Origin of the sequence: Rugamonas aquatica (assembly GCF_009380215.1) — a bacterium.
Taxonomy (GTDB): Bacteria; Pseudomonadota; Gammaproteobacteria; order Burkholderiales; family Burkholderiaceae_D; genus Rugamonas; species Rugamonas aquatica_B.
Genome location: NZ_WHUG01000014.1, coordinates 1 through 112,510, shown reverse-complemented (window position 1 = coordinate 112,510; position 112,510 = coordinate 1). Strand labels below are relative to the sequence as shown.

The following is a 112,510-nucleotide window of genomic DNA, read 5'->3' as shown; positions in this document are numbered from 1 at the left end:
GGGCGGTTGGCCGCGTGGAATTTCAGGATCAACAGGCCGGTGATGCAGAACACCAGGCAGGCGCCGGCGAAGATGTCGATGAACCAGTTCCAGGCCGTGCCGGTGTTGCGGCCCTTGTGCACGTCGTTGAGCCAGGAGACCCAGCCGCGGTCGGTGTTTTCGAATTCGGCCGCGCCGTCTTCCAGCGCGATGCGCACCCAGGCGTCGCCGCCGGCCTTGGGCAGCGGCAGATAGACTTCATCGGCGGCCCACTCGGCGGCGCGGCCGCCGGCCTGCACCTTCCACGTGGCGAGCAGCCATTGCTCGGCGGCGGCCGGCAGCGGCTGCTTGGCGCCGTCGTGCTCGGCGGCGTAGGCGCGCAGCTGCGCCGTCAGCGCGGCCGGCACGGTGGCCTGCTGGCGCACGACGGCCGGCTTGGCCTCGATCTGCGACGAGTGGTTCAGGGTGATGCCGGTGATGCTGAACAAGAACATGCCCATCAGGCACATCGCCGAACTGACCCAGTGCCATTGGTGCAGATGCTTGAGCCAAACGGCACGGCTGGCGTTGCGGGCGGAGGCTGCGGCTTGGGCGCTCAAGGGCTTTCCTTCAATGGGATAAATGTAGATGATAATGATTATCATTTGCGAAGTCAATCGCCATCGTGTATCGGCAATGTAAAGCTGGGTTAAGTTACGCACGGTGAGCGTGGCGCACGCGGGGTAAGCTGGGGCAAACCGTCCACGACCATCATGGAGGCGCATTATGCCGCTCTATACTCAGGAACAAATCAACACCCTCGCCGCCAAGATCAAGGATGTACGCTTCGGCATGTTCACCACGGCCGGCGAAGACGAGAAGATCAGCAGCCGCCCGCTGACCGCGCAGCAGATCGACAACGAAGGCAATATCTGGTTTTTCACGTCGGACGATGCCGACTTCGCGGACGACCTGGAGCGCCATCCCGGCGTCAACGTCAGCTTTTCCAATCCGGCAGAGAGCGTCTACCTGTCGGTGGCCGGCCAGGCTTACCTGCTGAAGGACAGGGCCAAGGCGCGCGAGTTATGGAACCCGGCGGTGCGCAGCTGGTTCCCCGGCGGGCTGGACGATCCGCACCTGGCGCTGATCCGGGTGCGCATCCAGAGCGCCGAGTACTGGGATGCCGGCGCCGGCAAGATGAAGCAGCTATTCCAGCTGGCCCGCGCCGTCCTCAGCGGCCGTACCCCATCGCAGATGGGCCGCCACACCACGATCTGCCTGTAAAAAAAAAGGGGGCGGATCAACCGCCCCCGGAGTGCTATCGCTTAAGGTTTGGAACGGCTGGAACCGCTGCGGCCGCTACGGCTGTTGTCATCCTCATCCTCGTCGCTGCCGCCCTTGCCGCCGCCGCCTTGCGATGCGCTGCCACCGGTGCTGCCCTGGCTGCTGCGGGCATCGTTCTTGTGGCTCATGCTGCCGGCGCGGCGCGCTTCTTCGGATGTGAATTCGTGCGCCGTGCCTTTCTCGTGAGCGGCGCGGCCGCCTTCGGCCGCGATCTCACGTTGCTGTGCCGGGTCCATCGAAGCGAAACCGCGCTTGCTGGTGTCCTTCTGCTGACTGCCGGATTTGTCGCCCTGCTTGCTGCCTTGGTCGCTGCCCTGATTGGAAGTGGCCATGATTGCCTCCTGTGGTTACCTACCGCTGACTGATCCTGCTTGCTGCACAGGAGCAGTCATCGTAGTGCACGACCCAACCGCACAATATAGGACGCGGACAGACAGCCATGTAGGAGCATTCCGGGTACCGGTTGTATGCCTAACCGAATGTCTCTTACGATTTCACGCCGGCACTTCGAACACCGCGTCCCCGGTGGTGACGAACAGCCGCTCGCCGGGCTCGGGGACCACCGCGTGGCCGCCGGTGAAGGCACCGAACGACGGCAGCACCGCCCGCGTCTCGCTCAGCAGGAAGCAAGGCAGCATCAGCGATTCCCAGCCATGGCGCAGCCGGTACAGCGGATGCACGTGGCCGGCCAGCACATAGGCCGGCACCAGCACGTCGGGATGATGGCAGAACGCGAACGGCGACACGGCGTGCGGCTCGTCGACCATGTCGATTTGCAGCGAGGCCGGCGGATCGCCGGCATGCGCATCGTGATTGCCGCGCACCACCACCATCCGCAGCTGCGGATGGCGCCAGCGCCACTCGCGCATGGCCGCCAGCGTGGCCGCCGCGTGCGCGGCCCTGGCATGCATGAAATCGCCGAGAAACAGAATCTGGTCGACCTCGTACTGCCCGATCAGCACATCGAGCGCGCCGGTGTTGGCGGCGGTGGTGCCGCCCGGCACGGGCACGCCCAGCGCGCGGAACGAGGCCGCCTTGCCGAAATGGATGTCGGCCACCACCAGCATTTTCTCGCGCGGCCAGTACAGCGCCTTCTGCGCCAGCAGCATCACCAGTTCGCCCGCCAGCCAGGCCGGCGCCGCGGTCGACATCAAGGCGCTCATGGCCCGGCCGCCTTTTCCAGTTCGCGCACCATGCGGGCCACGCGGTCCGACAGTTTTTCGGTGCTGAGTTTTTCGCGGAAGCGCTCCACCATCAGCGCGAAGCCGAACGGCGTGGCGCGCTTGACCGTGTGGAAGCTGACGCGGCGCGCCTGCAGCTCCAGCAGGGTCGCGCGCAGCCGGCCCAGCTCCAGCTCCTGCTCCAGCACTTCGCGCTGCGCCTGCGTCAGCAGCAGATTGCCCGCGTCGTGCTGGCTGAACACCGAAAAGAAAAGCGACGACGACGCCTGCAATTGCCGCGCGCTTTTCGGCTGGCCGGGATAGCCCTGGAACACCAGCCCGGCGATGCGGGCGATCTCGCGGAAGCGTCGCCGCGACAGCTCGGCCGCGTTCAGGCTGGCCAGCACGTCCTCCAGCAAACCGCCGGTGCCGAACAGCGCGACGTCGGCGCCATGCGCGCCGGCCAGCAGTGCCGGCCAGTCCAGCGGCTGCGGCGCCAGCAGCTCCAGGCCGTAGTCGTTGACGGCGATGGAAAACGTCGCCGGCGTCAGCCTGCCCACGCGCCACGCCAGCAGCGAGGCCAGGCCGATATGCACCGAACGTCCGGCGAACGGGAACATGAACAGGTGGCAGCCTTCACGGCTTTGCATGGTCTCGATGACGGTGGTGTCGGGCGTCGGCAGCGCCGACCAGCGCCGCTGGATCGCCAGCAGTGGCTGCAAGGCCTGCATCTCCGGGCCGAGGCGCAGATCGGCCTCGCCGGCCAGCGCGGCAAGGCGCAGCTGCTCCAGCGCCGCATGCGCCAGCTCGGACGACAGCGGCATCTTGCCGCCCTGCCAGCGCGGCACCGCGCCTTTGGCGCCGGTGGCGCGGCGCACGTAGGCCGTCATCTCGTGCAGGCGGACGAATTCCAGGATGCGTCCCGCGAACAGGAAGTGATCGCCCTTGCGCAGCCGCGAAATGAAACCCTCCTCCACGCTGCCCAGCCGCCCGCCGCTCAGGTACTTGACCTGCAGTGACGCCTCCGACACGATGGTGCCGATGCCCATGCGGTGGCGCCGCCCGAGCGCGACGTCCGGCACGCGGTAGACGCCCTCCTCATCCGGCAGCACGCGGCGGTATTCCGGATAGACGGCCAGCGTCTGCCCGCCGCGCGCCACGAAGTCCAGCGCCCATTGCCATTCGTCGCGCGTCAGGTCGCGATACGACCAGGCGCTGCGCACCTCCGCGTACAGGGCATCGGAACGGAAGCCGCCGCCCAGCGCGATCGTCACCAGATGCTGCACCAGCACGTCGAGCGGCTTGTCCGGCACCGGCCGCGCTTCGATGTCGCGCGCGGCCACCGCCTGCTTCGCGCCGGCAGCCTCCAGCAGCTCCATGCTTTGCGTCGGCACCAGCGTCAGTCGCGAGACGCGGCCCGGCGCGTGGCCGCTGCGGCCGGCCCGCTGCAGCAGCCGCGCGATGCCCTTGGCGCTGCCGATCTGCAGCACCCGCTCCACCGGCAGGAAGTCCACGCCCAGATCCAGGCTGGAAGTGCAGACCACCGCCTTCAGCTGCCCCTGCTTCAAACCCTGTTCCACCCAGTCGCGCACCTCTTTGTCGAGCGAACCGTGATGCAGCGCGATCAGGCCCGCCCAGTCGGGACGCGCATCGAGCATGTGCTGATACCACAGCTCCGCCTGCGAACGCGTGTTGGTGAACACCAGCGTGGTGGCGTGCATCTCGATTTCCGCGATCACCGGCGCCAGCATCTGGATGCCGAGATGCCCGCCCCAGGGAAAACGCGAAGGATGCTCGGGGATCAGCGTATCGACCACGATCTCCTTGGCGACATGGCCTTCGACAACCACGCCGTCCGGCATCAGCGCTTCCCGCGCTCGCGCCAGATTGCCCAGCGTGGCCGACAGGCCCCACACCAGCAGCCGCGGATTCCAGTGCCGCAGGCGCGCCAGCGCGAGCTGCGTCTGCACGCCGCGCTTGTTCCCCATCAGCTCATGCCATTCGTCGATGACGATCATGTCCAGCTGCGCGAACTGGGCCGGCGCCTCCGCCCTGCTGAGCATCAGGGTCAGGCTTTCCGGCGTCGTGATCAGGGTCTCGGGCAGGCGCTTGTTCTGCCGCGCGCGCTGGGCCGAACCGGTGTCGCCGGTGCGCGATTCGATCTGCCAGTGCGGCGCCAGCTCGGCGGCCGACTGCTGCAGGGCGCGCAGGGTGTCGGCGGCCAGCGCGCGCATCGGCGTAATCCACAGCACGCGCAGGCCGGCCTTGGCGCGCGCCGCCGCTGCCGCGCGCTGCAAGGCCGCAAACCAGACAGCATAGGTCTTGCCCGCGCCGGTGCTGGCATGCAGCAGGCCTGAACGACCGGCGCCGGCGGCGGCCCAGACTTCGCGCTGGAACGGGAACACGCTCCAGCCGCGCGCGGCAAACCAGTCCTCGGTCTGCCGCATGGCGCTCATGATGCGAGCAGCGTTTTCAGCGCAGCCAGCGTGTCGGCTTCCTCGACGGACTTGTCCTCGCGCCGCCGCAGGATGCGCGGGAAACGCACGGCGATGCCGGACTTGTGGCGCGGCGAACTGGCGATGCCTTCGAAGCCGATCTCGAACACCATGCTCGGCGTGACGCTGCGCACCGGGCCGAATTTCTCGATCGTGGTCTTGCGGATGGCGCGGTCCACCTGCGCGATCTCGGCGTCGCTCAGGCCCGAGTAGGCTTTGGCGAAGGGCACCAGCTTGCGCTCGCCATCGTCGTCATCCCACACGGCGAAGGTGTAGTCGGTGTACAGCGCGGCGCGCCGTCCATGGCCGCTCTGCGCGTAGATCAGCACCGCATCGACGCTGTATGGATCGATCTTCCATTTCCACCAGGTGCCGCCGCTCTTGGTGCGGCCCACGCCGTACTGCGCATCGCGGGCTTTGAGCATCATGCCTTCGACGCCGCGCTCGCGCGACTCCCCGCGTATCCGCGCCAGCTGCTCCCAGCTGTCGGCCACGATCACTGGCGCCAGCCGCAGCTGCGGCGTGCCGGGCTGGCGGCCGATGAACTGCTCCAGCATGCGGCGGCGTTCGGACTGCGGCAGTGGGCGCAGGTCGCGCCCCTCATACTCAAGCAGGTCGTAGGCCAGCATCACGGCCGGCAGTTCGCCCAGCAGCCGCGCCGACACCTGCTTGCGGCCCATGCGCTTCTGCAGGTCGGCAAACGGCGCCGGCGCGGCGCCGCCGTGCCAGACCAGGATCTCGCCGTCGAGCACCACGCCGTCCGGCAGGCGCAAGGCGGCCAGTTCGGGGAAGCGTTCGGTGATCAAGTCTTCGCCGCGCGACCACAGCCAGTTCTGCCCGCCACGGCTGACCAGTTGCGCGCGCATGCCGTCGTACTTCCATTCGACCTGCCAGTCCGACAGCTCGCCCAGCGTGGCCGGCTCGCGCTCCAGCGGATTGGCCAAAAAGAAGGGATAGGGCTGGCCGCCGCGCTGCGCCGTGTCGTCCTCGCTGTGGGCGGCGATCAGTTGCAGGAAGCCGGCCGGTGTCGGGCTGACGCTGCCGTCGGTCCAGCCCATCAGGCGCTGCGCCAGCACCTTGCTGTCGACGCCGGCGACTGCGCTCAGCGCGCGCGTCACCAGCAGGCGCGAGACGCCGACGCGGAAGCCGCCGCCGATCAGCTTGGTCAGCAGGAAGCGTTCGCGCGCATCGAGCTGGTCCCAGAACAGGAACAGCGCGGCGCGTATCGCTTCCGGCGCGGTGCCGCGCAGGGGCGCGATCGCCAGCTCGATCCAGTCGGCCAGGCCGATCTCGCTCTGGTGCCTGGGCGGCGGCAGGATGTGGGCGATGGTCTCGGCCAGGTCGCCGACGACGTGGTAGCACTCGTCGAACAGCCACTCGTCCAGGCCGGAGTATTCGATGGCGCACTGGCGCAGCAGCTTGGTCGGCACGGCCTGGCGCGGCTTGCCGCCGGCCAGGAAATACACGGCCCAGGCGGCGTCGGCCGGCGCGGCGCTGGCGAAGTAGCCCTGCAGCGCGGCCAGCTTGCGGCTGGTGGAAGTGGTTTCGTCCAGTTCGGCGTACAGGCGGGCGAATTCACGCATCGGCCCCTCCTTCCGGCGCGGCCGGCGCATCGTCGACCTCGTCGTCGCCATATTCGGTATCGAAGCCGCTGGCCTGCAAACCCTGTTGCTGCAACCAGCGCACCAGCACGGCGATCGAACCGTGCGTGACGATCACGCGCTGCGCGCCGGTGGCGGTGATGGCCTGCATCAGTCCGGGCCAGTCGGCGTGGTCGGACAGGACGAAGCCACGATCGACGCCGCGCCGGCGGCGCGCGCCGCGCAACTGCATCCAGCCGCTGGCGAAGGCGTCGCTGAAATCGCCGAAGCGCTTGATCCAGGGCGAGCCGGCCGCCGACGGCGGCGCGATGACGAGGGCGCGGCCGATGGCGTCCTTGGCCACCTCGCCCACCATCACGGTCGGCGGCAGCTGCACGCCGCCGTCGCGGTAGACCTGGTTGAGCGCCTGCACGGCGCCGTGGCAGATGATGGGGCCGATGGACGGGTCCAGTCCGCTGAGGATGCGCTGCGCCTTGCCGAAGCTGTAGCACTGCATGACGCTGGCGCGGCCCAGGTCGGCGTTGGCGCGCCACCAGTCGTTGATGTCGGCAAACACTTCGCGCTCCGGCTGCCAGCGGTAGACCGGCAGGCCGAACGTGGATTCGGTAATAAAAGTATCGCAGGGCACCGGTTCGAACGGGGTACAGGTGGCGTCCGCCTCGACCTTGTAGTCGCCCGACGCCACCCATACCTCGCCGTGGTGCTCCATGCGCACCTGTGCCGAGCCCAGCACGTGGCCGGCCGGATGCAGCGAGACCGTCACGCCGTTGTGGGTGACGCGTTCGCCGTAAGCGAGCCCATCCACATTGATCGGGCCGAGCCGCGCCCGCATGACGTTCACGCCCGGCGCGGCCGCCAGATAGTGCTGATGGCCGCCGCGGGCATGGTCGCCATGGGCGTGCGTGATGACGGCGCGCTCCACCGGGCGCCAGGGATCGATGTAAAACCCGCCTGGAACGCAGTACAGGCCTTCCTTGCGCACTACCACCATATCGGACATGGCTTGCTTTCAAAATTCGATGTCCGATATTAGCGCCTCCCGGCAAGCCTATCTGTCAGCCAACGCACCCAGCTCAGACAGTATCGATATATTCGGTCATGAATCCTATATTGTCGTTAACGTTCTGATTGATGACGACGTGCTCCTCGCCCACCATCAGCAGGGCGTCGATATACGACGACACCCTTGGCGGCCCGTATGGCACAGTTTTTTCTTCCCTGGACAGTGCTCCCTGCTTTCCCTGACGCGGTAGGACGGCGTTCTTTTTTCTGGTTGACATAGGTAATCCGTTTTCTCTGTTCAACAAATCGCTGGACGGGCGAACCGCAGCGCACCGCCTCCAGAGTATCGCGGGCGGCGCGCGCACGCCATCGGAGGCTGCCTACAACTATCGTAGGAGTGTCACGGAAAACGGCTAGGAGTCGTTAAGAGTTGAGTCCCTTCATGCCTTCGAGCGGATAGCGTTCGCCGGCGGCGATGCCGGGCGGCAGCGCAGCGCCGATGCGCGCCAGTTCCTCGCCGCTCAGCTGCACGCGCAGCGCGCCCAGGTTCTCCAGCAGATACGGGATGCGCTTGGTGCCGGGGATGGGCACGATGTCGTCGCCCTGCGCCAGCAGCCAGGCCAGCGCCAGCTGGGCCGGCGTGCAGCCCTTGCCGGCGGCGATCTCGCGCACGATGTCGACGATGCGCTGGTTGGCGGCCAGGTTGTCCCCGGCGAAGCGCGGGCTGAACTTGCGGAAATCGCCCTCCTCCAGCGGCATCACCTTGCCCGTCAGGAAGCCGCGGCCCAGCGGGCTGTAGGCGCAGAACACGGCGCCCACTTCGCGGCAGGCGTCCAGCACGCCGTCCTCCGGGTCGCGCGTCCACAGCGAGTACTCGCTTTGCACGGCCGCCACCGGATGCACGGCGGCGGCGCGGCGCAAGGTGGCGGGCGATACTTCGCACAGGCCGATGCTGCCGATCTTGCCTTCGCGGACCAGTTGCGCCAGCGCCTCCATCGAGGATTCCAGCGGCGTCTCCGCCAGGTTCAAACGGTGCATATAGTATAAATCGATATGCTCGACATGCAGCCGCCGCAGCGACGCTTCGCACGCCTCGCGGATATAGGCCGGCGAGTTGTCGATGCGGCGCTCGTAGTTGCCGGCCTTGCGCACCAGGCCGAACTTGGTGGCCAGCGTGACATGCTCGCGCTTGCCGCGCAGGAAGCGGCCCAGCAGCTCTTCGTTGTGGCCGGCGCCGTAGGAATCGGCCGTGTCGTACAGCGTGACGCCGGCCTCGTAAGCCGCTTCCAGCGTCGCCAGCGATTGCGCGTCGTCGGTGGCGCCGTAGAACTCCGACATGCCCATGCAGCCCAAACCAATGCCCGATAATTTTTTCATGCTGACCTCCTTGTTTGTCGATGCAGGCGAGTCTAGCCAGCATGGACGGCGCGCGGAATGTGCAAAATCGTGATACCTTTTCGGTATCATGAGAAAACTCGACACCCACGCACTGGAGATCTTCGTCGCCGTCGCCCAGTGCCTGAACTTCCGCCAGGCCGCCGAGCAGCTGCACATGACGCAACCGCCGCTGAGCCGCGCCGTGCAGCTGCTGGAGGAACGCCTCGGCGTGCGCCTGTTCGAGCGCGACACCCAGCACGTCGCGCTGACGCCTGCCGCCACCGAACTGCTGCCGCGCGCGCTGCGCATCCTGGCGCTGCTGGAGCAGGCCGAACAGGCGCTGCAGATGCGCCAGCCCGCCACGCGGCTGCGGCTGGGCATGACATCGTCGATGGAGTCCGACCTGTTCCGCGCCTTCACCGACGGCGTGACGGCTTCAATGGACGGCGCCGCGCTGGACACCGTGTTCGACGCCTCGCCGCGCCTGGTGGCCCGCCTGCGCGCGCGACGGCTGGACGCGGCCATCATCGCGCTGCCGACCAAGACCTTCGACCTGCCCGTGCTCCAGCTGGGCAAGCAGCCGACGCTGGTCGCGCTGGCCAGCCGCCATCCGCTGGCCAAGCGCCGCAGCCTGTCGCTGGCCGACCTGCAAGACCAGCCGGTGTACTGGTTCGAGCGCGCGCGCCAGCCGGCCTTCTTCGACCACAGCCACGCCGTGTTCCGCCGCCACGGCTTCGCGCCGCGCTTCCTGCTGGAGCCGCACGACCATCATGTGCTGCTCAGCGATGTGGCGGCCGGCAAGGGCATGGCGCTGCTGCCGGCCTCGTTCGCGGCGATCAGCCGCAGCGGCGTGTCCTACCGCAAGCTGAAGGAAGGCGACGAACTGGCGGCCGGCCTGGGCCTGATCGTCGCCGACGGCCATCCCGCCGCCGCCCTGCTGCGGCGCCTGGCCAGCGAGACGCTGGGCTGATCCGCAGCGGGCCGGCGCGGAAACGGCTACCATATCGTCCTCGGCATATTTTTCTTAGAAGAACATCATGACTTTCACCCTCAGCGACACCGCCTACGGCACCGACACTCCCGCCGCCAAGCTCGCCATGTTCGACGACCTGCGTTCGCAGCTGACCGGCCTGGTGCACGGCGAGCGCGACCTGATCGCCAACACCGCCAATTTCAGCTCGCTGGTATTCAACAGCATGCCGGGCTTGAACTGGGCGGGCTTCTACTTCCTCAAGGGCGACGAGCTGGTACTGGGACCGTTCCAGGGCAAGCCGGCCTGCATCCGCATCAAGAAGGGGCGCGGCGTCTGCGGCACCACCGTGGTGGAAGGCAAGTCCATCGTCGTGCCGGATGTGCATGTATTCCCGGGCCACATCGCCTGCGACGTCAACTCGCGCTCGGAGCTGGTGGTGCCGGTGCGCGGCGCCGGTGGCGAGATCGTCGGCGTATTCGACCTCGACAGCCCGCTGCCGAACCGCTTCGACCAGACCGACGCCGACGGCATCGAGATGCTGGTCAAGATCCTCGAAGCCACGCTGGCCTAAGCACGTCATTCCCGCGCAGGCGGGAATCCATGCACTGGATGAATTCCCTCCATACTGAGCCGGCACGCACGCGGCCTATGGGTTCCCGCCTTCGCGGGAACGACTTCGTTTTTTTTCGCTTGCCAGCAGACCGACCGGTCTGTACAGTAAACCCATGACCACCCCACCTACCCGAGACCGCCTGATCCGCGCCATGGGCGACGCGCTGCAACGCAAGGGCTTGCACGGCGTCGGCCTGAGCGAGATCCTGGCCGCCGCCGGCACGCCCAAGGGCGGCCTGTACCACCACTTCCCGGGCGGCAAAACCGAACTGGCCGTGGCCGCCATCGAACAGCAGGTGGCCGAACTGTGCGCCCTGCTCGACAAGCTGCTGCCCGCCGCCTCCGACCCGGTGGCCGCACTGGAACTCTGGACCACCCGCGCCCAGCAGCTGCTGGCCGCCAGCGGTTTCCAGCGCGGCTGCCCGCTGGCCACGGTGGCGCTGGAATCGGAGGTGGACGACATCGCCATCCGCAAGGCGCTGGCCGACGGCTTCGCCGCCATCCGCGAGCGACTGGCGCTGGCCTTCCAGGCGTCGGGGAAAATCGCCAACGCCGCCGGCCTGGCCGCGCTGATCGTGGCCGCCTACGAAGGCGCGCTGCTGCAAGCCCGCGTGGCCGGCAGCGTGGCGCCGATGGAACTGGTCAGCGCCACGCTGTTCCCGCTGCTGCGCACCCAACTTCAAGGAAACGTTCATGACTAAGCAGCTCACCCTGAAAGCGGCCGACGGCTACCCGGTCGTCGCCACGCTCTACCCGGCCGCCGGCGCAGCGAAGGCGCAGCTGATGGTCGCCAGCGCCACCGGCGTGCCGCAGGGCTACTACCGCCGCTTCGCCGAGTTCGCCGCCGCGCGCGGCTACCGCGTGCTGACGCTGGACTATCGCGGCATCGGCCTGTCCCGCCCGGCCACGCTGAAGGGCTTCGACGTCGACTACCTGGACTGGGGCCGGCTCGACCTGGCCGCCGCCGTCGACTACATGGCCGACGAAGCGCTGCCGTTGCTGATGGTTGGCCATTCCTACGGCGGCCACGCGCTCGGCCTGTTGCCCAACCAGCACAAGATCGCCGCCTGCTACCTGTTCGGCACCAGCGCCGGCTGGCACGGCTGGATGCCGCCGCTGGAACGCATCAAGGTCTGGATCACCTGGCACATCGCCGGCCCGCTGCTGACGCGCTGGCACGGCTACCTGGCGTGGAGCAAGCTGGGCATGGGAGAGGATTTGCCGCTGTCGGTCTACCGCCAGTGGAAACGCTGGTGCGGCTTTCCGCGCTACTTCTTCGACGATCCGAGGATGGGCGACATCCGCAGCAGCTACGACCGCGTGCGCATGCCGGTGATGGCGGTCAACGCGCTGGACGATTTGTGGGCGCCGCCCGCCTCGCGCGACGCCTTCATGGCAGGCTACCGCAACGCCAGCGTCGCCACCGCCGACATCGACCCGGCCCGCGCCGGCATCGGCGCCATCGGCCACATGGGCTACTTCCGGGCCAGCGCGCAGCCGCTGTGGGAAGACGCGCTGGCCTGGCTTCAGCTTCAGCTTCAGACCGAGCTGAGCTCCGCCACGAAATCGTAGGCATCGCCGCGGAAGTAGGAGCGGCAAAACTCCACCACCCGGCCGTCGGACAGGAAACCCAAGCGTTCGATGGCCAGCCCCGCATCGGCCTCCTTCGCGTCCAGCAACCGCGCCTGCTCCGCACTCAGCAGCAACGCCGACAAGCGCTGCAAGGCGCGCACCGGCCGGTTGCCGTAGCGGTTCAAGGCTTCGTACATCGATTTGTCCACCGACTCCATCGACGGCAGAAAACAGCCGGGCACGGTCGCGTACTCCACGCACATCGGCGTGTCGTCGGCATAGCGGATGCGGTGGAAACGGTAGACCTGCTCGCCCGGGCTGAGCCGCAGCCGCACCGCCTCCTCGCTGGTGGCGATGCCGACGGCGCGGTGCAGCCACTTGCTGCTGGGGCGGCGGCCACGCGCGCGCATGTCCTCGGAAAACGAGGTGAGCTTGGAAAAATTCTGCTCGATGCGGGTGTGGTTGATGAAGTTGCCGGAGCCGGGACGCCGCACCAGCAAGCCCTCCGCCACCAGGCCGTCCAGCGCCTTGCGCACCGTCAGCCGCGACACGTTCAAATCGGTGGCCAGCTTGCGCTCCGGCGGCAGGGCGTCGTCCGGCAGCAGCACGCGCTGGGCGATGGCCTCGCGCAAGGCGCGCTGCAACTGGTGATACAGCGGCAAGCTGCTGCTCTCGCTCAGCACCTGCATGATGTTGGTTAGCGTCACCATTTGATTCCCTCTGCCCACAAACAAGTACCAATTTAGTACCAAAATATTACGGAAACATTGGTGTATTTTTAATTATTTGCACCAATACGGTGAATACTAAGGCATTTTTTGTCTAAAAAGCACCACAATCACAATTATTTTGTAACTGGTAGCGCTTTGGTATCATTGTTTACAGTATATTGGCATCGAACTGGTTTTGTTGTTTGGTTTGCAAGGGGGAATCTTGCGAAAGATTCATCATCACAAGAAGTGAACAGGCTCAAGCTAGGGCCATATTGGAGATTGGCAATGAAGTTTCAACAGCACGCAGCAACTACTACGCCGGCCCGCGCCGGCCTGACCCCGATCGCAGCCGCGGTCGGTTTGATGATCGCCGGCGCCGTCCTGGCGACGCCGGCCATGGCGCAACAGGCGACGCAACCTGATGAGCCGACAGCCATCGTGACCGTTTCGGGCGTACGCGCCGCCCTGGAACAGTCGCTGAAGCAAAAACGCAATGCCGACTCGGTGGTCGAAGTCGTCACCGCCGAAGACATCGGCAAGATGCCGGACAAGAACGTCGCCGACGCCATCCAGCGTCTGCCGGGCGTCAACATCCAGTCCTCCGCCGGCGGCGAGGGCGGTTTCGGCGAGAACGACCGCGTCAGTCTGCGCGGCACCAGCCCTTCCCTGCAACAAACCCTGTTCAACGGCCATGCCATCAGCACCGGCGACTGGTTCGTGCTGAACCAATTCGGCGGCAACGTCGGCCGTTCCAGCAGCTTCTCGCTGCTGCCGTCCGAACTGGTCAGCTCCATCGTCGTGCATAAATCGCAGACCGCCGACCTGGTCGAAGGCGGCGTCTCCGGCGCCATCGACGTCATCACCCGCCGTCCGCTGGAATTCAAGAAAGCGCTGACGCTGGAAGCATCGGTGCAAGCCGTGTACAACGATCTGGCCAAGAAGACCGAGCCGCAATTCTCCGGCCTGTTCAACTGGAAGAACGACACCAACACCGTCGGCGTGCTGGTGCAAGCCTTCTCCGAAAAAACCACCGTGCGCCGCGATGGCCAGGAAGTCCTGGGCTATGTGACGGTCGGTAAGAACAGCGCGGCCGCCAAGGCCAATCCGGCGCTGGCCGGCCTGTACGTGCCGACCTTCATCGGCGCATCGCTGTTCGAGCAAAAGAAAAAACGCGAAGGCGGCGCCTTCGACGTCGAGATCAAGCCGTCGAAAGAACTGACGCTGGACCTGAACGGCTTCTACTCCAAGCTGGATGCACCGCATCAGAACACCAACTGGCTGGCCGCTCCCGGCAACTCGTTCAACCGCGACAACCGCGTGCCGACCGCCTACACCGTCAAGGGCAATACCATCACCGCCGCCAGCTTCGCCACCAACTCGGGCGAGGTCGACAACATCTACCGTCCTGATGCCGGCGGCGAGGCCTATTACGTCGACTTCAACTTCAGGTACCGCGCGACGCAAGACCTGACCCTGAGCGGCAAGGCCGGCATGACCCACGGCGAAGGCTGGGACCACGGCGACGTCTACTACCAGAACAACGTCAGCGGCGGCATGACCTATCAGCTGAACGGTCTGAGCCCGGCCTCGGTCTCCTACCCCGGCGGCGTCACCACCACGCCTGGCAGCACGGCCTGGGCCGGCGGCGGCGAATCGCAATCGATCGACAAGGAACACTACGCCCAGCTGGACGGCGACCTGCGCATCAGCCAGGGCGTGTTCGACTCGGTCAAGTTCGGCGTCCGCCTGACCGACCACAAACGCAGCGCCGAGCACCCGCTGGAATCCAAACTGGGTCCGCTGGGCGGCACCAATCCCGGCCCGGCATGGAGCGGCCAGCAGTATCCGAGCGACTTCGCCTCCAACCTGGGCGGCGGCCTGTCGTCGGCTTACTTCCGCTATGACGGCGCGGCGCTGGGCGCATGGGGCGCGGTACCGGGCAACCGCGTGATCGACTTCGTTGCACGCCACAACTGGCAGGATGAATTCAAGGTCAACGAGAAAACCACCGCGATATACGGCATGGCCAACCTGGCTGGCGACAGCTGGAGCGGCAACGTCGGCCTGCGCGGCGTGCGTACCAAGCAGACCTCGATCGTCAACCTGTCCGGCGGCACCAACCCGATCAAAGGCTCGGCCTTCGGCGACTACACCCCGACCACGTTCGAACGCACCTACAACGACGTACTGCCTAGCGCCAACATCAAGTACGACGTGAACAAAGACCTGGTGGTGCGCGGCGCACTGTCGCGGGCGATTTCGCGTCCCGACTACAGCGCGCTGGGCGGCTCGGTATCGCTGAACGACGATGCGCTCAGCGCCACCGGCGGCAACGTCAACCTCGATCCGGTACGCTCCAACAATGCGGAAGTCAGCGCCGAGTGGTACTTCGCGCCGAAGTCCTCGCTGTCGGCAGGCCTGTTCTACATGGACCTGGTGTCGGTGGTGGCGCAAGGTGGCAGCGTGGGCACCTTCTTCAACAACAAGCAGAACAAGATGACGGAGTACCAGATCACGTCGCCATTCACCACCAGCGGCAAGAACAAGGGCGTGGAGCTGAGCTACCAGCAGCCGCTGTTCAGCAGCTTCGGCGTGCTGGCCAACTACACCTACGCGGATGGCAAGCTGGCCGACGGTTCCGAGCTGTTGAACTCGTCGAAGAGCACCTACAACATCACCGGCTTCTATGAGGATGCGAAGTTCAGCGCCCGTCTGGCGTACAACTACCGCTCCAGCTACAAGGCCGGCGTGGACCGTGGCGCCAGCCAGCACGTGAAGGGCGCGGGCAATCTGGCCGGCTCGTTGAACTACAAGATCAACGAGCAGCTGACCATCACCTTCGATGCGCTGAACCTGACCAACACCACCATCAAGATGTACGCGGAAACGCCTGACCAGCCGCGCGCGTTCTACTCGAACGGCCGCACCTTCTACCTGGGTCTGCGCGCCAAGCTGTGAGGTGCAGTTTGAAGTTGTAAAGAGGTTGTTGTAAGAGTCTGTTGTACCAAGGTTTGCTGGCCCTTAACTCCCGTGGGGCCAGCTTTTTTTTATTGCGCGGCGGCGCGCGCCAGCAGCAGCGTGCGTTCGCGCTCGTTCTGCGTCAACTGCGCCGCGCGTTCGAATTCGAGACGGGCCTCGCCGTGCCGTCCCAGCTTGGCCAGGAAGTCGCCGCGCACGCTGGGCAGCAGATGGTAGTGCTTCAGCGCCGCCACCTCCATCAAGCCATCCACCACTTCCAATCCCGCTTCCGGCCCGAAGGCCATGGCCAGCGCCACCGCGCGGTTCAGCTCCACCACCGGCGACGGCGCCAGCTGCGACAAGGCGTCGTACAGCGCGGCGATGCGCTGCCAGTCGGTATCGGCCGCGCGCAGCGCGCGCGCATGGCAGGCTGCGATGGCCGCCTGCACGCCGTAGGAACCCAGGCCGCGCCCGGTGTTCTCGGCGCGCGCCAGCGCGGCCAGGCCGCGCCGTATCAGCATCTGGTCCCAGCGCGAGCGGTCTTGCTCCAGCAGCAGGATAGGCTCGCCGCCGGGGCCGACGCGCGCGCGGGCGCGCGACGACTGGATCTCCATCAGCGCCACCAGGCCGTGCACTTCCGCCTCGTCCGGCGCCAGTTCGGCCAGGATGCGGCCCAGCCGCAGCGCTTCCTCGCACAGGGCCGGCCGCATCCAGTCGGCGCCGGCGCTGGCGGAATAGCCTTCGTTGTAGATCAGGTAGATCACCTGCAGCACCGACGCCAGCCGCTCGGCCAGCTCGTGCGCGCGAGGCGCTTCGAACGGCACCTTGGCCTCGGCCAGCGTGCGCTTGGCGCGCACGATGCGCTGCGCCACCGTCGCTTCCGGCACCAGGAAGGCGCGGGCGATTTCCTCGGTGCTCAGGCCGCCCAGCAGGCGCAGGGTCAGGGCCACGCGGCCGTCGGTGGGCAGCACCGGATGGCAGGCCACGAACACCAGCCGCAGCAGGTCGTCGCCGATATCGTTTTCCAGCGCGTCGGCGACGGCGGCGTCGAGGTTGGGCGCGGCGTCCTGCAGCACGCCTTCGATTTCGTAGGTGAGTTCCGCTTCTTTTTCCTGGTGCATCTGGCGGCGGCGCAGCACGTCCAGCGCGCGGTTCCTGGCCACCGTGGTCAGCCACGCGGCCGGCTGGTCGGGCACGCCGGTTTCCGGCCAGCGCTCCAGCGCCAGCACCAGCGCGTCCTGCGCCAGCTCTTCGGCCTGGCCGACGTCGCGCAGCATGCGCGCCAGCACGGCGATGATCTTGGCGGACTCCATCCGCCACACCGCCTCGACGATCTTGTCGACCTTGTGCTGCTTATCCGCCACGGGCTTTTTTCTTGAACGCTTCGCGCAGCTCGGTTTCCAGCAGCTCGGCGCGCAGGCGCTCTTCGGCGGCGCGCATTTCCGGCGTAAATTCCTGGTGGGCGATGCGCTCGCAGGCTTCGCGTATCTCCAGCGTCAGGTCGCCGTCGCCGGGATAGGGGTAGACCTTGGCCCAGGCGATGACCTCGTCCAGCGACGCCGCCTGCACCATCCAGTAGCCGGCGATCAGTTCCTTGACTTCGGTGAACGGGCCGTCGACCACCGAGGTCTTCGAATTGGCGAAATGGACGCGCGTGGCCGAGGCGCTGGCCTTGAGGCCCTCGCCCGCCAGCAGCACGCCCTGCTGCACGCCGTCCTCGTTGTAGGCGTTCATGCGGTCGATGACTTCCGGCGGCGGCGCCAGGTCGGCCTCGGCGCCGGCGTCGGAACGGATGAAGATGACGTAGCGCGTCAACGCTTCGTCACGGCGCGGGATGTTGCCGGCCACCGTGCCGCGCTCGTCGAAGCCGAAACAATTGCCGGGGCAACCGGCGTCGCGGATTTCATACACTGCGCCGCTGTCGAACAAGGGCCACCAGCGCACCTGCTCGATCGCATCCTCTTTCGATTCCGCCTCGATCAGCGTAAAGCCGGCCACCAGTTCCCTGGGCGCGAACGGCCCGTGCAACTGGCTCCACTCGCCGTCGCGGCGCAACAGGCGCACCGCCTCCGTGCTGGGCTTGAGAAAAGTCCCCGGCTCCAGCGCCGGCGGCTGTTGGCCGCGTTCGGTGCTCTGGTTGGCGCGGCGCAGTATCATGAATTCCATCGCATGCTCCTTTTTCCGCTAAGGTAGCAGCATCACAGGCGGGCGCGCAAGGCTTCTTCCTGCGCGACCAGCTCCGGCGTGGCGGCCTCGCCGAAATCCTCCATCTCGAACACCTGGCGGATTTCGATTTCCGACGGCACGTCGAACGGATTCGGGCAGCGCTTCATCCACTCGATGGCCTCTTCCTTGGACTTCACCTGCAGCAGCCAGAAGCCGGCGATCAACTCCTTGGTCTCGGCGAACGGGCCATCGGTGACGGTGCGCGTGGCGCCGTCGTAGCGGATGCGCGCGCCCCTGGAACTGGGATGCACGCCCTCGCCGGCCAGCAGTACGCCGGCGCTGACCAGCTCTTCGTTGAACTTGCCCATCGCCGTCAGCAGCTCGGTGCTCGGCATCTTGCCGGCCTCGGAATCCTCGGTGGCTTTTACGATAATCATGAAGCGCATGTCGTTCTCCCCTCAGCCGCAGTCCGGCATCTGCTGTTTCATGGCTGCGCCCATTTCTTCGGGCGTCATGTCCTTGACGTGGGTGGCGATCGACCAGACGTGGCCGAACGGATCCGTGACCTGGCCGTAGCGGTCGCCCCAGAACATATCGGCCGGCGGCATCCTGGCGGTGGCGCCGGCGTCGATCGCCTGGGCGTAGGTGGCGTCGGCATCGGGCACGTAGATGTGCAGCGTCACCGGGCTGCCCTTGAGCTTGAGGGGGCCGAGGTTGCCGAAGTCCGGGAACTCGTCCACCAGCATGACCTGGGAATCGCCGATGCGCACGGCAGCGTGCATGATCTTGCCGTCAGGGCCGCCCATGCGCGCGGTCTCGACGGCGCTGAAGGCTTTTTTATAGAACTCGATGGCGGCTGCGGCGCCGTCCACCACCAGATGCGGGGTGACGCTGTGCATGCCTTGGGGAATAGGATCTACTTTTGCAGTCATGGTGCTCTCCTTGAAGTGTGGGTTGAACCGAGTGAAAACGCTCACTCTACCTCCACGACGAAGCAGCACGAACCAAATCGACAAACTTTTTTAAATATTTTCAGTTTTTTTAAACAGCAGGAAAAACGTGGTAAGCACGCCCGCTTCGCTCTCGACGCGGATATTCCCTCCATGCAATTCCATGATGGCGCGCGCGATCGCCAGGCCCAGTCCGGCCGAATGGGCGGGACTGGAACGGGCCGCGTCGGCGCGGTAGTAACGCCCGAAGATATGCGGCAAGTGCTCCGGGGCGATGCCGGGACCGGTGTTGGCGACCGCCAGCTCCACGCCCTGTCCGGCGCGCCGCGCCGACAGCCGTATCACGCCGCCGGCCGGCGTGTAGCGCAGCGCGTTCGACACCAGGTTGCCGACCGCGCGCTGCAGCAGCACCGGGTCGAGCCAGGCCTCGATCGCCGGCGCGTCGACCTCCAGCCGCACGCCGGCGTCGTCGGCCAGGATCTCGAAGTAGTCATGGATGCGCAGCAGTTCGGCGCTCAGTTGCAGCGGCTCGCGCTGCAAGGCCAGCTGGGCGTTGTCGACCCGCGCCAGGAACAGCGTGTTCTCGATCATGCGCGCCAGCCGCTCGTACTCTTCGGAATTGGAGGCCAGCAGCGCCTGATACTCTTCCGCCGTGCGCGGCCGCGCCAGGGCCACCTGGGTTTCCACCATCAGCGTGTTGACCGGCGTGCGCAGATCGTGCGCCAGGTCGGCGGCAAAGCCGGACAGGCGCTGCACGCCGTCCTCCAGCCGGTCCAGCATGGCGTTGAAGGCCTCGCCCAGCTCGCGCAGTTCGACCGGCGCGTCGCGCAGCGACAGCCGCGTGTTGAGACGGTTGGCGTTGATGTCGTTGGCCTTGGCGATCACGCTGCGCAGCCGGCGCATGCTGTGGCGGACGATGAGGTAGCCGAGCAAGGCGGCCAGCAGCGCGCCGCCGCACAGCGCCAGCAGCAGGTCGCCGATGTAGGCGCGCAGGATCTTCAGGCGGTCGGAGCGTTCGCGCGCCAGCGTGATGCGCACCGTCTCGCCGCCCACCTGCCCGGCCGCGCTGACCATGCGGCCCGCGCCCGCGGCCGGCGCCCAATCGTGCACATCGCCGAGCGTGAGCGGGCGTTGCGGCGGCACGCTGTCGACCTGCGGCAGCGGCCCCGAAGCGCGCGACGACAGCAGCAGCGCCGCGCCGTCCGGGCCATCCACGCGCAGCATGAAGTCGTCCTGGCCGGACAGCGCCGCCATCAGCGGCCGCCGGTCCTGCGCGATCGCCTGCGGCGACGGCAGGCCGGCGATGATGCGGCGGATCTGCATCGCCTTGTTGATCAGTTCCACGTCGTCGCGGGCGCCCATCTGCCGCGCCAGCGTGGTGTACAGGTAGGCGCCGGCCGCCAGGAAGATCGCCGCCGCCATCGCCGACAGCAGCAGCGCCACGCGCAGCGTCAGCGACAGCGGGCGCCGGCCCGCGCCGGCCTTCATGCGCGCGCTTCTAGCAGATAGCCCATGCCGCGCACGGTCTGCACCAGCTTCTCGGCGTAGGGATCGTCGACCTTGGCGCGCAGGCGGCGGATCGCCACGTCGACCACGTTGGTATCGGAATCGAAGTTCATGTCCCACACCATCGACGCGATCTGGGTGCGCGACAGCACCTCGCCCTGGCGCTTGGCCAGCAGGTGCAGCAGCGCGAATTCCTTGGCGGTGAGGTCGATGCGCTCGCCCTGGCGCGTGACGCGGCGGCGCAGCACGTCGATCTCCAGGTCGGCCACGCGTATCAGCTCCATCTCGCGCACCGGGCCGCGCCGCATCAGCGTCTTGATGCGGGCCAGCAGTTCGGCGAAGGCGAAGGGTTTGACCAGGTAATCGTCGGCGCCCAGCTCCAGGCCCTTGACGCGGTCGGCCACGTCGTCGCGCGCGGTCAGGAACAGCACCGGGGTCTGCTTGCGCTCGCGCAGCCTGGCCAGCACCGCCCAGCCGTCCATCTGCGGCAGCATCACGTCCAGCACGATCAATTCGTAGTCGTGCTCCAGCGCCAGCGCCAGGCCGTCGACGCCGTTGCGCGCCAGGTCGGCCACGTAGCCGGATTCGCCCAGGCCCTTGACCAGGTAGTTGCCCGCCTTCGGCTCGTCCTCCACAACCAGTATCTTCATGATGTTCTCCAGATGCGGCATTGTCGGCCTTTTGCCTGGGCGCTTGGATTACAAATCTGTCATTTGCGCGTCATCCTGCGGTCAGCGGCACGGCCCCAGACTGGCTCCAACGATACAGCAAACCAGGGAGCACTCCATGTTCGACCGATTCCGCACCACGGCCGCCGCCGGTGCATTGACACTCGCATTGGCCGCGCCGCCGGCCGGCGCCCAGGAACACGCGCACCATCACGGCGGCGACAGCGCCGCCGCGCCGCCGGCGTTTGTCGCCAGCACCGCCAAACCCTTCGCCGCGCTGATGGACGACGCCATGGCGGTGATGGACGCCGGCATGCGGCAGGCGCCGATGAACGGCGTCAACGAGCATGACTTTGCCACCATGATGATCCCCCACCACCAGGGCGCGGTCGACATGGCCAAGGCCCTGCTGCTGACCACCCGCGATCCCGAGCTGCGCAACCTGGCGCTCGGCATCATCGCCGAGCAGCAGAACGAAATCAAACTGATGCAAGCCTGGCTGCAACGCCACAACCACGAGGAGAAAAAATGAAAACCATCGCTTGGACGATCGCCGCGCTGCTGTCGGCGCCGGCCTTTGCCGCGCCGTCGGCGCTGGACCGCGTCTACACCGCGGACCAGAACAGCAATACGATTTCCGTGTTCAACCCCGCCAGCAATACGCTGCTGGGGCAGATCAAGCTGGGCAACGCGCGGCCCGACGTGCTGTCGCCGCTGTACCGCGGCGAGATCAATGTGCACGGTCTGGGCTTCTCGCCCGACCACAAGACGCTAATCGCCATCGCCAACGGTTCCAACTCGGTGACGTTCATCGACACCGCGACCAACCAGGTCAAGGGCAAGACCTACGTCGGCCGCTCGCCGCACGAAGGCTTCTTCCGCGCCGACGGCAAGGAAGTCTGGGTGGTGGTGCGCGGCGAGGACTATATTTCCGTCATCGACCCGCTCACCTTCAAGGAGACCCGGCGCATCCAGACCGACATCGGCCCCGGCATGGTGCTGTTCCACCCGGACGGCAAACTGGCCTTCGTGGTGTCCAGCTTTACGCCGACGGTCGACGTGATCGATGTCGCCACCCACGCCGTCATCAAGCGCATCGCCGTGACGAGCCCCTTCTCGCCCTTTCTGCAATTGACGCCGGACGCCAGCGAAGTGTGGATGACGCACAAGGACGTCGGCAAGGTGACGCGCATCAGCACCGGCACGCTGGCGGTGACCGGCGTGATCGACACCGGCTTCATCACCAACCACCTGGCCTTCGCCACTGTCGGCGGCGAGGTGCGCGCCTATGTGACGATAGGCGGAGAAAACCTGGTCAAGGTCTACAGCACCGGCAAGGACGCCAGGCTGCTGGCGACCATCGCCACCGGTGCGCTGCCGCACGGGATCTGGGCATCGGACGACGGCAGCCGCCTGTACGTGGGACTGGAGAACGGCGACGGCGTGCAGGTGATCGACAGCGCCAGCAACCAGGTCATCGCCACCATGCCCGGCGGCCAGGCGCCGCAGGCGCTGGTGTATCTGTCCGGGGTGGCGCCGTCGGCGGACGACCGCTCCAATCTGGTGGCGCGCGTGAACCAGGATGCGCACAACGTGCCGTTCAAGGCCGTGGCCGGAGAGGGCAAGGGCTTTGCGGTGGTGCGCAACCTGGGCGTGGTCGATGCGCTGGAAGTCTTTCTGTACAAGCTGAAACCGAATACGGTTTATCACGTTACCGTCAGCAGCCAGGCGGCGCCGCTGGGCAGCTTCCGCACCAACGATGCGGGCATGGCCAACGGCACCATGATAGGCCCGGTGCGCGCAGCGGCCGCCAGCGATGCCGCCGCCCGCGCCGACCGCCTCAGCGTGACCGAGGCTGGCGCCGGCGCAGCGGTGCTGGTCAGCGCCTTGTAGGCGGCTTACTGGTCGATGAAGCCCACGATGGCCGGCACCACTTGCTCCGGCGCTTCGTCGATCAGCCAGTGGCCCGAGCCCTGGATGATGACGCTCTTGACATTGGTGGCCACGGTGCCGACCTGCTTGCCGAGGAATTCGCCGGCCGAGTACTGGCCGGCCAGCGTCAGCACCGGCATGGTCAGCTTGGTCTGCGACAGCGGGGCGAAGTCGGCGGCGTCGCGTTCGAAGTCGCTGAAGTAGGCGAAGCCGGCGCGCATGCCGCCCGGCTGGGCATAGGCTGCGGTGTACAGCTTGCGGTCCGCTTCCTTGACCGACTTGGTCTTATCGGCCGAGAAGTCGTTCCAGAAGTGTTCGAAGTAGATGCGTTCGCGGCCCTTCACCAGCGCCAGCGGGGTTTCGCCGTAGAAGTGGAAGTGCCACACGGCCTTGGCCGGGAAGGCGTTGCGCCAGTCGCCGACACCGGGAATGAAGGCGTCCATCAGCACCAGCTTGCTGGTATCGGCCGGGAACTGGGCGGCGTAGCCGTAGGCCACCATCAGGCCGATGTCGTGGCCGACCACGGCGGCGGGCTCCTTGCTGATGCCTTTGACCAGTTCATGGATGTCGGTGGCCATGGTTTTCTTGTCGTAGCCGCTCTCCGGCTTTTCCGAGCCGCCGGCGCCGCGCAGGTCGGGCACGATGACGGTGTGGCGCTTGACCAGTTCGGCCATCGCGGGCGTCCACATATGGCCGGTCTGGCCGTAGCCGTGCAGCAGCACGACCGGGCTGCCCTGGCCGCCGATCTTGTAGTGCAGCTTGACGCCGTTCACTTGCGCATATTTGTCGGTGAAGCCGGCGACCTTGACATCGATCGGGGCGGCGGCTGCGGCGGCCAGGCCGGTGCTCAAAACCAGTGCTGCGGCAACCACGGTACGGCGAAGAATGTTGGTGCTGGCGTTCATGTTAGGCTCCTGAGTGGGTGGGTAGTGCAATCACTATATGGTTTAAATTCATGGCTATCAATCAGCCAAAAGGCAAGTAATCATTCATAATTTATGAACATAAAGCACCATTTCCTCACCTCACTACTTGTTCTGCTGAGCGCCGGCGCCAATGCCTGCGTGCTGCGCATCGGCTACACCACGCAAAACGCCCCGCCCTATTTCATCGGCACCGACACGATTCCGGCGACGCCGGGCGCCACCGTCGACCTGCTGAACGAGATGGCCGCAGCCGCCGGCTGCAAGACCGAACTGGTGCGCCTGCCGACCGCGCGCCTGCTGCTGGCGGTGAACGCCGGCCAGATCGACGCCACCGCGCTGGCCTCGCCGCCGGCCGGCATGCAGTCCGTGGTCTATCCGCGCGCGGCCGACGGCAAGCCGGATCCGGCGCGCGGGCTGCAGCACTACACGGTCATCATCGTGCGCGCCGCCGACCGCGCGGCGGCCGAACGCGACCTGCCCGGCTTCCTGCGCCAGCGGCGGGTGGGCGTCTCGCACGGCGTCTCGTTTATCGGCGAGCTGCGCGCGGCCGGCCTGACCGTGGACGACGGCGCGGCCGACGCGCGCCGCAATTTCGACAAGCTCAAACGCCATCGGGTCGATGCGGTCGCCATGTCGCTGAACGTACCCAGCGATATGGACGAGATGCTGGCGCGCGAGCATGGCAAGGATCTGGCCAGGCTGGAGCAGCCCTGGAGCGCGCACTCGCTGTGGCTGATGGTGAACAAGGATTACTACGGATCGCACGGCGCCGCCGTGGAAGAGATGTGGCGCTGGATGGGCAGCAAGGGCCGCAAGCGCCTGCCGCTACTGCTGAAGAAGTATGAAGCGCTGCCGCCACAGGGCGGCGGCAGCGCGGCGCGGCCTTAGCCCACGCGACGGCGGCGCAATGCCGCCAGGCCGATCAGGCCGGCACCCATCATCAGATAGCTTGCAGGTTCCGGCACGGCGGTCGTCACCAGCGTCAGCGTGCCGTATTGCGGCGTGATGTCACCCAGGCTGGCGTTCAGGAACAGCGTATCGGTAAAGCTCAGCGTGCTGGTGCCGGCGCCGATCACCTTGAAGCTCAGGTGCGCCAGGCTGCCGGTGCCGCTGACACCAGCCCCGCTGCCGAACTTGGTGCCGAACACATAGGACAGCAAGCCCGGCGTGCCGGATGCATCGCCTCCGCCGAAGTCGGTGGCGCCGCCGTCCGATCCCAGGAAGGCGCCTTCGCCGGCGCCGGTCGCTTGCAGGTAGGCGGGATTGAACAGCAGCGAGAAGTTATATCCGAACAGATCCGTCACGCCGGCGATGCGGATGTCCAGGTCGATGGTCGAGCCAACCACGCCGGTCGATGGCGTGGCGACGATGCTCAGCACCGGATCGGCGGCGTAGGCCGACGGTGCGGCGAAAGCGGCGGCCAGCAGCGCGGCGCCGGCCTGGTATTTCCATTTATTCAAACTCAACATAGTCATTTTCCTTTGCCCATCGGGCTTAGATTCGGCATCGGCGCCGCGATCAGGCGGTGCCGACAACAGGTACGCTTACAGACGGCAACCGCCAGCGATGCGTTGCGACACCACCGACAGGTCGCGTGCATCCACCACGCCATCCTTGTTCAGATCGGCACGGGCATCGAAGCCGGCCTGGCCGGTGCGCTTGCCCAGCGACGCCTTGACGATGGCATAGTCATCGCAATTGATGGTGCCGTCGGCATTGATGTCGCCCACCAGGCGGATCGTGAAGTTAGCGTTCGACACATCGAAGAACACATTGCCGACCGCTTCCACCTTGACGCGTGCCGTGGTGCTGGCCACCAGCGGCAGCGTGACTGCCTTGCTGCCGTTGTTGGCGGTGCTTTCCGCCAGCGTGTACGGATAGGTGTTGCCGCCGTCGGTGGACAGCGTGATCTTCACGTTGGCGGTGTTCACCGGTGCGACGTCGGTGTTGGCCACGGACCAGGTCACGGTCTGGGTCGAGCCAGCGTCCACCGACACTGCGCTGTTCGGCGACGTCACCAGGAAGGGACCGGCGCCTGGAGCCAGGATCAGCTTGGTGCTGGCGTTGCCCACGCCACCACGGCCGTCACGCGCCGTCAGGCGGAAGTTCAGCGCGGCCGGATTGGCGTTGGCGTTGTAGCCCACGTAGTCGGCGGTCGGCAGGTATTCCGAGAAGCAGGCGATGTCGGCGGCGGTTGGCGTCGCGGCGGCGGTCGGGCAAACACCGGTTTCAGCATTGGTGTTGTTGACCAGGATCTGCGCCATGTCCGGGAACACGCGGGTCGGATTGGTGGTGACGTGGTTTTCGCCCGGCGAACCATACTTGATGGTGTCGGCGTTGCTGACCACGGCCTGCACGCCGAACTGGCGGAACAGCGGACCGTCGACCTTGCTGTTGCTGATCAAGCCGGTGCCGTTGGCGGAGGCGCGGTCGTTCTGCTCCCACAGGTAGGTCAGGGTGTCGCCTTCGCCATCGGTGGCGCTGCCGGTCAATGCGAACGGCGTGCGCACCGGAATGGTGTAGCTGGCCGGCACGCTGACAACCGGCGTGGTATTGCCGGTGAACGACAGCGAACCGCGACGGGTGGTGGCGCCGCCGACGGCGATCTCGCCGACATAGCCGCTGCAACCGCCGCTGCAAGCAACCACTTGCAGCACGTCGACCGGGGTGCCGGCCAGCGTGCCGCCGAAGGTGATCGTTGCGCCGGTGGTGCTCAGCGAGCTGATGGTGACCGTGGCGCCCGCAGGCCAGCCGCTGATGGCCTGGATCGCCGCCTTGACGCCGGCCGTGGTGTAGTTGGTGCCGTTGATGATGGCCGGCGTATCGTTGCCGTTGTAGCGCAGCTTGAACTGCTGCGTGCCGCCGAAGTTGGTCAGCGCCAGTTGCTGCACTTCGTTGAGCGTGCTTTCGGCGCCCGAGGTGTAGGTGACGATCTCATCGAAGCTGCGTTGCGACCAATAGGCATCGCTGTGGGTTTGCAGGTTGTCGGTGCCGCAAATGCCGGCGTAAGCCATGATCGACGAGCCGCTGCCCGGTTCCACTGAGGTGCCGGCGTTGCGGTTGCCGCCCGAGCAATTGCTGATCACGCCGTTGAAGGTGTGGTTGCCGGCAAACTGGTGGCCCAGTTCGTGCGCCACATAATCGACCGCGTAGAAATCGCCGACCGGGGTAGGAATGCCGGTGCAACCCTGCGCCTTGCTGTTGCCGCCGACCACGCCCAGGCTGGCGATGCCGCCGCCGTTCAGGCCCAGTGCGATGTGGCCGACATCGAAGTTGCGGGCGCCGACCAGCAGGCCGGCGACGATGCGGTTGCGGGTCAGCGTGGCGCTGCCGCAGCTGGAGGACTGGCTGGCGGTGAAGCAGGCGGCGGTGCCGCATGGGCCGTTGGCGCCGGTCATCTGCGCGGCGGTGTCCAGGTTCAGCGCGTCGGTGGCGTTGATCAGCACCAGGCGGATCGCGGTCTCGTCTTCATAGACCTGGGTCACGCGGTTGATCAGCGTGACCTTGGCCGCCGTGACGTTGGCCGAGCCGCCGAAATAGGTTGCGTAGGATGGATCCGTCACCAGCGCCAGACGGTAGGTGCGCAACTGATTGCCGGTGGCCGGCGTGGCCGTGACCAGATCTTCCACCACGTGGTAAGCCACGGTGCTGGACGACGTGCCGTCGCTGGCGCTGACTTCGTAGGCGCCGGTGTTGCGCGATGGGTCGGCCACCAGCGTGGTGTTGATTACGCCTTCCGCGTCGGCGGTGACCACCACGCTCTGGCGGCTGCCGGTATCGCCTTCGTTGCGCACCGAGACCGTCACCGAAGCGCCCGGCGTGAAGCCGGCGCCGCGCACTTCGACCTTGTCGTCGGCGTGGTAGAAGCCCTGCGACAGGGCGATCTGCGGTTCGGTCAGCGGCGCTTCGCGCAAGGCGCCGTGGCTGTTGGCCAGGTCGCGGCTGTGATAGCTGTTGTAGACGCTGTCGTCCAGCGCGGTTTGCGGATCGACATACCAGGCGCCCTTCGGCGTACGCACCGAGGCGTGCAGGCCCAGCGGCGTGATGTCCATGCGCAGGCTGGCGTTAGGATCGTCGATGCCCTTGCCGGCATAGGTCTTGATTTCAGGGTGCTTGGCGGCGAGGCCGGCTTCCATGATCGGCGAATCGACGATGGCGAAGCGCTGGTAGCCGCCGTCCGGGTGCGGCAGGGAAATGATCAGCGGGCTGACAGCGGCGGCCTCGGTGCGCTCCAGCGGCGCCGATTGCGCCAGCTTCTTCAAGCCGTTGCGGTTCAGGCTGGCGGCGTGGAAGCGGCGCGGCCCGGTGGTGTTGGCGGCCTGCGCGGTCCGGCCGCCGGCCGGGCCGACGTCTTGCCAGAAATCGCCGGTGGGCTGACTCTGAACCTGCGCCTCTTGGGCGATGACGGCGGCCGAGCCGGAGACGGTCCAGCCCAATGCCATGAAAGCGAATAACATGCGTCCAGCGGTAGGACGCAGCGTTGCCCTGGCCTTTTTGAGGCGGGGAGTCGATGACGGATTCACTGAAAGTTTCATGCCTGCTATACCCTTAATTTTATTGTTGATCCGAAAGGTCCGTTTTCCCTGTGCAACAAGAATCAATATGCTCAACGAAACATTCACGCATTGCGAACAAGACATGTAAAAGTTTCAACTTAAGTATTACTTACTTAATTTATTGTCACAACAGTTAGCTGGGATTTTTTTTGCGGCGAGGTGGAAATCTGAGCGTTTCAGCCACAGGCGCAAAAAACCACTGTTGTCTTTAATACACAGTTCCGGTTTGTATTGTTCATGGGCAAGCACAAAACGAAAGCAGAAGGCCGGCGCCCCTTCGTTTGTTGAGCGCCGCTTGAAAGTGTTTTCAGAGATGAATTCTTTACTGCGCGACGGTTGGGAAACTAGCATGGCCTCCCCGCTACCCCAGCCTCACGCAACAGGAGAACTTCACCATGTCCAAGCAAACCGGCAAGCGGCTCGCGCTGCTGTCATCCTGCCTCGCCTTCATCATCGTCATACTCGATGTCAGCGTGGTCAACGTCGCCCTGCGCAGCCTGCGCGTCGAATTCGCCGGCACCATGTCGCATCTCGAATGGGTGGTCAGCGGCTATACCCTGACTTTCGCCGCCTTCCTGCTGACCGCGGGCGCGCTGGGCGACCGTTTCGGCCCCAGGAAAGTCTTCATCCTCGGCTTCGTGCTGTTTGCGCTGGCCTCCCTGCTGTGCGGCGTCGCCGGCAGCCTGACGGCGCTGATCGCCTACCGGCTGCTGCAGGGACTGGGCGCGGCGCTGGTGGTGCCGGCCTCGCTGGCCATCGTCAACCAGACCTTCCCGGAAAAGAATGCGCGCAGCCGGGCGATCAGCCTGTGGGCCGCGTCGGGCGGCATGGCGCTGGCGCTCGGCCCGGTGTTCGGCGGCGCGCTCATTTCATTGACGGGATGGCGCGCCATCTTCTTTGTCAACGTGCCGATCGCGCTGCTTGGCAGCCTCATCGCCTGGCGCTGCGTGAAGGACGCCGCCGGCACCGCCGGCCGCGTGGTCGATATTCCGGGACAAATGCTGGCCGCCCTGGCGCTGGGCGGCTTCACGCTGGCCTTGATACAGGTGAACGCATCCGGCCCGCGCTCGCTGCCGGTGGTCGGCGGCATGATGGTGTTCCTGTTGTCCGGCGCGGCGTTTGTCGCGGTCGAAAAACATCTGGCCCATCCGATGCTGCCGCTGCACCTGTTCAGCAACCGCCATTTCGCCGCGTCGTCGCTGATCGGCATCCTGGTCAATTTCGCGTTCTATGGATTGATCTTTTTGTTCAGCCTGTTCTTCCAGTATGCGTGGGCCTACACGCCGCTCGACACCGGCCTGGCATTCCTGCCGATGACGGGATCCATCATGGCCGCCAACCTGTTGTGCGGAAAACTGATGGTCAAGCACGGCTACCGGGCGGTGCTCACCTGCGGCATCGCCTTGGCTGCGCTGGGTTACTTGTCGATGCTGCCGTTTGTCGGCGATGGCCGTTATGCCGATATCGGCGTCCAGTTCATCGTGGCCGGACTGGGCATCGGACTGGCGGTGCCGGCGATGACCAATGCGATGGTGTCGTCGACCGGGCAGCGCTACATCGGCATCGCCTCCGGCGTGCTCAACGCATCGCGCCAGATCGGCGGCCTGATCGGCGTCGCCGCGATGGGCTTGATCGTCGGCGACGTCACGGAGCAACGCTTCGCCGGTGGCATGGCGCCAGCGCTGCTGTGGTCGATTTCCGCGCTGGCCATCGGTGGATTGATCGGCTTTTTTGGCTTGAGAAAATTGGAACCCGCCGTTACGCAAACTCGTCCAGCAGGAAGGTGATGAAGGCTTTTAGCTTCGACGGCATAGAATCCATTTTCCGGTAGACCAGGTGCATGGCCCGGTCGGGCAGGCGGTATTCCGGCAGCAGGCGCAGCAGCTGCCCGCTTTGCAGCCACGGCCGCGCCAGGATTTCCGGCAGCACCGCTATCCCCGCGCCTTGCAATACCAGCGCGCACACGCCCTGCGCATCGTTCACCTGCATCTTGAAGGGTACATTTACCTGATGCGTCGCATCGTCGGCGCCGATGAATGCCCACGTCGTCTGCAGGCGGTTCCAGACGGTCTTGTGGTCGAAGTAGGTGGCGATGCACTGGTGCTGCGCCAGGTCGTCGGGCGTCGATGGCGGCGGGTTGGCGGCCAGGTAGTCCGGCGACGCGCACAGCACCAAGCCATACGGCCGCAATGGCCGCGCCACCAGATTCGAATCGGGCAAGGGGCCGAGGCGGATGGCGGCGTCGTAGTCGGTATTGTTCATGTCGACGATGTCGTCGCTGAGGGAGACGTCGATGCGTATCCGGGGGTGCTGCGCGTAGAACGCGTTCAGGCGCGGCAGCAGCGCGACGACGCCGAAGGTGCGCGGCGCGGCCAGGTTCAGCGTGCCTTCGGGATTGCCGGTGAAGTTGGCGGCGACCTCCCCGCTCTCCCTGACCATCGCCAGCACGTTCAGGCAGATGCCGTAATAGTAGGTGCCGAATTCGGTGACCGACAGCGTTCGGGTGGTGCGGACGACCAGCGCGGTTCCCAGCTCGTCTTCAAGATACTTGAGGTAGTTGCTCACCATCGCAACGGAAAGATTGGAGTTCTGCGCTGCGACCGTCAGGCTTTGCTTGTCCACCACTCTGACGAAAACCTGCATCGCCTTCAATTTATCCATTGCTGCATGCCTTATTTTCCGGTTACTTTTTATGCAATCTTACACCGCGAGCGGAAATGAAGTCTCCCGCGTTCGGTTCTTTGGGAGTGCGCGCCCGAAAGCGGTAGAATGACGGGTTACGCGCCGGGACCGTTTTCGCCCCTGCAAAACCAGACTCACGCACCGCCGAAAAAGAACCAATGACCACCGTCCCGAACGAAATCAACGCCGCCGCCGTCAAGAACAGTCCCACCGAAACAGCCCCCCCCCGATGATGCTGCAGTATTCTCGCTTACTAAAGTAAGCCTTATAGGATAAAGACGTCTGCGAATAAGCAGGGAAAATTCTTGTGCCTTAGTTCGCTCAGAATCATCAATCCGCCTACAACATGGGGCGAGTATCCGATACACATGGAAGCAGATCTCGCTCAGATATCGATGTGGGCGGCTGTCTATGATGACGGCTCAATAAATCAGCACTGTACAAAATGCTCATCTCAAAAAACAGTACCAATAGTTTTGCAACAGACTTCAGCAAGTATGAGAAGGTAGGTTTTCACTGCACCTCGATTGTGGCTGCACCGAAGATCGAGTCTGCAGGCTTCCTGCCTGCCAAGGTTTTCGAGGAAGCTGTTCATGTCGCAGTCGTTGCCGCTATCAAGACAAGTCAGATCGCAGCTGGTGCGTATTTCGGTTGGCTTGGCATGAAGTCCATTTCTTTTGGTGGAAGTCTCGCCTCGGCACGTGCTCAAATTCATTCCAGTGGTGGTCAGGGCCTCAATGGCATGTGTGAAGCTCTAACTGCGCTACTCACTAACGGCTCCGACGAGCATGCGCAAATGGCTCAACATCTTCTCAACGAAATAGCCGAAATCTTGAAAAGTCCCGTGGTTATATATGCCGTCGATTTGTCCGGGTTAGGGCCTCGCCTGGCGCGGCAAGGCGAAGATTATCAAGTTTATTTCCGTGAAGATGAACCGTTGCCAACGATGAGCTTAGTCGGCCCAAGTCGTCTCATTGAACGCCTTGAATTGACTTGACACGTAGCGCCAGGTCACGAAGGCCATCAACGGCCTGCCGCCGCTTCGGTAGAGCATACGGCGGCAGTTTGAGCAGACTAGGGCAAGGTCAGTTACCAATCTTAACTAGCGATATATCGCAGAACACTATAACCATGGTCTTTACCAATCATGCAAAGCAGCTTGCCGGCTTTACGCAGCACACCCCGCCGCAGCAAATTAGCTGTCGGTTAATTGCGATTAAAATTTACTCCATACACGGACTAGCGTTCCCTGAAGCGGATGAGGTTCGTATTGGAGGCCTGCGGCCTGGTGTTGAGTATGGAATCGGAAACAGCCTGAATAAAATATGCCGTGAGATTATCGGTGAAGATATTACAGCGGATGAGGATAACTGGCTTCAAGAGCACAGTGCCCGCAAGCCTTTTCTTGTTACAGTGACAGCTGAAGAGAATCTTGCTACCAAAGCGTGCGAGTGGATAAGACAGGAAGGTGACATCCTGCAAACTTACGATGCGTTCACTTCGGAAAAAAACGAACTAGACGAACTGACTTCGCAGTGGGAGGTCCCTGCAGTCCTCCGTGTAGGTGCAGCGCTTTCCACCGAAGACCGGTTAGTCAAAATCGTGCATGTAAAAACGCAGAAGATGGGAAGACTAGATGACGGCCGCTGGCTCGCTGACATCCACTTCTCTGGGCATGCTTCCCTAACAAGAAATCACGGACTCCCAATCGACATCGCCAGCCAACTTATCAACGACAGCGCCAGAGATGTCGCAGACGTCGGTGAGCGAGTGAGCCGGCTCATGTACGCCGCAATACAGGAGCGCGATAACATGAAAGCTTTCTTATTTTCTTGGATGGCATTGGAGGTCTTAGTCAACAAAAGATTTGATGCTCTAAGCGTGAAGCTATTCCCAGACCACGGCTTACCAGAAGAAATGGGCCTACGCGTGGCCAAGCTCTATCAAGACAAAAACCGAACTCGGGAAGTCCGCACAGCCAGTCAGAAATTTGCCTATTTAGTGATTTTTCAGTGGAGAGCGCTTGAACCAACCGATTTCGACGCTTTTGTGAGCGTCAAAAAATATCGGGATGAATTTGCTCACGGCAATGCCATCGACCATCGTACACTACCGACGGAATCGATCCTCATGCTCCTGAACAAAATTCTCAACCAATAAGCCGCTGGGCGATGTACAAACAGGGGCATTGTAGTCACGCCGTCCTCACCTCGTTGGCGCGTATCTTTCCATGCCAATGATCGTGAGGGACTTAGAGCCACGAGTCGAAGCGACATAAAGATCTTGGGAGTCCAATGCGTCAGCATCAAGGACAACAGCTTGGTCGTATTCCAGTGCAGACCTGTTAATGATGAGGCGCACTCCCTCATCGCTGCCAGCACTACGGTTGCTGCGACTTATGAGGTTGCGACGCGACGAAATCATCAAGAACTTGCCAAGCTATCTCATGCAGAACTTTGCCATTTTCGACTTCAACATGCCATGCGGGGCTGGTGGAGATGTACTCTTTCGCCTCATCTAGCGAGTAAAATCCCGAATTTCGCAATGCGAGTATGACGTCGGAAATAGACAAGCCTCGCTGTTTTAGGTCCAATAGAATATGCTCCCGTTCAGCATCATCCGCCTGCGGCCACTTCGACCGTATCAGTTCGACACCGATTTCAGATTTATTCATTTCTTTCTCCGACACGAGTCTTCAAAGCTCGTTTTGATTCACCCAGTGTACGCCCTCAAGAACGGCAGTGCGTTTTCACCAGTAACACAGCCGAAAGCGGTAAAATGACAGGTTACGCGCGGGGGCTGGTTGAGCCTTCGCAAAACCAGACTCACGCACCGCCGAAAAAGAACCAATGACCACCGTCCCGAACGAAATCAACGCCGCCGCCGTCAAGAACAGCCCCACCGAAAAAGTCACCCCGATGATGCAGCAGTACCTGAGCATCAAGGCCGAGTACCCGGACATGCTGGTGTTCTACCGCATGGGCGACTTCTATGAGCTGTTCCATTCGGACGCGGAAAAGGCGGCGCGCGTGCTGGGCATCACGCTGACCGCGCGCGGCAGTTCGGGCGGCCAGCCGATCAAGATGTGCGGCGTGCCTTTCCATTCGCTCGAAGGCTATCTGGCCAAGCTGGTCAAGATCGGCGAGTCGTGCGCGATCTGCGAACAGATCGGCGACCCGGCCACCAGCAAGGGACCGGTCGAACGCAAGGTGATGCGCGTGGTCACGCCGGGCACGCTGACCGACGCCGACCTGCTGCCGGAAAAAGCCGAGCGTCCGCTGCTGGCGATGTGCATCATCAGCCAGCGCAAGGTCGCCACGGCCGGCCTGGCGTGGCTGTCGCTGGCTTCCGGCGCGCTGAAGCTGATGGAGTTCTCCGGCGACACCCGCACCGTCACCGCCCGCATGCAGCAGGAGCTGGAGCGCATCGCGCCGGCCGAGGTGCTGCGCGGCGATAACGCCGACCTGTTCGAAGAAACGCTGAGCTGCCACGTCAACCGCGTGCCGGACTGGCACTTCGACGTGGTCGGCGGCCACAAGGCGCTGCTCGATCAGCTGAGCGTGGCGACGCTGACCGGCTTCGGCGCCGACGGCCTGGGCGCCGCGTTCGGCGCGGCCGGCGCGCTGCTGCGCTACGCCCAGTCGACGCAGGGACGCGGCCTGCAGCACGTGCGCTCGCTGGCGACCGAAACCGAAAACGAATTCATCGGCCTCGATGCCGCCACCCGCCGCAACCTGGAACTGACCGAGACCATCCGCGGCCAGGAATCCCCTACCCTGTTCTCGCTGCTGGACCACTGCCGCACCGCGATGGGTTCGCGCCTGCTGCGCCACTGGCTGCACCACGCGCGCCGCGACCAGGCCATCGCCCGCTCGCGCCATGAAGCCATCGCCGCGCTGGGCCAGGCCGACGCCACCGGCACGCTGTCGCACACGCTGGCGCAGGTGCCGGATATCGAGCGCATCACCACCCGCATCGCGCTGCTGTCGGCGCGCCCGCGCGACCTGGCCAGCCTGCGCGACGGCGTGCAGCAACTGCCTGCACTGCGCCACGCGATGCAGCGCGCACTGACCGACACCGACGGCCTGCTGGCCGCCATCCACGCCGACATGGCCACGCCCGAGTCCTGCCTCGATCTGCTGCAACGCGCTGTGGCGCTGGAGCCGGCGGCCATGGTGCGCGACGGCGGCGTGTTCGCACGCGGCTTCGACGCCGAACTCGATGAACTGCGCGCGCTGTCCGAAAACGCCGGCCAGTTCCTGGTCGACCTGGAGACGCGCGAACGCGCCCGCACCGGCATCGCCAACCTGCGCGTGGAGTACAACAAGGTGCACGGCTTCTACATCGAAGTCACGCACGGCCAGACCACCAAGGTGCCGGACGACTACCGCCGCCGCCAGACGCTGAAGAACGCCGAGCGCTACATCACGCCGGAACTGAAGGCCTTCGAAGACAAGGCCTTGTCGGCGCAGGACAAGGCGCTGGCGCGCGAGAAGATGCTGTACGACCAGCTGCTGGCCGACCTGGCGCCGTTCATCGGCAGCCTGCAAACGATCTCGAAGGCGCTGGCCCAGCTGGACGCCCTGACCTCGCTGACCGACCACGCGCTGCGCCACAACTGGTGCGCGCCGCAGCTGGTGGACACGCCATGCATCAACATCGCCGAAGGCCGCCATCCGGTGGTGGAGAACCAGATCGAACGCTTCATCGCCAACGATTGCCGCTTCGTCGAAGACCGCCGCCTGCTGCTGATCACCGGCCCTAACATGGGCGGTAAATCGACCTTCATGCGCCAGGTGGCGCTGATTACGCTGCTGGCCTACGTGGGCAGCTACGTGCCGGCCACCAGCGCGACCATCGGCCCGATCGACCGCATCTTCACCCGCATCGGCGCCACCGACGACCTGGCCGGCGGCCGCTCGACCTTCATGGTGGAGATGACCGAATCGGCCGCGATCCTGAACGGCGCCACCGAGCATTCGCTGGTGCTGATGGATGAAGTGGGCCGCGGCACCTCGACCTTCGACGGCCTGGCGCTGGCGTGGGCGATCGCGCGCCACCTGATCGACACCAGCCGCAGCTTCTCGCTGTTCGCCACCCACTACTTCGAACTGACGCAGCTGCCGGAGAGCCATCCGACGGCGGCCAACGTCCACCTGTCGGCGGTCGAGCACAAGGACAGCATCGTGTTCCTGCACGCGGTGCAGGACGGCCCGGCTTCGCAGAGCTACGGCTTGCAGGTGGCGCAGCTGGCCGGCGTGCCGCAGCCGGTCATCAAGGCCGCGCGCAAGCACCTGGCCCGCCTGGAAGCGCAGGCGCTGGACGCCACGCCGCAGCTGGACCTGTTCGCCGCGCCGACCACCGATGCCGACGACGAAGAACTGGAGGCGCCGGCGCACAGCGCACCGGCCGCCGCCAGCCCGGCGATGCGCGAGCTGTTCGATGCGCTCGACGATCTCGATCCGGATGCGCTGACGCCGCGCGAAGCGCTGGAGCGCCTGTACCAGCTCAAACGCCTGACGGAGACGGCCCAGGCATGATGCCGCTGCGCGCCCACGGTTTTGCCATGGCCGTTGGCCTGGCGGCGCTGACGGCCTGCCCGGCGCAGGCCGTGCAGCCGGCGGTGCGCGGTTTCCAGTTCGGCGTGATCGGCCACTCGTTCAAGAGCGGGCCGGATGAATCGGTGCTCAAGCGCGCCATCGCCGACGCCACGCTGATCGCGCCCGCCTTCATCGTCGCCACCGGCATCAAGGCCAGCACCGAGCCTTGCAGCGACAGGCTGTATGCCCAGCGCCGCGCGCTGCTCAACGATGCGGCGCCGCCGATGATCGTGTCGCTGGCCGGCAGCGACTGGAGCGCCTGCGTCAATTCCATCGGCCGCTCGAACGCCATCGAACGCCTGAACCGCCTGCGCGAACTGTTCTACGCCGACGGCGAATCGCTGGGCGAGCGCCGCCTGCCGATGACGCGCTTGTCGGCCAGCGCCAAGTTCCGCAGCTACGCCGAGAACGCGCACTGGGAATACGGCAAGGTGCTGTTCGCCACCATCAACCTGCCCGCCAATAACAACCACTTCCGCGCCGAGGCCGGCCGCAACAGCGAGTACGAAGACCGCCTGGTGGCCAACCGCGCCTGGCTGCACCGCCTGTTCACGCTGGCGGAGCGGCAGAAGATGCAGGGACTGGTGCTGTTCTCGGACGGCGATGTCGGCGTGCAGGCGGAGCAAGGCTTCTCGCTGCTGCCGAGTTTTCAGTCGAAACAGGATGGCTTCGCCGAACCGCGCCGGCAGATACGGGCGATGGCGGAAAAATTCAAAGGGAAGGTGCTGCTGGTCGATACGCAGAGCGGCGCGGGGACCGAGCCGGCCATCGTCTGGCGTGGCAATGTGGGACATCTGAGCCTGGCCGCCGAATGGGCCGAGGTGCGCGTCGCGCCCGGCACCGCCGCCCTGTTCACGCTCAAGGGCGGCAGCGCCGAAGCGACGCCTTAATTCACTTGCTGCTTAGTGTATCGGGTGGATGGCGACGTGATCGCCGTCTTCGCCTTCGTCGTCCTCGTCACCGTGGTGGTGGCCGTGGGCGCCGTGCACGTGGCCGTGGGCGATTTCTTCTTCCGAGGCTTCACGCACGTCGGCAACGCTCAGCGAGAAGCGCAGCGCCATGCCGGCCAGCGGGTGATTGCCGTCCAGGACCACTTTGTCGTCAGCGATATCGGTGACGGTGAAGATCATCGCTTCTTCGCCATCGTCGCCGTCCGGCATGCCTTCGAACTGCATGCCCACTTCCAGCGGCTCAGGCAGGCGGTTGCGCGGCTCGACCTTGACCAGCGCGGCGTCGTAGTCGCCGAACGCATCTTCCGGCTCGATCTGGATGGTCGACGAATAGCCGACTTCCTTGCCGTCCAGTTCTTCTTCAATTTTAGGCAGCGTGTTCTCGTAGCCGCCGTGCAGGTAAACCATAGGCTGACGGCCGTCTTCGATCAGATTGTCCTGGGCATCGGACAGCTTGTAATTCACAGTCACGACCGTGTTCTTGGCAATCTTCATTTTGTAATTCCTTTCTGTATATAAGCCCCGGAATTATACCTTGGATCGCCTGCCGGACCGCCGCCAGCCCGACAATCGGCGCGGCGATGGTTATAATGAGCGCATGAAAAAATTACCTCTCCTCGGCGATATCACGCCGGCGCAGTTCCTGCGCGACTACTGGCACAAGAAGCCCCTGCTGATCCGCAACGCCATCCCCGGATTCAAGCCTTTGCTGAGCATGGAGGCGCTGACCAAACTGGCCTCGACCAACCACGCGGAATCGCGCCTGGTGACCAACGTCGATGGCCAGTGGCATATGCAGCACGGCCCGCTGGAAAGCCTGCCGCCGATGGACCAGAAGGAATGGACCATGCTGGTCCAGGGCGTCAATCTGTTCGACGCCAAGGCCGACGCGCTGCTGCGCCAGTTCCGCTTCATTCCCGATGCCCGCCTGGACGACCTGATGGTCAGCTTCGCCACCGATGGCGGCGGCGTCGGTCCGCACTTCGATTCCTACGACGTGTTCCTGCTGCAGGCCCAGGGCCAGCGCCGCTGGAGCATCGGCCCGCAAAAGGATTTGACGCTGGTCGAAGGCCTGCCGCTGAAGATCCTGGCCAACTTCAAGCCGAACGAAGAGTTCGTGCTGAACCCGGGCGACATGCTGTACCTGCCGCCGCACTACGCGCACGACGGCATCGCCATCGGCGATTGCCAGACCTATTCGATCGGCTTCCGTTCGCCGTCCTACCAGGAGCTGGGCGAAGCCTTCCTGCAATTCATGGCCGATTCGATCGACCTGCCGGGCCGCTACGGCGATCCTGAACTGGAGGCGACCGCCAAGCCGGCGGAAATCCCGCGCCACATGCTGAACACGATCGCCGAGGAAATCAACAAGGTCAGCTTCACCGAGGAAGACATCACCATCTTCCTGGGCGAGTATATGTCCGAGCCCAAGCACAATGTGTTCTTCACCGGCCCGGCCAAGCCGCTGACGTTCGGCAAGTTCGGCGAAAGCGCGGCGAAAAAAGGCTTGTCGCTGTCGCGCAAGACGCAAATGCTGTACCGCGGCAAACATGTGTTCATCAACGGCGAATCGTTCGGCGTCAGCCGCGCCGACAAGATCACGCTGGAGCTGCTGGCCAACGACCGCGCGCTGGACGGCACGGCGCTGGCGGCGGCCTCGGACGACGTCATGGACGCGTTATACACCTGGTATCAGGACGGCTGGATAGAGTTGGGTTAACCACGGGGGAAGCAGCATGGAACGGCAGAGTTTTCCATTCACCACCAGGGCGGAATTTCTCCAGCACCTGTCCAGCTGCATCGCCCGCGCCGAGCACACGCTGACCATGTTCGACCCGGATTTCCACATCTGGGAACTGGGCGCCAGCGCCACCGACGCCCAGCTGCGGCACTACCTGAAAAACGGCGGCCGCCTGCAGCTGGCGGCGCACGAGGGCCGCGCCGTCGAGCGCGACGCGCCCCGCTTCCTGCGCCTGATCAAGGACTACGGCCACCTGGTCGAGGTGCGCCGCACCAGCCAGCAATTGCGCCAGCTGACGGACTCCTTCTGCATCGCCGACGACCGCCATATTGTGCGCCGTTTTCATGCCGATCATTTCCGTGGCGAAGCGGTTTTTGACGGGCCGGAAGATACCCAAACCAGTGCCGAACGTTTTATTACAATTTGGTTAGAGTCGGCGCCCGGATTGTACGCAAACTCAACTGGATTATGAGTCAGTTCAAGGTAAAATGCCGGAGTTCGATGCGAACACTGGTATTTCGTGCAAACTCTGCTAAAGTGGAGTCGAAACCGAAATGTTGCGATATCGCAAAATAGTAGTGAAAACGGCTGTTTGTCCTATTGCGACGCACTAAAAATCGCTATAATATTCGGTTAGGAAGTTTCCGTTGTCTGGCAGGCACCATTTTCGGTACGAAAGCCTTCGAAGACGACCTAATGAGCGATAATTACCGGTAATTATTAATCGCAACAATTGTGTTTAATTTTGAATTAATTAAGGAAAACCCCATGAAAAAATCCCTGCTGATCGTTTCCCTGCTGGCTGTTGCTCTGGCTGCTTGCTCCAAAAAAGAAGAAGCTCCTGCTGCTCCAGCTCCAGTAGCTGCTCCAGAAGCCGCTGCTCCAGCTGCTGCTCCAGCACCAGCACCAGCTGCTGACGCTGCTGCTCCAGCCGCTGCTGCTCCTGCTGCTTCGGACGCTGCTGCTGCTCCAGCCGCTTCGGCTGCTGCTGCTCCTGCTGCTTCGAAGTAATCAGCTTGCGGAAAAAACCGGCCTTCGGGCCGGTTTTTTTTCGTCTCAAGCTTTTATCGGGGTGAGCCCCAATAAAAAAAAACCGCCAGCCTGAACGCGCTCAAGATCGCGCTCAGTGCAGGCGGTTTTTTTTATTTGTATCGTTTTATTTCAATTGTTCGTGCAGCAGGGTCAGGATCTTATCTGCCACTGGCGTTGCTTCCGCTTTACCAGTATTGCTCAACACGGTAACAGTGCTGCTATTACCCGCGCCGGCTTTCACCGAAATGCGATAGCGCTGCGCTTCCTTATCGGCTTCCGACGACGAACCCCAGCTGAACAGCTTGCCGAAGAAGCCCTTGGTTTCCGTCGTGTCGTCGACGTAGCGAACGAAATAAGTACCCTGGGTGCGGTCGCGGTCTTCCACGGTGAAGCCGGCGCGGTCCAGCGCCAGGCCGACACGACGCCAGGCGCGGTCGAAGCCCTCATCCACCTGCACGGCGCGCTCGGCGCCCGCACCCACCAGCGACGCATGCTGCGGCTGCACAATCGCGCCATCGACGGCGGTCTTGGCTTGCGCTACTTCGGCGCCGTTGCCCAGCTTGGTCATCAGGCGTGCCAGGAATTCGGCTTCCAGGCCCGGATCGTTAGGACGCGGGGTCCAGGTGGTCGATTCCTTCTGGGCGCCGGTGACAACTTCCTGCGCGCCGCGATGGCTGACGTAGATCTCGCTGGCACCATCGGCGCGGCGCTCGATGCGGGTGCGGAACTTGTCGCGCTCGCCGCTCGAATAGACCGAGTCGAAGACCTTGCCGATGGTGTTGCGGATGAAGTCTTGCGGAATCTTCGCGCGGTTTTCATTCCACTCGGTTTCCATGGTGCCGGCGGTGGCGTTTTCCTTGGCCAGCACAAAGCCCGAATCTTCCCAGAACTGCTTCAGCTGCGGCCACAGTTGCTCAGGCGTCTGCTTGATTACCAGCCAGCGCTGATTGCCGTCGCGCTCGACCTTGATATCGTTGATGCTGGTCGGCACCACGGTACCGGCAGGAGGCGTGCCCGGAATGATGGCGCCAGGACCGGCGACGATGCCCTTGGAGGCGTTGTAGCCGGAAGCCGTGGCGACGCCGTTGTTCGAATCCGGCAGCGAGTAGCGGTTATCTTTCTGCAATTGCGTCAGATCCGGCGGCACGTCCAGCGTGCTGGCCTTCTTGGCGGACTTGTAGTCCACCTTGTCGTTACCGACTACCGAACCGATCATGCCGCAACCGGTCAAACTGGCCATCAATGCGCCTACTACGACGGCGCGCTGCGAGGAAATAGAAGCTGTCTTGCGAATAGTCATGTCGTTACTGTTTAAGAAGCTGAAAAGCAGCAAATCAGGGTTGATCCGAACCGAAGTCGGGGCTTGTTGCTAAGGTTTTTACAGCACGCCGGCTTCTCGCAGGGCCGCGCGCACCGCTTCGTGGCAGTCGGCCGCCAGCGGCACCAGCGGCAGACGGATGCCGGCTGGCATTTTGCCCATTTCCGCCAGCGCCCATTTGACCGGCACCGGATTCGGCTCGATGAACAGTTTTTGATGCAGCGGGAACATTTTATTGTTCAGTTCCACTGCCTTGGCGATATTGCCGGCGATCGCCGCTTCGCACATGTCGGCCATGTCGCGCGGGGCGACGTTGGCGGTGACGGAGATGTTGCCTGCGCCGCCGGCCAGCATCAGCGCCATCGCGGTCGGATCGTCGCCCGAGTAGACGGCGAACGATTTGGGCGCCAGACGCAGCAGGTCGTAGCCGCGGCCGATGTTGCCGGTCGCATCTTTGACGCCGACGATGTTCGGGATTTGCGCCAGACGCAGGATGGTGTCGTTGCTCATGTCGGCAACGGTGCGGCCCGGCACGTTGTACAGGATCACCGGCAGGTCCACCGCTTCGGCGATGGCCTTGAAGTGCTGGTACATGCCTTCCTGGGTAGGACGGTTGTAGTAAGGAACCACTTGCAGCGTGGCGTCCGCGCCGGCTTCCTTGGCGAAGCGGGTCAGCTTGATCGCCTCGGCGGTCGAGTTGGCGCCGGCGCCGGCGATGATCGGGATGCGGCCCTTGGCGTGGGCGACCGTCGCCTTGATCAGCGCGCAGTGCTCTTCCACGCTCACCGTGGCCGACTCGCCGGTGGTGCCGGCGATGACGATGCTGTCCGTACCTTCGGCGATGTGCCAGTCGATCAGCTGATTCAGACCCTCGAAGTCCAGACTGCCGTCTGCGTTCATCGGGGTGACGATTGCTACTATGCTGCCCTTAATCATAGGAAACCACTGCATAAAGTATTAAAACAACGATTGTAGACGATAGGCCGCCGATATGGTGCATTCGGGGCGACAAATCGGCCGTCAAAATGGCGGTAAAAGTGCCGCCACGCGGGGAAAATCAGGCTTCACGGCGCACAGACGTTGCACCATGGCAGCTTTCGGCGTATCGACGACGCCGTCTTCAAAGGCCACCACGCGCAAGCCGTGGCTGCGGGCCAATTCCAGCAGCTCGCCGGCCTGCAGCAAAAAGGCCGGATTCGATGGCTTGCCGAACTGGGCGTTGCCGTCCGCGAAGGTTTCGTAGATCAGCACGCCGTTCGGCGCCAGGCTGCCCAACATGTCGGCGATTAGCGGGCGATGCAGGTAGTTTGTGACCACGATGCCGGCAAATCGGTCGGGACCGAAGGGCCAGGCGGCGCCCGCCTCCTCCAGGTCGATGGCGCTGGTGGTGATTTCCGGCCCGGCCGCGGCGGCCAGCGCCTCGGCGTCGCGGTCCACCGCCACCACGGCGTGGCCCAGGGAAGCCAGGTGGCGCGAATGGCGGCCGCTGCCGCAGGCCAGGTCCAGCACTTCGCCGCCAGGGATCAGCGGTGCATAGCGCTGCACCCAGGATGAGATCAGTTCACTCATGAGTAGGCCAGCCCCATCGCTTCGCGCACGTCGCGCATGGTTTCCAGCGCCAGCTTGCGGGCCGCGTCATTGCCGTCGGCGACGATGGCGCGCACCAGCGACGGGTCATCCAGATACTGCTGGGCGCGCTCGTGCATAGGCTCCTGCTCCTTGACGATGGCGTCGATCACCGGCTGTTTGCATTCGATGCAGCCGATACCGGCGGATTTACATCCTTTTACCACCCATTCCTGGGTGGCGTTGTCGGAATACACCTGATGGAACTGCCAGACCGGGCAGCGGGCCGGATCGCCGGCGTCGGTGCGGCGCACGCGGGCGGGGTCGGTGGGCATGGTGCGGATTTTCTTTTCGACCGAGGCTTTGTCTTCGCGCAGCGCGATCGAGTTGCCGTAGCTCTTGGACATCTTGCGGCCATCCAGGCCCGGCAGGCGCGAGGCGGCCGTCAGGCGGGCTTGCGGCTCGACCAGGATCAGCTTGCGGCTGCCTTCCAGATAGCCGAACAGGCGCTCGCGGTCGCCCATCGACAGGCTCTGGGCGTCGTCCAGCATGGCCTTGGCCTGCTCCAGCGCCTCTTCCTTGCCGTCCTGCTGGTATTCGGTGCGCAGTTCGTTGTAGAGCTTGGCGCGCTTGCTGCCCAGCTTTTTCACCGCATCCTGCGCCTTTTCTTCGAAGCCTTTTTCCTTGCCGTACAAATGATTAAAACGGCGCGCAATTTCGCGCATCATCTCGATATGCGGCACCTGGTCGTCGCCCACCGGCACCTGGCTGGCGCGGTAGATCAGCACGTCGGCGGCCTGCAGCAGCGGGTAGCCGAGGAAGCCGTAGGTGGCCAGGTCTTTGTTGGCCAGGTTCTCGATCTGGTCCTTGTAGGTCGGCACGCGTTCCAGCCAGCCCAGCGGCGTGGCCATCGACAGCAGCAGGTGCAGCTCGGCATGTTCCGGCACGCGCGACTGGATGAACAGCGTGGACTGCGACGGATCGATGCCGGCGGCCAGCCAGTCGACCAGCATGTCCCAGGTGCTGCGCTCGATGACGGTCGGGTCGTCGTAGTGCGTGGTCAGCGCGTGCCAGTCGGCCACGAAGAACAGGCATGGCAACTCGGACTGCATCTTGATCCAGTTCTTCAAGGCGCCGTGGTAGTGGCCCAGGTGCATGGCCCCGGTGGGGCGCATGCCGGATACAACACGATCGGGATACATAGTCGGGCTCAGCTCAGAATGAAAATAAGGGGGTACAACAGCACGTAGAAGATGCTTTGCAAGAAGTGCATGCCGCCGACCAGGAAGCCTGTCAGCAAGCCGAACTGCATCATCAGGATCAGGCCGATGAACACATACATGCCGTAGCGCTCGATCTGCGCATACTTGCGCGCCAGCGGCATCGGCAGGATGCCGGTGACGATGCGGCCGCCATCAAGCGGCGGCAGCGGTATCAGGTTGAAGATGCACATCGCCGAGTTCACGCCGTAGCCCGCCTCGGCCATCTTGACGAAGAAGTCGTCCGGCGGCATGCCCAGCGCCTGGATCATCACCACCCACAGCGCCATCCAGCCCAGGCCCATGGCGAAGTTGGCCGCCGGACCGGCAGCCGCCACCAGCGCCATCTGCTTCTTCGGATTGCGCAGGCGGCCGAAATCGACCGGCACCGGCTTGGCGTAGCCGAGCGCAGGCAGGTGCAGCAGGCTCAGGATCAGCGGCAGGATGACGGTGCCGAAAGGATCGATGTGGCGCAGCGGATTGGCGGTCAGGCGCCCTTCGTTGGCTGCGGTGGGGTCGCCGAAATAGCGGGCGACGTATCCGTGTGCGGCTTCATGCAGGGAAATTGCAAAAAGAACAGGGATCAGGTAGACCGTGATGGTCTGGATAATACTGTCGGTTTCGTTCATGAGGGGGATTTTACCAGAGGCCGGGTAAGCCACTTGCTGCGCCGTCAGGGGCCGGCGCACTTGCCCTGTTGAATGCCTGACAATGACAGCCCAGGCTTAGGCCGGGCTTACAGGCCGAACATGGCCGCATCGCCCCTGCCCTGGCGCACCAGCTCGGCGTCCGAACCGCTGAGGTCGATCACCGTGGTGGGTTCCATGCTGCAGGCGCCGCCGTCGATAATCAGCTCGATCTGCTTGCCGAGGCGTTCGCAAATGGTGTCGGCATCGTTCAGCGCATCGTCCTCGCCCGGCATGATCAGCGTCGTGCCCAGCAGCGGCTGTTGCAATTCTTCCAATAGCGCGTGGACGATGGCGTCCTCGGGCACCCGCAGGCCTATGGTCTTGCGCGACGGATGGCTGAGCCGGCGCGGCACGCACTTGGTCGCCTCCAGGATGAAGGTGAACGGGCCCGGCGTGGCGGCCTTCAGCAGGCGGAACTGGCGGTTGTCGACCCGCGCGTAGACGCCGATCTCGCTCAGGTCGCGGCACAGCAGGGTCAGGTGGTGTTTTTCATCGATGCCGCGGATGCGCCGCAGCCGCTCGACGGCGGCCTTGTCATCCAGATGGCAGACCAGGGCATAGCAGGAATCCGTCGGCACGGCGACGATGCCGCCGTCGTGCACGATCTGCGCCGCCTGCTTGATCAGGCGCGGCTGCGGATTGACGGGATGGACCTGGAAAAATTGACTCATATGGCCGCTGCCGGGGCATGCTCCCGGCCGCTGTTAATAACGCTTAGGATTGTACGCTACGCAAGGCGGCAATACGTTGTTCGAACGGCGGGTGGGTCGAAAACAGCGCGCCCCAGCCACCGGCGGCGGTGATGCCGGCCGCCGCGATCGACTGCGGCAAGGCGCCCGGCTCCATGCCGTTCAGGCGGGCCAGCGCGTGCTGCATCGGCACGCTGCTGCCCAGCAGCTTGGCGGAACCGGCGTCGGCGCGGAATTCGCGCTGGCGCGAGAACCAGGCCACGATCAGCGAGGCGGCCAGGCCGAAGATGATTTCGCACACGAACACGGTCACCATGTAGCCGATGCCGGGACCACGGCGTTCATTGTCGTTATTCTTCAACAGCACGTTGTCGACGAAGAAGCCCACCACCCGCGCCAGGAACACCACGAAGGTATTCACCACGCCCTGGATCAGGGTCATCGTCACCATGTCGCCGTTGGCGATGTGGGCGACTTCGTGGCCCAGCACGGCTTCGACTTCGTCGCGGTTCATGTTTTCCAGCAGGCCGGTGGACACCGCCACCAGCGCCGAGTTCTTGAACGCGCCGGTGGCGAAGGCGTTCGGCTCGCCGTCGTAGACCGCCACTTCCGGCATGCCGATGCCGGCGCGCTCGGACAGCGCCTTGACGGTGTTGACCAGCCACAGCTCGGTCGACGACGACGGTGCGGCGATCACGCGGGCGCCAGTCGACCACTTGGCCATCGGCTTGCTGATCAGCAGCGAGAAGATCGCGCCGGTAAAGCCCACCACCAGCGAAAACGCCAGCAGGCTGCCCAGTTGCAGCGTGTTGCCCGATCCCGGACGGCCTATGCCCAGCAGCGACAGGACGATGGACAGCACCAGCATCACGGCGAGGTTGGTGGCGATAAACAGGATGATGCGTTTCATGGGAAGGTCTCCGGTACAGGCAAAAAATTTGCCCAAATCATAAGGTATGACCGTGCGAACGCAAATTCAAGATACAAGCTCTTACAACGCGCCGGTAATCGACGCGGTAATTTACCGATTAAAACCAGTCGTGCCAGACGGGTGTGACGTTGGCCGGCAGCGGCAGCAGCAGCGCGAAATCGACGCGGGATTCGCCCGGCGCATGGAAATCGGTGCCGCGCGAAGCCAGGAAGCCGTAGCTGTTGGCCAGCTGCGCGTAGACCGCGTACTGGTCCGGCGTATGGCTGCCGGTGACGACCTCGATCGCCGTGCCGCCCAGCTGCTTGAATTCGTCGAACAACTGGCCCTGCGCCAGCTGGCTGAACTTGTAGCGGCCCGGATGCGCGATCACGGCGACGCCGCCGGCGCCGCGTATCCAGTTGACCGAGTCGGCCAGCGTGGCCCAGCAATGCGGCACGTAGCCGGGCTTGCCTTCGGACAGGTATTTCTTGAACACTTCGGGGATGTTGGCGCAGGCGCCCACTTCCACTAGGTAGCGTGCAAAGTGGGTGCGCGACATCAGGTCGGGATTGCCGACATACTTGAGCGCGCCCTCGTAGGCGTCCGGTATGCCGGCCTTGGCCAGCTGATGGGCGATTTCGCGGCCACGGTTATCGCGGCCTGAGCGCGTGCGGGCCAGGCCCTCGACCAGCCCGGCGTTGTGCTCGTCGATCTGCAGGCCGACGATGTGCACGGTTTCGTTGGCCCAGGTGATGGAAATCTCCACCCCGGTGACGAAGCGCATGCCCTGCTCCTGGGCGGCTACGCGGGCGGCGGCGATGCCGCCCACTTCGTCATGATCGGTCAAGGCCCACACGTCCACCCCCGCCTTGCGCGCGTGCTGCGCCACGGCGGCCGGCGCGAGGACGCCGTCGGAAACATTGGAATGGCAGTGCAGATCGACTTTCAACATATGGCTCAATGATTACGGCAGTGAAGTGATCATTGTACGCTGCCTGCGCTCAAACCATGTGCCGCCGCGTCAACCCCGGCGCTGCGGACGCGCGCGCCCCGCGCCAGCAGCTCGGCGAAGCGCACCGGGTCGATGTTCGAGCCGCACACCAGCAGCGCCACGCGCTTGCCCGCCAGCCGCTCGCGCAGCGGCCCGAACAGCGCGGCCGTCGCCACCGCCGCCGCCGGCTCGGCCACCAGCTTGGCGTCGCGGAACAGGTGCAGCATCGCCAGGCAGATCTCGTCGTCGCCCACCCGCACCACCTCGTCCACAAAGCGGCGGCACACGCCGAAACTGTAGGCCATCGCATACGGCGCCCCCAGGCTGTCGGCCACGGTGTCGACCCGTTCCAATGCTTCCGGCCGGCCCGAAGCGAAGCTGCGGTACAGCGCATCGGCGCCGTAGGGCTCCACGCCGTACACGGCGCAGGCCGGATTGATCTGCTTGACGGCGGCCGCGATGCCGGCGCACAGGCCGCCGCCGCCCACCGGCACCACCACCGCGTCCAGCTGCGGGATCTGCGCCATCAGTTCCAGGCCGATGGTGGCCGTGCCCTGCGCCGTCAGCGGTCCCTCGTAAGGATGCAGCATGGTGCGCGCCTCGTCGCGCTCGATCTCGCGGCCGCGCGCGAAGGCCTGGTGCACATCGGGCATCAGCAATACTTCGGCGCCCAGCTCGCGACAGGCGGCGATGCGGGCCGGGCTGGCGTGCTGCGGCATCGCCACCCTGGCGCTGCACCCGGCCAGCCGCGCGGCATAGGCCGCCGCGATCGCGTGGTTGCCGGCGCTGACGGCGACGATGCCGCGCCGCCGTTCCGCCTCGTCCAGCGCGGCGATGCAGTTGAGGGCGCCGCGCAGCTTGAAGGTGCCGGTCTTCTGGAACAATTCCAGTTTCAGCCAGACTTCTCCGCCAGCCAATTGTTCTTCGATGACGCCGGTCTGCCAGCGCCACACGGGCGTTTCAAGGATCTTGCCTTGCAGTCGGCGGGCGGTGTCGCGGATCTCGGCCAGCGAGGGATAGGATGTGCTCATGGTGCTGCTCCATAAAATATTCGAGGGAATGCGGGCTGAGCCCGTGGAGGCTGGGGGCGCCGAGCACCGGCGCAGCCGCAGCTCAGCGACCCTGAATAATTCGAATAATGGAGACGGCGGACAGGCTCCGACCGGCCAACGCAGCAGCACCAGCGTCGGAAGCGACGTGGCGGCGGGTTGGCAAGATGGTCGGATGGGAGGTCATGTGTTCAATCATGCCAAATAGCTAAAGCCTTGGCAAGCGATTCCGGTCAGCGCGCCAGGAAGGCTTCGATCAGATGGGCCAGTTCCTCGGGCTGGTCGTGGTGCAGCATGTGACCGGCGTCGGCCAGCACCTTGCATTCGAGGTCGCGCAGGTGCGCCAGACGACGCTCCAGTTCTGCACGGCCCTCCTGCTCGCCGCCCATCCAGGTCCACATATTGGTCTGCTCGGCCTCCACCCACAGCACCGGCGCCGTGATCGCGCTCCAGCACGCCATGATGTCTTCCACATGGTAGGGCAGCGGACCGGGTTGCTTGTGCGCCGGATCGCCGAGGATTTCCCATTCGCCCGCATCGTTCTGCGCCGACCAGTGCTGCGCCAGGAAGGCCGCGCGCTCGTCGCCGAGGCGCGGATTGGTCTTTTGCAGACGGGCCGCAACGGCCGCCTGCGACGGGTAATTGCGCAGTTCGGGCTGCTCCAGCAGCGCGTCCATCCACTTGGCGTAGCGGCCCGGGGCCTGCTCCGGCTTGCTGGACCGCAGGCCGCCGCCCTCCAGGTTAATCAGCTTGCGGATGCGCTCCGGCCGCGCACCGGCGTACAGCCCCACCACATTGCCACCCATGCTGTGCCCCAGCAGATTGACCGCCTCGTCCGGCGAGTAATGGCGCAGGATGGCGTCCAGATCGGCCAGGTAGTCGGGGAACCAGTAGGTATCGCCGCCGCAGCGCTGCGACAGGCCGAAACCGCGCCAGTCCGGCGCGATCACATGCCAGTCGCCTTGCAGGGCGTCGACCACGAACTGGAACGAGGCGCCCACATCCATCCAGCCGTGCAGCATGAAGATCTTGGGGGCGCCGTCCCGCCCCCAGTGGCGCACGTGGCAACGCAGGCCGCGGATGGTCAGGAATTCCGAGCGGGACGAAGTGAAGGTCATGATGGTCCTTGAAAATGCGTAAGTCGGCGCAATATCGCAATATCGATGGTTTGCTGGCGATGAAGTAAAATAATAGCACGACCGTTCGATAGCCGCTCAAGCGTAAAATAGCGCCATCCCACCGCTCATCAGCGCTGTATTCAGCACTCAACAAAGGTTTCCAATGTCTATATATCAACTGGGCGAACACGCGCCCGAGATCGATGCATCGTCATTTGTTGCCGACTCTGCCACCATCATCGGCAAAGTCAGCCTGCACGCCAACAGCTCGGTGTGGTTCGGTGCGACCCTGCGCGGCGACAACGAACGCATCACCATCGGCGAAAACAGCAATGTCCAGGAAGGCACGGTCATGCACACCGACATGGGCTACCCGCTCACCGTGGGCAGCAACGTCACCATCGGCCACCAGGCCATGCTGCACGGCTGCACCATCGGCGACGGCGCCCTGATCGGCATCCAGGCCGTGATCCTCAACGGCGCCAAGATCGGCAAGGGCTGCCTGGTCGGCGCCGGCGCGCTGGTCACGGAAGGCAAGGAATTCCCGGACCACTCGCTGATTATCGGCTCGCCGGCCAAGGCCGTACGCACGCTGACCGCCGACGACGCGGCCCGCCTGCTCGCCAGCGCCGACAGCTATGTCAAGCGCGGCCAACTGTTCAAGACGCAACTCAAAAAGATCGGATAACACATGAGCATTACCCCCATCACCGGCCAGGACACCCTGCAAAAATTCATCTTCGATAACGCCGCCGTGCGCGGCGAGTTCATCGACATTTCCGCCACCTGGCGCGAGGTGCTGTCGCGCCACGCCTACCCTGCCCCGGTCAAGAAACTGCTGGGCGAGATGGTGGCTGCGGCCGCGCTGCTGTCGGCCAACCTGAAATTCAACGGCACCATCATCATGCAGATCCATGGCGACGGTCCGCTGCGCCTGCTGGTGGTCGAATGCGACGCCGACCTGAACCTGCGCGCCACCGCCAAGCTCGATCCAGACGCGACCATCGCCGATGACGCCAAGCTGCAAGCGCTGCTGAACGAACACGGCAAGGGCCGCTTCATCATCACGCTCGACCCGGCCGACAAGATGCCTGGCCAGCAGCCCTACCAGGGCATCGTGCCGCTGGACGGCGACGATGTCAGCACCGTCATTGAAAACTACATGCTGCGTTCGGAACAGCTGGACACCAAGCTGTGGCTGGCGGCGGACGACAACGTCTCGCGTGGCCTGCTGCTGCAAAAGCTGCCGTACAACGGCGGCAAGACCGCCGTCGAAGCCACGCCGCTGACCGAAGACGATGCGCTGGAAACCTGGAACCGCGCCGTGATCCTCGGCTCCACGCTGAAGGAAGAAGAAATACTGTCGACCACCATCGACGTGCTGATGGAGCGCCTGTTCTGGGAAGAGACCATCCGCGTGTTCGAGCCGCTGCACCCGGCCTTCCACTGCACCTGCACGCGCGAGAAGGTCGGCAATATGCTGAAGATGCTGGGCCGCGCCGAAGTCGACAGCGTGCTGGAAGAGCAAGGCCATGTCGGCGTCAACTGCGACTTCTGCGGCCAGCACTACGACTACGACAAGGTCGACTGCGCCCAGCTGTTCGCCACCGACGCGCCGGTCGAAGCGCTGATACCGGCCGGTGAAGTGAAGCACTAACCCCTCGGGCTGTCCCCGTCGGGGTCAGCCCTCCAGCGCCTTCGGCGGCGCCAGCTCGGCGCGCGCTGCGGGGTCCGCCGCGTAGCGGCTGATGGCGCTGACCAGCACCGGCAGATCGATGCCGAAGTGCGTCGTCATCAGGAAGATATCGGCGCCAGTCCAGCCCCGGCTTTGCCCTATGTACTTCAAAAATTTTTCCAGCTTGGCGGGCGGCGTAACGTCCAGGGTTTCCGGCGCATCCAGCGATAGCAGCAGCACCGGATTGCGCTGCATCTCGCCGGCGGACACCCGCTCTATCTGATCCCAAGGCAACAGCACCGTCCAGCTCCTGACGCCCAACACCAATCCCGCCGGCGTGAACTCGATATATTGGCTGGGCAGATAACCGACGGCGAGACCAACCAGCATCAGCGCTCCCGTGCCGGCGATCACCCAGTAGCAAAGCAAGATCAGGAAAGGCGCCTCGGAACTGAAGCCCAGCATCACAGCGCCCAGGCCGAAAACTCCGCCGCCGAACAAGGCCAGCCTGAGCCGTGATGGCCGGATCCGCACGCCGCCCACCACCTGAACGTCCGCCACCTTCTGCCGCCCATAGCGCCGCTTGCGGGCGATGGTCGAAATCCCCACTGCCGCCAAAGCTGCGGCAAACGCGATGGTCGTCACCGCCGTATTCAAGTCGTGCCACAACAGCACCACGCCGATCAGCATGAACAGCACGCCGATCGCGGCCAGCGCCCAGTCTTGCAAGCTCGGCTTGGTATCCATGGTCAGAATTTAGCGCAGCGGGTTTCCATCACGTCGATGGTGCCCAGGGTTAGTGTGGAGGTGGCGCTGCGCACCAGATCAACCCGCTCGACGCAGGAACCGCGCAGCAAGCGCTCCTGGTTGCGGGTGCAGATCGTCACCGTGCCGGCCGAACTGGTATTGCAGTAAAAGCCTTCCGTCCGCATACGCACCAGCGCCTGATCCAGCGGCATGCCAGGCTGCACCGTCTGCGAGACGAAGTTGCCCAGGCCTGCCTGGTTCACCGTGTAGCAGCCGGCCAACTGAGCCACCAAGCCCGCCAGCGCCAGCATCAAAAGTTTGCGCATCGTGATCCTCTCCTTGTTTGCAGCCAGCAGTGTATCGCACCGGCGTCATGATCCGGTAACACTCAGTGCCTATCATGCGCAAAGTTTTCATTTCCCTCCAACTGGTATTCAAGGCCGATCATGAACAAGAAATTATCCGCAGTGTGCTTCGCCGCGCTGAGCTTCCCCATGCTGGCGATGGCCGCCAACGTCGCCGCCGCCGTGGCCGACATGGCCGCCGACGCACCGGCCACCGCAGCCGGCCACGCTACGGAAGCCGAAGCGGCCGCCGCCGCTCCGGTCGCCACGATCGAGATCGCCACCCGCAGAACCCGCTCCTCGGTCGCGCTGACCAAGGGCGATATGCAGAAGATCCTGCCGGGCATTAACCCGTTGAAGGCCTTGCAAACCCTGCCGGGCGTGAGCTTCCAGACCGCCGACCCATGGGGCAACAACGAGCAGAACCTGTCGCTGTTCATCCACGGCTTCAGCGGCCCGCAACTGGGCTACACCATGGACGGCGTGCCGCTCGGCGACCAGCAGTACGGCAACTACAACGGCCTGTCGCCGCAGCGCGCCGTCATCAGCGAGAACGTCGGCAACGTCATCCTGTCGTCCGGCGCCGGCGACCTGTCGACCGCGTCCACCAGCAACCTGGGCGGCACCATCGAGACCTTCTCCAGCGAGCCGCAGCGCAGCCGCAACCTGGCCGTGCAGCAGACCGTCGGCAGCTACAACACCTCGCGCACCTTCCTGCGCTACGACACCGGCGACTTCGGCAGCGGCAACAGCGCCTACATCTCGGCCGTCCACCACGAGCAAAAGGCCTGGGACTTCAACGGCCGCCAGGGCGGCGACCAGGTCAACGCCAAGTACGTCAACCAGAGCAACGCCGGCAAGCTGACGCTGTTCTTCAACTATTCGGACAAGATCGAGCCGAACGAAGACGCCACCGTGCGCTCGGCCACCGAGAAGTTCCAGCCGTACACCCGTCCGTTCATATACCCGAACTTCCAGACCGCGCTGAACTACCTGTCGCCGACCGGCGCCACGCCTGCGGCCGAAGGCAACAACTACCGCAACTACTACAGCGACGCCCAGCGCAAGGATTACCTGACCTACGCCAAGTTCGACATGAACATCGGCGAATCGACCACCTGGTCCAACCAGGTCTACTACCATAACGACGACGGCGTCGGCGTGGTGGCCGGCCCGATCGGCGTGGCCGGCCTGCCTGGCCTGTTCGCGGTCTACTTCCCTGGCCAGAACCTGAAGCAAGTGTTCGGCAACTCCGGCTACGCCACCCGCACCACCGAATACGCGATCAACCGCAACGGCTGGCTGTCCACGCTGAGCACCGAGTTCGGCAACCACAAGCTGCAAGGCGGCCTGTGGCTGGAGCACAACCGCTCGTCGGCCTACCGCCGCTGGTACGCGCTGGACGTGAACAACCCAAGCTCGCCGTACGACCGTCCGAGCAATCCGCTGATTACGCAATACGGCAGCGAGATCAACAACAAGGTCGCGCAGATCCACCTGCAAGACGAATGGCGCATGCGCGACGACCTGGCGCTGCAAGCCGGCTTCAAGTCCAGCCTGCAGTTTGCCGACGGCCAGTTCCCGGTGCAGCCGGCCAAGGGCGCGATCGCCAATGGTTCGCTGGCCTTGCCGGTCGGCGAGATCATCACCAAGAAATGGTTCCTGCCGCAAGTCGGCGCGCGCTGGGACATCACGGCGCAAGACCAGATGTTCGTCAACGTGCAAAAGAATATGCGCCAGTTCGTCACCTACGGCGGCGGCGGCGCCTCGCCGTGGAGCCTAGCGAGCCAGGCCGCGTTCGACCTGTTCAAGAGCAGCGCCAAGCCTGAGACCTCGATCACCTACGAGCTGGGCATGCGCACCAGCCACCAGCTGGACCTGGGTCCGCTGAAAGCCTTCGATGGCCAGGTCAGCCTGTACCACGTCGACTTCAAGGACCGCCTGCTGACCATCAGCCCGACGCCGGTGATCACCTCCATCATCGGCGGCAATCCGGTGCTGGCCAACGTCGGCAGCGTCAAGACCGACGGCATCGACATCTCCGGCACGCTGCACTTCGGCCGCATGTTCTCGTTCTACGATGCGGTGTCGTTCAACCGTTCGACCTACTCGGACAACTACAACAACGGCAAGGATGTCGTGCCGACCTCCGGCAAATCCGTGCCGGGCAGCCCTGAGTGGATGAACAAGTTCGTCGCCACCGCCACCGTGGCCGACACCGAGTTCCAGCTGATCGGCGACTACGTCGGCAAGCGCTACGCCACCTACACCAACGACCTGGACGTGCCGAGCTACTTCCTGATGAGCCTGGGCGTATCGGGCAAGCTGCCCTTCCTGAACAACAGCTGGGTGAAGAATGCGCGCTACCGTCTGAACGTCAGCAACCTGGCCAATCGCGAAGGCAGCCTGAACGTGGTGGTCGGCGCGGCCAGCGGCACGTACAATACCTTCCCGATCGCACCACGTCAGGGCTTCCTGACTTTGATGGCGGACTTCTGATGAACGGACTGTATTTACCTCAACGCCTGTCGCGGCGCGGCTTCATCCAGACGGCGGCGGCAGCCGGCGCCGCGCTGATGCTGCCCGGCTCCGTGCGGGCGGCAGCGGCCGCTCCGGCCTCGCCCGACCTGTCCGGCATGCCGGGCGTGGGCGCGGTCGGTGCGGGTCCGAAGACGCCGCTGGTGTTCGGCCACCGCGGCGCCAGCGCGCTGCGTCCCGAGCACACGCTGGCCTCGTACGCCAAGGCCATCGCCGACGGCGCCGACTACATCGAACCCGACCTGTGCAGCACCAGGGACGGCGTGCTGGTGGCGCGCCATGAAGCCTTCCTCAGCGAAACCACCGACGTCGCCAGCCATCCCGAGTTCGCCAGCCGCAAGACGCGCAAGACCATCGACGGCGAAACCCACGAAGGCTGGTTCGTCGACGACTTCACGCTGGCCGAACTGAAGACGCTGCGCGCGGTCGAGCGCCTGCCGCAATACCGTCCGGGCAGCGCCCGCTACGACGGCATGTTCCAGGTGCTGACGTTTGAAGAGATCATCGACTTCACGGCGGCCGAAGCGGCGGCGCGCGGGCGCATCATCGGCCTGGTGCCGGAGCTCAAGCACTCGACGTATTTCGCCAGCGTCGGCCTGCCGCTGGAAGACCGTTTCCTGTCCATCCTGGCCGCGCACGACTATACGCGCCGCAATCCGGTCGAGATCCAGTCCTTCGAAGTGGCCAACCTGAAGTACATGCGCGGCAAGCTGGGCCAGCGCGCCAACCTGCGCCTGATGCAGTTGGTGATCGCCGAGAACGTGCGGCCGATGGATGTGGCGGCAGCAGGCGGCACGCTGACCTTCGCGCAGATGTGCACGCCGGCCGGCCTGCGCGACATCGCGCAATACGCCGACGTGGTGGCGCCACCGACGCGCGCGCTGATTCCGCTGAAGAAGGACGGCAGCCTGGACAAGCCAAGCTCGCTGGTGGATGACGCGCACAAGGTGGGCCTGCGGGTGGAGCCGTGGACCTTCCGTCCGGAGAATCATTTCCTGGCGGCGGACTTCCGCAACAACGCCGGCGATACGGCGCGCAACGAGGCGGGTTCCATCGCCGAAATCAAGCGCTACATCGCCACCGGCATGGACGGCTTCTTCACCGACGACCCGGCGCTGGGCCGGGCCGCGTTGGCTTAAACCTTTAGGCGAGCGGCAGCTGGACTTGCGCCAGCAGGCCGCCGCCCTGCGCATCGCCCAGCTCGATGCGGCCGCCGTGGCTGGCCGCCGCCGAGGCCGCAATCGCCAGCCCCAGCCCGCTGCCGCTCTTGGTCTGCTGCGGATCGCGGAAGAAGCGGTCGAACACACGCTCGCGCAACGCCGGCACGATGCCCGGCCCCTGATCCTCCACCGTCAACAAGGCCTGCCCCGCCGCCCGCGACAAACTGACCCTGACCACGCCATGCGGCGGGCTGTACTTGATCGCGTTCTCCACCAGATTGTCCACCAGCGACACCAGGCTCTCGCGCTGCCCCATCACGCTCACCGGCTCGGCCACCGCCAGCTCCAGCTCGATGCCATCGCGTGACGCCAGCCCCGACAGGGCCGCCAGCCGGTCCTGCAGCAAGGCATCCAGCGCCAGCCGCACGTGCGGCTCGTTGCCGGTGGCGTCGCTGCGCATCAATTGCAGCAGCTGGCCGACCAGCCGCCCGGCGCGGTTGCCGCTGCTGAGGATGCCGTTCAACAGTTCCCTCTGCACCGGCCCGTTATCATGCCCCTGCAAGGCTTCCGCATTGACGCGCATGGCCGCCAGCGGCGTGCGCAGCTCATGCGCGGCATCGGCGATGAAGCTGCGTTCGCGCAGCGCACTCTGGCTGACCCGCAGCAGCAAGGCATTGACACTGTCGACCATCGCCGCCAGCTCGCGGTGCGGCGGTCTGAACTGCAACGGCGTCAAATCCTGCGGACCACGCGCCGCCACCTCCTGCGCCACCTTCCGCCACGGCCGCATCGCGATGCGGATCGACCACCATGCCGGCAAGGGCAAGAGCGGCAGGCTGATGAGCAAAGGCAGCAGGAAATAGCCGCGAGAATTAATCGTCACGAACACATTGATCCAGCCGACCGGCGCCGCCGCCGTCAGCCACATGTCCGACCGCCGCGAGCGCACGGTGCGCGCGCGATAGCGCTCGCCCTGGATATACACGGTTTCCACGCCGTCCGCGCCCTTGCCGCTCAGCGCCAGCGACGCCGCCTTCGAACGGTAGACCAGGCGCTCGCCCTGCCAGACCAGCAGCATCGGCCCCAGCTCGTGCAGCTCGCTGACATCGAATTCCTCGCGCAGCGCCTCGTCGATGGCGAGCAGGCTTTGCTGCTGCAGCACCGGCTGGCTGGCCAGGTTCTCCGCCACGCGGATAACCGCATCGAAAGACTTGCTGGAGTTCAGATAGCTGGAACTGTCGCCGCCATTGTGGACGATCAGGGTAATCACGCCGCCCCACATCACCAGCACCAGCAGCACCTGCACCACCATCAGCCGCCGCACCAGCGTCGGCTCGGCAATCACGCGCCAGCAGCGCCGCAGGAAATTCACGCCGCACCGCCGCGCGCCTGCTGGTCGATCACGTAGCCGATGCCGCGCACGGTGCGGATATAGCCCTCGCCTATCTTGCGCCGCAGGTTGGCCATGTGCACGTCCAGCGTGTTGCTGGCGTTGGTCTGGCTGCCCGGCAGGGTTTGTTCCTCCAGCACGCGCCGCGTCAGCACGCGGTCGGTGCGCATCATCAGCATCTTGAGCAGCGCGTATTCGCTGGCGGTCAGCTCCACCGCGCGGCCGCCGACGCTGACGCGCCGCGTCGGCGCATGCAGCGCCAGGCCGCGCACTTCGATGCTCTCGCCGTCGAAGCCGTAGCTGCGCCGCGCCAGCGCGCGCACCCGCGACAGCAGTTCGGCCAGCACGAAGGGCTTGACCAGGTAATCGTCGGCGCCCCGGTCGAGGCCGGCCAGACGGTCGTCCAGCGCATCGCGCGCGCTGAGGATCAGCACCGGCAGGCCGCCGCTGTCGCCCTGCACCGGGTTGCGGCGCAGTTGCGCGAGCAAGGTCAGGCCGTCGCCGTCGGGCAAGCCCAGGTCGAGCAGCACCAGGTCGCAACCGTCGTGAGCCAGGCTGCGTGTGGCGTCGTCCAGGGTGCGTACCCAGACCACGTCCATGCCTTGCTCCGACAGCGCGATGCGCACGCCGTTGCCCAGGTCCAGGTCGTCTTCTATCAGCAGGATTTTCATAGGCGGTATTAGAACATCCGAATCTGAAGATGAGCTAAAGACCCATCTTCATGCTTTCTTCATCAAAGGCTCAGATTGCCTTCATGCGTGTTGAACATACTGCTCGCAGTTTACCGGGCCATCGGGGCGCCGGCACTAATTTTGAATGGACTTCACCATGAACTTACGTCTGATCTCCGCCGCAGCCGCCTGCCTGCTGCTGCCCACCCTGGCCGTTGCGGCCGACGACAGCCAACTCATGCTCGGCGGCGGCGTGGCCGCCGGCGCGCGCTACTCCGGCTCCAAACAGAACACCGTCGCGCCGGTGATCCTGATCGATTACAGCCATGCCAGCGGCTTCTTCGCCAGCACCCTGCGCGGCATCGGCTACGGCGGCGAAGCCGGCCCGTTGACCTACAGCGCGGCACTGGGCTATCGCGGCGACCGCAAGGAAAAGAATGAGAAAGGATTGTTCGGCAACACCGGCAGCGCCAACCTGAAGGGCATGGGCGACATCAAGGGCAGCGCCAACGCCATGCTGAGCCTGGGCTACAAGCCGATCCCCCTGCTGGAGCTGAACGTCAGCGCCGACGTCCCGCTGTCGCAGCGCGAGAACGGCAAGACCTTCCACAGCGGCGTGACGGCGCATTTGCTGGACGCGACTAGCGATAAGATTTCGCTGGGCGTCGGCGCCGGTTTCGCGGACAGCAAATATGCGCAGACCTACTACGGCGTCACCGCCAAGCAGGCGAGCACGTCGAAGTTCAAGGCTTACCAGCCGAAGTCCGGCCTGTACGAAGCCAACGTCATGCTGACCTGGCAGCACAAGCTCGACCAGAAATGGGGCATCACCACGATGGTCGGCGCCACCCATCTGCTGCGCGAAGCTGCGCGCAGCCCGCTCACCGAGCGCAAGACCAGCCCTACCGCTGCGGTCTACGTCAGCTACGCCTACTGATTTTCCGCGAGGCGCTTCAACGCGGCCAGCACATCGGGGAAGTCGCCCACCACCATCGGCCCGAATTCCGCTTCCTGCGGGCCGGTGATCTCGGTGCTGTAGCTGATGCGCGTGAGGCCGGACGGCAGCGCTTCGATGCGGTGGAACACCAGCACTCGGTTGTCGTCGATGATGGTCTCGTCGGTGAACTCCTGGTTTTCGCGCACGGTCAACAGGGTGCTGCTGAAGATGTCGTCGCCCGGCACCTGCATCGTGAAGCGCGTGCCGTCGGCAAAGGGGCCGTGCAGTTCGATGTTCGCGATGCCGGCGTTCCACTGCTTCCAGCCCGCGACGTCGGACCACAGCGCCCAGACGGCCGCCGGCGTGGCGCTTGTTTCTATGCTTGCGACATGGGTCCACATGGCCTGCTCCTTAGTTCGATGGAGAGCGCAGCATAGCGAAATATTAATTTAAGTGCAATCGATGTCTGGCTTGGCCAGCCACTCCCGTCCCTTCAGCATGGCTTGCCAGTACACCGGCGGCAGCAGATGCCGCTTGAGCAGCCAGGCCAGCCGCGACGGACGGGTGCCCTCGATCAGCCAGCGGGGCAGACTGGGCGACAAGCGGCCGCCATAACAAAACTCGGCCAGCACCACTTTGCCGCGCGCAACCGTCAGCGGGCAGGCGCCGTAGCCGTCGTAGCGGGCCAGGCTTTGCGCAGCGCGCTGCCCGCCTCCCAGCGCGGCCAGCACATTGTGCGCCACCACCGGCGCCTGGCGACGGGCGGCGGCGACGGTCTTGGCGTTGCCGCAGTTGATGATATCGCCCAGCGCGTGGATGTTGTGCCATTGCTTGTGCCTCAGCGTGGCCGGGTCGACGTCGAGCCAGCCGCCCGCGTCGGCCAGCACGCTGGCGCGTATGAAGTCGGGCGGCGTTTGCGGCGGCACCACATGCAGCAAGTCGAAGCCGCGCTGGATTTGCTCGCTGCCACCATCCGGCAAGGCGCGGCGGAAAGTCGCCATCCTGGCCTCGCCATCGACCGCGACCAGCGTGTTACCGAAACGCAGGCCGACGCCATAAGCGTCGACATACTCCATCAACGCCGGCACATAATCCGCAACGCCGAACAGCACGGCGCCGGCGCTGCAGAATTCAATGTCGATATCGCCCAGCACGCCGTTGCGGCGCCAGTGGTCGGCCGCCAGGTACATCGCCTTCTGCGGCGCGCCCGCGCACTTGATCGGCATGGCCGGCTGGGTGAACAGCGCGCGGCCGCCGCGCAGCTGCTGCACCATCTGCCATGTGTACGGCGCCAGCCGGTGCAGGTAGTTCGAGGTGACGCCGCTGCCCCCCAGCGTCCCGGACAATCCGGCGATGGCGTCCCAGTCCAGCTTCAGGCCGGGGCACACCACCAGCTGGCGATAGTGCAGCATGCCGCCGTCGGCCAGCATGATGGCGTCGAGCTCCGGCGCCAAGCCGGCCACCGCCGCCCGGATCCAGCGCACGCCGCGCGGCATCGCGCTGGCCATCGGCCGGACCGTGTCGGCGCTGCGCATGGCGCCGCCGCCCACCAGCGTCCAGCCGGGCTGGTAGTAGTGGGTGTCGGCCGGCTCGACGATGGCGACATCGAGCCCGGGCTGCCGCGCCAGCAGGCTGGCCGCCGCGGCGATGCCGGCCGCGCCGCCGCCGACGATGACCACCGTGTGCCTGGCCGGCATGGAGCTGTGCGTCGACATGGCAGCTAGTACCGCCGCCGGCTGTCAGCCGCCTGAACGGTATCCGTTTCCAGCAGCAGCGTCTGGATATCGCGGTAGATCAGCTCGGGTTGCAGGAAAGCCGGGCTGTAGATCTCGCGCACCCGCCCCTGCCGGTCGAGCAGGAACAGCTTGACCTGGTGGTAGTACAAACGCGTCGGCTTGCCCTGGGCGTCGAGCTGCACCGAGGTGCTCTGCCCGAGGTCGTCAAGGATGGGTTGCAGCTTTTCCACCGAGCGCGAGGTCAGGAAGTGCCAGCGCAAAGGCTGGCCGGCGCTGCCCAGCGCGCCGCCGTAGAAACGCATCGCCTCCGGCGTGTCGTTGACCGGGTCGAAGGAAATGCTGGCGAACTGCACGCGCCGCGCCATCGCCGGCGTGTTGAGCAAACGCTCGCGCAAGCCGTTCAAGGTGGAGAGCAACGCCGGACACGCGGTCGGATCGCTGCAATAGGTGTACATGAAGTTGAGCAGCGTGACGCGGCCGGTGGTGTAGCGTTCCAGCGGCCTGTCGCGGCCGTCGCTGTCGAGCACCATGCCGCGCGGCCCCTGCTGGATCACCGGCAAGCGATAGCTGCCGGCCGCCGGCACGATCAGCTGCGACGGCACGGCCGCCGGCCGCTGCGCCGCGACGGCCGGCCGCACGCCATCCGTTCCGCTCAACAGCAGCAGCGGCAGCAGCGGCCAGATGTCAACGTATCGACGCCACATTGGGAGCGGGCTTCGCGCTGAACTTCATGTGGTGCGGACGGCCCAGCTTCTCCTTGTAGAAATCGATCTTCCACTGCTGGCTCAACTCGCGGCCATCCCAGTGATAGAGCTTGATGAAATGGTCGTCGTTGTCCAGATCCCAGTGTTCAAGCAGGCTGGTGGTGATGTACAGGCGCTTGCCATCCCAGCTCTGGCTGACCATGTTGACGTGCTTGCCCGTGACTTTCTCATAGACCTGGCGCGGCGCTTCAGGATTGCTCAGGTCGAACAAGCGGGTCTTGCCGTCCATGAAGGTGTTGACCCACAGGCCCTTGCCGTCGGCCGTGATCGACATGTCGACCGGCAGCGGAGTCTTGGCCGGGTCGCCGATCGGGCCGACGTCGCGCGCCTGCCAGCGGCCGTCGGCATCGGGGCGAACCAGCCACAGCCTGGAGGTCAGTGCGGTGGCGGTGATCGCCCAGTTGTCGCCGGCGGCCTGCGACCAGCGCACTTCCAGCGGCGCGCCCGGGGTGCTGAAGATCTGCTGCGGCTTCATGGCCTTGAAGTCCCACAGCACCATCGTGTTGCCGAACTTCTGCATGGCCGCCGGATCCTTGATCAGCTTGCCCAGATCGGTACGGTAGTTGGTGTAGCCGGTGAAGCTGGAGGTCAGCATGGCGTTGCGGCCGGGGTTGATCGCCAGGTCGTAGCCATAGCCGTCGCCCTGCACGTCGCCGATCTTGTCGGTCGGGTTTGGATAGCGGGCCACCACGTCGCCCTTGTTGTTGTACACCGCCATGCCGGTGGCGCCGCCCATGTCGCGCGGGTTCGACAGGAAGCCGACCAGCATGCGCCCCGGCAGCGCGTAGAAGGTGTGCGGACCGACGTAGCCGCTCTTGTCGACCACATCGTTGATGGTCTTCACCAGCTTGGGATGGGCCGGATCGGTGCCGACATCGAACACGAAGATCTTGCTGTCCTGCAGACGACCGGCCCACAGGTATTTGCGGTCTTCGGTGAAGCCGACGTGGTGGGCGTCGCCGCGCCCCGGCACCGACAGCGAATTAATCACCTTGCCGTATTTCGGCGAGGCCGGGTTGACGTCTATCGTCACCAGCTTGTCCTGGCCATTGCCGATGCCGGCGATGCCCAGCGTCCAGACATGGACGTAGTCTTCCTGGCCCTTGATGAGGTTGGCCATATAGGGCGAATTGCAGGTTTCATCGGCGCCGGCCGGGCCGGCCAGCAATACGGAAAAGAGCACACTGACGACGGGCAGAAATTTCATTCCGGTCTCCATGCATATTTATTAACATAAGCAATTTGACATCGTCCAGTTGAAAAATCAACAGTTACTTTCCCACTTGCGCGAAAAGCAACAGCTGGCTTTTCGCATGCAAGTTCGTTCTATTTCTACTGATCAGCGGCGATCGGCGCCAGCCTTAGGCAGCGCGGCAGTCATGTCGACCCAGCTTTGCGGCTGCGGCTTGTTGCGCTCGCGGACGCCGAAGAAGCTCACCACCAGCTCGCCGTTCTTGTCGAAGAATTCCACCGACGTCACGCCGGCGCGCTTGATCACGTAGCCGCTGTTGAAGGCGTTGTCGCGCAAGTGCAGATTGAACTCAGGGTCGAGCACGTTGAACCAGCCGCCCGCTTCCTGCACCTTGCTGACCTTGCCGCTGTAGATCTGGATCGCCGCCTCGTTGCCGAGGAAGGCCATGATGTCCAGCTTCTGCTTGGCCGACTCTTCCAGCAGCTGGCGCACCGCCTGCGGCGTCACGCGCTGCACGGAACTGGCCGGCGCCAGGCGCATCGCCTGTTCGCGCGACATGCCAAACTCACCCAGCAGGCGGTTGAACTGGTGCACATCGGTCAGCTCGTTCCAGGCCATCTGGTATTCCTTGACGTCGATGGCGCTGTCTGGTTTCTCGGCCGGCTTGACCGGCGCCGCCGTCACCTTCAGGTCCGCGCTTTGCGTCGGGTTGCGGAAGTCCGCCACCAGCTTGTCGAACACCGGCACGCCGGCCTCGCTCTTCACGTAGATCTTGTGCACCGCGTCGCCGTGGGCATCGAAGAATTGCAGGCTGCGCGACACCACGCCATCCTTGCCAGGCTGGACGACGGCGAACGCATACTTCCAGTTCTTGAAGGTGAAGCGCAGGTCGATCTCGCCGCCCAGGTAGCCGCCGGCGATGTTGCGCAGGCGGGCTTCGCGTTCCTTTTCCTTGTCGGCGTCGAGGCCGGTGATTTCTTCCTGCGGCTTGAGTTTGGTGGCGACGCCGGTACGTTCCAGCACGCCGTTCTCGTTGCGCGTCAGCGCCATCACCGTGCCCAGGTCCAGCGCGCGGCGCATGATTTCACGCGGCACGTTCTCGCCTTCCTGCAAGCGGGTGACGGTCTTGCCGATGCCGATCGCCAGCAGGTCGGCTTCGGACACGTTCAAGGTCTTGGCGGCGTCGCGCGCTTGCAGCCGGGGCTGGCTGGTGCGCAGCGCGTCGTAGCGTTCGGACAGGCTGGCGGCGCTGGCTGGCAGATAGTTCAGCAACAGGGCGCCGGTCAGCGCCAGGGCAAAGCGGTGATGAGCTTTCATGGGTAACTCCTTAGTAGATCACTTTGAGGTTGACCGCGTAGTTGCGGCCCGGACGGACATAACGTTCGATATCGGCCAGCGTGGTCGCGGTGGTGCCGACCGGCAGGCTGCGCGCCGAGGCGTAATCCCAGTACTTCTTGTCGCCGATGTTGTAGACGCCGGCATTCAGGACCACGTGCTTGCCGATGTTCCAGTAGGCCGTGAAGTCCATCACGGTCGAACCCGGAACATTGAAGCGCACGGCGCTGGTGTCGGAGATCACGTCATCGGCGGCCTTCTTGCCGCGTACGGTGCTGACCGCGAAGGACGCGCCGCCACGCAGGGCCGGATCGTCATACGCGAAGACGGCGTTGGCCTTGTATGGCTGCACCGACGGCAGATCGGCTTTCTTGCCGGTCTTGCTGTTTTCCGCCGTGCCTTGCGAGATGCCGCCGGCCAGCGCCACGCTGTAGCCCTTCATTGGCGCGATCCACTGGCCCAGCTGGAAGCGGCTGCTGACTTCGATGCCCTTGGTGTTGGCTTTGCCGACGTTCTCAGGACGGAACAGGCCGAAGGTGATGGTCGGATAGTTGACCGGGTCCAGCGGCTGCGCGGCGTATTCGATCATGTTGCTGTAGCTGGTGTAGAACACCGAGGTGCTCAGCTCCACGCCCGGAACCGGCGCGCCTTTCAGGCCGATGTCGAAGGCGTTGCTGGTTTCCTTCTTCAGGTTCGGATTGCCCATCACGGCGTAGGCGTTGCCGGCGGCGGTGTAGGTGAATGAATCGTAGGTGCCGGTGCGCTCGGCCGCGGTCGGCAGGCGGGTGCCGCGGCTGTATTGCGCGTAGGCGCTGAAGCCAGGCGTCAGCTCGACCGACAGGTTCAGGCTGGGCGTGAAGAAGGAATCGGTTTCATCCTTGATTTCCTTGGCCGCGCTTGGCACGGCGATGAAATACGCTTCCAGGTTTTTCGGTTTCAGCTTGCGCTGCTCGCCGCGCAGGCCCGGGGTCAGCGTGGCCTGGCGGCCCAGCATCGTGAAGCCGAACTCGCCGCGCAGATAGGCCGCCAGCTTGTCGGTGTCCATGTCGGCCATGCGGTTCTTCATGGTGATCTGGTGCGCGCCGGTCTTGATGACGGTGCGGTCTTCCTGCCATGGACGACGGCTTTCCTGCTGCTCGTAGCTGATGCCGTAGCTCAGCAGAGTGTTCGCGTCCAGCTGCTTGGTGGCGTCCGTCGCCAGGCCCTTGCTGTTGTTGTAGAAGCCGGTCGTGATGTTGCGCAGGTAGGGCTGGCTGCCGGTGATGTAGCTGGCGCGGGTCAGGTCGACCACCGAGGCGTTCTGCGTGTAGGCGCGGGTGTCGAGCGTATCGAACAGCAGGCCGGAGCCCGGCGTGTAGTGATGCTCGATGCTGTAGCGGGTGCGCTCGGTGCGCGAGTTCTGCGCCGCGCCTTCCGGATACGACGGCCCCAGCTTGTTGGCGTAGATGCGGTCGTGCGTGGATTTGTAGTTGTCGACGGTGAAGCCCAGTTTCTGGTCGCCGGTCAGCTTCCAGCTCAGCTTGGCCAGTACGGCGTCGGAAGTCCAGTCGTCGGGATTGAGCGCGACATTGCCACGGCTCTTGCCTTCGTCGCCGGCGCGGTGCACGCCGACGATCAGGCCCTTCAGGTTGTCGCTCAGCGTGGCCGCCCCGGTCACCGCGTGCATGCGGGCGCCACGGTCGGAGGTGTAGCCGGCCTTGTAGTCGGCGTAGAGCTTGCGGGTGGTCAGGTACTCTTCGGGCGTCTTGGTGATGAACGATACCGAACCGCCGATGCCAGGCGTGCCCGCGCCGGCCGGGCTGGTGCCGGAACCGATGCGTACTTCGCGGAAGGTTTCGGGATCGAAGTAGTCGCGGCCGATGCCGAAGGAGTTGGTGGAGTTGCCGTCCGGTTTAGGCGCGGCGTCCGGCAGCGCGATGCCGTCCAGTTCCAGGCTGACGCGGTTGCCTTCGGCGCCACGGATGTTGATGCCGGTATTGCCGGCGCCGTCCCAGATATTGCCGGAACCGCTGGCCGCCGTCGGCACGCTGACCAGCGGCGCGTAGCGGGCGATATTGGCCATGTCGATGGCGTTGTTCTGGGTGATCTGCTCGGCGCCGATGACGACGGTGGCGCCGCTGCGGGTGTTGCTGCTGTCGTCGCGTTTGGCTTTGACCAGGATCTCGCCCAGCGCGGCGGATGCGGCAGGTGCATCGGCGGCATCGGCGGCGTTGGCGGCGTAGGCGGGCAACAGCGCCGCGCCCAGCAAGGTCAGCAAGGCGGATCGCACCGCCAGTGTCACGGCGTGAAGAGACAAAGGCGCGGCCGTATGCCGGGCGCCCGAATTGATAGCGGCCATAGAGTTCCAAGAGTGTGAAGGTGACGGCTGGCTCTCGAACCTACGGCGATTGCTGGCAAAAATACATTCTAACAATAATGATTCTCATTTACAAGCAGCAGCGTGGTGAGAATCCGCGACCACATTGCTAGATAAAAGTTAAACATTATTCTTCTTGCATCTTTTTATTCTTCAGGTATCTTGATGAAGCTCAAGAGTCCGCCGTGAGGCGCACGCAGAATACCGCTTCTACCCCGGCCGGCAGGTACAGGCCAATTCCCCCGAAAAATTCATGACAGGAGGTCCACGATGGTTGCTAGTGCAGACGGGAAAATCGTTCAACTCGGATCGTATGCTGCGTCAAAGGGAAACAACTCCATCTCCGGCCTGTCGTCCGGCGCTTTCATGACCGTGCAGCTGCACCTGGCCCGCTCGGCCAGTTTCGCGGGCGCGGGCATCATCGCCGGCGGGCCGTTCCGCTGCGCCGAAACTTACCAGCCCAGCGGACTGGTGACGGCGGAAGATTCCCGCATCGAAAATTCCCTGTACATCTGCATGAACCCGCTGATCCCGCAAACCGGTCCCGACGCGCAACGCCTGGTCGAGATGGCGCGCGAAACCGCCCAGGCCGGCCTGATCGACGACATCGCCAACCTCGCCGACGACCGGCTCTACATCTTCACCGGCAGCGAGGATGACGTGGTCTATTCCGACGTCGTGGAGAGAACCCGCCAGTTCTACGAAATGCTGGGCGTGAAGCGCGACAACATCGCCTACCACGACGACGTGCCGGCCGGCCACAGCATCATCACGGACAACCCGGAAGATTCGGAATTGCAGACCAACCAGCCGCCCTACATCAACAACGGCGGCTTCATGCAATCCCACGACATCCTGCGCCATATCTACGGCGACCTGAAAGCGCCAGCCGAGCGCGCCACCGGCCAGCTGCTGCGCTTCGACCAGACGGAGTTTCTCGGTGAAGATGCGCCCTGGGCCAGCATGAGCCGCTTCGGCTATGCCTATATTCCATCCCGAGTGCTGGAAGGCGCCGTGCAAGCGCCGCGCGTGCATATCGCCCTGCACGGCTGCAAGCAAGGCTACAACTACACCGACTACGTCAACGGCCGCGCCGACATCGCCAGTCAGCCGCCGTACGGCAACCGCTACATCACGACGACGGGCTACAACAACATCGCCGAGAGCAACGACATCATCGTGCTCTATCCGCAAGCCGAAGGCACGGACAACGGCGCCATCCAGAATCCGGATGGCTGCTGGGATTGGTGGGGATACAGCAACAAGGACGCCGCGTCGCCGTACTATTCGCGCCATGCGGTGCAGATCAAGGCGATACACGCCATGCTTGACCGCCTTTGCGCTTGAGCGAACATGGAGAATGCAATGAGCAAATTTCCCATCACTACCCGCGTGAACGCCCTCGACGCATCAGGCTTCGTCGCCGAATCCGCCGCCATCGCATCGAATGCGATCGCACCGCTGGCGCATGCCGCGACCACGCAAAGGCTGATGCAGAAAGACGCCACGCACCTGGTCAACAACAGCGCCCTGACCCTGGCGCTGGCGGCGCGGCTGTGGGATCCGGTCGTCTGGAGCGAATGGACGCAGCTTCAGGCCGCCATCGTGCAGCGCCTGCATGCGCAGCATGAGAACTGGCACAAGGGCTGCGCCATCCTGATCGAGGACTATGGACAGCTACGGCAAGCCAACACCATGTCCAAGCTGGTGGAGAAGCAGAGCAACCTGATGTCGCAATCGGCCGACCTGATGACCAGCCAGGCCACCAATTTCGTGGCGCTGCTGGAGAACATCGACGTCGACTTTGGTTATTGGGCCAGCCAGAAACTGCAGCCCGCCGCCGATCAAGCCGCCAGGTAGTTGTTCTTCACGCGGACATAGTGCTCCGCCGAATATTTCAGATAAGCGATTTCTTCGGCGGTCAGCGCCCTCACCTTCTGCGCCGGGCGACCGACGTAGAGGTGGCCGCTTTCCAGCACCTTGCCTGGCGAGACCAGGCTGCCCGCGCCGACCATCACCTGGTCCTGCACGACCACATCGTCCATGATGATGGAGCCCATGCCGATCAGGCATTCATTGCCGATGGTGCAGCCGTGCAGCAGCACCGAGTGGCCGATGGTCACGTAGTCGCCGATGATGAGCGGCGAGCCGTCCGGCTTGGCGGCGTTCTTGTGCGAGACGTGGCCCATGGCGAAATCCTGCACATTGCTGCACTCGCCGATGACGATGCGGTTGACATCGCCACGCAGCACGGTGTTGCACCAGACCGAGCTGTCGCGGCCGATGCGCACGTCGCCGATCACTTGCGCGGACGCGTGCAGATAAATGTTTTCGCCCAGGACGGGGCTGGTGTTCAGATAGCTGGAGATGGGCATGTGTTTTAAGCGATGTAGGTGGTGTCGCCGTGCGGCGCGGCCTGGAAGGCTGGCAGCGCTTCGGCCTGGCGCGAGAATTCGGCTTGCAGCGGATAGCGGGATGCATCGACCACTTCCGGCAGCATCTGCTGCATGAAGTGCCAGGTGACGGCCGTCATCACGCCGGCATGGTCGAGCGCCGCCACCGACAGCGGATGGGCGCGCAGCTCGGCTTCCAGCGCGTCGAAGGCCGACAGCATCTGCGCGGTGACGCGGTCCACCCACGGCTGGTGCAGCTTCTCGGCCGGACGCACCATGCGCTCGTACACCAGTTGCACGCCCTTGTCGCAGGCGGCCAGCGCCAGCCCGAGCACGCGCAGCGAGCGCATCAGTTCGGTCGGCATCGACGGCGTCAGGCGGCTGACCGGCATGGCCAGCGCTTCCGCGTATTGCACGATCAGGGTCGAGTCCATCAGCACGGTGCCGTCGTCGGCCACCAGGGTCGGCGCCTTGACCACCGGATTGATCTGGCGGAATTGTTCGTAGGTGCTGAACACCGACAGCGATTGGTGTTCGAAGCGCACTCCCATCAACTGTAGCGTGACGGCCACGCGGCGCACGTATGGCGAATCCAGCATACCGATTAATTTCATGTTTTCTCCAATAATTAAGCCAGCGCCCATTCGGCGGCCTTGCGCGCGTGGATGGCGGTGGTGTCGAACAGCGGCACGGCGGCGTCCCGCTGCGCGACCAGCAACGAGATTTCTGTGCAGCCCAGTATGATAGCCTGCGCGCCCTGCTCCACCAAGCCAGCGATGATGCGGCGGTATTCGTCGCGCGAACTGTCGACGATGCGGCCCAGGCACAGTTCTTCGTAGATGATGCGGTGGACGATGTCGCGGTCGTGCTGCTCGGGCACCACCACGTCGAGGCCGTGGCGCTCGCGCAGACGGTCCTTGTAGAAGGCTTGCTCCATCGTGAAGCGCGTGCCCAGCAGGCCGATCTTGTGCAAGCCGGCGTGCTTGATCTCGGCGGCGGTCGGGTCGGCGATGTGGAACAGCGGGATGTCCACCGCCGCCTCGATGGCGGGTGCCACCTTGTGCATGGTGTTGGTGCACAGGACCAGGAAGTCCGCGCCGGCCGCGCGCAGCGAGCGCGCCGCATCGGCCAGCACGGCGCCGGCCGCGTCCCAGTCGCCGGCGTGCTGCAGGCGTTCGATTTCGTGGAAGTCCACGCTGTACAGCACCACCTTGGCCGAGTGCAGGCCGCCCAGATGCTGCTTCACCGTCTCGTTGATCTGGCGGTAGTAAGGTACCGTCGATTCCCAGCTCATGCCGCCTATCAGGCCTATCGTTTTCAACCGCGCTCCCTCCGCAAGACCGGCCTCGCGACGTGCGGACCCGGCCCGCAAGCATACACGCCGCCGGGTATTTTTGCTCAGGCCTCGGGGCGGGCGTAGCTGACGGTCAGGATTTCCCACTGGTGGCCGTCGGGCTGATTCCAATAGACGATGCTGCCGCCGTTGTAGCTGCCGATCTGGTTGTCGTTATCCGCAAACACCGAGCTGCGATAAGGGATGCCGGCGGCCTTGATGCGGCCGAGGATGGCGTCGAAGTCCGCCTGCTGCACGCGGAAGCAATAGTGCTGCAGCGGGATGGGTCCCGGCCACTGGTCGAAGTCGATGGTCAGGCTGTCGCTGACGAACACCGGCGCGAAGGGGCCGACGCCGGTGCTCGACCAGGGCACGTCCAGCAGTTCCGCCAGCTGCTTTGCCGCGGCGATCTTGTCGCGCACGGGTATCAACAAATGATCAAGATGGATAGTCATACGCACCTCCTGTTGTCATTTTAGCGTAGCGGAGCTCCGGACCATGCTTACGGCGCGAGATAAGCGGCAAGGCCAACAGTTGGAATGACCAGCTTGTAGTTGCCGGGCGTTTCGCGCAGTACTTCGACCTTGACGAGCGATGGCAGTTCCACACCCAATTCGGCCGCGATGGCCTTTTCCGGCTCGCTGATCAGTGCGCGGGCGAAGGCGGGGTCTGCGTAGAATTTACGTATCAGTCGCTTCTCCAATTCCTGCCGGGAGGTGCCTTCGAGCAGGTGGTTCCAAGCTTGGGCATGCTCCTGGTCTTGCGGCGACAAGACGGCCGGGGCCGCGGACCAGACGGAGCCAGGCCAGTTTAGTATCAAATCGGTTCCCGGAATTTTCCATTGGGTAAACACCTCGAAACGGTTTGCAATGCCCAGCGGATTGGTAACCGTACCAAACTGGTTGTCTCGGAACAGCCACGCGCACAGATCCGGCGCGGCCCATCCATTCGACGTCCTGAGGCCGAATTGCGAGTACTGTATGCCGTCCAAAGGATCTTTGCAGCAATTTGTAGTGAAGGCGTGGCGTGACGCGAAATAGCTGTAGGTTTTTTTGCCGATGCTGTCAGCGCCGAACTGCGCGAATTGGGCGTCGGTCTCCCCAGTCAGAAACGGGGTCGCCGGCTGGGTAGTGACCAGCGCGATATGGAACTTCTGGCCGATGGTGATGCGCGTCGTTTCATACCAGGACTTGTTGATGATGGCGTCTGTTATTTTCTGGAATTTCGGATCAGACTTGGCAGGCAGGGTCACTTTGGGATCGCCCAAGCTGGAGACCGGCGCGCTATGCTGATTCAGCGGATTGGTATAACTCTTGTTCCAGTAGGCGGCCGGATCGGCATGGATGAGCGACAGATCGTCATTGGCCTGCAGGAAAGTCTGGTCCATGCGCAGCCACAGCGAGCCAAACGTGGATTTCAGGCTGGGCGGCTCGTCCGGGCCGGAGTAAGCGCCGAAGAACGTGCCGAGGAAGGTGCCGAAGATACCCGCGCCTGGGAAATCAAGCAGTCCGATGCAAGTGAACACCGCAGTGAAAAACGTGGACAGTTCTTTCTGCCCAGGATCCGGCGAGGCATCCTGCGACAGCTCCTGGTAGACCCCGTTGAGGACGTCCTGCATGTAGTCGTGCACATGGTTGGTCAGGTCCATCAGGTTGCTGATATTTTCCTTCACTTGCGCCAGTTGCTCAGGTGTCGCCATGGTAGTCCCTTTCAAAAGGTTATCCAAAAAACAACGATGAGCGTTGATTGTAGCCCGGCGACCGTGTCCATGCCAGCGACATAAACGAGCCTGCTGTGTTTGCGCCACACGACCCCACACAACTAGCAGTCAGGACTGGCGCTCCCCCACCTGCTCGTGCGCGACCTGTCGGCGCGGTCGGAAGCCGGGGGCCAGCAGCTTGTATTGCAGGCGCTGCCTGAACTCGGCGTCGCGCTGCTGCCAGGTCGGGCCATGGGCTTGCGGCGCCGGCAGCACGGTCGGCTGGCCGTTCATCTTCAACTCAGCGATGGGCAAATCGCCGGCATCGTCCTTGTTGTCGGTGTAGTGGATGCGGCCCTGGGCGTCGGCCCATTTGTAGACTTGCGCGTGGCCGGCGGCGCTGGCGCAGAGCAAGGTGATGGTCAGTAGTAAGCGGGTCATGGAGGATTGTTCTCATGAAGAATCGACGGCCCGATTGTACAAAAAATTTCCTTTTGGAAATCTATTGAAATGTCACTACTCTTGCAATAACACCACCGCGCCGCGCGCGATGGAGTGGACCACGGCCATCACGTCCCAGTTGGTGAGGCGGATGCAGCCGTGCGACTGGGTCTTGCCGATCTTGCCTGGCTCGGGCGTGCCGTGGATGCCGTAGTGTTCCTTGCTCAGTTCTATCCACGCGACGCCGACCGGGTTGTTGGGGCCGGCCGCGAGGCGGGCCTTGGCGTCGCCCGCCCTGGCGTCCCAGAACAGCTTGGGGTTGTAGCGGTATTCGGGATCGGTGGCGACGCCGCGCACCTGCCAGCGGCCTTCGGGCAGCGGGTCGTGCTTGCTGCCTGTGCTGGCGGGGAATTGCGCGAACGGCATGCCGCCCGCGTCGAGCAGCGTCAGCGTGCCGTCCTTCGCATCGACCAGGATGGAGCTGGCTTTCGGCAGCGGCTTGGCGGCGGCCACGTTGGGAACGGTGATGCGGGTGCCGGCGCGCGTCAGCGATTTGCCGGGGTTGAGGCGGCGCAGCAGGTCGGGGCTGGAGTGGAAGCGCTCGCCCAGCGCTTCGGCCAGGCTGGCGTAGCCCAGCGCGGGCAGCTTGGACTTGGCCATCATGCCGGCCGGGATGGGCGTGTAGGGTCCGGCGATGTCTTGTGCGGTGATGGTGTAGCTGTCCAGCACGGGCGCCTGGTCGCGCTCCAGCTCAGTCCAGGTGGCGGCATCGACCACGCCAGTCAGCGGCAGCTGGTGCAGCTTCTGGAAGCCGCGTATGGCCTGGCGCATATTGCTGCCGTAGGCGGCGTCCATTTCGCCGGTGGAAAAGTGTGCGCGGTCCAGCAGCACTTGTGCGCGCAGCACTTCCGGGCCGTGCGCCTTCGGGCCGACGGTGGCTGCGCCGGCTGTGCCAGCCGCCAGCAATGCGACAAAAAATAAGACTCTCAAGCCAGACTCGAATAACGTAAGGGGTGCTTATTCTAGCTTATGCGTATTCACCGAGGCGGTTCACAAGACTGGCTTTGCATCAATGGCGGCCGACGCGCAGCGCGGCGGCATGGAAGGCGCCGGCGAGCGCGAGATCGCGCACGCCGAAGGAAATGTGATGCAGCATAGTCAGGATTCCAGTTGTTGTGCGACTTCCCAGCTATGGCCTGCGGGGTCGACAAAGTTAGCGGTGCGCATGCCCCAGGGGCGGTTGACGGGGCCTGCCAGAATGGTAACACCGCGCTGCCGCAATTGGGCGCAGACCGCATCCACATCCGGCACCCAGATGCTGATCTGGAAGCGCGAGCCGGCGTCGCGCGGCGCCACCACGCCTGGAGCGATGATCTCCGGCGCGCTCCCCACATGCAGCAGGTTGATGATGAGCTGCTCGAACTTCAGCGCCGCCGATACCGCATCCTCATACACCACCGGCACGCCGAACACGTCGACATAAAACGCCTTGGCCGCCGCCACGTCTTCGACGAACAGGCTGATGGCGCTGAGTTGGTGCAAGGGATTGCTCATGGCTTCACTCCGGTTTGCGGTATTTTTGCATGACGTCGCCGAGGCGGCCGCGGTGCGCGTCCAGCCAGCTCCACAGCGCTTCGACCTGGTCATGATGGGCGCGGTAGTAGCCGGCGTTGAACGCCAGCCACAGCCGCGTGTTAATCAAGGGCTGCGGCAACTGCACCACCGCGCCGTGATAGCGTTTCAGCGTCAAGGCCAGATGCTCGGGCTTGACCAGGTTGACCACCACGCCGTCCACCCGCCCCAGCTTGAGCTTCTCGATATTGCGCTCCAGGTCGCGGGCGCCGTCGTCGATGGTCAGGCCGGCTTCGCGCAGGCGCGCATTGTAGGAGTTGCCTTGCGGCGAACCCAGCACCTTGCCGCGGAAGTAGTCATTGGGATTGGCGCTGGACGGTATCTTGTCCTTGACGCGCACCAGCACCACCACCGTGTTGTGCAGCGCGCGGTTGCGGTCGACGTGGCCGTCCTTGTCGCGCGGCAGCGCGATCTCGGCGGCATAACTGGGTTGTTCGGCCAGCGGCGTCATGTCGATGTCGCCCGCCTCCAGCGCCACCCGCAGGCGCGCCACCGGCAAGCGCACCAGCGTCGGCAGGCAGTTGAAGCCGGAACCCATGACGGCGTTGCGTATCAGGTCCACCGCCGCGCCGGGCGGTTCAGGCACTTGCTCGCCCTCGCCCATCCAGTAAGGCGGCCGGTTCTGGTCCATATAGCCGACCCGCAGCGGCGTGCAAACACCGGCACTCTGTGCCAGCGGAGTAAGCGTGGCCAACATCAGCAGTATGCCAGCGCGGATCGCCATGGAAGAATCAGTGGTCGGAAGGTTTGGGCGCCAGCGGCGGCAGCGCAGCGGCCTGGCCCTTGCCGACGATCTGGATGAAGATTTCGTTTTGCTTAATCATGCTGAGCTCGTAGCGAGCACGCTCCTCCACTGCGCCGGTGCCGTCCTTGAGGTCGCGCACTTCGGAGTCGAGCTTGGCGTTGCGGGCGATCAGTTCCGCGTTTTTCTTGTGGGCCGTATCAACCTGGCCTTCGAAGTCTTTCACGCGCAGCCACCCGCCCTTCCCCAGCCAGAGCGGGTACTGTATCAACAACAGCAGGGCTGTCAGTGCGAGGGTGATCAGACGCATGGAGTGAACAGCGGCCGGAAGTAATCCGGCCGCGCTTGCTTAATTACTTCAGATTATAGAACGCGTCGCGGCCCGGGTAGGAAGCGATATCGCCCAGATCTTCTTCGATACGCAGCAGCTGGTTGTACTTGGCCATGCGGTCCGAACGCGACATCGAGCCGGTCTTGATCTGCAGGGCGTTCAGGCCAACAGCGATATCGGCGATGGTCGAATCTTCGGTTTCGCCCGAACGGTGCGAGATCACGGCGGTGTAGCCGGCGCGCTTGGCCATTTCGATGGCGGCGAAGGTTTCGGTCAGGGTGCCGATCTGGTTAATCTTGATCAGGATCGAGTTGGCGATGCCTTTCGAGATGCCTTCTTTCAGGATCTTGGTGTTGGTGACGTACAGGTCGTCGCCCACCAGCTGGATCTTCTTGCCCAATTCCTTGGTCAGGATCGCCCAGCCGTCCCAGTCGCCTTCGTGCATCGCGTCTTCGATCGAGATGATCGGGTACTTATCGCACCAGGTCGCCAGCAGGTTGGTGAACTCGGTGGCGGTCAGGCTCAAGCCCTCGCCTTCCAGCTCGTACTTGCCGTCCTTGTAGAACTCGGAAGCAGCGCAGTCCAGGCCGATGGCGATCTGGGTGCCTGGCTCGTAGCCGGCTTCTTCGATCGCCTGGATAATCAGCTTGATCGCTTCTTCATGGTTGGCCAGCGATGGCGCGAAACCGCCTTCGTCGCCCACGGCGGTGCTCAGACCCTTCTTGTGCAGGATCTTTTTCAGCGTGTGGAACACTTCGGCGCCGTAGCGGACCGCTTCCTTGAAGGAAGGTGCGCCAACTGGAATGATCATGAATTCCTGGATGTCCAGGTTGTTGTCGGCGTGCGCGCCGCCGTTGATGACGTTCATCATCGGCACTGGCAGTTGCATCGCGCCCGAACCGCCGAAGTAGCGGTACAGCGGCAGGCCGGCTTCTTCAGCGGCGGCTTTGGCGACAGCCATCGACACGGCCAGCATGGCGTTGGCGCCCAGGCGTGCCTTGTTTTCGGTGCCGTCCAGGTCGATCAGAGTGCGGTCCAGGAAAGCTTGCTCATTGGCGTCCAGGCCCATGATGGCTTCCGAGATTTCGGTGTTGATGTTCTCGCAGGCTTGCAGCACGCCCTTGCCGAAGTAACGCTTCGGATCGCCGTCGCGCAGTTCGATCGCTTCGCGCGAACCGGTCGATGCACCCGACGGTACAGCAGCGCGGCCCATGACGCCGGATTCCAGCAGCACGTCGCATTCGACGGTAGGATTGCCGCGCGAGTCGATGATTTCACGGCCGATAATGTCAACAATAGCACTCATGTCATTCTCCAAAGTTAGGCGATGCGAAGTCGCTACGCGTTCTGATGCGCGTTGCGGACGAAATAACGGGAATTGTACCCGGCGCAGGCGGAGCCATCATACGAAAACCCGTACGCCAGGTATGCTGCATTAGTTGAAGCTGTTTTCCAGGAAGCCAGCTTTTTTGGTGATACGGTCCAGCTCGATCAGCGTGGACAGCAACTCCTTCATGCGACCCAGCGGCACGGCGTTCGGGCCGTCCGACAGGGCTTCTGCAGGGTTGGGATGCGTTTCCATGAACAAGCCGGCCACGCCGACGGCCACGGCCGCGCGCGACAGCACCGGCACCATTTCACGCATGCCACCGGACGACGTGCCGTTACCGCCTGGCAGTTGCACCGAATGGGTCGCATCGAACACCACAGGGCAGTTCGATTCGCGCATGATGGCCAGCGAACGCATGTCCGAGACCAGGTTGTTGTAGCCGAAGGAGGCGCCGCGCTCGCAGGCCATGAAGTTGTCTTCGTTCAGACCCTTGGCCTTGGCGGCCAGGCGGGCTTTGTCGATGACGTTCTTCATGTCGTGCGGGGCGAGGAACTGGCCCTTCTTGATGTTGACCGGCAGGCCGGACTCGGCGCAGGCGACGATGAAGTCGGTCTGGCGGCAGAGGAAGGCCGGGGTTTGCAGCACGTCGACCACCGCCGATACTTCGGCGATTTCATCGATCGAGTGCACGTCGGTCAGCACCGGCACGCCCAGTTCGCGTTTGACGTCGCCCAGGATCTCCAGGCCCTTGTCGCGGCCCGGACCACGGTACGAGGTACCGGAGGAACGATTGGCCTTGTCGAACGAGGACTTGTAGATGAACGGGATGCCCAGCGCGGCCGTCATTTCCTTCAGCGCGCCGGCGGTGTCGAACGCCATCTGGCGCGATTCGATCACGCAGGTGCCGGCGATCAGGAAGAACGGCTGGTCGAGGCCAACGTCAAATCCGCACAGTTTCATGCTGCATCTCCTTGCAGTGCATCGTCGACAGCATGCAGGCGGGAACCGCCGGCGGCCTTGTGGGCCAGTGCTGCCTTGATGTAGGACGTGAACAGCGGATGGCCGTCACGCGGGGTCGATTTGAATTCAGGGTGGTACTGCACGCCCATGTACCAAGGGTGCGAGTTCTCGCCGGTGCGCGGCAGTTCCATGATTTCGCACAGGTCTTCGGTCGGGGTACGGGCCGCGACCACCAGGCCGGCCGCTTCCACGCGCGGCAGGTAGTGGTTGTTGGCTTCGTAGCGGTGACGGTGACGCTCGGTGACGACCGCGCCGTAGATTTCCGACGCCAGCGTGCCCGGCTTGATGGCGCAGGTTTGCGCGCCCAGGCGCATGGTGCCGCCCAGGTCGGAGTTCTCGTCGCGCTTCTCGACCTTGCCGTCCTGGCCTTGCCACTCGTCGATCAGGGCGACCACAGGCTGCGCGGTGTCCAGGTCGAACTCGGTGGAGTTGGCGGTGGTCAGGCCGGCCTTGTGGCGGGCGTATTCGATCAGCGCCACCTGCATGCCGAGGCAGATGCCCAGGTAAGGGATCTTGTTTTCACGGGCGAACTGGGCGGCCATGATCTTGCCTTCCACGCCGCGCTTGCCGAAGCCGCCCGGTACCAGGATGGCGTCGTACTTGCCCAGCGCGGCGCAGCCGGTGGTCTCGATCTCTTCCGAGTCGATGTACTCGATGTTGACCTTGGATTCGTTGTGGATGCCGGCGTGGCGCAGCGCTTCGGTCAGCGACTTGTACGACTCGGTCAGTTCCACATACTTGCCGACCATGCCGATCGACACTTCGCTCTTCGGATGCTCCAGCGTGTAGATCAAACGGCTCCAGACCGACAGGTCGGCCGGGGCCGGGTTCAGGTCCAGCGCTTCGCAGATGATCGCGTCCAGGCCCTGGTCGTGCAGCATCTGCGGCACTTTGTAGATGGTGTCGACGTCCCACACGGAAATGACGGCCTGCTCTTCGATGTTCGAGAACAGCGAGATCTTGGCGCGTTCGTCTTCCGGGATGGCGCGGTCGGCGCGGCACAGCAGTGCGTTCGGCGAGATGCCGATTTCGCGCAGCTTCTGCACCGAGTGCTGGGTAGGCTTGGTCTTCAGCTCGCCGGCGGAGGCGATGAACGGCACCAGCGTCAGGTGGACGAAGGCGGTGTTCTTGCGGCCAGCGCGCAGGCTCAGCTGACGCGCGGCTTCCAGGAACGGCAGCGATTCGATATCGCCCACGGTACCGCCGATTTCGCACAGGGCCACGTCGTAGCCTTCGGCGCCGCGACGGATGTAGTCCTGGATTTCGTTGGTGATGTGAGGGATGACCTGCACGGTCTTGCCCAGGTACTCGCCGCGGCGTTCCTTGCGGATCACCGATTCGTAGATCTGGCCGGTGGTGAAGTTGTTCACCTTTTTCATGCGGGTGGAAATGAAGCGCTCGTAGTGGCCGAGGTCGAGGTCGGTTTCGGCCCCGTCGTCGGTGACGAATACTTCACCGTGCTGCATAGGGCTCATCGTGCCAGGATCGACGTTGATGTACGGGTCGAGCTTGAGCATGGTGACTTTGAGGCCGCGCGATTCGAGGATCGCGGCGAGAGAGGCGGCGGCAATCCCTTTACCAAGGGAAGACACGACGCCGCCAGTGACGAAGACAAATTTGGTCATTGCAGATGGTGCCGAACGGCACGTGCGGGAAATTGAAATTATACCCTAAAACGTCCGATTCTTCACCTTCCTGCCCGGAAAAATCCTCAACCGGGCGGGAAACTCCTATGAGGGAAAGTGCAAAAACAGCCAGCTTGCCTATCCGTCAGCACGGTGTTTCACCGTACAGACCGCCACCCGTGGGCAGGCAAAAATGACAACTCAATCAAACAGGGAGGTCATGATGAACTACGAAGAACTCGATGCCTTGGGCATGTATGTGGACAACGGCCATAAAGGCCCCGGTCCGGAACTGATGGGCGCCGACACGCTGATCGGCAACCATGTGCACAATCTGAAGGACGATCACCTGGGCGAGATCAAGGAGATCATGCTCGACATGCGCACCGGCAACATCGCCTATGCGGTGATGTCGTACGGCGGCGTGTTCACCATCGGCGAAAAACTGTTCGCCGTGCCTTGGGAAGCACTGACGCTGGATACGATCAACAAGCGCTTCACGCTGAACCTGGACAAGGAGCGCATCGAAAACGCCCCGGGCTTCGATACCGACCACTGGCCGAACATGGCCAACCAGACCTGGGCCAGCCAGATCCACACCTACTACGGTACCAGCGGCAACCGTAGCGCGGACATCCGATAATGTTTGCCGCCATCATCGTGCTGGTGGGAACGGCCGCCGTTGGCGGCCTTGCCGCCAGCTGGCTTTTCCGCCACTACTTCCGCCGCCCGCAGCGCCGGCAGACGGGCGTGCCCGTCATGCTGGGCAGCTGGTCGGACGGACACGAATCAACGGTGGCGGTACATTTGCGGCGCGGACAGCGCTAATCAGCAGAAATCGCGGCTGATGGTCGGCAGCCGTCCCAGCAGGTGGGACATGTCGACCAGCCGTTTGGCGACCAGGTGGCGCACCACGCCCTCCTGCTGCCAGACGCCATACACACCCAGCAGCGGCGCGCTCAATACCTCGCGCCGCTGCTGCTCGACCAGCGCCGGCCAGATGATGACGTTGACGTTGCCGGTCTCGTCCTCCAGCGTAATGAACAGCACGCCCTTGGCCGTGCCGGGGCGCTGCCGCACCGTGACCATGCCGCAGGCGCGCGCCAGCATGCCGTTGGTGTAGGTATTCAGCGTGGCGGCCGGCAGGAAACGGTGCTCCAGCAGCCTGGCCCGCAGCAGCGCCAGCGGATGGCGGCCCAGGGTCAGGCCGTGCGAGCGGTAGTCGCCCAGGATTTCCTCGCCTTCCGTCGGCGGTTTCAGCACGGGGATGTCTTCGTCCGGCATGGTCGGCCGCAGCAAATCCTTGTCCGGCACGGCGCCGACCGCCTGCCACAAGGCTTGCCTGCGATTGCCCGACAGCTGATGCAGGGCGTTGCCGCCGGCTAGTACTTGCAGATCGTGGCGCTCCAGGTCCGCGCGCCGCGCCATGTCGGCGACGCTGGCGAAAGGGCGCTCGGCCCGCGCCTGCTCAATGCGGGCGGCCGCTTCGGCGCGCATGCCCTTCAACATCGACAGCCCCAGGCGCACCGCCGGCTGGCCGCGCCTGCCCACCCGCTCTTCCAGCGAGGTATCCCAGCCGCTGATGGTGACATCGATTTCGCGCACCTGCACGCCGTGGCGTTTGGCGTCCTGCACCAGTTGCGACGGGCTGTAGAAACCCATCGGCTGGCTGTTCAGCAGCGCGCACAGGAAGGCGGCCGGTTCGTGGCACTTGAGCCAGGAACTGGCATAGGTCAGCAAGGCGAAGCTGGCGGAATGCGATTCGGGGAAACCGTATTCGCCGAAGCCTTCAATTTGCTTGCAGATCGCGTCGGCGAAATCAGCCTCGTAGCCGCGCTCGCGCATGCCGTCCTTGATGCGCTGCTCGTATTTGTCCACGCCGCCCTTGCGCTTCCACGCGGCCATCGCGCGCCGCAACTGGTCAGCCTCGCCCTCGGTGAAGCCGGCGGCGATGACGGCGATCTGCATGACCTGCTCCTGGAAAATCGGCACACCCAGCGTGCGGCCCAGCGCTTCCTTCAGCCTCGGCGGATAGTGGATTTCCTCGCGCCGCATGCGCCGCTGCAGATACGGATGCACCATGCCGCCCTGGATCGGCCCCGGCCGCACGATCGCCACTTCGATCACCAGATCGTAAAACTCCCGGGGACGCAGACGCGGCAGCATGCTCATCTGCGCGCGCGATTCGATCTGGAACACGCCGATGGTGTCGGCCTCGCACATCATGTCGTAGGTGGCGGGGTCTTCCTTGGGGATGTCCTGCATCCTGAACGGCTCGCCGCGCTGCGCGCTCACCAGCTCCAGCGCGCGCCGCAGCGCCGACAGCATGCCCAGAGCCAGCACGTCCACCTTCATCAGGCCCAGCTCTTCCAGATCGTCCTTGTCCCACTGGATCACGCAGCGCCCCTCCATCGTGGCGGCCTCGATCGGCACCAGCCGCGACAGTTTGTCGTGCGAGATGACGAAGCCGCCCGGATGCTGCGACAGATGGCGCGGGAAGCCAAGCAGGCTGATCGCCAGCGCGGCCCATTGCTGCGCCAGTTGCGATTCGGGGTCCAGTCCGCACTCGGCCAGACGGCCCAGCAGGTCGTTGCGGCTGTCGAACCAGTGGTGGGCCTTGGCCACCTTCTCGACGATGGCCAGGTCCACGCCCAGCGCCTTGCCGCTGTCACGCAGCGCGCTCTTCGGACGATAGCTGATGACGACGGCCGCCAGCGCGGCGCGGTCGGCACCGTATTTTTGGTAGATGTACTGGATCACCTCCTCACGCCGCTGGTGCTCGAAGTCGACATCGATGTCGGGCGGTTCATTGCGCTCCCGGGAAATGAAGCGCCCCGTCAGCATATTGCTGCGCTCGGGATCGACCTCGGTCACGCCGAGGCAATAGCAGACCACCGAGTTGGCCGCCGATCCCCTGCCCTGGCACAGTATGCCCTGGGAGCGGGCAAAGCGAACGATGTCGTAAACCGTCAGGAAGTAAGGCTCGTACTTCAGCTCCGCAATCAGCTCCAGTTCCTTCTCGATCTGGTCGCGCACCTTGACGGACAAGCCCGCCGGAAAGCGTCCCTGCGCGCCGGCATACACTTCCTGCCGCAGATAGCTGGCCGGCGTCTGGCCTTGCGGCACCAGCTCGCGCGGGTATTCGTAGCGCAGCTGGTTGAGATTGAACTCGCACCGCTCCATGATGCTAATCGTTTCCGCCAGCGCCTGCGGCGGATACAGGTTCGCCAGCCGCAGCCGCGAGCGCAGATGCTGCTCGGCGTTCTGCGCCAGCGCGTAACCACACTCCCCCACCGGCTTGCCGACGCGCACCGCGCACAAGGTATCGTGCAGCGGCTTGCGCGAACGCACATGCATGCAGACATGACCGACCGCCACCACCCGCATGCCGTGCTGCAAAGCCACCTCGTCAATGCTGAGCCGGTGCGCCTCGTCAAACGCGCGCTGGAGCAGACTCAGCCCCATCCAGCTGCGGCCGGGAAAGTTAGCCTCCATCCACGCCGCCTGCGCGTGCAGGCGGTCGACATCGTCCGGCTGGAAGGCCGGGTAATGCGGCAGCAAGATCATCAGGCAACCGGGCAAGCCCTTCAGGTGTGCATGGGCGGCAGGCGGCGCGGTCAGGTCGGCAGGCGTGAGCAGATAGCTGCCCTTGGCGACGCGGTTGCGGCCTATCGTGATGAGCTCGCAGAGATTGCCGTAGCCTTCGCGGTCCTGCGCCAGCGCGATCAGCGACAGCGCCGGGCTGCCGTCCGGGTTCTTCAGGTGGAAATGGCTGCCGATCAGCAGCGGCAGATTGGCAGCCTTGGCCTGCGCGTGCGCGCGCACCACGCCGGCCAGCGAGCATTCGTCGGTGATCGCCAGGCCGGCGTAATCGAGCTGCACGGCGCGCGCGACCAGCTCCTCGGCGCTGGACGCGCTCTGGAGGAAGGAAAAATTGGTCAGGCAAAACAGCTCGGCATAAGCCGGCAAGCCCTGGGCGGAGGATGGACCCATGATTTTTAACTGTGTTTTTATACAGTATAATACACCCTGCGCGCCGTTCAACCATGAACAAACTTAATAGTGGGTGCCGGCGGTTTTATTGGCTAAAACTATGGTTCTACGTAGCACTACGCAGAGCCTGCGCGGCAAAAACAACAGTAAATAAAGTTTGGCTGCAAAATTGTCAGAAAAATCATTTCCTTATGAACTATTTGAATAGAATCAAATTTTTCACGGGAGAGAAAACTTGTTCGCAACCACGCCTTTACGTCATGCCGTACTGCTCAGCCTGTACGGTGCAGCAGCCCTGAGCTTCGCCCCCTCCGCCTTCGCGCAGACCGCCCCTGAAGCCAAGCAGGAAACCCAGATACAGTCGGTCAGCGTGGTCGGTTCGCGCCGCGCGGCCAGTTCGTCCACCGACACCGTCGTGCCGGTCGATATCATCCCGATGAGCAAGACCACAGAACAAGGCGGCCAGTTCGACCTGGCGCAAACGCTGACCTATATCTCGCCATCGTTCAACTCGACCCGCCAGAGCGGCTCCGACGGCGCCGACCTGGTCGACTCCGCCGCGCTGCGCGGCCTCGGCTCCGACCAGACCCTGGTGCTGGTCAACGGCAAGCGCCGCCACACCACCGCGCTGGTCAACCTGTTCGGCGCCCGCAACCGCGGCAACACCGGCACCGACATGAACACCATTCCGCTGCTGGCGATTAAGGACGTGCAGGTGCTGCGTGACGGCGCCGCCGCCCAGTACGGCTCGGACGCCATCGCCGGCGTGATCGACATCGGCCTGAAGAAGAGCAAGGGCTGCGAAGCCATCGCCGGCTTCAGCGAATACTCCAAGCGCGACGGCAAGAACTACCTGACCTCGGCCTACTGCGGCTTCGAGATCGGCAGCGGCGGCGTGCTCGGCATCACCGGCGAGTACCTGGACCGTGGCCGCTCCAACCGCGCCGACGCCGGCAACCCGCGCATCATCGGCGACACCAAGACCAAGAACCAGTCGCTGTACCTGAACGGCGAACTGCCGACCACCGGCACGGGCAAGCTCTACTTCACCGCCGGCGCCCAGACCCGCGATGCATCGAGCGCCGCGTTCGCGCGCGGCGGCGTCGGTTCCGACGACATCCCGAGCCGCAACTCGGCCGCCATGTACCCGAACGGCTTCGTGCCCTTCATCAATGCCGACATCGACGACCGCTACGCCACCGTCGGCCATCGCGGCACCGTGGGCGACTGGAATATGGACGTGTCGCAGACCTACGGCTACAACAAGATGAAGTACAACATCAGCCACACGATCAACGCCTCGATCGCCAACAAGGATCTGCTGGCCGGCGGCAAGGGCATCAGCCCGGACCGTTTCGACGCCGGCGGTTTCTCGTTCCAGCAGCTGACCACCAACCTCGACCTGAACCACTACTACGACGGCCTGGTCGGTGACGGCCTGAACGTCGCCTTCGGCGGCGAGTACCGCAGCGAGAATTACAAGATCTTCGCCGGCGAACCGGGCTCGTACAACGACGTCGACGGCATCGGCTTCGGCGGCAACGCCGGCAGCCAGGGCTTCCCCGGCTTCCAGCCTGGCGACCAGGTCAACGCCAAGCGCCACAGCACCGCCGCCTACCTCGACCTGGAAGCTGACCTGAGCAAGACCGTCAAGCTGCAGGGCGCGCTGCGCTACGAGAAGTTCAGCGACTTCGGCTCGACCGTCACCGGCAAGCTGGCCGGCAGCGTGCGCGTGGCCGACAGCGTGCTGCTGCGCGGCTCGGCCAGCACCGGCTTCCGCGCGCCGTCGCTGCAGCAGGTGTATTTCTCGTCCACCTTCACCGATTTCATCGGCGGCGTGGCCACCGACGTGGTGCTGGCGCCGAACGGCGGCACCGTCGCCAACGCGGCCGGCATTCCGAAGCTGAAGGAAGAGAAGTCGACCAGCTTCACGCTGGGCTCGACCTGGACGCCGAACGCCGCCGTCTCCGTCACCGCCGACCTGTACAACATCAAGATCAAGGACCGCATCGTGCTGTCGGGCCGCTTCAATGCCGACACCTATCCAGCCCTGGCCGAGCGCCTGGCCAAGCTGGGCGTGGGCGAAGCGCAGTTCTTCGTCAACTCGGTCGACACCAAGACCCAGGGCCTGGACCTGACCGCGTCGCACAAGACCAACTTCGGTCCCAACAAGCTGACCACCTTCCTGGCGCTCAACGTCAGCAAGACGGAAGTGACCGGCATCCATGCGCCGGCATCGCTGAAGGGCTTCGAGGATGTGCTGCTGTCGGAGAAGGAACGCCTGTACATCGAGCAAGGCGCGCCGCGCTCGAAGGCCACGCTGGGCTTCGACTATGTGACCGGCCCGTGGGAAAGCGATCTGAAGATCATCCACTTCGGCCCGCAGACGCTGGGCACCTTCGACGGTACGGCAGCCGGCGTGCCTAACCAGCACTACGAGTCGAAGACCTCGGCCGACCTGAGCTTCACCTACACCATCAACAAGAACATGAAGTTCACCTTCGGCGGCAACAACATCTTCAACGTCAAGCCAACGACGCAGAACCCGGACCAGACCGACAACGGTTTCAAGTATGAGAGCGTGCAGTTCGGCCTGAACGGCGCTTCCTACTTCGGCCGTCTGTACGTCAAGTTCTAAGCTTGCTGCGGTGAGCATCGACGGCGCCTGCGGGCGCCGTTTTCGTTTCCGGCGACACGTAACGTTTGCTTACATCTCGCTAACGCCATCCAACCCGGCACCGTTCTACACTGCCTGCATCTTAGGCACAGGAGCGGACGATGCGCCGGGCATTCTTACTCATGTTGGTACTCTCGCTGCTGCAAGGCGCGCTCGCCTATGCCGCGCTGGGCAGTTCTCCATCCAACTTCGGCACGACGCCCGTGCGGCAGGGCGCACGCTCGCTGGCCGCAGCAGCCGGCGACAGTGCGGCGGTCTACACCGTCAGCCAGAGCACGCTCGACAGCGGCACCGTGGTGCGCGAGTACATGAACGCCGACGGCGTGGTGTTCGCCGTCAGCTGGAACGGCCCCGCCCTGCCCGACCTGCGCACGCTGCTGGGCGACAAGTTCGCTGTGCTGACCGCCACGGCCGCCAAGCGCCCCAAGGCCGGCCACTCGCAACTGGCGGTCGAGCAGCAGGATGTGGTGATCGTCTCCGGCGGCCACATGCGCGCCTACGCCGGCCATGCGTGGATGCCGGGCGCGCTGCCGGCCGGTTTCGACACCAGCGTCATCGAATAGGGAGTTGCGCATGCCACCTTCCCTCACCTCCGGCCGGCTGCTGCATCGCGCCGGCGCGGCGCTGCTGGCCGCCTCCAGCTCGACCTGCTTCACCTACCTGGCCGGTGCGCTGCTGGCGCTGATACTGAGCGCCTGCGGCGGCGGTGGCGGCGACAGCAGCACCGTCGCCAGCACCGCCACCGCGCAGGCTGCGGCCGCCGTCACGCCGGTGGTCAGCATCAGCGCCACGCCGACCGCCACCACCGTCGGCCAGGTCATCACGCTGAGCTGGAGCGTCAGCAACCCCGGCACCAACGGCTGCGCCGCGTCCGGCGCGTGGAGCGGCGCGCTGGACAACAGCGGCACGCAGACCGTCACGGCGGGCGCGGCCGGCAGCGCCTACTACACCGTCACTTGCAGCGGCGTCAGCAAGACGACCAGCGTGGTCATCAGCACGCCGCCGCCTTCGCCCACGGTCAACATCACGCTGGCGCCGGCCAGCATCACCACCGCGCAGAGCTCGGTGCTGAGCTGGTCGTCGGCTAACGCCGGCACTTGCACCGCCAGCGGCGCGTGGAGCGGCGCCAAGGCCACCTCGGGCTCGGTCAACATCGTGCCCAACGCGGCCGGCAACTTTGTCTACACCTTGTCGTGCAGCGGCGACGGCGGCACCGCCAATGCCAGCGCCGCGCTGAGCGTGACCGCGCCGCTGAGCAACAGCACCGCCATCATCGTCGACAGCGGCCCGACCGGCGTCAACGGCGCGATCAACATCCCCTACGTCAGCGTGACGGTGTGCAGGCCCGGCACCAGCACCTGCCAGACCATCGACCACGTGCTGCTCGACACCGGCTCCTACGGCCTGCGCCTGCTGGCCCCGCTCGACGCGGCGCTGAAGCTGCCGGCCGTCACCACGCCATCCGGCGCCGACGCCGGCGAGTGCGGCAAGTTCATCAGCGGCTACACCTGGGGCGCGGTGCGCCAGGCCGATGTGCGCATGGCCGATGAACAGGCGGCCGGCATTTCCATCCAGGTCATCGGCGACGGCGGCGCCAATTACGCGGCCACGCCGTCCAGTTGCAGCAGCGCCGGCAACAACCTCGGCACGCTGGCGGCCATGGGCGCCAAGGGCATACTCGGCGTCGGCCTGTTCAAGCAGGATTGCGGCGACAGCTGCGCCAGGTCGGCGGTCGGCGGCGCCTACTACGCCTGCACCGCCAACGGCTGCACGGCCAGCAGCATGCCGCTGGCGTCGCAGGTCAGCAACCCGGTGGCCTCGTTCGCGGTCAACAACAACGGCGTGCTGGTGGTGCTGCCCGGCGTCGGCACGGCCGGTTTGACCTCGGTAAGCGGCACGCTGATCTTCGGCGTCAACACCCAGGCCAACAACGCCATCGCCGGTGAAACGCTGTTCAAGACCAATAGCAGCGGCGACTTCAGCACCACCTACAAGGGCAAGACCTACGCGTCCAGCTTCATCGACAGCGGCTCCAACGGCTACTTCTTCAGCGACAGCACGATACGCACCTGCTCGGGCGGCGATTTCTACTGCCCCGCATCCACGCTGTCGCTCAGCGCCGTCAACGCCGCCGCCGACGGCAGCGCCAGCGGCACCATCAACTTCAACGTCGCCAACCTGGTGCAGCTGGCGTCCACCATCTCGGCGGCGCAGGTCGGCGGCACGGTGGGCACGGCCACCGCCGCCGGCAGCTACTTCGACTGGGGCCTGCCCTTCTTCTACGGCCGCCGCGTGTTCGTCGTGATGGAGGGCGCCACCGTCAACGGCAAGCCGGGACCGCTCTGGGCTTACTAGCATTTAATTGTTTGTGTTTTGTCACGGCTATGTCATCTGCGTTGGGTACAGTCGCCACCTTGAATTTTCTTAATCTTTGAGGTCTCGATGAAACTAAATCTGGTGATGTTGGCTGCGATGACGGCAGCTGGTCTGGTCGGTTGCGGCGGCGATTACACGCCTCCTCCGGCGATCCCGGAAGGCACGACCGTCACCGTGGCGTTGATGGAAACCACCGACATCCACGCCAACGTGATGAGCTACAACTACTATTCGCTGGCCGAAGACACCAGCCTGGGCCTGGAGCGCACCTCGACCCTGGTCAGCGCCGCCCGCACCGAGAATCCGAACAACGTGCTGCTGGACGACGGCGATGTCATCCAGGGCACCCTGCTGGGCGACCTGCAAGCCGCGACCAAGCCTATCGCCTGCACCGACACGCTGGCCGTGCACAAAGTCATGAACGCCATGAAGTACGACGGCGGCGGCTTCGGCAACCACGAGTTCAACTACGGCCTGCCACTGCTGAGTCAGATCACCAATACCGACTTCGGCATTCCCGGCGTCGCCAAGCCGACCGGCACCTGCGGCGCGCCAACCTTCCCGCTGGTGCTGACCAACGTCACCGGCGTGGCCAGCAACAAGCCTATCGTGCAGCCATACACGCTGCTGCCGCGCACCTTCTCGGCCACCAAGCCGGACGGCAGCAAGCTCGACGTCAAGATGAACATCGGCATCATGAGCTTCGTGCCGCCGCAGATCCTGGACTGGGACCAGAAAAACCTGGCCGGCAAAGTCGCCGTGACCGGCGTGCAGGAAGCGGCCAAGCAGTACGTGCCTGAAATGCGCAGCAAAGGCGCCGACCTGGTGGTGGCGCTGTCGCACGGCGGCCTGGACCCAAGCGCCTACAGCCCGAAAATGGAAAACGGCAGCTATCACCTGACCACCACCGGCATCGACGCGCTGCTGATCGGCCACTCGCACCTGATCTTCCCGAAAGGTAAAGAGACCGGCGCGGCGGCACTGGATCCATCGTTCGCCGCCTTCCCGGCCAGCGCCAAGATCGACGCCGTCAACGGCTTCGTCAACGGCGTGCCGACCGTGATGGCGCAGAGCTGGGGCCGTCGCCTGGGCATCATCAAGATGACGCTGGTCTACACCGGCGGCAAGTGGGTGGTGCAGCAAGATAAGACCAGCGTGGAATCGCGCGGCTTCAAGTACACCGACGGCGCCACCATCGTCAAGGCCGACCCGGCCATCGCCCCCATCATCGCCACCGAGCACGCGGCCACCATCGCCTACGCCAAGCAGCCGCTGGGCGTGACCACCGACTTCGAGATGTCGGCCTACTTCGCCCTGGTTGGCGACGTCAGCGCGATCCAGCTGGTCAACCAGGCGCAGCTGGACTACGTGAAGAAATTCATCGCCGCCAGCACCGACGCGACCATCGCCAGCTACAAGAACATTCCGGTGATCTCGTGCAGCGCGCCGTTCAAGGCTGGCCGCAACGGCGCCTCGGACTTCACCGACGTCGCGCCGGGCGCCAGCGCTGCCGCGCCGGTCGGCCTGCAGGTGCGCAATCCGGGCGACCTCTACCTGTACAGCAACAATAACCTGCAGGCGGTGAAGATCAAGGGTTCCGACCTGAAGGCCTGGCTGGAAACGGCGGCCAAGCAGTTCGGCCAGATCGATCCAACCAAGACCACCGAGCAGGATCTGGTACCGTCGTACGGCACGATCTACAATTACGACGTGTTCTACGCCGAGAACAATGCGCTGACCTATCAGATCGACGTGACCAAGCCGGCAGGCAGCCGCATCGTCAACCTGACCTACCTGGGCAAGGCAGTGGCCGATGGTGACGACTTCATCGTCGCCACCAACGACTACCGCGCGGGCGGCGGCGGCGCCGTGCCTGGCATCGACGGCAGCAAGACCATCATCAAATCGCCGGACGCCAACCAGACCGTGGTCAGCAACTACCTGACGGCGCAAGGCGCGGCCAGCGGCAAGGTCACGCTGGCGGCCAACGGCAGCGCGCGCAGCTGGAGCTTCGTCAAGGTGGCGACGGCAGGTCCGGTGATCCTGCGTTCGGCGCCTGGCCATCTGGCATTGGCGAAGAGCAGCGGCATCACCACCGTCACGACTGAAGGCGCGACGGATGCGAACGGCTTCGCCAAGTACGCGGTGGATCTGAGCAAGTAAGTCTGAGCAAAAAAAGCGTGGTGCGCGGGGCCGGCGACGCCGGCTCCGCTTATCGTGAGGTCCATATCATGCAAGTTAAAAATTATCCCGGTGTCGCGCTGATCGCTGTGCTGGCCGGCGTGTTCCTGTTCGGCTGCCAGCTGCAACAGGAAAAGCCGACCTCGGCGCAAATCGAAACGGTGGGCATGAAAGCCATGCAGCAAGCCGACGCCAGTGCCGAGCGCAAGCTGATGTCATGGTCGGCGCAGCAGATGCCGGTGGCGCAGCGCGAGCTGGCGTTGCTGTATCAAACCCGTCCCGATCAGCGGGCCGACGCGCTCAAGCTGTTCGAGCAAGCCGCGCGCGGCGGCGATGTCGATGCCGCCTTCCAGTTGGGCGAGATGTTGCGCGTGGGCGTGGTCGGCGTGAAGGCGGCGCCTGCAGCGGCGGCGCCGTGGTACGCGATGGCGGCCGGGCAGCATCATGCCAGGGCCGCGCTGGTGTTGGGCATGCTGTACAAAAACGGCGACGGCGTCGCGCGCGACGATGCGCAGGCCGCGCACTGGCTGAACGCCGCCAGCGAGCTGGGCAATCCGCATGCGATGTTCCTGCTGTCGAACATCTACCAGGAAGGCCGAGGTGTAGCGCAAGACACGGCCCGCGCCCGCCACCTGCTGGAAGAAGCCGCCGAACACGAATATCCGCCGGCGATCCAGGAGCTGGCGATGACGGTGCAACTGGGCGACGCCCTGAGTCCCAAAGACGAACGCCGCGCCGGCTACCTGCTCAAGGAAGCCGCCGAACACCGTCACAACAACTGGAATCGCTTTTAAGAACCCGGGGTCAGGTCCCCCATTTCTACACGACCTCGACCGTTTGCCATGCTATGGTTGGGTTCGTGTAGAAATGGGGGACCTGACCCCGGATGGTTGAGCAACGCACAGACCGCCATCGTTCGCGCTCCTAGACTGGGTAAGCAGTATCCCCCCTATCATTCGCCACGCAAGGAGCCGACATGAGAACCACCGCCCATCCGCACGATAAAATCCCCAAGCCTATCCCGACCGAAACCGATGTCCAGGACGCGATCACGCTGCTGACGGAAGACCATGAACACGTCAAGTCGCTGTTCGAGCAATACGAAGAACTGGGCGACCGCGCGCATGTCAGCAAACAGAAACTGGCCCTGCGGATCTGCACCGAACTGACCAAGCACGCCACCGCCGAAGAAGAAATCTTCTACCCCGCCGTGCGCGCCGCCACCAAGGATGACGACATGCTCGACGAAGCCGTCGTCGAACATGCCTCGGCCAAAGACCTGATCGCACAGATCATTTCGATGGAACCCACCGAGGATCTGTACGACGCCAAGGTCAAGGTGCTATCCGAGCTGATCGACCATCACGTCAAGGAAGAAGAAACCGAGATGTTCCCCAAGGCCCGCAAGGCCAAGCTGGACCTCGATGCGCTCGGCGCCCAGATCGCCGCGCGCAAGGAGCAGATCGAACTGCCTCCGCACTAAGCCTGGCTCATCCAGAACGCCAGCTCCTTGGCGCGGTTGCCGCTCTTCCAGCCGGTCAGCGGCTGGAAGATGGTTTTCGGATCGCCGCCGTTCGACAGGAAAGCCCGCCATGCGAAGTGGTCGTACACGCCTTCGATATGCACCGCATACGCCTGCGCCAGCGCCTTGTCGCCGCGGATGATGACCAGGTTCTCATCGTTCTTGCTGGACGCAGCAGGCGAGAAGTTGTGCGAGCCCGTCACCACCATGCAGTCGTCGGAGAACGGATCGATCACTATCGTCTTCGAATGGATGATCGCGTTCAGCCCGGCGTTCAGGTACATGCTGCGCTGGAATTCCTCCAGCGCCCAGGCCGGCAGATTGGCCGGCGGCACACCGTCCGGTTTCAACACTTCGTTGTGGAAGCGCTTGAGGTCGGCGCCGTTGGCGATCACCTGCGCGTTGTGCTCGGTGACGACGCCCTTCTCGCTCTGCGTCACCGCCGACACCACGCCGCGTATGTAGGGTGCATGCTCCTCGGTCACGCGCGCCAGCAGCGCCTGCAGCAGCGGCGATTGCCCCGGCATGAACATCAGAAACAGCACGCCCTGCCTGGCGTTGGCGATCGCTTCCAGCACCGGCGCAAATTCCGCCTGGGCCTTGGTGGCGGCGAAGAAGGTGGTCACCTTGCCATCGTCCGTCGGACGGCCGTTGGCGACGCGCAGCGCGTCGGGCATGTCGTCGCCCACTTCGGCCAGCTTGCGCCATTGCTGATAGAAACGGTTGGCGGTGACGGGACGCTCAACCACCAGCACATTGTTCAGCTGCGTGCACAGGCCGGTGGTGGTCCAGTTGGTGCTTCCGGTCAGCACGCGCTGCGCCTGGCCGCCTGCGGTTTCAACCTCGACCACGAACTTGTTGTGCACGCTGGGGCTGGACGCGCCCTTGTGCGACAGGTCGCGATGCTTGACGATGACGCCGGCCGCCTCCAGCTCATGCGCGGTGTCGTCGAAGGTGGAAGTGCCGTTGCCCAGCAGCAGATGGCAGCGCTCGCCGAAAGCCTTGAGGCCGGCGATCAGCTCGGGATCGTTCAACTCATACAGCGCGGCGTAGATGTGGTTGCCGCGACGGTCGGCGTTGGCCATGAAATCCAGCAGCGCATGACGCGCCTGGCCCGACAGGTAGCGGCGCCCCGGATAGCCGGGCTCGGCCAGCTGCGCCTTCAACGCCTTCAGCGATTTGATGCTGACTTCACCGCCGACCAGCCGCGTCACCACCTGCGACATGATGGTGCCGCGATTGAAGTAGACGGCCACGCCGTCCGACGGCTGGCTCGCCGCCTGCGGCGCCACCCAGTCCGAAGCCTCGGCCTCGCGCAGCACGAAGCCACCGGCAGCGCCAGCGCCGGCCGCCATCGGCGTCACCCGGTAGGCCGCCTTGCCGGCCTGTTCGACATCGTGGTCCACCCACATGCAGCGGCGTATCGGCGAGTCGGTAGAGGCGATGCCGCCGGCGGGCACGGCCGTCCCCGCCGAACTGGCGGGAATGCGGTTGTTGAGTACTTTGATATTGCCGGTCAGCAAATCCTTGCGTTCCAGGCGGAAGCCGACGATGTCATCGCTCCAGGGCTCTGGCGTCCAGGCCAGCAGGGCATCATCGGAATTGGCAATCACTTGAAGATGAGCGGGCATAACTCCTCCGGTGAGAAAGTTTGCGGAAAGTCAATGCACTATAGTTCGTAATGTGCATCGAATCTACACACTTTATCACCGCGGATATCGCGCACCTATGACGGCCGCCCCCTGATTTTTTTTCACGCAGCGGCCAGCCGCTCCATCTCCCGCTGCATATTGTCGATGGCGCGCTCGTTGTACTGATCGGCGAAATAGGCGTTGCCGAACAGCTGGCCAGCATCGGCCTTGCGGCACAGATGAGCCAACGCGCCGCCGCGCTGCCGGCGGTATTCGGCGTCCGGCAGATGGATGTATTCCTGCCGGATCGCGCGCGCATAGTTCTGGTAGACCTCGTCGTCCTGCCCGAGGATGGCGAGGTCGACGCTGAGCAGCGTGTCCTTCAGCCGGTGATTGATCGAGGCTTCCTGGAAGTGGTCGGTGGCGCGTATCAGCTCGGCCGCGTCGCCCATCTCCTGCCCCAGATGGCTGCCCAGCCACAGCTGGGCGCTGGCTTCCTCGTTGGTCAGCGCGCCGGGGTCGCCGCCGTGGCCGTACTCGGCGTCATGGAACCAGAAGGCTTGCTTGACGATGTCCACGTCCGCCGGATCGGGGCCGGTGTTGGCCGCCCATACGCGGATCTCGCATAGGCCGTGCACCAGATGATCGAGGTTGTGATAGTGCCGCGCCGGGCCGCCGTAGGCCGTGGCGCCGGTCAGCTGCGCGAACCACTGGTCGGCATGGGCGATCGCGGTGGCGTCGCGGTGGGCGTAGTCCCACAGCGTTTCCCACTCCTTGCGCAGCCAGCTCAGCACCCAGGCGTGGTAGGCCGGGCCGGGCACGAACTTCTTCATGATCCAGTTCCAGCCGATCGGCCCTTCCAGCGCCTTGACGAAGCTGGAGCTGACCGAACCAAGATCGCGCGGCGGCATGACGAAGATGGTCTTGGCGCCCTGCAGCACGTCGACGTTGGTTTGCTGGATCAGGTTTTCATAGTCGAAATCGGCGGTGGTGCGGATGCCGCGTATCAGGCAGTGCACGCCCTGCTTCTTGGCGGCGCGCGCCGTGTAGTCGCCCTTGACGATGACCACCTGCACATTGTCCCAGCCCTGCTCGGCGCAGCTGAGAGCGATGATGTTCTTGCGCTCCTCGGCCGAAAACTTGGGCTTCTTGGCCGGGTTTTCGGACAGGAACACCACCACCTCGTCCGCCAGCGAACGGGCTTCGTTCATCACCCACATATGCCCGTTGGTGATCGGGTCCAGGGTGCCCGAAAAGCCGATTTTCCTCATACGCCACTCCAACGCCATGTCAAAGTTGCATTTTAGACTGGAGTGGCCCTTGCAGTCTCAGGAAAATCGACCTTGACCTTCAAGCCGCCCAGCCGCTCGGACTGGTCCAGGGTCAGCGCGGCGCCGTGGCGTTCGGCGATGGATTTGATGATGGCCAGCCCCAGCCCGCTGCCGCCGGCCGAACTGCCCGGCACGCGGTAGAAGCGGCTGAACACGCGCTCGCGCTCTTCCGGCGGGATGCCGGGACCGGAATCCTCGATGCTGAGGATGACGCGGCCCGGCGCGGCCTTGGTCGCGCCCGCAGTACGGCGCAGGTCGATATCGACGGTGCCGCCGGCCGGCGTGTACTTGATGGCATTGTCGACCAGGTTGCGCAGCAGAATAATCAGCGCGTCGGGCTGGCCGTCCACGGCGGCCTCGTCGGCATGATGCAGGCCCAGGTCGATCTGGCGGGCTTGCGCCAGGCCGGCCATGTCGCCCAGCGTGCGCTTGACCAGGTCGCTGATCGGCACCGGCTCCAGCTTGACGTCGTTGACCGAGCCTTCCTGCCGCGCCAGCACCAGCAATTGCTCGACCAGCCGCGTGGCGCGCTCGATGCCGGCCGTGACGCGGCCGATGGCGACGCTGCGCGCGGCCTCGTCCTGCGCCCGTTCCAGGCTCAGCACCTGCAATTTCAGCGCCGCCAGCGGCGAGCGCAATTCATGCGCGGCGTCGGCGACGAAGTGCTGCTGGGCGTCGAAGGCCGTGCGCACGCGGCCGAACAGCAGGTTCAGCTCGTGCACCAGCGGCAGCACTTCATCGGGCAAATCGTTTTCCGACACCGGCGACAGATCGTCAGCCTGGCGCGCCGCCACCTGCCGCTTGACGCGCGACACCGGCGCCAGCGAGCCGCTGACCACCCACCACACCACCAGCATCAGCACCGGCGCCATGACGGCGATCGGGCCGACCGTGCGCAGCGCCAGCGTGCCCGCCATGCGCTGGCGCACCGCCATGTCCTGCGCCACCTGCACGGTCTGGTTGCTGGTCTGAACGGAGAAGATGCGGTAGGTCGTATTGTTGGCCTTGACGTTGGAGAAGCCCAGCACGGCCCGCTGCGGCAGCGCCGCGCGCGACAGCGAACGGAACACTTGCGCGCCGTCCGGCGTCCACACCTGCACCACCAGGTCGTCGTTTTCGGGATCGGCCGCCGTGTCGGCCGCCTTGTTGGTCAGCGTGGCGCTGGAGCGCAGCGACATCGCCATCTGTTGCATGTGATAGTCGAAGATCTGGTCGGCGTCGCTGAGCGCGCTGCGGTAGGCGATCATCGCCTGTGCGATGGCCGCCATCGTGATCGCGGCCAGCAGGAACCACAGCAAACGTCCGCGCAACGAGTGCGTTACCACGGGCACCCGTGGCAGCGACGGCATCTTCACCTTCATAGTTTGGGCACCATGTATCCCAGGCCGCGCACGTTTTGGATCAGTTCCGCGCCCAGCTTCTTGCGCAGGCCGTGGATGTAGACTTCGACCGCGTTGCTGTTGACTTCATCCTTCCAGCTGTACAGCTTCTCTTCCAGCTGATGCCGCGACAGCACGATGCCCGGCCGCGCGATCAGCGCCTCCAGCACCGCCCATTCGCGCGCCGACAGGTTGACCTGCTTGCCTTCGGCGATCACTTCGCGGGTTTGCGGATTGACCGTCACGCCGCCGTGTTCGAAGATCGGCTCGGCGCGGCCGGCCGAACGGCGCAGCAAGGCGCGGATGCGCGCCAGCAGTTCGTCGAGGTCGTAGGGTTTGAGCACGTAGTCGTCGGCGCCGGCGTCCAGGCCGGCGATGCGCTGCTCCTTGGCGTCGCGCGCGGTGGCCACCAGCACCGGCGTCAGCTCCTTGCGCGCGCGCATCGAGCGCAGCACGTCGAGGCCATCCTTGCGCGGCAGGCCCAGGTCCAGCAGCACCAGGTCGTAGGTCTGGGTTTGCAGCGCGGTGTCGGCCATGTCGCCGTCTTTGACCCAGTCGACCGCGTAGTGCTCGGCCCTCAGCAGGTCGAGCACCACCTCGCCGATCATCGTGTCGTCTTCTACCAGCAGAAGTCGCATATTGTTTCCTTTCTGTTTTTGTGTTGCGTTCTGCCGGCGTTCCGGCTTAGCCCAGTCGCACCGGGATAAAGATTTTATCGTCGCCGCGCTGTATCAGCAATGCCACCGACTTGCCGGACTTGTCGACCACGTCGCGCACCTGCTCGATGGTGTTGACCGGACGGCCGTTCACCGACAGCAGCACATCGCCCGGCTGCACGCCGGCATTGGCCGCCGCGCCGCGCGCATCCTCGATCAGCAAGCCGTTCGGAATGCCGGACTGGCGCTTCTCGATGCTTTCCAGCGGACGCAGCGACAAGCCCAGCTTCAGCTTGGCGCTGGCCTGGTCGGGACGGTCGCCATCGGCCGCCGCGACCTTGTCGTTGGCGTTGCCCAGCGTGGCTTTCAGCGTTTCCAGCTTGCCCTGGCGCCAGACTTCTATCGTCACTTTATCACCTGGCGTGGCCAGGCTCACCATTGCCGGCAAATCGCCGGAGCTGACGATCTTGGCGCCGTTGAGCGTGCGGATCACATCGCCCGCCTTCAGGCCGGCCTTGTCGCCGGGGCCGCCCTTCTCGATATTGGACACCAGCGCGCCCTCAGGCGTGGCCAGGTTGAAGGAATCGGCGAAGCCCTGGTTGATCTCCTGCACAGTCACACCCAGCTTGGCGTGCGTGACCTTGCCGGTCGAAACGATCTGGTCCTTGATCTTGCCTGCCACATCGATCGGGATCGCGAACGACAAGCCCTGGTAGCCGCCGGTCTGGCTGTAGATCTGCGAGTTGATGCCGACCACTTCGCCGCGCGTGTTGAACAGCGGGCCGCCCGAGTTGCCGGGGTTGACGGCGACGTCGGTCTGGATGAACGGCACATTCCCGTCCGGCAGCGAGCGGCCCTTGGCGCTGACCACGCCGGCGGTCACGGTGTTGTCGAGGCCGTATGGCGAGCCGATGGCCAGCACCCACTCGCCCACTTTCAAGTCGTTGCCCTTGGCCAGCGGTACCACCGGCAAGTTCTTGGCGTCGATCTTCAGCACGGCCACATCGCTTTTCGGATCCGAGCCCAGCACCTTGGCGCGGAATTCGCGGCGGTCGGTCAGCTTGACCACCACTTCGCTGGCGTCGCGCACCACGTGGGCGTTGGTCAGGATGATGCCGTCGGCGCTGATGATGAAGCCGGAACCGAGGCCGTGGGTCGGCACGCTGCGCTGGCCGCCGCGCTGCTGCGGCCCCTGGAAGCGGCGGAAGAATTCATAGAACGGATCGTCGGCAAACGGATCTGCGCGGCCGGCCTGCTCGCCGCCGTCGTAGGCGGTCTTGGTGCTGCCGGTGACGCTGATGTTGACCACGGCCGGGCCGTTATGGGCGGCGATGACGCTGAAGTCGGGCAGCGCGATGGTCGGCGCAGGCACGGCGACCGGAGTGCCCGGTTGCGGCGCGGCGGCCTGGGCCACGGCGGGGGCGGCGGCAACGGCGCTTCCCTGTTGAACGGCGACGGCGCCTCCCACGCCTATCACGCCCAGCACGGCCACGGCAAGGGCTGCACGTTTGAGAGTCGATACGGACATAGCTGCACTCCTGAATGAATGAGGTTTGTAGATGTATCCAATATGAGGGTAAAAACTTAGACCCGTCTTAACTATACAATTGCTTACAAGCAGAGTGAAGTTTACGCAAAACTGGCCGGATATACCGGCCAGTCGGAAGCATGTCGTTCCCGCGCAGGCGGGAACCCATACTGAGCCGGCTAAGCCGGCGTTCTATCGATTCCCGCCTGCGCGGGAATGACGGATCAGGCGGCCTGGCGCTGCTCCAGGGCGGTGACGTTTTCAGCACCGTTGATGACGATCTTGCGCGGTTTGAGCGCTTCCGGCACTTCGCGCACCAGCTCGATGCTGAGCATGCCGTTGTCGAAGCTGGCGCCGGTCACCTTGACGTGGTTGGCCAGCTGGAAGCGCTGCTCGAAATCGCGGGCCGCGATGCCGCGGTGCAGATAGGTGCGCTCGGTGGCGTCCTTCTGCTTGCGGCCGACCACGTGCAGCGAATCGCGTTCGAAGGTGATGTCGATTTCCGAACGGTCGAAGCCGGCCAGCGCCATCACGATGCGGTATTGGTCGTCCGAGACCAGCTCGATGTTGTACGGTGGGTAGCTAGGGGTGGCATCGCCACGCTGGGCGTCGTTCAGCAGTTGTGCCAGACGATCGAAGCCGATGGCGGAGCGATACAGTGGGGTCAGGTCGAAGTTGCGCATGGTAGATATCCTTTTCAAGTTAAGCGATATGGGCGGGGAAGATTCCCCTCGGTGGTCCCCATCTGGGCAACCACTGAGTCCGATATAGGATGGTTTCCGGGGCTTTCAAGGCCTTGAAAAACGGCCACAAGATCCCCAGAGCCGAAAAAATTTTAAAAAATATTTACGCTGCACTGCGCCATGGCTTTGCCAGATTTGCAACTTACCCCCGTGCTACACTCTTCTTCTTGTCCATCCCATTTATCGACCACATGTCCATATCTCGTGCCGCCCTCGCCGTCCTGCTGGCTACCGCCTTCAGCGCTCAGGCAGAAGCCATCTCCGAACAGCCTTACCCAGGCACCATCGTCTTGAAAGTGGACGCCACCAACACGGCGCAACAAATCTTCCGCGTGCGCGAGAGCATCCCCGCCAAGCCGGGCAAGCTGACGCTGCTGTATCCGCAGTGGATACCGGCCAACCACGGCCCGAGCGGCGCGCTGAACCAGTTCGCCGGCCTCAAGGTCAGCGCCAACGGCAAGCCGCTGGAATGGAAACGCGACACCGTCAACGTCTACGCCTTCCATATCGAGGTGCCGAACGATGCATCGTCGGTGGACGTGGAATTCCAGTACCTGTCGCCGGTGGAAGCCAACCAGGGCCGCACCACGATGACCAACGACATCCTCGGCGTGCAATGGCAATCGCTGACGCTGTACCCGGCCGGCTACGACAGCCGCCGCATCACCATGCAGCCCAACCTGACCGTGCCGGCCGGCTGGCAATACGGCACCGCGCTGGAGACCGCGTCGCGCAACGGCGACGAGATCGCCTTCAAGCCGCTGGACCTGGAAGCGATGATGGATTCGCCGCTGTTCGCCGGCCGCCATTTCCGCCGCATCGACCTCGACCCTGGCGCCAAAGTGCCGGTGCACCTGAACGTCGTGGCCGACTCGGCCGAGCAGCTGGAAGCGACGCCGGAACAGATCGCCCCGCACCGCGCCATGGTGCAGCAGGCCTACAAGCTGTTCAACTCGAAGCACTACCAGCACTACGACTTCCTGTTCGCCATCAGCGACGAGTTCGGCGGCATCGGCCGCGAGCATCACCAGTCGAGCGAGAATGGCGTCAAGCTGGGCTACTTCAGCGAGTGGGCCAAGCACGAGGCGCGGCGCGAGCTGCTGCCGCATGAATTCACGCACTCGTGGAACGGCAAGTTCCGCCGCCCGGCCGACCAGAACGTCCCCAACTTCAACACGCCGCTGCAGAACACGCTGCTGTGGGTGTACGAAGGCCAGACCCAGTACTGGGGCGCGGTGATCGCCGCCCGCTCCGGCCTGATCAAGCAAGAGCACACGCGCGACCTGCTGGCCGCCACCGCCGCCCGCTACGACAACACCAAGGGCCGCGAATGGCGCGCGGTGCAAGACACCACCAACGACCCGATCGTCAACGCCCGCCGCCCGCAGGGCTGGAACAACTGGCAGCGCGCCGAGGATTACTACTCGGAAGGCGAGTTGATCTGGCTGGACGCCGACACGCTGATACGTGAAAAATCCGGCGACAAACGTTCGCTGAACGATTTCGCCCGCAACTTCTTCGGCGTCGACGACGGCGTCAACGTCGCCAAGCACTACACGTTTGAAGACGTGGTCAAGGCGCTCAACGCGATCCAGCCTTACGACTGGGCCAGCTTCCTGCGCACCCGCCTCGACGGCCACGGCCCCGGCGCTCCGCTGGACGGCCTGACCCGCGCCGGCTGGAAACTGGTCTATACCGACAAGCCGACCGACTTCATGAAGGCCCAGGAAGAGCAAAGCAAGTCGGCCAACTTCCAGTACTCGCTGGGCTTCTCGGTCGGCGCCGAAGGCAAGCTGGAAGCCTTCCAGTGGGAAGGCCTGGGCTTCAAGGCCGGCCTGTCGGGCGGCAGCACGCTGCTGGCCGTCAACGGCCGCGCCTACAAGGCCGAGGTGCTGCGCGCCGCCGTCACCGCCGCCAAGACCGGCAAGGAACCGATCAGCCTGCTGGTCAAGAAGGGCAATCAGTACCAGACCTACGCGCTCGACTACCATGGCGGCCTGAAGTATCCGCGCCTGGAGCGCATCGAAGGCACGCCGGATCGCCTTGAGGCAATTCTGCAACCGCTGAAGTAATTGTCGTACCGTTGGGGGCCGGGCAGTTGTGCCGGCGCCCCATCGGGTTATACTGGCTCCATGCCAGATCGGACCGACATCCACCCTCCTCCGCGCACCGAGCTAGACGAGCTGCGCGCGTCCGACCGCATTTTCCGCGCCCTGCTCGACAACGCCCCGGTTCTGATTTCGACTAAGGATTTGCAAGGCAATATCACGATGGCCAATCGCCATTTCGATATCCTCGACGGCTACGATGCCGAAAGCTTCGTCGGGGCCAATGTGTTCGAACTGTTCCCGCGCGAAATCGCCGAACAGCTGTGGCGCAACGACCGCACGGCCGCGCAGGAAAAGCGCGCCATCCACGAAGAGGAAACGGTCTACCACCGCGACAAGACGCTGCACACCTACATGACCGTGAAGTTCCCGCTGCTCGACGAAGACGGCGAGGTCTACGCCACCTGCGCCGTTTCCACCGACATCACCGAAGCCAAGGCCGCCCAGGTCGACAGCGTCACCGACGAGCTGACCGGGCTGAAGAACCGCCGCTACTTCAACATCCGCTTCGGCGAAGAACAAAAGCGCGCCCACCGCGACCAACGCCTGCTGACCTTGCTGCTGATCGACGTCGACCGCTTCAAGGAATACAACGACAACTACGGCCATCCGCAAGGCGACCAGGTGCTCAGGGCCGTGGCCGACGCCATGCACAAGACGCTGCACCGGCCGGGCGACCTGTGCTTCCGCATCGGCGGCGACGAATTCGCCTGCCTGTTCGCCAGCAACAGCAGCAATGAAAGCGAGGCGCTGGCCGAGCAGATACGCGCCAACGTGGAAGCGCGCCGCATCCCGCACCAGGCCAACACGCCGGGCGGCCACGTGACGCTGTCGCTGGGGCTGGCCTTCATACAGCCGGACTCGACGTTGAGCCAGGACCAGATCTACGAACTGGGCGACCAGGCGCTGTACCGTGCCAAGCACAAGGGCCGCAACACGGTCTCGCGCTAGCCTGGACCGGCCCGGGCGCTTCGGCGAACGGATGATTTGGTGTATGCTAACCGTATGAACAAAGACACCGACATCCAACTCAGCGGCCCCTTCAAGGCCACCGACGGCTCCGGCCGTGCCCATGACGCCAAGGCGATCCGTATCTTCGACGAAGGTTACGGCGCGATCGACGTGTATGTGGACTTTTCCGCTACGATCAGCGGCCTGCACAAGGACAAATCGCTGATCGACGCCGTGGTCGCGCAACTGCGCACCGTCGGCTACAAGGGCCCGGCCCTGACCGCCGGCGACTCCGTCCTGCAGGAAAGCAAACTGCTGGTGCTGGAAGCGCCGGACGAATTCAACACCTTCGCCGCCGGCAAGGGCTGGAAAGACCTGGCCGAAGAATTCGACGACGAATAATCAGATGTAGCGGTCGCTCCAGGCCGCGATCAGGTTCGCCACGTAGACGGCATCGTCGCGGTCGGTCAGCAGGTGGTCCGCGCTGTCGAGCGAGATGAAGCTTTTCGGATGCTTGGCGGCGGTAAAAATCTCCATCGCGTTGCTGATGCCCACCGTGTCATCGCCCGGCGCGTGCATCACCAGCAAGGCCCGCTTCAGGGCCGCGATCTTCCCCTTCAAATTGTGCGCGCCCGCATCTTCGACAAATTGTTGCTTGATGCGGAAAGGCCTGCCCGCCAGTTGTACCTGCGCCTCGCCGGTGCGGGCGATTTCATCGAGATGCTGGCTGAACATTCCGGTCACCTGACCGGGGTCGCTGGGCGCGGCCAGCGTCACCACCGCCTTCACTTCCGGCACCTGGGCCGCGACCGCCAGCACCGCAGCGCCGCCGAGGCTGTGGCCGATCAGCAGGCTGGGCGCCATGCGAGTACCGCGCAGATAATCGGCCGCCGCCAGCAAGTCCGCCAGGTTGGACGAGAAATTGGTGTTGGCGAACTCCCCCTCGCTGGCGCCCAGGCCGGTGAAGTCGAAGCGCAGCACGGCGAAGCCATGCTCGGTCAAGGCCTGGGCGATGCGGCTGGCGGCAAACACATCCTTGCCGCAGGTGAAGCAATGGGCGAACAAGGCGTAGGCCTTGATCTCCCCCGTCGGCTTATCCAGCCGGGCCGCCAGTTTTTGGCCGTCGGCGCCGGGGAATTCCAGTCGTTCAGATCGCATGGTGCATCCTGCTGTAGATAACACCCTCCATTTAACCAAACAAACCGTGCAGATACCAGCGCGCCGACTGTTCGCCCTCGTGGCCGGTGCGTTCCCGGTACAGCCAGTAGTGGGCGAAGTCCTCGCCCTCGGCCATGAAATAGTCGCGGGTTTGCATCGTGCTCCACCAGCCGGCCTCGATGCGCTCGCCGGTGGACATGATCTTCAGCGGCGAGCCGTAGAACGGCCGATGATCGCGCATCAGCAAGGGGATGGGCTTGGCCAGCAGCCAGGCCGGACGCGGCAGGCTGGGCATGTCCGGCGGCAGTTGGGCGCGGGCGTCGGCGGGACGGATTTTTTCCTGCACGCTGACCCAGGCGTTGGCCTGCTCGGGGCGGTAGTCGGCGCGCGGCGCGGCTTGCAGCACGTTCTCCGGTCCCAGCCGCGCGGTCAGCACTTCCAGCAGGCGCTGCCAATCCTCCTTGCTGCCGCCCGGCTCGGGGAACAGCGAATCGCTCGGCGGCGCCATCGGCTGCACCTGCGGCGCCTCCAGGCACAGGCCGATCACCGGCGCATCCAGCACCTGCTTGGCCAGGCGCTCCTTGAGCAGGCGCACCAGATGCTCGTCGCGCCAGACCGGCTCGGCCAGCACGATGTCGATCACCGTCGGCGGGCCGGCCACCTTGCCGCGTTCATGCTCCAGCAGCAGGCGGATACGCTCGACCGCGAACTGGTGCGCGCTGAGCCAGCCGGTCAGCTGCTGCAGCAGGCGGCGCGCGCCGAACAGCAGGGCCTCGGCGTTTTCCACGCGGTCGAACAGCTCCAGCTTGGCGCGGAAGCTGGCCGGCGCCGCCAGCCATTGGTGCATCTCGGCCCGTTCGCCGTAGGCGTCGTCCAGCACGTCCAGCAGGGCCCGGCCGCAGCGGCGCTGCAAGCCGGGACGCGGTAGGCGGCGCATCTCGCCCAGCGTCAAGCACCCTATGCCCTCCAACCAGCTCAGGTAGGGCCGAGCCGGGGGCAGCAGGCTGCTGGGCAAGCGGTCCATGCGCCGCGCTAACGCCTCCATCGTCAAGGCCCGTCCGGCGCTGCTACGGGCCAGCAGCCAGGCTCCGCGCGCGGTGGCCGCGCAGCTGAGCACGGCGGTAAAACCGAGCGCTTCCATGCTGGCCGCCACTTGCCGGCACAGCGCGCGCACGCCGCCGAACAGGCGCAGGCTGGCGCCCACGTCGAGCAGCAGCGTGGCCTCCTCCGCCTGCGCCAGCTGCGGTGTGAATTGCAGCAGCGCCATCGCCACCGCGTGCTGCGCATCCGCCTCCAGTGGCAACGCGCGCTGCTGGAACTGCGCTTGCGGCGCCAGCATCAGCGCGCCGCCGCGCCGCATGCCCTCCTCTACGCCGGCCTGTTCCGCCAGCGTCGACATGGCCACCACCCGCTCCTGCTCCAGCACCACCGTGCAGCGGTCATCCGACCAGCGCGGGCAGAATACTTCGAGCGGGAGCCGTGGCAGGTGTATTCCGATCCAGAGGCGCATGGCGTTGTAAGAGCGATGGGGTTAAGGGCAAGAACAAGGGCGTGTCGCGTTGCGGCCCTCGTCGTTTGACAAAGCCGATGTTGACGCCGCCCGGCGCGGTGTGCAGCGACAGCCGCAGCGGCGCAGGCGACGCATCCTGCGCGGCGGCCAGCGGCCGCAGCATGCAGAACAGCGTGTCCCCGCTTTGCGCGGCCAGATGCAGGCGGCGCAGCGTTTCGCCGCGCGCATGGTTTTGCCACAGCAGCAGCGCGCCGCAACAGCCGCTGCGCAGCACTTGTTCCGCGGCCCACAAGGCGTCGCCGCTTTTGGCGCCGCTGCGTATCCAGATCAACTGCGACGGCTCCAGCCCCAGCGCCGCGAGAGCCAGCGCCTGCGGTGCGTGCGGCGGTTGCAGCAGCGCGATGGGCCGCTTGCCCAGCCCCAGCAACGCCGGCCGCAGCAGGCGCAGCTCGCCGATGCCGTGCTGCTGCACCAGCAGGTCGATCAGCGTGCCCAGCGGCCAGCCGCCGCCCGGCAATTGCGCCGACAAGGCGGCAAAGCCGGTGTCGACGCAGCGGGTGGCGCTGTGCGCCAGCTGCGACGCCAGCCATAGCGATGGATGGACGGCTTCAGGCGCGGCAAGAGTAGCTGATCGGTTCATGATATGGAACGGATTTTACCGCAAATACTGTATAAATACACAGTACTATTTGCAGCCGATTTTGGCAAGGTCAAATCTGTATCGTGCGCCCCTTGCTGTACCATGTAGTTCAGGCAATTCAACAAGGACATCCTTTGCAAACCATACAACTGGTCGGCGCCATCCTGTTCGGACTGGCGCTGCTGCACACCTTCGCAGCCAAATCCTTCGAAGTGTTATCGCATCGCCACCCGCGTCATGCCGGGCTGTTCCACCTGCTGGGCGAGGTGGAAGTGGTGTTCGGTTTCTGGGCCTTCATCCTGATTATCGCCATGGCGCTGCTGGGCGGCAGCGACGCCGCCATCAGCTATGCCGAATCGCGCCAGTACACCGAGCCGCTGTTCGTGTTCACGGTGATGGTGGTGGCCGCGTCGCGGCCGGTGCTGGACATCGTGCAGCGCGTGCTGCTAGTGCTGGCCAGGCTGCTACCAATGCGCGCCGAACTGGCGCTGGTGTGGTTCGGCCTGGCGCTGGTGCCGCTGACCGGTTCGCTCATCACCGAGCCGGCCGCGATGACGCTGGCGGCGCTGATGCTGGCGCCGCTGATCTTCCGCGAGGGCATGCCGGAGTGGCTGAAGTACGGCGCATTGGGCGTGTTGTTCGTCAACGTCTCGATCGGCGGCACGCTGACCGCCTACGCCGCGCCGCCGGTGCTGATGGTGGCGACCACCTGGCAATGGGACAGCGCCTTCATGGCCACGCATTTCGGCTGGAAGGCGGCGATCGCGGTGGTGATCAACGCGACCGTGGTCAGCGTCATCCTGCGTCCGCATTTGCGCGCGCCGGCGGCCGCGTCGGCCGAGGTGGAGGCGGCGCCCGCCGTGCCGCTGATGGTGACGGCCATCCACCTGGTCTTCCTGGCTGCGGTGGTGGTGCTGGGGCATCACCCGGTGCTGTTCCTCGGCATCTTCATGCTGTTCCTGGGATTCACGCAGGCTTACCAGCGCTACCAGAATCCCCTGATCGTCAAGGAAGGCCTGCTGGTGGGCTTCTTCCTGGCCGGGCTGGTGGTGTTGGGCGGCATGCAGCAATGGTGGTTGCAACCGATTGTGGAAAGCCTGCCGCCGGTGGCGCTGTTCTTCAGCGCGCTGGGTCTGACGGCGATTACCGATAATGCCGCGCTGACCTATCTGGGCTCGCTGATCGAAGGGATTTCGGCGCAGTCGCAATACATGCTGGTGGCGGGCGCGGTGGCCGGCGGCGGCCTGACGGTGATCGCCAACGCGCCGAATCCGGCCGGCGTATCGCTGCTGCGTCGCGGCTTCCAGGATGAATCGATAGGCGCTATCGGACTGCTGGCCGGCGCACTGGCGCCGACGGCTGTGGCTGCGCTGGCGTTTCTGCTGTAACGCTTACACGCGCTGATGGCGTGAGAAAAACTCCAGCATCATCTTGCTGGCATCGGGACCGGCCTTGGCGTTGAAGGCCAGGGCCGGATCGCCGCCGCTCCAGGCGTGTTCGAGGTCGGCGATGTGAGCGACGCGCAGCAGGAGCTTTCTTCCTTCGTAGAAGTCGTGCAGCTGGTGGGCGTTGTGGCGGCCGCCGCGTCCTTGCGGTTTGTGGGTGATCTTCGGTGCTGCCGACAGGCGGTTTAGCAGTTGGCTCTGGCGCGCAAGCTGGAGTTGGTTGATGGGACGGACTACGTTGTCGCCCGCGCCCTGGATCAGGATCGCGGGCATGCCGGGGAACTGGGGATGGCGCGTCAGCACTTCGTGCGCGGCGGCGTCGGCACGCAGGGCGGCGCCGTGCTGCATCACGCCCAGCGCGCCGATGGTGTTGTGGCCCGCGCCGAACACGGGGCCCGAATGCAACCCCACGGCGGCGAACAAATGCGGATGATTCAGCGCGATGATGTTGGCCATGCCGGCGCCCGCCGAAATGCCGGCGATGTAGATGCGCGAACGGTCGATGGCGTACTGCGTCATCACTTTATCGATCATGCCGACGATGATGGGCACGTCGCCACCGCCCTGCTGCGTGGCGCGGTCGTACCACTTCCAGCAGCGCTGCGCCTGGGAGCTGACCAGTTGCTGCGGATAGAGGACTGCGTAACCCATCTGCTCCGCCCACTGGTTCATGCGCGTTCCTTGCGCGAACTGGGTGGCGGTTTGATGACAGCCGTGCAGCATCACCAGCAGCGGCAAGCCTTTGCGCTGCGTGTCTTCGGGCGGATTGTTCGGCAGGTAAAGCCAATAGCTCATGCGGCGCGCGGGCGTGCCGATGCCCGGCGGTGCGGAAATGTGGGAGGCCAGCCATTTACCGGGCGACGGCGGGACGTGTATCGCGACGGATGGAACGGTGCTGCGGCGGGGCGTGGAGCGCGCACGGGGCGTCGCCGCCTTGGCCGCCTTCGCGACCTTGGTGGCGGGCTTGCGTTTTCGTTTAGGCTTGGCGGCTGCGGGCACGGCAAACAGCGCCGTCACGATCTTGCTGACGGAACGGCTCTGCCGCTTCCCCGAGCGGACCAAAGTACGTAACAAACTGCTGGCGGCTCTCTTCATCGCGGCGATCTCCTGTTGCGATAAAGTCTACCCCGAAAGCCGCCCCAAACTGCGTGCGCCAGCGCTCATAACAAGCGCTTAGCGCTGCATCGACTCCCACACTTTCAGCAAGCGCTTGGCCGATACCGGCATCGGCGTACGCAGCTCCTGCGCGAACAGCGACACACGCAACTCCTCCAGCATCCAGCGGAATTCCACCATCTTCGGATCGGTGTTCTTACCGGCCGATTTGTCCTTGTTGGCGCGCTGGTAGAGCATCGCCGCCTGCTGCCATTCAGCCATCAGCTTGGCGTCGCGCGCGGGGTCGCCGCGCAGCTTCTCGATACGCACATTCATCGCCTTCAGATAGCGCGGGAAGTGCGACAGCTGGCTGTACTCGTTCTCCGACAGGAAGCGCTTGTTGACCAAACCTTGCAACTGCGCCTGCATATCGGCCGCCGCCTGCGCGGGCAGCCCCTGCAAACGCTTGGGCAAGCCATGGAACTCGGTCAGCACCTGCGACAGCAACCGCGCAATCTCGTTCACCAGCAGCACTAGGCGCGACTTGCCTTCGTCCTTGCGCTTGGCGAAGCTGGCCGCATCCACCGGCAGCGGATCCTGCAGGCAGGCGATATCCAACGCCTTGTTGATGATCTGCTCGCGCAGCTCTTCCTGCGTGCCCATGCTCATGAACTGCATGCCCATCTGCTGCAAGCCCGGGATGCCTTTTTCGATGAACTTGATCTGGTCCTTCATCTGCAAGGAGAACAGGCGACGCAGGCCGACACGGTGCGTACGCGCCGCCACGGTCGGATCGTCGAACACTTCCAGATCGCAGTGCGAGCCCTTGTCCACCAGCGCCGGGAAGCCGATCAGCGTCAGCTTGCCCTGCGCGATTTCCAGCAGCTCCGGCAGCTCGCCGAAGGTCCACGAGGTCAGGCCGGTCAGCGTGATGCCGCTGGTGGCCGTCGGCGCGGCGCCGGCGGCTGCGGGAGCGCCCTTGCCTTGCGCCGCCGGTGCGCCAGCTTTCGCCGACGCCGACGACGATGCGGCAGACGACGCCGCACTGCCGCCGCTGCCCAACGCGCGCATGCTCACGCCCTGGCCGCCGGACGACTCGGCCATCTTCTGGAAGCTCTCCCGCGCCTGCGTGCCGAATTCGGCCTGCAGCGTGGCCAGGTTGCGGCCCATGTCCAGCTGGCGTCCGTGCTCGTCGATCACCTTGAAGTTCATGAAGTGGTGAGCCGGCAGCGTCTCCGGTTTGAAGTCGCTGGTCAGCACCGAGATCGTGATCTGCGCGCGGATGTCGGCGATGATCGCGTCGACCAGATCGCCGCGCCCGAACACGCCCGCTTCATGCACACGCTCACAGAACTTGGCGGCGTAGTCAGGCAGCGGCACGCAATGGCGGCGCAGCTTCTGCGGCAGTGACTTGAGCAGCAGATGCACTTTCTCCTTCAACATGCCCGGCACCAGCCACTCGCAACGTTCGCGCGGCAGCTGGTTCAAGGCGTACAGCGGCACCGCCATGGTCACGCCATCGCGCACGCTGCCTGGTTCGAAGTGATAGGTCAGCTGCATCTCCAGCCCCGTCACCGACATCATCTTCGGGAACAGGTCCGTGGTGACGCCGGCCGCTTCGTGGCGCATCAATTCGTCGCGGTTCAGGTACAGCAGCTTCGGCTCGGCGAACGTCGCATCCTTGTGCCACTTCTCGAAGCCTGCACCGTTGACCACGTCGGCCGGTATCAGCTTGTCGTAGAAGGCGGCGATCAGTTCATCGTCCACCAGCACGTCGAGACGGCGCGACTTGTGCTCAAGGTTCTCAATCTCCTTGATTAGCTTGTGGTTGTGCGCGAAGAACGGCGCACGCGTTTCATAGTCGCCGCCGACCAGTGCATCGCGAATGAAGATCTCACGCGCCTCGACCGGATTGAACAAACCGTAGTTGATGCGGCGCTGGCTGTACACCACCAGCCCGTACAAGGTGGCGCGCTCGGACGCACTCACTTGCGCGGACTTCTTCTCCCAGCGCGGCTCGCCCCACGATTTTTTCAGCAGATGGCCGCCGACCTTTTCCAGCCACTCCGGCTGGATCTGCGCCACGCAGCGCGCGTACAGGCGCGTGGTGTCGACCAGTTCGGCCGCCATGATCCACTTGCCCGGCTTCTTCAGCAGCGAGGAACCCGGCCAGATATTGAACTTGATGCCGCGCGCGCCCAGGTAGCCGGCACCCGGTTCGTCCTCGCCCTTGAAGCCGATGTTACCCAGCAGGCCAGTCAGCAGCGCCAGGTGCAGGTTCTCGTAGGTGGCCGGCGTTTCGTTGATGCGCCAGCCCTGCTCCTTCACGATGGTCAGCAGTTGCGAATGCACGTCGCGCCACTCGCGCAGCCGCAGCTGCGACAGGAAGTTGGTGCGGCAGTTGTCCATCAGCTGGCGATTGGTCTTCTTGTGCTCAATCGCGTTTTCGAACCACTTCCAGATTTTTATATAACTGAGGAACTCCGACTTCTCGTCGGCGAACTTCTTATGCGCTTCGTCGGCGGCCTGCTGGTGCTCCATCGGACGATCACGCGGATCCTGCACCGACAGCGCGGACGCGATGATGAGCACTTCGTTCAGGCAGACGTTGTCCAGCGCGGCCAGGATCATGCGACCTACGCGCGGATCCAGCGGCAGCTTGGACAGCTTCTTGCCCAGTGGCGTCAGCTGGTTGTATTCGTCGACCGCGCCCAGTTCCTGCAGCAGCTGGTAGCCGTCGGCGATGGCGCGGGCCAGCGGCGGTTCGATGAACGGGAAGGTCTCCACGTCCGTCAGGTGCAGGGACTTCATGCGCAGGATGACCGAGGCCAGCGACGAGCGCAGGATTTCCGGCTCGGTGAACTTCGGCCGCTGCAGGAAGTCCTGCTCTTCGTACAGGCGGATGCAGACGCCATCGGCCACGCGGCCGCAACGGCCGGCGCGCTGGTTGGCGGCCGATTGCGCGATCGGTTCGATCTGCAGCTGCTCGACCTTGTTGCGATAGCTGTAGCGCTTCACGCGCGCCAGGCCGGCGTCCACCACGTAGCGGATGCCCGGCACGGTCAGCGAGGTTTCGGCGACGTTAGTGGCCAGGACGATGCGGCGGGCGTTGGTCAGCTTGAACACGCGCTCCTGCTCCTCGGCCGACAGGCGGGCGAACAGCGGCAGGATTTCCACGTGCGGCGGGTGGTGCTTGCGCAGCGCTTCGGCGGCGTCGCGGATTTCGCGTTCGCCGGGCAGGAACACCAGCACGTCGCCCGAGCCCAGGCGGGCCAGTTCGTCGACGCCGTCGACCACGGCGTCCATCAGGTCGCGCTTTTCGCGGGCGGCGGCGGTGCGCTGGCCTTTGCCTTCGGCGTTGGCTACGGCGGGGTTGACGATATCGCTCTCGATCGGGCGATAGCGCACTTCCACCTTGTACAGGCGGCCGGAGACTTCGATCACCGGCGCCGGTTTTTCCGGCGTGCCGAAGTGGCGCGAGAAGCGGTCGGCGTCGATGGTCGCGGAGGTGATGATTACCTTCAGGTCCGGGCGGCGCGGCAGCAGCTGCTTCAGGTAGCCGAGAAGGAAGTCGATATTCAGGCTGCGTTCGTGCGCTTCATCGATGATGATGGTGTCGTAGTTCTTCAGCAGCGGGTCGGTCTGCGTTTCGGCCAGCAGGATACCGTCGGTCATCAGCTTGACCGAGGCGCCCTTGGTCAGCGTGTCGGCGAAGCGGACCTTGAAGCCCACCGTTTCGCCCAGCGGCGTACCCAGCTCCTGCGCGATGCGCTTGGCGGTGGACGAGGCGGCGATACGGCGCGGCTGCGTGTGGCCGATCAGGCCTTTCTGGCCGCGTCCCAGTTCCAGGCAGATCTTCGGCAGCTGCGTGGTCTTGCCGGAACCGGTTTCGCCGGAGACGATGATGACCTGGCTGTTTTGCAGCGCTTCGGCGATTTCGTGGCGGCGGCCGGAGACCGGCAGGTCTTCGGGATAGGTGATCGGCGGCAGCGGGTTGCGGAAGGCGCGTTCGGCGTCGCGGGCCGCTTGTTCTTCGGGCGTCAGACGTGGCCGGGGCTCGCGGCGCGGCGGCGCAATCAGTCCGCCCTCGCCGTCCGGCAGCGCTGCGCGGGCCGGGCGCGCGGCGCGCGGC

The 112,510-nt window shown here is 64.6% G+C and carries 102 protein-coding genes and 1 pseudogene (1 of these 103 cut by a window edge); 36 read left to right on the top strand and 67 right to left on the bottom strand.

The window, feature by feature from the left end; genetic code table 11:
- Window positions 1-578 carry the 5' portion of a PepSY-associated TM helix domain-containing protein gene (locus GEV02_RS26095; RefSeq protein ID WP_235922953.1) on the bottom strand. Its footprint begins 70 nt before the window's first position, so only the first 578 of its 648 coding nucleotides appear in the window; its start codon is at window positions 576-578; its stop codon lies beyond the left edge, outside the window.
- Window positions 579-744: 166 nt separating this feature from the next.
- Here GEV02_RS26095 and GEV02_RS26090 point away from each other — a divergent pair, with 166 nt between their 5' ends.
- Window positions 745-1,242, top strand: a complete 498-nt coding sequence (locus GEV02_RS26090) for a pyridoxamine 5'-phosphate oxidase family protein (RefSeq protein WP_152840835.1) — start codon at window positions 745-747, stop codon at window positions 1,240-1,242.
- Window positions 1,243-1,283: 41 nt separating this feature from the next.
- Here GEV02_RS26090 and GEV02_RS26085 read toward each other — a convergent pair whose 3' ends face one another.
- The 7 genes from GEV02_RS26085 to GEV02_RS26055 form a co-directional block, all read right to left on the bottom strand.
- A complete protein-coding gene (locus tag GEV02_RS26085; RefSeq protein ID WP_152840834.1) occupies window positions 1,284-1,634 on the bottom strand; it encodes a KGG domain-containing protein in 351 nt (116 codons plus the stop codon).
- Window positions 1,635-1,796: 162 nt separating this feature from the next.
- Entirely contained in the window at window positions 1,797-2,465 is a 669-nt protein-coding gene (gene pdeM, locus GEV02_RS26080; RefSeq protein ID WP_152840833.1) for a ligase-associated DNA damage response endonuclease PdeM, read from the bottom strand.
- A complete protein-coding gene (locus GEV02_RS26075) occupies window positions 2,462-4,918 on the bottom strand; it encodes a ligase-associated DNA damage response DEXH box helicase (protein WP_152840832.1) in 2,457 nt (818 codons plus the stop codon). Before GEV02_RS26075 ends, pdeM begins: the two co-directional genes overlap by 4 nt.
- Entirely contained in the window at window positions 4,915-6,540 is a 1,626-nt protein-coding gene (locus GEV02_RS26070) for an ATP-dependent DNA ligase (protein ID WP_152840831.1), read from the bottom strand. The genes GEV02_RS26075 and GEV02_RS26070 overlap by 4 nt, the downstream gene beginning before the upstream one ends.
- Window positions 6,533-7,558, bottom strand: a complete 1,026-nt coding sequence (locus GEV02_RS26065) for a ligase-associated DNA damage response exonuclease (RefSeq protein ID WP_152840830.1) — start codon at window positions 7,556-7,558, stop codon at window positions 6,533-6,535. Before GEV02_RS26065 ends, GEV02_RS26070 begins: the two co-directional genes overlap by 8 nt.
- A 73-nt stretch (window positions 7,559-7,631) precedes the next feature.
- A complete protein-coding gene (locus GEV02_RS26060; protein ID WP_152840829.1) occupies window positions 7,632-7,838 on the bottom strand; it encodes a hypothetical protein in 207 nt (68 codons plus the stop codon).
- Window positions 7,839-7,983: 145 nt separating this feature from the next.
- Window positions 7,984-8,937 carry an aldo/keto reductase gene (locus GEV02_RS26055; RefSeq protein WP_152840828.1) on the bottom strand — a complete coding sequence of 318 codons (954 nt, stop codon included), beginning with the start codon at window positions 8,935-8,937 and terminating at the stop codon, window positions 7,984-7,986.
- Between the two features lie 88 nt (window positions 8,938-9,025).
- Between GEV02_RS26055 and GEV02_RS26050 the strand changes: the two genes are divergently transcribed.
- The 4 genes from GEV02_RS26050 (at window position 9,026) to GEV02_RS26035 (ending at window position 12,094) form a co-directional block, all read left to right on the top strand.
- Window positions 9,026-9,907: a LysR family transcriptional regulator gene (locus tag GEV02_RS26050; protein WP_152840827.1), complete on the top strand. Its 882-nt coding sequence runs from the start codon at window positions 9,026-9,028 to the stop codon at window positions 9,905-9,907.
- 67 nt (window positions 9,908-9,974) lie between these two features.
- Window positions 9,975-10,481, top strand: coding sequence for a GAF domain-containing protein (locus tag GEV02_RS26045; protein WP_152840826.1), 507 nt, complete (start codon window positions 9,975-9,977; stop codon window positions 10,479-10,481).
- Window positions 10,482-10,635: 154 nt separating this feature from the next.
- The gene (locus GEV02_RS26040) at window positions 10,636-11,223 is read left to right on the top strand and encodes a TetR/AcrR family transcriptional regulator (protein ID WP_235922952.1); all 588 of its coding nucleotides are present in this window, start codon (window positions 10,636-10,638) and stop codon (window positions 11,221-11,223) included.
- The gene (locus GEV02_RS26035) at window positions 11,216-12,094 is read left to right on the top strand and encodes an alpha/beta hydrolase family protein (protein ID WP_152840825.1); all 879 of its coding nucleotides are present in this window, start codon (window positions 11,216-11,218) and stop codon (window positions 12,092-12,094) included. Before GEV02_RS26040 ends, GEV02_RS26035 begins: the two co-directional genes overlap by 8 nt.
- Here GEV02_RS26035 and GEV02_RS26030 read toward each other — a convergent pair.
- Window positions 12,061-12,804: a GntR family transcriptional regulator gene (locus GEV02_RS26030; RefSeq protein WP_152840824.1), complete on the bottom strand. Its 744-nt coding sequence runs from the start codon at window positions 12,802-12,804 to the stop codon at window positions 12,061-12,063. The two genes, GEV02_RS26035 and GEV02_RS26030, sit on opposite strands and share 34 nt — an antisense overlap.
- A 288-nt stretch (window positions 12,805-13,092) precedes the next feature.
- Here GEV02_RS26030 and GEV02_RS26025 point away from each other — a divergent pair, with 288 nt between their 5' ends.
- Window positions 13,093-15,765, top strand: coding sequence for a TonB-dependent receptor (locus GEV02_RS26025; protein WP_152840823.1), 2,673 nt, complete (start codon window positions 13,093-13,095; stop codon window positions 15,763-15,765).
- Window positions 15,766-15,854: 89 nt separating this feature from the next.
- Here the strand turns inward: GEV02_RS26025 and GEV02_RS26020 are convergent, their stop codons facing one another.
- From GEV02_RS26020 to GEV02_RS25995, 6 genes are all read right to left on the bottom strand, one after another.
- Window positions 15,855-17,078, bottom strand: a complete 1,224-nt coding sequence (locus GEV02_RS26020; protein WP_152840876.1) for an RNA polymerase sigma factor — start codon at window positions 17,076-17,078, stop codon at window positions 15,855-15,857.
- Between the two features lie 40 nt (window positions 17,079-17,118).
- Window positions 17,119-17,931, bottom strand: a complete 813-nt coding sequence (locus GEV02_RS26015) for a YciI family protein (RefSeq protein ID WP_152840822.1) — start codon at window positions 17,929-17,931, stop codon at window positions 17,119-17,121.
- Between the two features lie 32 nt (window positions 17,932-17,963).
- Window positions 17,964-18,377: a YciI family protein gene (locus GEV02_RS26010; RefSeq protein ID WP_152840821.1), complete on the bottom strand. Its 414-nt coding sequence runs from the start codon at window positions 18,375-18,377 to the stop codon at window positions 17,964-17,966.
- A gap of 12 nt (window positions 18,378-18,389) precedes the next feature.
- The gene (locus GEV02_RS26005) at window positions 18,390-18,863 is read right to left on the bottom strand and encodes a VOC family protein (protein ID WP_152840820.1); all 474 of its coding nucleotides are present in this window, start codon (window positions 18,861-18,863) and stop codon (window positions 18,390-18,392) included.
- Between the two features lie 90 nt (window positions 18,864-18,953).
- On the bottom strand, window positions 18,954-20,369 hold the full coding sequence (locus GEV02_RS26000; protein ID WP_152840819.1) for a heavy metal sensor histidine kinase: 1,416 nt from the start codon (window positions 20,367-20,369) through the stop codon (window positions 18,954-18,956).
- On the bottom strand, window positions 20,366-21,037 hold the full coding sequence (locus GEV02_RS25995) for a heavy metal response regulator transcription factor (protein WP_152840818.1): 672 nt from the start codon (window positions 21,035-21,037) through the stop codon (window positions 20,366-20,368). Before GEV02_RS25995 ends, GEV02_RS26000 begins: the two co-directional genes overlap by 4 nt.
- A gap of 136 nt (window positions 21,038-21,173) precedes the next feature.
- Here GEV02_RS25995 and GEV02_RS25990 point away from each other — a divergent pair, with 136 nt between their 5' ends.
- A complete protein-coding gene (locus GEV02_RS25990) occupies window positions 21,174-21,587 on the top strand; it encodes a DUF305 domain-containing protein (protein WP_152840817.1) in 414 nt (137 codons plus the stop codon).
- Window positions 21,584-22,948 carry a YncE family protein gene (locus GEV02_RS25985; RefSeq protein WP_152840816.1) on the top strand — a complete coding sequence of 455 codons (1,365 nt, stop codon included), beginning with the start codon at window positions 21,584-21,586 and terminating at the stop codon, window positions 22,946-22,948. Before GEV02_RS25990 ends, GEV02_RS25985 begins: the two co-directional genes overlap by 4 nt.
- Window positions 22,949-22,953: 5 nt before the next feature.
- Here the strand turns inward: GEV02_RS25985 and GEV02_RS25980 are convergent, their stop codons facing one another.
- Window positions 22,954-23,892, bottom strand: coding sequence for an alpha/beta fold hydrolase (locus tag GEV02_RS25980; RefSeq protein ID WP_152840815.1), 939 nt, complete (start codon window positions 23,890-23,892; stop codon window positions 22,954-22,956).
- A gap of 93 nt (window positions 23,893-23,985) precedes the next feature.
- On the opposite strand from GEV02_RS25980, the gene GEV02_RS25975 reads away from it, so the two are divergent.
- The gene (locus GEV02_RS25975; protein WP_152840814.1) at window positions 23,986-24,801 is read left to right on the top strand and encodes a substrate-binding periplasmic protein; all 816 of its coding nucleotides are present in this window, start codon (window positions 23,986-23,988) and stop codon (window positions 24,799-24,801) included.
- Here GEV02_RS25975 and GEV02_RS25970 read toward each other — a convergent pair.
- The 3 genes from GEV02_RS25970 to GEV02_RS25960 all read right to left on the bottom strand — a co-directional run bounded on the left by GEV02_RS25970 (window position 24,798) and on the right by GEV02_RS25960 (window position 28,820).
- On the bottom strand, window positions 24,798-25,382 hold the full coding sequence (locus GEV02_RS25970; RefSeq protein ID WP_152840813.1) for a cohesin domain-containing protein: 585 nt from the start codon (window positions 25,380-25,382) through the stop codon (window positions 24,798-24,800). The two genes, GEV02_RS25975 and GEV02_RS25970, sit on opposite strands and share 4 nt — an antisense overlap.
- 75 nt (window positions 25,383-25,457) lie before the next feature.
- Window positions 25,458-28,370 carry a M12 family metallo-peptidase gene (locus tag GEV02_RS25965; RefSeq protein WP_235922950.1) on the bottom strand — a complete coding sequence of 971 codons (2,913 nt, stop codon included), beginning with the start codon at window positions 28,368-28,370 and terminating at the stop codon, window positions 25,458-25,460.
- Window positions 28,371-28,574: 204 nt separating this feature from the next.
- Window positions 28,575-28,820 (bottom strand): hypothetical protein, encoded by a 246-nt coding sequence (locus GEV02_RS25960; protein WP_152840811.1) that lies wholly within the window; start codon window positions 28,818-28,820, stop codon window positions 28,575-28,577.
- Between the two features lie 44 nt (window positions 28,821-28,864).
- Between GEV02_RS25960 and GEV02_RS25955 the strand changes: the two genes are divergently transcribed.
- Window positions 28,865-30,256, top strand: coding sequence for an MFS transporter (locus GEV02_RS25955; protein ID WP_152840810.1), 1,392 nt, complete (start codon window positions 28,865-28,867; stop codon window positions 30,254-30,256).
- Here the strand turns inward: GEV02_RS25955 and GEV02_RS25950 are convergent.
- On the bottom strand, window positions 30,228-31,130 hold the full coding sequence (locus GEV02_RS25950; protein ID WP_152840809.1) for a LysR family transcriptional regulator: 903 nt from the start codon (window positions 31,128-31,130) through the stop codon (window positions 30,228-30,230). The genes GEV02_RS25955 and GEV02_RS25950 overlap by 29 nt on opposite strands.
- A 466-nt stretch (window positions 31,131-31,596) precedes the next feature.
- Here GEV02_RS25950 and GEV02_RS25945 point away from each other — a divergent pair, with 466 nt between their 5' ends.
- On the top strand, window positions 31,597-32,148 hold the full coding sequence (locus GEV02_RS25945) for a hypothetical protein (protein WP_152840808.1): 552 nt from the start codon (window positions 31,597-31,599) through the stop codon (window positions 32,146-32,148).
- A 134-nt stretch (window positions 32,149-32,282) separates the two neighbouring features.
- Window positions 32,283-33,311, top strand: a complete 1,029-nt coding sequence (locus tag GEV02_RS25940) for a hypothetical protein (protein WP_152840807.1) — start codon at window positions 32,283-32,285, stop codon at window positions 33,309-33,311.
- Window positions 33,312-33,531: 220 nt separating this feature from the next.
- Here GEV02_RS25940 and GEV02_RS25935 read toward each other — a convergent pair whose 3' ends face one another.
- A complete protein-coding gene (locus tag GEV02_RS25935; protein WP_152840806.1) occupies window positions 33,532-33,825 on the bottom strand; it encodes a hypothetical protein in 294 nt (97 codons plus the stop codon).
- Window positions 33,826-34,000: 175 nt separating this feature from the next.
- On the opposite strand from GEV02_RS25935, the gene mutS reads away from it, so the two are divergent.
- Together mutS and GEV02_RS25925 are read left to right on the top strand one after the other, a co-directional pair.
- Window positions 34,001-36,691 (top strand): DNA mismatch repair protein MutS, encoded by a 2,691-nt coding sequence (gene mutS, locus GEV02_RS25930; protein ID WP_152840805.1) that lies wholly within the window; start codon window positions 34,001-34,003, stop codon window positions 36,689-36,691.
- A complete protein-coding gene (locus GEV02_RS25925) occupies window positions 36,688-37,641 on the top strand; it encodes a hypothetical protein (protein WP_152840804.1) in 954 nt (317 codons plus the stop codon). The genes mutS and GEV02_RS25925 overlap by 4 nt, the downstream gene beginning before the upstream one ends.
- A gap of 12 nt (window positions 37,642-37,653) precedes the next feature.
- On the opposite strand, the gene GEV02_RS25920 is transcribed toward GEV02_RS25925, so the two are convergent.
- Window positions 37,654-38,196, bottom strand: a complete 543-nt coding sequence (locus GEV02_RS25920; RefSeq protein WP_152840803.1) for an FKBP-type peptidyl-prolyl cis-trans isomerase — start codon at window positions 38,194-38,196, stop codon at window positions 37,654-37,656.
- Between the two features lie 103 nt (window positions 38,197-38,299).
- Here GEV02_RS25920 and GEV02_RS25915 point away from each other — a divergent pair, with 103 nt between their 5' ends.
- The 3 genes from GEV02_RS25915 (at window position 38,300) to GEV02_RS33860 (ending at window position 40,453) form a co-directional block, all read left to right on the top strand.
- The gene (locus GEV02_RS25915; RefSeq protein WP_152840802.1) at window positions 38,300-39,421 is read left to right on the top strand and encodes a cupin domain-containing protein; all 1,122 of its coding nucleotides are present in this window, start codon (window positions 38,300-38,302) and stop codon (window positions 39,419-39,421) included.
- A gap of 16 nt (window positions 39,422-39,437) precedes the next feature.
- Entirely contained in the window at window positions 39,438-39,914 is a 477-nt protein-coding gene (locus GEV02_RS25910) for a DUF7931 domain-containing protein (protein WP_152840801.1), read from the top strand.
- Between the two features lie 296 nt (window positions 39,915-40,210).
- Window positions 40,211-40,453 (top strand): hypothetical protein, encoded by a 243-nt coding sequence (locus GEV02_RS33860; RefSeq protein WP_116990225.1) that lies wholly within the window; start codon window positions 40,211-40,213, stop codon window positions 40,451-40,453.
- A 145-nt stretch (window positions 40,454-40,598) separates the two neighbouring features.
- Here the strand turns inward: GEV02_RS33860 and bamC are convergent, their stop codons facing one another.
- From bamC to GEV02_RS25855, 10 genes are all read right to left on the bottom strand, one after another.
- The gene (gene bamC / locus GEV02_RS25900) at window positions 40,599-41,714 is read right to left on the bottom strand and encodes an outer membrane protein assembly factor BamC (protein ID WP_152840800.1); all 1,116 of its coding nucleotides are present in this window, start codon (window positions 41,712-41,714) and stop codon (window positions 40,599-40,601) included.
- A 138-nt stretch (window positions 41,715-41,852) separates the two neighbouring features.
- A complete protein-coding gene (dapA, locus tag GEV02_RS25895; RefSeq protein WP_152802542.1) occupies window positions 41,853-42,728 on the bottom strand; it encodes a 4-hydroxy-tetrahydrodipicolinate synthase in 876 nt (291 codons plus the stop codon).
- 84 nt (window positions 42,729-42,812) lie between these two features.
- The gene (locus GEV02_RS25890; protein ID WP_152840799.1) at window positions 42,813-43,361 is read right to left on the bottom strand and encodes a class I SAM-dependent methyltransferase; all 549 of its coding nucleotides are present in this window, start codon (window positions 43,359-43,361) and stop codon (window positions 42,813-42,815) included.
- The gene (locus tag GEV02_RS25885; protein WP_008451074.1) at window positions 43,358-44,560 is read right to left on the bottom strand and encodes a tryptophan--tRNA ligase; all 1,203 of its coding nucleotides are present in this window, start codon (window positions 44,558-44,560) and stop codon (window positions 43,358-43,360) included. The genes GEV02_RS25890 and GEV02_RS25885 overlap by 4 nt, the downstream gene beginning before the upstream one ends.
- 8 nt (window positions 44,561-44,568) lie before the next feature.
- Window positions 44,569-45,246 carry a site-2 protease family protein gene (locus tag GEV02_RS25880; RefSeq protein WP_152840798.1) on the bottom strand — a complete coding sequence of 226 codons (678 nt, stop codon included), beginning with the start codon at window positions 45,244-45,246 and terminating at the stop codon, window positions 44,569-44,571.
- A 107-nt stretch (window positions 45,247-45,353) separates the two neighbouring features.
- Window positions 45,354-45,977, bottom strand: coding sequence for an L-threonylcarbamoyladenylate synthase (locus GEV02_RS25875; protein ID WP_152840797.1), 624 nt, complete (start codon window positions 45,975-45,977; stop codon window positions 45,354-45,356).
- Window positions 45,978-46,020: 43 nt separating this feature from the next.
- A complete protein-coding gene (gene htpX, locus GEV02_RS25870) occupies window positions 46,021-46,905 on the bottom strand; it encodes a protease HtpX (protein ID WP_152840796.1) in 885 nt (294 codons plus the stop codon).
- A gap of 118 nt (window positions 46,906-47,023) precedes the next feature.
- Window positions 47,024-47,857, bottom strand: coding sequence for a 3',5'-nucleoside bisphosphate phosphatase (locus GEV02_RS25865; protein WP_152840795.1), 834 nt, complete (start codon window positions 47,855-47,857; stop codon window positions 47,024-47,026).
- 29 nt (window positions 47,858-47,886) lie between these two features.
- The gene (locus GEV02_RS25860) at window positions 47,887-48,927 is read right to left on the bottom strand and encodes a threonine ammonia-lyase (RefSeq protein ID WP_152840794.1); all 1,041 of its coding nucleotides are present in this window, start codon (window positions 48,925-48,927) and stop codon (window positions 47,887-47,889) included.
- A 251-nt stretch (window positions 48,928-49,178) separates the two neighbouring features.
- Window positions 49,179-50,063 carry an alpha/beta fold hydrolase gene (locus tag GEV02_RS25855; RefSeq protein WP_152802530.1) on the bottom strand — a complete coding sequence of 295 codons (885 nt, stop codon included), beginning with the start codon at window positions 50,061-50,063 and terminating at the stop codon, window positions 49,179-49,181.
- A gap of 163 nt (window positions 50,064-50,226) precedes the next feature.
- Between GEV02_RS25855 and GEV02_RS25850 the strand changes: the two genes are divergently transcribed.
- Together GEV02_RS25850 and hslO are read left to right on the top strand one after the other, a co-directional pair.
- The gene (locus GEV02_RS25850) at window positions 50,227-50,751 is read left to right on the top strand and encodes a gamma carbonic anhydrase family protein (RefSeq protein ID WP_152802528.1); all 525 of its coding nucleotides are present in this window, start codon (window positions 50,227-50,229) and stop codon (window positions 50,749-50,751) included.
- A 3-nt stretch (window positions 50,752-50,754) separates the two neighbouring features.
- Window positions 50,755-51,720, top strand: coding sequence for an Hsp33 family molecular chaperone HslO (hslO, locus tag GEV02_RS25845; protein WP_152840793.1), 966 nt, complete (start codon window positions 50,755-50,757; stop codon window positions 51,718-51,720).
- A gap of 24 nt (window positions 51,721-51,744) precedes the next feature.
- On the opposite strand, the gene GEV02_RS25840 is transcribed toward hslO, so the two are convergent.
- Together GEV02_RS25840 and GEV02_RS25835 are read right to left on the bottom strand one after the other, a co-directional pair.
- A complete protein-coding gene (locus tag GEV02_RS25840; RefSeq protein WP_152840792.1) occupies window positions 51,745-52,485 on the bottom strand; it encodes a hypothetical protein in 741 nt (246 codons plus the stop codon).
- A gap of 2 nt (window positions 52,486-52,487) precedes the next feature.
- Window positions 52,488-52,811: a hypothetical protein gene (locus tag GEV02_RS25835; RefSeq protein ID WP_152840791.1), complete on the bottom strand. Its 324-nt coding sequence runs from the start codon at window positions 52,809-52,811 to the stop codon at window positions 52,488-52,490.
- A 120-nt stretch (window positions 52,812-52,931) separates the two neighbouring features.
- Here GEV02_RS25835 and GEV02_RS25830 point away from each other — a divergent pair, with 120 nt between their 5' ends.
- Both GEV02_RS25830 and GEV02_RS25825 read left to right on the top strand, forming a co-directional pair.
- Entirely contained in the window at window positions 52,932-55,328 is a 2,397-nt protein-coding gene (locus GEV02_RS25830; protein ID WP_152840790.1) for a TonB-dependent receptor, read from the top strand.
- Window positions 55,328-56,506, top strand: coding sequence for a glycerophosphodiester phosphodiesterase (locus tag GEV02_RS25825; RefSeq protein WP_152840789.1), 1,179 nt, complete (start codon window positions 55,328-55,330; stop codon window positions 56,504-56,506). Before GEV02_RS25830 ends, GEV02_RS25825 begins: the two co-directional genes overlap by 1 nt.
- 4 nt (window positions 56,507-56,510) lie before the next feature.
- On the opposite strand, the gene GEV02_RS25820 is transcribed toward GEV02_RS25825, so the two are convergent.
- A complete protein-coding gene (locus GEV02_RS25820) occupies window positions 56,511-57,899 on the bottom strand; it encodes an ATP-binding protein (RefSeq protein ID WP_328595917.1) in 1,389 nt (462 codons plus the stop codon).
- Window positions 57,896-58,588 carry a response regulator gene (locus tag GEV02_RS25815; protein WP_152840788.1) on the bottom strand — a complete coding sequence of 231 codons (693 nt, stop codon included), beginning with the start codon at window positions 58,586-58,588 and terminating at the stop codon, window positions 57,896-57,898. Before GEV02_RS25815 ends, GEV02_RS25820 begins: the two co-directional genes overlap by 4 nt.
- A gap of 157 nt (window positions 58,589-58,745) precedes the next feature.
- On the opposite strand from GEV02_RS25815, the gene GEV02_RS25810 reads away from it, so the two are divergent.
- Entirely contained in the window at window positions 58,746-59,525 is a 780-nt protein-coding gene (locus GEV02_RS25810) for a MipA/OmpV family protein (RefSeq protein WP_174999347.1), read from the top strand.
- Here GEV02_RS25810 and GEV02_RS25805 read toward each other — a convergent pair.
- The 6 genes and pseudogenes from GEV02_RS25805 to GEV02_RS25780 form a co-directional block, all read right to left on the bottom strand.
- Window positions 59,519-59,926, bottom strand: coding sequence for an SRPBCC family protein (locus tag GEV02_RS25805; protein ID WP_152840786.1), 408 nt, complete (start codon window positions 59,924-59,926; stop codon window positions 59,519-59,521). The genes GEV02_RS25810 and GEV02_RS25805 overlap by 7 nt on opposite strands.
- A 48-nt stretch (window positions 59,927-59,974) precedes the next feature.
- Window positions 59,975-61,225: pseudogene (locus GEV02_RS25800) on the bottom strand (NAD(P)/FAD-dependent oxidoreductase); the annotation flags it as partial.
- Window positions 61,226-61,245: 20 nt separating this feature from the next.
- A complete protein-coding gene (locus GEV02_RS25795; RefSeq protein ID WP_152840784.1) occupies window positions 61,246-61,965 on the bottom strand; it encodes an SCO family protein in 720 nt (239 codons plus the stop codon).
- Window positions 61,946-63,232, bottom strand: a complete 1,287-nt coding sequence (gene mtoX, locus GEV02_RS25790) for a methanethiol oxidase (RefSeq protein ID WP_152840783.1) — start codon at window positions 63,230-63,232, stop codon at window positions 61,946-61,948. Before mtoX ends, GEV02_RS25795 begins: the two co-directional genes overlap by 20 nt.
- Before the next feature lie 132 nt (window positions 63,233-63,364).
- Window positions 63,365-64,534, bottom strand: a complete 1,170-nt coding sequence (locus GEV02_RS25785) for a hemin-degrading factor (RefSeq protein WP_152840782.1) — start codon at window positions 64,532-64,534, stop codon at window positions 63,365-63,367.
- 10 nt (window positions 64,535-64,544) lie between these two features.
- Window positions 64,545-66,890 (bottom strand): TonB-dependent receptor domain-containing protein, encoded by a 2,346-nt coding sequence (locus GEV02_RS25780; protein ID WP_152840781.1) that lies wholly within the window; start codon window positions 66,888-66,890, stop codon window positions 64,545-64,547.
- A 288-nt stretch (window positions 66,891-67,178) separates the two neighbouring features.
- On the opposite strand from GEV02_RS25780, the gene GEV02_RS25775 reads away from it, so the two are divergent.
- Both GEV02_RS25775 and GEV02_RS25770 read left to right on the top strand, forming a co-directional pair.
- Window positions 67,179-68,255, top strand: coding sequence for an extracellular catalytic domain type 2 short-chain-length polyhydroxyalkanoate depolymerase (locus tag GEV02_RS25775; protein ID WP_152840780.1), 1,077 nt, complete (start codon window positions 67,179-67,181; stop codon window positions 68,253-68,255).
- 18 nt (window positions 68,256-68,273) lie between these two features.
- The gene (locus GEV02_RS25770) at window positions 68,274-68,768 is read left to right on the top strand and encodes a hypothetical protein (protein WP_152840779.1); all 495 of its coding nucleotides are present in this window, start codon (window positions 68,274-68,276) and stop codon (window positions 68,766-68,768) included.
- On the opposite strand, the gene GEV02_RS25765 is transcribed toward GEV02_RS25770, so the two are convergent.
- The 13 genes from GEV02_RS25765 to GEV02_RS25705 form a co-directional block, all read right to left on the bottom strand.
- A complete protein-coding gene (locus tag GEV02_RS25765) occupies window positions 68,753-69,283 on the bottom strand; it encodes a gamma carbonic anhydrase family protein (RefSeq protein ID WP_152840778.1) in 531 nt (176 codons plus the stop codon). The genes GEV02_RS25770 and GEV02_RS25765 overlap by 16 nt on opposite strands.
- A 5-nt stretch (window positions 69,284-69,288) precedes the next feature.
- Window positions 69,289-69,915: a glutathione S-transferase gene (locus GEV02_RS25760; RefSeq protein WP_152840777.1), complete on the bottom strand. Its 627-nt coding sequence runs from the start codon at window positions 69,913-69,915 to the stop codon at window positions 69,289-69,291.
- Between the two features lie 14 nt (window positions 69,916-69,929).
- Window positions 69,930-70,622, bottom strand: coding sequence for an aspartate/glutamate racemase family protein (locus GEV02_RS25755; protein ID WP_152840776.1), 693 nt, complete (start codon window positions 70,620-70,622; stop codon window positions 69,930-69,932).
- Between the two features lie 77 nt (window positions 70,623-70,699).
- On the bottom strand, window positions 70,700-71,089 hold the full coding sequence (locus GEV02_RS25750; protein WP_152840775.1) for a VOC family protein: 390 nt from the start codon (window positions 71,087-71,089) through the stop codon (window positions 70,700-70,702).
- A gap of 47 nt (window positions 71,090-71,136) precedes the next feature.
- Window positions 71,137-72,333, bottom strand: coding sequence for a hypothetical protein (locus tag GEV02_RS25745; RefSeq protein ID WP_152840774.1), 1,197 nt, complete (start codon window positions 72,331-72,333; stop codon window positions 71,137-71,139).
- A 129-nt stretch (window positions 72,334-72,462) separates the two neighbouring features.
- Complete coding sequence (locus GEV02_RS25740) at window positions 72,463-72,774, bottom strand: DUF4124 domain-containing protein (RefSeq protein ID WP_152840773.1); 312 nt, start codon at window positions 72,772-72,774, stop codon at window positions 72,463-72,465.
- 75 nt (window positions 72,775-72,849) lie between these two features.
- Window positions 72,850-73,764: a L,D-transpeptidase family protein gene (locus GEV02_RS25735; RefSeq protein WP_152840772.1), complete on the bottom strand. Its 915-nt coding sequence runs from the start codon at window positions 73,762-73,764 to the stop codon at window positions 72,850-72,852.
- Window positions 73,765-73,932: 168 nt separating this feature from the next.
- Window positions 73,933-74,328 carry a VOC family protein gene (locus GEV02_RS25730; RefSeq protein WP_152840771.1) on the bottom strand — a complete coding sequence of 132 codons (396 nt, stop codon included), beginning with the start codon at window positions 74,326-74,328 and terminating at the stop codon, window positions 73,933-73,935.
- Window positions 74,329-74,332: 4 nt separating this feature from the next.
- Entirely contained in the window at window positions 74,333-75,130 is a 798-nt protein-coding gene (locus GEV02_RS25725; protein ID WP_152840770.1) for an ABC transporter substrate-binding protein, read from the bottom strand.
- Between the two features lie 7 nt (window positions 75,131-75,137).
- The gene (ftsB, locus tag GEV02_RS25720; protein ID WP_152840769.1) at window positions 75,138-75,458 is read right to left on the bottom strand and encodes a cell division protein FtsB; all 321 of its coding nucleotides are present in this window, start codon (window positions 75,456-75,458) and stop codon (window positions 75,138-75,140) included.
- Between the two features lie 43 nt (window positions 75,459-75,501).
- Entirely contained in the window at window positions 75,502-76,785 is a 1,284-nt protein-coding gene (eno, locus tag GEV02_RS25715) for a phosphopyruvate hydratase (RefSeq protein ID WP_008451142.1), read from the bottom strand.
- 129 nt (window positions 76,786-76,914) lie between these two features.
- A complete protein-coding gene (gene kdsA, locus GEV02_RS25710; RefSeq protein ID WP_008451144.1) occupies window positions 76,915-77,769 on the bottom strand; it encodes a 3-deoxy-8-phosphooctulonate synthase in 855 nt (284 codons plus the stop codon).
- Window positions 77,766-79,454, bottom strand: a complete 1,689-nt coding sequence (locus GEV02_RS25705) for a CTP synthase (RefSeq protein WP_152840768.1) — start codon at window positions 79,452-79,454, stop codon at window positions 77,766-77,768. Before GEV02_RS25705 ends, kdsA begins: the two co-directional genes overlap by 4 nt.
- A gap of 223 nt (window positions 79,455-79,677) precedes the next feature.
- Here GEV02_RS25705 and GEV02_RS25700 point away from each other — a divergent pair, with 223 nt between their 5' ends.
- Both GEV02_RS25700 and GEV02_RS25695 read left to right on the top strand, forming a co-directional pair.
- Entirely contained in the window at window positions 79,678-80,097 is a 420-nt protein-coding gene (locus GEV02_RS25700) for a PRC-barrel domain-containing protein (protein WP_152840874.1), read from the top strand.
- Window positions 80,097-80,282 (top strand): hypothetical protein, encoded by a 186-nt coding sequence (locus GEV02_RS25695; protein ID WP_152840767.1) that lies wholly within the window; start codon window positions 80,097-80,099, stop codon window positions 80,280-80,282. The genes GEV02_RS25700 and GEV02_RS25695 overlap by 1 nt, the downstream gene beginning before the upstream one ends.
- On the opposite strand, the gene GEV02_RS25690 is transcribed toward GEV02_RS25695, so the two are convergent.
- Window positions 80,283-83,447 carry an error-prone DNA polymerase gene (locus GEV02_RS25690; protein ID WP_152840766.1) on the bottom strand — a complete coding sequence of 1,055 codons (3,165 nt, stop codon included), beginning with the start codon at window positions 83,445-83,447 and terminating at the stop codon, window positions 80,283-80,285.
- Between the two features lie 235 nt (window positions 83,448-83,682).
- Between GEV02_RS25690 and GEV02_RS25685 the strand changes: the two genes are divergently transcribed.
- The 6 genes from GEV02_RS25685 (at window position 83,683) to GEV02_RS25660 (ending at window position 92,164) form a co-directional block, all read left to right on the top strand.
- A complete protein-coding gene (locus GEV02_RS25685) occupies window positions 83,683-86,085 on the top strand; it encodes a TonB-dependent receptor plug domain-containing protein (RefSeq protein ID WP_152840765.1) in 2,403 nt (800 codons plus the stop codon).
- 161 nt (window positions 86,086-86,246) lie between these two features.
- Window positions 86,247-86,687, top strand: a complete 441-nt coding sequence (locus GEV02_RS25680) for a DUF2844 domain-containing protein (RefSeq protein ID WP_235922946.1) — start codon at window positions 86,247-86,249, stop codon at window positions 86,685-86,687.
- 10 nt (window positions 86,688-86,697) lie between these two features.
- The gene (locus GEV02_RS25675) at window positions 86,698-88,479 is read left to right on the top strand and encodes a DUF3443 domain-containing protein (protein WP_152840763.1); all 1,782 of its coding nucleotides are present in this window, start codon (window positions 86,698-86,700) and stop codon (window positions 88,477-88,479) included.
- 87 nt (window positions 88,480-88,566) lie between these two features.
- A complete protein-coding gene (locus GEV02_RS25670) occupies window positions 88,567-90,663 on the top strand; it encodes a bifunctional 2',3'-cyclic-nucleotide 2'-phosphodiesterase/3'-nucleotidase (RefSeq protein WP_152840762.1) in 2,097 nt (698 codons plus the stop codon).
- A gap of 68 nt (window positions 90,664-90,731) precedes the next feature.
- The gene (locus GEV02_RS25665) at window positions 90,732-91,475 is read left to right on the top strand and encodes a tetratricopeptide repeat protein (RefSeq protein ID WP_152840761.1); all 744 of its coding nucleotides are present in this window, start codon (window positions 90,732-90,734) and stop codon (window positions 91,473-91,475) included.
- Window positions 91,476-91,657: 182 nt separating this feature from the next.
- Complete coding sequence (locus tag GEV02_RS25660) at window positions 91,658-92,164, top strand: hemerythrin domain-containing protein (RefSeq protein ID WP_152840760.1); 507 nt, start codon at window positions 91,658-91,660, stop codon at window positions 92,162-92,164.
- Here the strand turns inward: GEV02_RS25660 and GEV02_RS25655 are convergent.
- The 6 genes from GEV02_RS25655 to GEV02_RS25630 all read right to left on the bottom strand — a co-directional run bounded on the left by GEV02_RS25655 (window position 92,161) and on the right by GEV02_RS25630 (window position 99,411).
- A complete protein-coding gene (locus GEV02_RS25655; protein ID WP_152840759.1) occupies window positions 92,161-93,834 on the bottom strand; it encodes a phospholipase D-like domain-containing protein in 1,674 nt (557 codons plus the stop codon). The genes GEV02_RS25660 and GEV02_RS25655 overlap by 4 nt on opposite strands.
- A gap of 122 nt (window positions 93,835-93,956) precedes the next feature.
- Window positions 93,957-95,105, bottom strand: coding sequence for a pantetheine-phosphate adenylyltransferase (gene coaD / locus GEV02_RS25650; protein WP_152840758.1), 1,149 nt, complete (start codon window positions 95,103-95,105; stop codon window positions 93,957-93,959).
- A gap of 32 nt (window positions 95,106-95,137) precedes the next feature.
- Window positions 95,138-96,526, bottom strand: coding sequence for an ATP-binding protein (locus GEV02_RS25645; protein WP_051077322.1), 1,389 nt, complete (start codon window positions 96,524-96,526; stop codon window positions 95,138-95,140).
- The gene (locus tag GEV02_RS25640) at window positions 96,523-97,182 is read right to left on the bottom strand and encodes a response regulator (protein ID WP_008451216.1); all 660 of its coding nucleotides are present in this window, start codon (window positions 97,180-97,182) and stop codon (window positions 96,523-96,525) included. Before GEV02_RS25640 ends, GEV02_RS25645 begins: the two co-directional genes overlap by 4 nt.
- Before the next feature lie 46 nt (window positions 97,183-97,228).
- Window positions 97,229-98,728, bottom strand: coding sequence for a DegQ family serine endoprotease (locus tag GEV02_RS25635; RefSeq protein ID WP_152840757.1), 1,500 nt, complete (start codon window positions 98,726-98,728; stop codon window positions 97,229-97,231).
- A 224-nt stretch (window positions 98,729-98,952) separates the two neighbouring features.
- Entirely contained in the window at window positions 98,953-99,411 is a 459-nt protein-coding gene (locus GEV02_RS25630; protein WP_152840756.1) for an Hsp20 family protein, read from the bottom strand.
- A gap of 251 nt (window positions 99,412-99,662) precedes the next feature.
- On the opposite strand from GEV02_RS25630, the gene GEV02_RS25625 reads away from it, so the two are divergent.
- The 3 genes from GEV02_RS25625 to GEV02_RS25615 are packed head-to-tail and all read left to right on the top strand — an operon-like array spanning window position 99,663 to window position 102,932.
- The gene (locus tag GEV02_RS25625) at window positions 99,663-101,543 is read left to right on the top strand and encodes a M61 family metallopeptidase (protein WP_152840755.1); all 1,881 of its coding nucleotides are present in this window, start codon (window positions 99,663-99,665) and stop codon (window positions 101,541-101,543) included.
- A gap of 60 nt (window positions 101,544-101,603) precedes the next feature.
- A complete protein-coding gene (locus GEV02_RS25620; protein ID WP_152840754.1) occupies window positions 101,604-102,530 on the top strand; it encodes a sensor domain-containing diguanylate cyclase in 927 nt (308 codons plus the stop codon).
- 54 nt (window positions 102,531-102,584) lie between these two features.
- Entirely contained in the window at window positions 102,585-102,932 is a 348-nt protein-coding gene (locus tag GEV02_RS25615; protein WP_152840753.1) for a hypothetical protein, read from the top strand.
- Here GEV02_RS25615 and GEV02_RS25610 read toward each other — a convergent pair whose 3' ends face one another.
- The 3 genes from GEV02_RS25610 to imuA are packed head-to-tail and all read right to left on the bottom strand — an operon-like array spanning window position 102,933 to window position 105,838.
- Window positions 102,933-103,688: an alpha/beta hydrolase family protein gene (locus tag GEV02_RS25610; protein WP_152840752.1), complete on the bottom strand. Its 756-nt coding sequence runs from the start codon at window positions 103,686-103,688 to the stop codon at window positions 102,933-102,935.
- 31 nt (window positions 103,689-103,719) lie between these two features.
- The gene (locus tag GEV02_RS25605) at window positions 103,720-105,198 is read right to left on the bottom strand and encodes a Y-family DNA polymerase (RefSeq protein ID WP_152840751.1); all 1,479 of its coding nucleotides are present in this window, start codon (window positions 105,196-105,198) and stop codon (window positions 103,720-103,722) included.
- Entirely contained in the window at window positions 105,128-105,838 is a 711-nt protein-coding gene (imuA, locus tag GEV02_RS25600) for a translesion DNA synthesis-associated protein ImuA (RefSeq protein WP_152840750.1), read from the bottom strand. The genes GEV02_RS25605 and imuA overlap by 71 nt, the downstream gene beginning before the upstream one ends.
- 134 nt (window positions 105,839-105,972) lie before the next feature.
- On the opposite strand from imuA, the gene GEV02_RS25595 reads away from it, so the two are divergent.
- Window positions 105,973-107,226 carry a putative Na+/H+ antiporter gene (locus GEV02_RS25595; protein WP_152840749.1) on the top strand — a complete coding sequence of 418 codons (1,254 nt, stop codon included), beginning with the start codon at window positions 105,973-105,975 and terminating at the stop codon, window positions 107,224-107,226.
- A 3-nt stretch (window positions 107,227-107,229) separates the two neighbouring features.
- Here the strand turns inward: GEV02_RS25595 and GEV02_RS25590 are convergent, their stop codons facing one another.
- Both GEV02_RS25590 and hrpA read right to left on the bottom strand, forming a co-directional pair.
- Window positions 107,230-108,378, bottom strand: coding sequence for an extracellular catalytic domain type 1 short-chain-length polyhydroxyalkanoate depolymerase (locus GEV02_RS25590; protein WP_174999345.1), 1,149 nt, complete (start codon window positions 108,376-108,378; stop codon window positions 107,230-107,232).
- A 78-nt stretch (window positions 108,379-108,456) separates the two neighbouring features.
- A partial coding sequence (gene hrpA / locus GEV02_RS25585; protein ID WP_408014864.1) for an ATP-dependent RNA helicase HrpA occupies window positions 108,457-112,510 on the bottom strand: 4,054 nt, incomplete at its 5' end.

What these genes read in the sequence shown, in the direction of transcription:
- GEV02_RS25620 (WP_152840754.1), top strand. Translation starts at nt 101,604, where the DNA reads ATGCCAGATCGGACCGACATCCACCCTCCTCCGCGCACCGAGCTAGAC.
- GEV02_RS25660 (WP_152840760.1), top strand. Translation starts at nt 91,658, where the DNA reads ATGAGAACCACCGCCCATCCGCACGATAAAATCCCCAAGCCTATCCCG.
- GEV02_RS25985 (WP_152840816.1), top strand. Translation starts at nt 21,584, where the DNA reads ATGAAAACCATCGCTTGGACGATCGCCGCGCTGCTGTCGGCGCCGGCC.
- ftsB (WP_152840769.1), bottom strand. Translation starts at nt 75,458, where the DNA reads ATGCGTCTGATCACCCTCGCACTGACAGCCCTGCTGTTGTTGATACAG.
- GEV02_RS26000 (WP_152840819.1), bottom strand. Translation starts at nt 20,369, where the DNA reads ATGAAGGCCGGCGCGGGCCGGCGCCCGCTGTCGCTGACGCTGCGCGTG.
- GEV02_RS25725 (WP_152840770.1), bottom strand. Translation starts at nt 75,130, where the DNA reads ATGGCGATCCGCGCTGGCATACTGCTGATGTTGGCCACGCTTACTCCG.
- GEV02_RS25690 (WP_152840766.1), bottom strand. Translation starts at nt 83,447, where the DNA reads ATGGGTCCATCCTCCGCCCAGGGCTTGCCGGCTTATGCCGAGCTGTTT.
- GEV02_RS25590 (WP_174999345.1), bottom strand. Translation starts at nt 108,378, where the DNA reads ATGAAGAGAGCCGCCAGCAGTTTGTTACGTACTTTGGTCCGCTCGGGG.
- GEV02_RS25745 (WP_152840774.1), bottom strand. Translation starts at nt 72,333, where the DNA reads ATGGCGACACCTGAGCAACTGGCGCAAGTGAAGGAAAATATCAGCAAC.
- GEV02_RS25675 (WP_152840763.1), top strand. Translation starts at nt 86,698, where the DNA reads ATGCCACCTTCCCTCACCTCCGGCCGGCTGCTGCATCGCGCCGGCGCG.
- GEV02_RS25760 (WP_152840777.1), bottom strand. Translation starts at nt 69,915, where the DNA reads ATGAAATTAATCGGTATGCTGGATTCGCCATACGTGCGCCGCGTGGCC.
- GEV02_RS25970 (WP_152840813.1), bottom strand. Translation starts at nt 25,382, where the DNA reads ATGTTGAGTTTGAATAAATGGAAATACCAGGCCGGCGCCGCGCTGCTG.
- GEV02_RS25875 (WP_152840797.1), bottom strand. Translation starts at nt 45,977, where the DNA reads ATGAGTCAATTTTTCCAGGTCCATCCCGTCAATCCGCAGCCGCGCCTG.
- GEV02_RS25990 (WP_152840817.1), top strand. Translation starts at nt 21,174, where the DNA reads ATGTTCGACCGATTCCGCACCACGGCCGCCGCCGGTGCATTGACACTC.
- GEV02_RS26055 (WP_152840828.1), bottom strand. Translation starts at nt 8,937, where the DNA reads ATGAAAAAATTATCGGGCATTGGTTTGGGCTGCATGGGCATGTCGGAG.
- GEV02_RS25850 (WP_152802528.1), top strand. Translation starts at nt 50,227, where the DNA reads ATGTCTATATATCAACTGGGCGAACACGCGCCCGAGATCGATGCATCG.
- GEV02_RS25770 (WP_152840779.1), top strand. Translation starts at nt 68,274, where the DNA reads ATGAGCAAATTTCCCATCACTACCCGCGTGAACGCCCTCGACGCATCA.
- pdeM (WP_152840833.1), bottom strand. Translation starts at nt 2,465, where the DNA reads ATGAGCGCCTTGATGTCGACCGCGGCGCCGGCCTGGCTGGCGGGCGAA.
- mtoX (WP_152840783.1), bottom strand. Translation starts at nt 63,232, where the DNA reads ATGAAATTTCTGCCCGTCGTCAGTGTGCTCTTTTCCGTATTGCTGGCC.
- GEV02_RS33860 (WP_116990225.1), top strand. Translation starts at nt 40,211, where the DNA reads ATGAAAAAATCCCTGCTGATCGTTTCCCTGCTGGCTGTTGCTCTGGCT.
- GEV02_RS25880 (WP_152840798.1), bottom strand. Translation starts at nt 45,246, where the DNA reads ATGAACGAAACCGACAGTATTATCCAGACCATCACGGTCTACCTGATC.
- GEV02_RS26025 (WP_152840823.1), top strand. Translation starts at nt 13,093, where the DNA reads ATGAAGTTTCAACAGCACGCAGCAACTACTACGCCGGCCCGCGCCGGC.
- GEV02_RS25665 (WP_152840761.1), top strand. Translation starts at nt 90,732, where the DNA reads ATGCAAGTTAAAAATTATCCCGGTGTCGCGCTGATCGCTGTGCTGGCC.
- GEV02_RS26040 (WP_235922952.1), top strand. Translation starts at nt 10,636, where the DNA reads ATGACCACCCCACCTACCCGAGACCGCCTGATCCGCGCCATGGGCGAC.
- GEV02_RS25965 (WP_235922950.1), bottom strand. Translation starts at nt 28,370, where the DNA reads ATGTTATTCGCTTTCATGGCATTGGGCTGGACCGTCTCCGGCTCGGCC.
- GEV02_RS26050 (WP_152840827.1), top strand. Translation starts at nt 9,026, where the DNA reads ATGAGAAAACTCGACACCCACGCACTGGAGATCTTCGTCGCCGTCGCC.
- GEV02_RS25750 (WP_152840775.1), bottom strand. Translation starts at nt 71,089, where the DNA reads ATGACTATCCATCTTGATCATTTGTTGATACCCGTGCGCGACAAGATC.
- hslO (WP_152840793.1), top strand. Translation starts at nt 50,755, where the DNA reads ATGAGCATTACCCCCATCACCGGCCAGGACACCCTGCAAAAATTCATC.
- GEV02_RS25915 (WP_152840802.1), top strand. Translation starts at nt 38,300, where the DNA reads ATGAAAAAATTACCTCTCCTCGGCGATATCACGCCGGCGCAGTTCCTG.
- GEV02_RS25765 (WP_152840778.1), bottom strand. Translation starts at nt 69,283, where the DNA reads ATGCCCATCTCCAGCTATCTGAACACCAGCCCCGTCCTGGGCGAAAAC.
- GEV02_RS25605 (WP_152840751.1), bottom strand. Translation starts at nt 105,198, where the DNA reads ATGCGCCTCTGGATCGGAATACACCTGCCACGGCTCCCGCTCGAAGTA.
- GEV02_RS25920 (WP_152840803.1), bottom strand. Translation starts at nt 38,196, where the DNA reads ATGAAGATTGCCAAGAACACGGTCGTGACTGTGAATTACAAGCTGTCC.
- GEV02_RS25680 (WP_235922946.1), top strand. Translation starts at nt 86,247, where the DNA reads ATGTTGGTACTCTCGCTGCTGCAAGGCGCGCTCGCCTATGCCGCGCTG.
- GEV02_RS25625 (WP_152840755.1), top strand. Translation starts at nt 99,663, where the DNA reads ATGTCCATATCTCGTGCCGCCCTCGCCGTCCTGCTGGCTACCGCCTTC.
- GEV02_RS26085 (WP_152840834.1), bottom strand. Translation starts at nt 1,634, where the DNA reads ATGGCCACTTCCAATCAGGGCAGCGACCAAGGCAGCAAGCAGGGCGAC.
- GEV02_RS25945 (WP_152840808.1), top strand. Translation starts at nt 31,597, where the DNA reads ATGCTCATCTCAAAAAACAGTACCAATAGTTTTGCAACAGACTTCAGC.
- GEV02_RS26060 (WP_152840829.1), bottom strand. Translation starts at nt 7,838, where the DNA reads ATGTCAACCAGAAAAAAGAACGCCGTCCTACCGCGTCAGGGAAAGCAG.
- GEV02_RS25960 (WP_152840811.1), bottom strand. Translation starts at nt 28,820, where the DNA reads ATGCTAGTTTCCCAACCGTCGCGCAGTAAAGAATTCATCTCTGAAAAC.
- GEV02_RS25740 (WP_152840773.1), bottom strand. Translation starts at nt 72,774, where the DNA reads ATGACCCGCTTACTACTGACCATCACCTTGCTCTGCGCCAGCGCCGCC.
- GEV02_RS25640 (WP_008451216.1), bottom strand. Translation starts at nt 97,182, where the DNA reads ATGCGACTTCTGCTGGTAGAAGACGACACGATGATCGGCGAGGTGGTG.
- GEV02_RS25810 (WP_174999347.1), top strand. Translation starts at nt 58,746, where the DNA reads ATGAACTTACGTCTGATCTCCGCCGCAGCCGCCTGCCTGCTGCTGCCC.
- GEV02_RS26030 (WP_152840824.1), bottom strand. Translation starts at nt 12,804, where the DNA reads ATGGTGACGCTAACCAACATCATGCAGGTGCTGAGCGAGAGCAGCAGC.
- kdsA (WP_008451144.1), bottom strand. Translation starts at nt 77,769, where the DNA reads ATGAAACTGTGCGGATTTGACGTTGGCCTCGACCAGCCGTTCTTCCTG.
- GEV02_RS25995 (WP_152840818.1), bottom strand. Translation starts at nt 21,037, where the DNA reads ATGAAGATACTGGTTGTGGAGGACGAGCCGAAGGCGGGCAACTACCTG.
- mutS (WP_152840805.1), top strand. Translation starts at nt 34,001, where the DNA reads ATGACCACCGTCCCGAACGAAATCAACGCCGCCGCCGTCAAGAACAGC.
- GEV02_RS25805 (WP_152840786.1), bottom strand. Translation starts at nt 59,926, where the DNA reads ATGTGGACCCATGTCGCAAGCATAGAAACAAGCGCCACGCCGGCGGCC.
- GEV02_RS25795 (WP_152840784.1), bottom strand. Translation starts at nt 61,965, where the DNA reads ATGTGGCGTCGATACGTTGACATCTGGCCGCTGCTGCCGCTGCTGCTG.
- GEV02_RS25630 (WP_152840756.1), bottom strand. Translation starts at nt 99,411, where the DNA reads ATGCGCAACTTCGACCTGACCCCACTGTATCGCTCCGCCATCGGCTTC.
- GEV02_RS26015 (WP_152840822.1), bottom strand. Translation starts at nt 17,931, where the DNA reads ATGGAATTCATGATACTGCGCCGCGCCAACCAGAGCACCGAACGCGGC.
- GEV02_RS26020 (WP_152840876.1), bottom strand. Translation starts at nt 17,078, where the DNA reads ATGGAGTCCGCCAAGATCATCGCCGTGCTGGCGCGCATGCTGCGCGAC.
- GEV02_RS26045 (WP_152840826.1), top strand. Translation starts at nt 9,975, where the DNA reads ATGACTTTCACCCTCAGCGACACCGCCTACGGCACCGACACTCCCGCC.
- GEV02_RS25775 (WP_152840780.1), top strand. Translation starts at nt 67,179, where the DNA reads ATGGTTGCTAGTGCAGACGGGAAAATCGTTCAACTCGGATCGTATGCT.
- GEV02_RS25925 (WP_152840804.1), top strand. Translation starts at nt 36,688, where the DNA reads ATGATGCCGCTGCGCGCCCACGGTTTTGCCATGGCCGTTGGCCTGGCG.
- GEV02_RS25940 (WP_152840807.1), top strand. Translation starts at nt 32,283, where the DNA reads ATGGTCTTTACCAATCATGCAAAGCAGCTTGCCGGCTTTACGCAGCAC.
- GEV02_RS25780 (WP_152840781.1), bottom strand. Translation starts at nt 66,890, where the DNA reads ATGGCCGCTATCAATTCGGGCGCCCGGCATACGGCCGCGCCTTTGTCT.
- eno (WP_008451142.1), bottom strand. Translation starts at nt 76,785, where the DNA reads ATGAGTGCTATTGTTGACATTATCGGCCGTGAAATCATCGACTCGCGC.
- GEV02_RS25705 (WP_152840768.1), bottom strand. Translation starts at nt 79,454, where the DNA reads ATGACCAAATTTGTCTTCGTCACTGGCGGCGTCGTGTCTTCCCTTGGT.
- GEV02_RS25670 (WP_152840762.1), top strand. Translation starts at nt 88,567, where the DNA reads ATGAAACTAAATCTGGTGATGTTGGCTGCGATGACGGCAGCTGGTCTG.
- GEV02_RS25890 (WP_152840799.1), bottom strand. Translation starts at nt 43,361, where the DNA reads ATGAGTGAACTGATCTCATCCTGGGTGCAGCGCTATGCACCGCTGATC.
- GEV02_RS26065 (WP_152840830.1), bottom strand. Translation starts at nt 7,558, where the DNA reads ATGTCCGATATGGTGGTAGTGCGCAAGGAAGGCCTGTACTGCGTTCCA.
- GEV02_RS25840 (WP_152840792.1), bottom strand. Translation starts at nt 52,485, where the DNA reads ATGGATACCAAGCCGAGCTTGCAAGACTGGGCGCTGGCCGCGATCGGC.
- GEV02_RS25645 (WP_051077322.1), bottom strand. Translation starts at nt 96,526, where the DNA reads ATGAAGGTGAAGATGCCGTCGCTGCCACGGGTGCCCGTGGTAACGCAC.
- imuA (WP_152840750.1), bottom strand. Translation starts at nt 105,838, where the DNA reads ATGAACCGATCAGCTACTCTTGCCGCGCCTGAAGCCGTCCATCCATCG.
- GEV02_RS25615 (WP_152840753.1), top strand. Translation starts at nt 102,585, where the DNA reads ATGAACAAAGACACCGACATCCAACTCAGCGGCCCCTTCAAGGCCACC.
- GEV02_RS25655 (WP_152840759.1), bottom strand. Translation starts at nt 93,834, where the DNA reads ATGCCCGCTCATCTTCAAGTGATTGCCAATTCCGATGATGCCCTGCTG.
- GEV02_RS26075 (WP_152840832.1), bottom strand. Translation starts at nt 4,918, where the DNA reads ATGAGCGCCATGCGGCAGACCGAGGACTGGTTTGCCGCGCGCGGCTGG.
- GEV02_RS25610 (WP_152840752.1), bottom strand. Translation starts at nt 103,688, where the DNA reads ATGCGATCTGAACGACTGGAATTCCCCGGCGCCGACGGCCAAAAACTG.
- GEV02_RS25955 (WP_152840810.1), top strand. Translation starts at nt 28,865, where the DNA reads ATGTCCAAGCAAACCGGCAAGCGGCTCGCGCTGCTGTCATCCTGCCTC.
- GEV02_RS25950 (WP_152840809.1), bottom strand. Translation starts at nt 31,130, where the DNA reads ATGGATAAATTGAAGGCGATGCAGGTTTTCGTCAGAGTGGTGGACAAG.
- GEV02_RS25635 (WP_152840757.1), bottom strand. Translation starts at nt 98,728, where the DNA reads ATGTCCGTATCGACTCTCAAACGTGCAGCCCTTGCCGTGGCCGTGCTG.
- GEV02_RS25865 (WP_152840795.1), bottom strand. Translation starts at nt 47,857, where the DNA reads ATGTTGAAAGTCGATCTGCACTGCCATTCCAATGTTTCCGACGGCGTC.
- GEV02_RS25835 (WP_152840791.1), bottom strand. Translation starts at nt 52,811, where the DNA reads ATGCGCAAACTTTTGATGCTGGCGCTGGCGGGCTTGGTGGCTCAGTTG.
- GEV02_RS25885 (WP_008451074.1), bottom strand. Translation starts at nt 44,560, where the DNA reads ATGTATCCCGATCGTGTTGTATCCGGCATGCGCCCCACCGGGGCCATG.
- GEV02_RS25825 (WP_152840789.1), top strand. Translation starts at nt 55,328, where the DNA reads ATGAACGGACTGTATTTACCTCAACGCCTGTCGCGGCGCGGCTTCATC.
- GEV02_RS26005 (WP_152840820.1), bottom strand. Translation starts at nt 18,863, where the DNA reads ATGACTGCAAAAGTAGATCCTATTCCCCAAGGCATGCACAGCGTCACC.
- GEV02_RS26070 (WP_152840831.1), bottom strand. Translation starts at nt 6,540, where the DNA reads ATGCGTGAATTCGCCCGCCTGTACGCCGAACTGGACGAAACCACTTCC.
- GEV02_RS25730 (WP_152840771.1), bottom strand. Translation starts at nt 74,328, where the DNA reads ATGAGCAATCCCTTGCACCAACTCAGCGCCATCAGCCTGTTCGTCGAA.
- GEV02_RS25695 (WP_152840767.1), top strand. Translation starts at nt 80,097, where the DNA reads ATGTTTGCCGCCATCATCGTGCTGGTGGGAACGGCCGCCGTTGGCGGC.
- GEV02_RS26090 (WP_152840835.1), top strand. Translation starts at nt 745, where the DNA reads ATGCCGCTCTATACTCAGGAACAAATCAACACCCTCGCCGCCAAGATC.
- GEV02_RS26010 (WP_152840821.1), bottom strand. Translation starts at nt 18,377, where the DNA reads ATGCGCTTCATGATTATCGTAAAAGCCACCGAGGATTCCGAGGCCGGC.
- GEV02_RS25980 (WP_152840815.1), bottom strand. Translation starts at nt 23,892, where the DNA reads ATGAACGCCAGCACCAACATTCTTCGCCGTACCGTGGTTGCCGCAGCA.
- GEV02_RS25975 (WP_152840814.1), top strand. Translation starts at nt 23,986, where the DNA reads ATGAACATAAAGCACCATTTCCTCACCTCACTACTTGTTCTGCTGAGC.
- GEV02_RS26035 (WP_152840825.1), top strand. Translation starts at nt 11,216, where the DNA reads ATGACTAAGCAGCTCACCCTGAAAGCGGCCGACGGCTACCCGGTCGTC.
- GEV02_RS25910 (WP_152840801.1), top strand. Translation starts at nt 39,438, where the DNA reads ATGGAACGGCAGAGTTTTCCATTCACCACCAGGGCGGAATTTCTCCAG.
- GEV02_RS25860 (WP_152840794.1), bottom strand. Translation starts at nt 48,927, where the DNA reads ATGAGCACATCCTATCCCTCGCTGGCCGAGATCCGCGACACCGCCCGC.
- htpX (WP_152840796.1), bottom strand. Translation starts at nt 46,905, where the DNA reads ATGAAACGCATCATCCTGTTTATCGCCACCAACCTCGCCGTGATGCTG.
- GEV02_RS25830 (WP_152840790.1), top strand. Translation starts at nt 52,932, where the DNA reads ATGAACAAGAAATTATCCGCAGTGTGCTTCGCCGCGCTGAGCTTCCCC.
- GEV02_RS25700 (WP_152840874.1), top strand. Translation starts at nt 79,678, where the DNA reads ATGAACTACGAAGAACTCGATGCCTTGGGCATGTATGTGGACAACGGC.
- GEV02_RS25815 (WP_152840788.1), bottom strand. Translation starts at nt 58,588, where the DNA reads ATGAAAATCCTGCTGATAGAAGACGACCTGGACCTGGGCAACGGCGTG.
- dapA (WP_152802542.1), bottom strand. Translation starts at nt 42,728, where the DNA reads ATGATTAAGGGCAGCATAGTAGCAATCGTCACCCCGATGAACGCAGAC.
- GEV02_RS25935 (WP_152840806.1), bottom strand. Translation starts at nt 33,825, where the DNA reads ATGAATAAATCTGAAATCGGTGTCGAACTGATACGGTCGAAGTGGCCG.
- GEV02_RS25855 (WP_152802530.1), bottom strand. Translation starts at nt 50,063, where the DNA reads ATGACCTTCACTTCGTCCCGCTCGGAATTCCTGACCATCCGCGGCCTG.
- GEV02_RS25785 (WP_152840782.1), bottom strand. Translation starts at nt 64,534, where the DNA reads ATGAAAGCTCATCACCGCTTTGCCCTGGCGCTGACCGGCGCCCTGTTG.
- bamC (WP_152840800.1), bottom strand. Translation starts at nt 41,714, where the DNA reads ATGGCCAGTTTGACCGGTTGCGGCATGATCGGTTCGGTAGTCGGTAAC.
- coaD (WP_152840758.1), bottom strand. Translation starts at nt 95,105, where the DNA reads ATGAGGAAAATCGGCTTTTCGGGCACCCTGGACCCGATCACCAACGGG.